General features: G+C 34.6%; 73 protein-coding genes, 2 rRNA genes, 1 pseudogene and 1 other annotated feature. Of the genes and pseudogenes, 12 read left to right on the top strand and 64 right to left on the bottom strand.

Annotation, left to right across the window (positions count from 1 at the left end):
* A partial coding sequence (locus AST02_RS10770) for an LPXTG cell wall anchor domain-containing protein (RefSeq protein ID WP_141714598.1) occupies nt 1-428 on the top strand: 428 nt, incomplete at its 5' end.
* Nucleotides 429-519: 91 nt separating this feature from the next.
* On the opposite strand, the gene mmuM is transcribed toward AST02_RS10770, so the two are convergent.
* A complete protein-coding gene (gene mmuM / locus AST02_RS10765; protein ID WP_069817763.1) occupies nt 520-1422 on the bottom strand; it encodes a homocysteine S-methyltransferase in 903 nt (300 codons plus the stop codon).
* The gene (locus tag AST02_RS10760; protein WP_069817762.1) at nt 1423-2760 is read right to left on the bottom strand and encodes an amino acid permease; all 1338 of its coding nucleotides are present in this window, start codon (nt 2758-2760) and stop codon (nt 1423-1425) included.
* Nucleotides 2761-3043: 283 nt separating this feature from the next.
* Here AST02_RS10760 and AST02_RS10755 point away from each other — a divergent pair, with 283 nt between their 5' ends.
* The 3 genes from AST02_RS10755 (at nt 3044) to AST02_RS10745 (ending at nt 6747) form a co-directional block, all read left to right on the top strand.
* Entirely contained in the window at nt 3044-4288 is a 1245-nt protein-coding gene (locus tag AST02_RS10755; protein WP_069817761.1) for a Glu/Leu/Phe/Val family dehydrogenase, read from the top strand.
* A 274-nt stretch (nt 4289-4562) separates the two neighbouring features.
* Nucleotides 4563-5507 carry an agmatinase family protein gene (locus AST02_RS10750; RefSeq protein WP_069817760.1) on the top strand — a complete coding sequence of 315 codons (945 nt, stop codon included), beginning with the start codon at nt 4563-4565 and terminating at the stop codon, nt 5505-5507.
* 16 nt (nt 5508-5523) lie between these two features.
* Nucleotides 5524-6747 carry an Nramp family divalent metal transporter gene (locus AST02_RS10745; protein WP_069817759.1) on the top strand — a complete coding sequence of 408 codons (1224 nt, stop codon included), beginning with the start codon at nt 5524-5526 and terminating at the stop codon, nt 6745-6747.
* Between the two features lie 80 nt (nt 6748-6827).
* On the opposite strand, the gene AST02_RS10740 is transcribed toward AST02_RS10745, so the two are convergent.
* From AST02_RS10740 to eda, 10 genes are all read right to left on the bottom strand, one after another.
* Entirely contained in the window at nt 6828-8456 is a 1629-nt protein-coding gene (locus AST02_RS10740; protein ID WP_069817758.1) for a ribulokinase, read from the bottom strand.
* 156 nt (nt 8457-8612) lie between these two features.
* A complete protein-coding gene (locus tag AST02_RS10735; RefSeq protein ID WP_069817757.1) occupies nt 8613-10334 on the bottom strand; it encodes an ABC transporter ATP-binding protein in 1722 nt (573 codons plus the stop codon).
* Between the two features lie 242 nt (nt 10335-10576).
* The gene (locus AST02_RS10730; protein WP_069817766.1) at nt 10577-11398 is read right to left on the bottom strand and encodes an SDR family oxidoreductase; all 822 of its coding nucleotides are present in this window, start codon (nt 11396-11398) and stop codon (nt 10577-10579) included.
* Nucleotides 11398-12429, bottom strand: a complete 1032-nt coding sequence (locus tag AST02_RS10725; RefSeq protein WP_069817756.1) for a mannonate dehydratase — start codon at nt 12427-12429, stop codon at nt 11398-11400. Before AST02_RS10725 ends, AST02_RS10730 begins: the two co-directional genes overlap by 1 nt.
* Before the next feature lie 2 nt (nt 12430-12431).
* Nucleotides 12432-13838, bottom strand: coding sequence for a glucuronate isomerase (uxaC, locus tag AST02_RS10720; protein ID WP_069817755.1), 1407 nt, complete (start codon nt 13836-13838; stop codon nt 12432-12434).
* A gap of 15 nt (nt 13839-13853) precedes the next feature.
* Complete coding sequence (locus AST02_RS10715; RefSeq protein WP_069817754.1) at nt 13854-15149, bottom strand: TRAP transporter large permease; 1296 nt, start codon at nt 15147-15149, stop codon at nt 13854-13856.
* Nucleotides 15146-15655: a TRAP transporter small permease gene (locus tag AST02_RS10710; RefSeq protein WP_069817753.1), complete on the bottom strand. Its 510-nt coding sequence runs from the start codon at nt 15653-15655 to the stop codon at nt 15146-15148. Before AST02_RS10710 ends, AST02_RS10715 begins: the two co-directional genes overlap by 4 nt.
* A complete protein-coding gene (locus tag AST02_RS10705) occupies nt 15630-16667 on the bottom strand; it encodes a TRAP transporter substrate-binding protein (protein WP_069817752.1) in 1038 nt (345 codons plus the stop codon). The genes AST02_RS10710 and AST02_RS10705 overlap by 26 nt, the downstream gene beginning before the upstream one ends.
* Before the next feature lie 29 nt (nt 16668-16696).
* On the bottom strand, nt 16697-17668 hold the full coding sequence (locus AST02_RS10700) for a sugar kinase (RefSeq protein ID WP_069817751.1): 972 nt from the start codon (nt 17666-17668) through the stop codon (nt 16697-16699).
* Between the two features lie 2 nt (nt 17669-17670).
* Nucleotides 17671-18288 (bottom strand): bifunctional 4-hydroxy-2-oxoglutarate aldolase/2-dehydro-3-deoxy-phosphogluconate aldolase, encoded by a 618-nt coding sequence (gene eda, locus AST02_RS10695; protein ID WP_021339679.1) that lies wholly within the window; start codon nt 18286-18288, stop codon nt 17671-17673.
* A gap of 147 nt (nt 18289-18435) precedes the next feature.
* Between eda and AST02_RS10690 the strand changes: the two genes are divergently transcribed.
* The gene (locus tag AST02_RS10690; protein ID WP_021339680.1) at nt 18436-19380 is read left to right on the top strand and encodes a LacI family DNA-binding transcriptional regulator; all 945 of its coding nucleotides are present in this window, start codon (nt 18436-18438) and stop codon (nt 19378-19380) included.
* An 833-nt stretch (nt 19381-20213) separates the two neighbouring features.
* On the opposite strand, the gene cidR is transcribed toward AST02_RS10690, so the two are convergent.
* The 3 genes from cidR to isaB all read right to left on the bottom strand — a co-directional run bounded on the left by cidR (nt 20214) and on the right by isaB (nt 22764).
* Nucleotides 20214-21089 carry a cidABC operon transcriptional activator CidR gene (cidR, locus tag AST02_RS10685; protein WP_069817750.1) on the bottom strand — a complete coding sequence of 292 codons (876 nt, stop codon included), beginning with the start codon at nt 21087-21089 and terminating at the stop codon, nt 20214-20216.
* 40 nt (nt 21090-21129) lie between these two features.
* Complete coding sequence (bla, locus tag AST02_RS10680) at nt 21130-21978, bottom strand: class A beta-lactamase (protein WP_069817749.1); 849 nt, start codon at nt 21976-21978, stop codon at nt 21130-21132.
* Nucleotides 21979-22176: 198 nt separating this feature from the next.
* Nucleotides 22177-22764: an immunodominant staphylococcal antigen IsaB family protein gene (gene isaB, locus AST02_RS10675; RefSeq protein WP_069817748.1), complete on the bottom strand. Its 588-nt coding sequence runs from the start codon at nt 22762-22764 to the stop codon at nt 22177-22179.
* Nucleotides 22765-22990: 226 nt separating this feature from the next.
* On the opposite strand from isaB, the gene AST02_RS10670 reads away from it, so the two are divergent.
* A complete protein-coding gene (locus tag AST02_RS10670; RefSeq protein WP_069817747.1) occupies nt 22991-23296 on the top strand; it encodes a monooxygenase in 306 nt (101 codons plus the stop codon).
* A 105-nt stretch (nt 23297-23401) separates the two neighbouring features.
* On the opposite strand, the gene AST02_RS10665 is transcribed toward AST02_RS10670, so the two are convergent.
* Nucleotides 23402-24241 (bottom strand): sialate O-acetylesterase, encoded by an 840-nt coding sequence (locus tag AST02_RS10665; protein ID WP_069817746.1) that lies wholly within the window; start codon nt 24239-24241, stop codon nt 23402-23404.
* A 315-nt stretch (nt 24242-24556) separates the two neighbouring features.
* Here AST02_RS10665 and AST02_RS10660 point away from each other — a divergent pair, with 315 nt between their 5' ends.
* Nucleotides 24557-25624 carry an acyltransferase family protein gene (locus AST02_RS10660; RefSeq protein ID WP_069817745.1) on the top strand — a complete coding sequence of 356 codons (1068 nt, stop codon included), beginning with the start codon at nt 24557-24559 and terminating at the stop codon, nt 25622-25624.
* A gap of 83 nt (nt 25625-25707) precedes the next feature.
* Here the strand turns inward: AST02_RS10660 and AST02_RS10655 are convergent, their stop codons facing one another.
* The 11 genes from AST02_RS10655 to AST02_RS10605 form a co-directional block, all read right to left on the bottom strand.
* On the bottom strand, nt 25708-27585 hold the full coding sequence (locus tag AST02_RS10655; RefSeq protein WP_176723022.1) for a CDP-glycerol glycerophosphotransferase family protein: 1878 nt from the start codon (nt 27583-27585) through the stop codon (nt 25708-25710).
* A gap of 122 nt (nt 27586-27707) precedes the next feature.
* The gene (locus tag AST02_RS10650) at nt 27708-30221 is read right to left on the bottom strand and encodes a glycosyltransferase (protein ID WP_069817743.1); all 2514 of its coding nucleotides are present in this window, start codon (nt 30219-30221) and stop codon (nt 27708-27710) included.
* A 25-nt stretch (nt 30222-30246) separates the two neighbouring features.
* The gene (locus AST02_RS10645; RefSeq protein WP_069817742.1) at nt 30247-31182 is read right to left on the bottom strand and encodes an NAD-dependent epimerase/dehydratase family protein; all 936 of its coding nucleotides are present in this window, start codon (nt 31180-31182) and stop codon (nt 30247-30249) included.
* A 199-nt stretch (nt 31183-31381) separates the two neighbouring features.
* A complete protein-coding gene (locus AST02_RS10640) occupies nt 31382-32344 on the bottom strand; it encodes an ornithine cyclodeaminase family protein (RefSeq protein ID WP_069817741.1) in 963 nt (320 codons plus the stop codon).
* 9 nt (nt 32345-32353) lie between these two features.
* Entirely contained in the window at nt 32354-32773 is a 420-nt protein-coding gene (locus AST02_RS10635) for a hypothetical protein (RefSeq protein WP_069817740.1), read from the bottom strand.
* 107 nt (nt 32774-32880) lie between these two features.
* Nucleotides 32881-33657 carry a 3-hydroxybutyrate dehydrogenase gene (locus tag AST02_RS10630; protein ID WP_069817739.1) on the bottom strand — a complete coding sequence of 259 codons (777 nt, stop codon included), beginning with the start codon at nt 33655-33657 and terminating at the stop codon, nt 32881-32883.
* 9 nt (nt 33658-33666) lie between these two features.
* The gene (locus tag AST02_RS10625; protein ID WP_069817738.1) at nt 33667-34314 is read right to left on the bottom strand and encodes a 3-oxoacid CoA-transferase subunit B; all 648 of its coding nucleotides are present in this window, start codon (nt 34312-34314) and stop codon (nt 33667-33669) included.
* Nucleotides 34307-35011, bottom strand: a complete 705-nt coding sequence (locus AST02_RS10620; protein WP_069817737.1) for a CoA transferase subunit A — start codon at nt 35009-35011, stop codon at nt 34307-34309. Before AST02_RS10620 ends, AST02_RS10625 begins: the two co-directional genes overlap by 8 nt.
* 186 nt (nt 35012-35197) lie before the next feature.
* On the bottom strand, nt 35198-35704 hold the full coding sequence (locus tag AST02_RS10615) for a GNAT family N-acetyltransferase (protein ID WP_069817736.1): 507 nt from the start codon (nt 35702-35704) through the stop codon (nt 35198-35200).
* Nucleotides 35705-35735: 31 nt separating this feature from the next.
* Nucleotides 35736-36308, bottom strand: coding sequence for a GNAT family N-acetyltransferase (locus AST02_RS10610; protein WP_069817735.1), 573 nt, complete (start codon nt 36306-36308; stop codon nt 35736-35738).
* 68 nt (nt 36309-36376) lie between these two features.
* Nucleotides 36377-39274 carry a bifunctional glycosyltransferase/CDP-glycerol:glycerophosphate glycerophosphotransferase gene (locus AST02_RS10605; RefSeq protein ID WP_069817734.1) on the bottom strand — a complete coding sequence of 966 codons (2898 nt, stop codon included), beginning with the start codon at nt 39272-39274 and terminating at the stop codon, nt 36377-36379.
* A gap of 423 nt (nt 39275-39697) precedes the next feature.
* On the opposite strand from AST02_RS10605, the gene AST02_RS10600 reads away from it, so the two are divergent.
* A complete protein-coding gene (locus tag AST02_RS10600; protein WP_069817733.1) occupies nt 39698-40141 on the top strand; it encodes a hypothetical protein in 444 nt (147 codons plus the stop codon).
* Nucleotides 40142-40215: 74 nt separating this feature from the next.
* Here the strand turns inward: AST02_RS10600 and AST02_RS10595 are convergent, their stop codons facing one another.
* Nucleotides 40216-40710 (bottom strand): kinase, encoded by a 495-nt coding sequence (locus tag AST02_RS10595; RefSeq protein WP_069817732.1) that lies wholly within the window; start codon nt 40708-40710, stop codon nt 40216-40218.
* A 137-nt stretch (nt 40711-40847) separates the two neighbouring features.
* Nucleotides 40848-42038 (bottom strand): glycine C-acetyltransferase, encoded by a 1191-nt coding sequence (locus AST02_RS10590; protein ID WP_069817731.1) that lies wholly within the window; start codon nt 42036-42038, stop codon nt 40848-40850.
* A 191-nt stretch (nt 42039-42229) separates the two neighbouring features.
* Here AST02_RS10590 and AST02_RS10585 point away from each other — a divergent pair, with 191 nt between their 5' ends.
* On the top strand, nt 42230-43408 hold the full coding sequence (locus AST02_RS10585; protein WP_069817765.1) for a M20 family metallopeptidase: 1179 nt from the start codon (nt 42230-42232) through the stop codon (nt 43406-43408).
* A gap of 333 nt (nt 43409-43741) precedes the next feature.
* Here AST02_RS10585 and AST02_RS10580 read toward each other — a convergent pair whose 3' ends face one another.
* Genes AST02_RS10580 through AST02_RS10570 form a run of 3 tightly spaced genes read right to left on the bottom strand, consistent with a single transcriptional unit; the run spans nt 43742 to nt 48467 of the window.
* Nucleotides 43742-44824, bottom strand: coding sequence for an accessory Sec system protein Asp2 (locus AST02_RS10580; protein ID WP_069817730.1), 1083 nt, complete (start codon nt 44822-44824; stop codon nt 43742-43744).
* A gap of 18 nt (nt 44825-44842) precedes the next feature.
* Entirely contained in the window at nt 44843-47104 is a 2262-nt protein-coding gene (locus tag AST02_RS10575; RefSeq protein WP_069817729.1) for a bifunctional glycosyltransferase/CDP-glycerol:glycerophosphate glycerophosphotransferase, read from the bottom strand.
* Between the two features lie 28 nt (nt 47105-47132).
* Nucleotides 47133-48467: a glycosyltransferase family 2 protein gene (locus tag AST02_RS10570; RefSeq protein ID WP_069817728.1), complete on the bottom strand. Its 1335-nt coding sequence runs from the start codon at nt 48465-48467 to the stop codon at nt 47133-47135.
* Between the two features lie 453 nt (nt 48468-48920).
* Here AST02_RS10570 and AST02_RS14620 point away from each other — a divergent pair.
* Nucleotides 48921-49118, top strand: a pseudogene (locus tag AST02_RS14620) (hypothetical protein); the annotation flags it as partial.
* Nucleotides 49119-49185: 67 nt separating this feature from the next.
* On the opposite strand, the gene tuf reads toward AST02_RS14620, so the two are convergent.
* The 28 genes from tuf to AST02_RS10435 form a co-directional block, all read right to left on the bottom strand.
* On the bottom strand, nt 49186-50373 hold the full coding sequence (gene tuf, locus AST02_RS10565) for an elongation factor Tu (RefSeq protein ID WP_069817727.1): 1188 nt from the start codon (nt 50371-50373) through the stop codon (nt 49186-49188).
* Nucleotides 50374-50595: 222 nt separating this feature from the next.
* Entirely contained in the window at nt 50596-52686 is a 2091-nt protein-coding gene (fusA, locus tag AST02_RS10560; protein ID WP_069817726.1) for an elongation factor G, read from the bottom strand.
* Nucleotides 52687-52805: 119 nt separating this feature from the next.
* Nucleotides 52806-53276 carry a 30S ribosomal protein S7 gene (rpsG, locus tag AST02_RS10555; RefSeq protein ID WP_002508565.1) on the bottom strand — a complete coding sequence of 157 codons (471 nt, stop codon included), beginning with the start codon at nt 53274-53276 and terminating at the stop codon, nt 52806-52808.
* A 70-nt stretch (nt 53277-53346) separates the two neighbouring features.
* Nucleotides 53347-53760 carry a 30S ribosomal protein S12 gene (gene rpsL, locus AST02_RS10550; protein ID WP_002508566.1) on the bottom strand — a complete coding sequence of 138 codons (414 nt, stop codon included), beginning with the start codon at nt 53758-53760 and terminating at the stop codon, nt 53347-53349.
* A gap of 95 nt (nt 53761-53855) precedes the next feature.
* Nucleotides 53856-54110: a ribosomal L7Ae/L30e/S12e/Gadd45 family protein gene (locus AST02_RS10545; RefSeq protein ID WP_069817725.1), complete on the bottom strand. Its 255-nt coding sequence runs from the start codon at nt 54108-54110 to the stop codon at nt 53856-53858.
* Nucleotides 54111-54269: 159 nt separating this feature from the next.
* Nucleotides 54270-57866 (bottom strand): DNA-directed RNA polymerase subunit beta', encoded by a 3597-nt coding sequence (gene rpoC, locus AST02_RS10540; protein ID WP_176721570.1) that lies wholly within the window; start codon nt 57864-57866, stop codon nt 54270-54272.
* Nucleotides 57867-58034: 168 nt separating this feature from the next.
* Entirely contained in the window at nt 58035-61586 is a 3552-nt protein-coding gene (rpoB, locus tag AST02_RS10535) for a DNA-directed RNA polymerase subunit beta (RefSeq protein WP_069817723.1), read from the bottom strand.
* A gap of 199 nt (nt 61587-61785) precedes the next feature.
* Nucleotides 61786-62394: a class I SAM-dependent methyltransferase gene (locus AST02_RS10530; protein WP_069817722.1), complete on the bottom strand. Its 609-nt coding sequence runs from the start codon at nt 62392-62394 to the stop codon at nt 61786-61788.
* Between the two features lie 258 nt (nt 62395-62652).
* The gene (gene rplL, locus AST02_RS10525) at nt 62653-63021 is read right to left on the bottom strand and encodes a 50S ribosomal protein L7/L12 (protein ID WP_002508571.1); all 369 of its coding nucleotides are present in this window, start codon (nt 63019-63021) and stop codon (nt 62653-62655) included.
* 40 nt (nt 63022-63061) lie between these two features.
* The gene (gene rplJ, locus AST02_RS10520; protein ID WP_057511705.1) at nt 63062-63571 is read right to left on the bottom strand and encodes a 50S ribosomal protein L10; all 510 of its coding nucleotides are present in this window, start codon (nt 63569-63571) and stop codon (nt 63062-63064) included.
* 62 nt (nt 63572-63633) lie between these two features.
* Nucleotides 63634-63781: a sequence feature (ribosomal protein L10 leader region), on the bottom strand.
* Nucleotides 63782-63866: 85 nt separating this feature from the next.
* Entirely contained in the window at nt 63867-64562 is a 696-nt protein-coding gene (gene rplA, locus AST02_RS10515; protein ID WP_069817721.1) for a 50S ribosomal protein L1, read from the bottom strand.
* A gap of 201 nt (nt 64563-64763) precedes the next feature.
* Entirely contained in the window at nt 64764-65186 is a 423-nt protein-coding gene (gene rplK / locus AST02_RS10510) for a 50S ribosomal protein L11 (protein ID WP_069817720.1), read from the bottom strand.
* A 401-nt stretch (nt 65187-65587) separates the two neighbouring features.
* Nucleotides 65588-66136 carry a transcription termination/antitermination protein NusG gene (nusG, locus tag AST02_RS10505; protein WP_002508575.1) on the bottom strand — a complete coding sequence of 183 codons (549 nt, stop codon included), beginning with the start codon at nt 66134-66136 and terminating at the stop codon, nt 65588-65590.
* A 14-nt stretch (nt 66137-66150) separates the two neighbouring features.
* Entirely contained in the window at nt 66151-66330 is a 180-nt protein-coding gene (secE, locus tag AST02_RS10500) for a preprotein translocase subunit SecE (protein ID WP_002484168.1), read from the bottom strand.
* Between the two features lie 130 nt (nt 66331-66460).
* A complete protein-coding gene (rpmG, locus tag AST02_RS14130) occupies nt 66461-66604 on the bottom strand; it encodes a 50S ribosomal protein L33 (RefSeq protein ID WP_081289077.1) in 144 nt (47 codons plus the stop codon).
* Nucleotides 66605-66741: 137 nt separating this feature from the next.
* The gene (locus AST02_RS10495; RefSeq protein WP_069817719.1) at nt 66742-67311 is read right to left on the bottom strand and encodes a sigma-70 family RNA polymerase sigma factor; all 570 of its coding nucleotides are present in this window, start codon (nt 67309-67311) and stop codon (nt 66742-66744) included.
* Between the two features lie 72 nt (nt 67312-67383).
* Entirely contained in the window at nt 67384-67908 is a 525-nt protein-coding gene (locus AST02_RS10490; RefSeq protein ID WP_069817718.1) for an NYN domain-containing protein, read from the bottom strand.
* Entirely contained in the window at nt 67905-68654 is a 750-nt protein-coding gene (rlmB, locus tag AST02_RS10485; protein ID WP_069817717.1) for a 23S rRNA (guanosine(2251)-2'-O)-methyltransferase RlmB, read from the bottom strand. The genes AST02_RS10490 and rlmB overlap by 4 nt, the downstream gene beginning before the upstream one ends.
* A gap of 7 nt (nt 68655-68661) precedes the next feature.
* A complete protein-coding gene (locus AST02_RS10480; protein ID WP_069817716.1) occupies nt 68662-69048 on the bottom strand; it encodes a Mini-ribonuclease 3 in 387 nt (128 codons plus the stop codon).
* 1 nt (nt 69049) lies between these two features.
* Complete coding sequence (gene cysS, locus AST02_RS10475; protein ID WP_069817715.1) at nt 69050-70450, bottom strand: cysteine--tRNA ligase; 1401 nt, start codon at nt 70448-70450, stop codon at nt 69050-69052.
* Nucleotides 70434-71075, bottom strand: a complete 642-nt coding sequence (cysE, locus tag AST02_RS10470; protein ID WP_069817764.1) for a serine O-acetyltransferase — start codon at nt 71073-71075, stop codon at nt 70434-70436. Before cysE ends, cysS begins: the two co-directional genes overlap by 17 nt.
* A 346-nt stretch (nt 71076-71421) precedes the next feature.
* The gene (gltX, locus tag AST02_RS10465) at nt 71422-72879 is read right to left on the bottom strand and encodes a glutamate--tRNA ligase (RefSeq protein WP_069817714.1); all 1458 of its coding nucleotides are present in this window, start codon (nt 72877-72879) and stop codon (nt 71422-71424) included.
* 438 nt (nt 72880-73317) lie between these two features.
* On the bottom strand, nt 73318-74376 hold the full coding sequence (locus AST02_RS10460; protein ID WP_069817713.1) for a PIN/TRAM domain-containing protein: 1059 nt from the start codon (nt 74374-74376) through the stop codon (nt 73318-73320).
* Nucleotides 74377-74448: 72 nt separating this feature from the next.
* The gene (gene radA, locus AST02_RS10455) at nt 74449-75825 is read right to left on the bottom strand and encodes a DNA repair protein RadA (protein WP_069817712.1); all 1377 of its coding nucleotides are present in this window, start codon (nt 75823-75825) and stop codon (nt 74449-74451) included.
* Between the two features lie 348 nt (nt 75826-76173).
* Nucleotides 76174-78636 carry an ATP-dependent Clp protease ATP-binding subunit gene (locus AST02_RS10450; RefSeq protein WP_069817711.1) on the bottom strand — a complete coding sequence of 821 codons (2463 nt, stop codon included), beginning with the start codon at nt 78634-78636 and terminating at the stop codon, nt 76174-76176.
* 11 nt (nt 78637-78647) lie between these two features.
* Nucleotides 78648-79658, bottom strand: coding sequence for a protein arginine kinase (locus AST02_RS10445; protein WP_021339720.1), 1011 nt, complete (start codon nt 79656-79658; stop codon nt 78648-78650).
* Complete coding sequence (locus tag AST02_RS10440) at nt 79651-80202, bottom strand: UvrB/UvrC motif-containing protein (protein WP_069817710.1); 552 nt, start codon at nt 80200-80202, stop codon at nt 79651-79653. The genes AST02_RS10445 and AST02_RS10440 overlap by 8 nt, the downstream gene beginning before the upstream one ends.
* Before the next feature lie 16 nt (nt 80203-80218).
* Nucleotides 80219-80680 carry a CtsR family transcriptional regulator gene (locus AST02_RS10435; protein ID WP_002508589.1) on the bottom strand — a complete coding sequence of 154 codons (462 nt, stop codon included), beginning with the start codon at nt 80678-80680 and terminating at the stop codon, nt 80219-80221.
* 156 nt (nt 80681-80836) lie between these two features.
* Between AST02_RS10435 and AST02_RS10430 the strand changes: the two genes are divergently transcribed.
* Nucleotides 80837-82051 (top strand): NupC/NupG family nucleoside CNT transporter, encoded by a 1215-nt coding sequence (locus AST02_RS10430; RefSeq protein ID WP_069817709.1) that lies wholly within the window; start codon nt 80837-80839, stop codon nt 82049-82051.
* 51 nt (nt 82052-82102) lie between these two features.
* Here AST02_RS10430 and pdxT read toward each other — a convergent pair whose 3' ends face one another.
* The gene (gene pdxT, locus AST02_RS10425) at nt 82103-82678 is read right to left on the bottom strand and encodes a pyridoxal 5'-phosphate synthase glutaminase subunit PdxT (RefSeq protein WP_069817708.1); all 576 of its coding nucleotides are present in this window, start codon (nt 82676-82678) and stop codon (nt 82103-82105) included.
* A 1-nt stretch (nt 82679) separates the two neighbouring features.
* Complete coding sequence (gene pdxS / locus AST02_RS10420) at nt 82680-83567, bottom strand: pyridoxal 5'-phosphate synthase lyase subunit PdxS (RefSeq protein ID WP_069817707.1); 888 nt, start codon at nt 83565-83567, stop codon at nt 82680-82682.
* Nucleotides 83568-83667: 100 nt separating this feature from the next.
* On the opposite strand from pdxS, the gene pdxR reads away from it, so the two are divergent.
* Nucleotides 83668-85041 (top strand): MocR-like pyridoxine biosynthesis transcription factor PdxR, encoded by a 1374-nt coding sequence (pdxR, locus tag AST02_RS10415; protein WP_069817706.1) that lies wholly within the window; start codon nt 83668-83670, stop codon nt 85039-85041.
* 666 nt (nt 85042-85707) lie between these two features.
* Here the strand turns inward: pdxR and rrf are convergent.
* Together rrf and AST02_RS10405 are read right to left on the bottom strand one after the other, a co-directional pair.
* Nucleotides 85708-85822, bottom strand: a 5S ribosomal RNA gene (gene rrf, locus AST02_RS10410).
* 82 nt (nt 85823-85904) lie between these two features.
* A 23S ribosomal RNA gene (locus tag AST02_RS10405) occupies nt 85905-88828 on the bottom strand.
* Nucleotides 88829-89099 lie beyond the last annotated feature (271 nt).

Genomic DNA, 89099 nt, shown 5'->3' with positions numbered 1-89099 from the left:
AACCAACACCGGATCCTGAGCCAACGCCGGATCCTGAACCAACGCCAGACCCTGAGCCAACACCAGATCCTGAACCAACACCAGACCCTGAGCCAACCCGTGATATGATTTTTTATCCAAACCTAGCTTTAAATAAAGGAGACAAAACAAACATTAATCTTGCCTCTCCTTTTACAATACAACCAAGGACTTTGATTAATTCTGAATACAACTTTAATACTGTAGAAACTGTAAATAATTCAAAAATAAGTGAATTAACTTCGGATAATGAATATTCAAATTTATCTAAAGACAAATCATCCAATAAAAAAGAAATTTCAGCGTTACCAGACACAGGTGAAAAAGAAAAAAACACAACAATTTTTGCAAGTTTATTAATTATTATAGGTTCATTATTAGTCTTTAGAAAAAAGAAAAAGAATGTTTAACTCAAAATATTAATTAATAATAGAAAATAAAGGAGAAATGCTTGTTAACCCAAGCACTTCTCCTTTTCTTATTTTGAAACTTCATTTTTGGTTAACTCATACTATATTTAATCTTTTTAATGTCCTCTGGTGTTGTTTGACAACAGCCCCCTATAATTTGAACACCTTCCACTAACCACTTCGGAAGTTGTTCAATAATTTCATCACTGTTAGCATCATTTTCCCATTTTTTGCTATCCGCATTATAATGAGAACCTCCATTAGGATACAGCGCAATGGTCTGACTCAAACTAGCTAATCCTTTGTCCAATGATCGATTGATTCCTTTAACCGAAGAACAATTAATACCAAAAATAGGAATAATAGATTGCTTATCTTTTATATAATCAATCAGCTGCTCGAATTCTGTTCCATCTGATAAATTTCCTGTATCATCGACTGTTACTGAGAGCCAAAATGTTTGCTCCCCTGTGTAACTCGGTATAATATTTTCTACGATTGCTTGAATTTCTTCAAAATTTGGAACAGTTTCAAACACAAAATCATTTATTCCTCTTGAAATTAAAGCATTTATACGTTGTTCATGAAATTTAAAATAAGCTTCTTGGCTTATTTTATAATCCCCTGTATATTCAGAGCCATCGCTTAAATATGCACCATATGGACCTAAACTACCTACAACCACTTGATTATTATTTGTTGCATCCATAACTTGCTCTACCGCTACTGTAAAAAGGCCATCAATTTCCTCATCCTGCATCCCTATATCTTTAAATGTTTGGTAACTTGCTTGATATGTACTTGTTAAAATAATGTCGGCACCCGCATGTGTAAAATCTTGATGTGCTTGCTTTATTTTAGTTGGTTGATGTCTAAGTACTTCACTAGACCATAACGAAGAATTCAAATTACAACCAGCTTGTTCTAATGTAGTTGCTAGTCCGCCATCTAACACAATTGGAGATTGTGTTTTTACTTTTTCTAACAGTCTCATCTATACTCCTCTTTTCTTATTAAATTTAATAAAGTAATAAATTAACGCAATCGCTGCAAATGGTAGCCCGAAATAAAGTGCAGGTGCTTGATTAGAATCAAAAAGCATTCCAACACAAGAAACTAAGCATAATATAAATCCAATAATTGGAATCGATTGATGTACTTTTAAGCTTTGGTCAATTTTTTTAGCATTAAAATATGCAATACAGATACTCATCCACACGATAACAACTGCTAAACCAGCAATTGAAACTAGAATTACATATAATGAATCTGCTACATACACGCTAGAAAGTAAAGCCAATAAGCCACCAATCATGCTAAATAATGTTGCATTCACTGGCATATGATGTTTATTTAGCTTTCCAAACCATTTAGGAAATACACCTTCATTCGATAAACTCCAAATCATTCTGCTCGCAGCATATAATCCTGAATTAGCTGCAGATAACAAAGCTGTTATAATCACTAAATTCATAATATCACCGGCATAAGGGATTCCCATTTTCTGAAAAATAACAACAAATGGACTTTCTAATGACTTCCCTTGATAGCTCGGTATTAAAATAGAAATAATAACCATTGTACCTATAAAAAAAACAATAAGACGCCATAACGTTGCTCTAATCGCTTTTGGTATTACTTTTTCAGGATGCTCTGTTTCACCAGCAGCAATGCCGATTAATTCAGTGCCACTAAATGCATAATTCACAGCTAGCATTGTCAAAAACACAGAACCAATACCATTAGGAAAAGTAGGATTTGTATATCTGTGTGCAATTGTGTTTAAACCTTCATAACCATCGTAGTGAATAAATCCGATAATTACCAAAAGACCTAAAATAATAAATACGATAATCGCAATAACTTTCACTAAAGAAAAATAAAATTCAACTTCTGCATAAAAACGTGTCGATATAATGTTAAATAATAAAATTAATATAATTGCAATCGTAGCAAAAATATAAACCGGAGTTTCAGGCATCCATTTCTGCATCAAAATACCCACTGCTGTAAATTCAGAACCTAATGCTACGGTCCAAGTTAACCAATAAAACCATGCTACGATATATCCAACAGATGGATGAATGTAAAGACTTGCATATGTATGAAATCCACCTGTAACAGGATGTTTAATTGCTAATTGTCCTAGACATAACATAACGAGATAAACTAAAATTGAACCAATTAAATAAGATAGTACTGTTCCAAATGGACCTGCTTGTTGCAAAGTATATCCAGAACTTAAAAATAATCCTGTTCCAATAACACCACCAAAGCTAAGTAACATAAGATGACGTTGTTTCATTGCACGTTTAAATGATGGTTGTTCCATTAATGTTCTCCTTATCTTCAAGTTCTACTCATTTTAAATATAATTATTCATTCTATTAATTTCTGAAAATTTAGTCAATGAATTTTTTCTCAATTCACTGCACTTTCATACATCGTCTTTAATTATTCTTTAGTTTTCAAAAGAATTTCACCTAATTATTCACTGAATTTTCAAACTTTTGTAAAAATTCAATCTCTAGTATTGATTTTCAGTCGTAAAGTCTATAACATTTATAGATAAGTAAGTATAAATATTATAAGTAATAGATAGAGGGGAAAATATAATGACAGAACATAACGACTTAGTGAAATCTACCCAAGAAATTACAAAAGAAGCATTACATAAATTAGGCTTTGACGATGGCATGTATGATTTAATCAAAGAACCTTTAAGAATACTGGAAGTCCGTATACCCGTCCGCATGGATGATGGCACTGTTAAAACTTTTACCGGTTACCGTGCGCAACATAATCATTCTGTTGGTCCTACCAAAGGTGGCGTACGTTTCCATCCTGATGTAAATAAAGAAGAAGTTAAGGCACTTGCAATGTGGATGACGATGAAATGTGGTATTACGAACTTACCATTTGGTGGCGGTAAAGGCGGCGTCATCTGTGACCCACGTCAAATGAGTAATCAAGAGCTTGAAAGCCTATCTCGTGGTTTTGTTAGAGCTATATCACAATTCGTAGGTCCTGCGAGTGATATCCCAGCACCAGATGTTTATACAAATCCACAAATCATGTCTTGGATGATGGATGAGTATAGTAAAATCAATCGCTCTAACGCTTTTGCATTCATCACTGGTAAACCACTCTCTTTAGGTGGTTCAGAAGGTCGTAATCGTGCCACTGCGCTTGGTGCTGTGATTACTATTGAAGAAGCGACAAAACGTAGAAACATTGATATCAAGGGGTCTCGTGTTGCGATTCAAGGTTTTGGTAATGCGGGTAGTTTCATAGCCAAAATTCTACATGACATGGGTGCAAAAATTGTAGCTATTTCTGAAAGTTATGGTGCTTTACACGATCCAGATGGTTTAGATGTTGACAAACTTGTAGAGCTTAAAGAAAAACATGGCCGTGTTACGCACTTATTTGAGGACGTTATCCCAAATAAAGAATTATTTGAAGTCGACTGTGATATTCTTATTCCAGCTGCATTATCAAATCAAATTACTGAAGACAACGCACACGACATTAAAGCCAGCATCGTTGCAGAAGCAGCGAACGGTCCTACGACAAAAGAAGCGACACGCATATTAACAGAACGCGGTGTCTTACTTATACCTGATGTGCTTGCGAGTGCTGGTGGTGTAACTGTTTCTTACTTCGAGTGGGTACAAAATAATCAAGGTTATTATTGGTCTGAAGAAGAAATAAATAGTCTACTCCGTGAAAAAATGGTAGAAGCATTCAATAAAATCTATGATTTAGCTGAAAGTAGAAAATTGGATATGCGTTTAGCTGCCTATGTTGTAGGTATCAAACGTACAGCTGAAGCTACACGTTTCCGTGGTTGGGCATAAATTTTCATAATATATCAATGTGATAAACATTGTCTTTTCAAAAGCTACACCTTCATTGGTGTGGCTTTTTATTATATTTATCTATACGGCTTTCAAAAAAATCCTTCCTCCCCCTTTTATCCACCCTCTCGTCTTCATAATCTAATAAAAATTTATAAATAATCCTCTCATTCATATATATTTTCAATTATTAAATCAGTGAATTTTCTGATTTATTTGAAATATAAAAAAATACTCTATATAATTATTTACAATAAAGGGGAGGATATAAATTATGAAAAATAACATTTATGGTAATACACCATGTTTTTTAAATAGTAAAAATTTAAATCAATCAAATACTTTAGATACAGATGTAATTGTATATGGGGTACCTTTTGAAGGCGAAAGCACTTGGGGAGATTATACAGGCGTAGAACTTGGTCCAAAGCAAATTAGACTGTCCTCTGCACGTTACAGTCAATATCTACCTGAATTAAACCACATTGATATTAGTGAACACTTATCTATGGGAGATGTCGGCGATGTGCCATTTGTCGCTCATGACAATAAAGAAAGCTATGACAACATTACAGATTTCACTAAAAAACTATGGGAAAGTGAAAAATTCTTAGTTGGCTTTGGCGGCGAACACGGTGTCACTTATCCTATTCTTAAATCATTAACAGAAACTGGTAAAAAAGTAGGTATCATTCATTTAGATGCACATTATGATAATATGCCAGATTATGAAGGTGAAGCTTATGCCCGTAATACACCTTTCATGAGACTTTATGAAACAGAGGGTGTACGTAACGAAAGTATTATTCACACAGGGATTCACGGCCCAAGAAATCATCCTTCAACAGGACGTTACGCTGAAGAAGCTGGTGCAGTAACGATAACAATCAATGATATTCGTGAATCAAATAATATAAAACAGTTTGCCCGTGACATTTACGCTCAAGCAAGTGCCGATGTAGATGTCGTGTATTTAACAATATGTAGTGACGTTTTAGATTTTGCTTATAATCCAGGCGGACCTGTTGATGGCAATGGTTTAACGTCCTATGAATTATTAACGATGATCCACGAATTTGGTGCGCTCGGCCTATGTGGTATGGATTATGTAGAAGTTTATCCTATGAAAGATGCCAATCAGAATTCTGCCCATTTCGTTTCTACAGCAGTATTATATGTACTTGCTGGCCACGTCGCTTATTTAAATAAATTAAAATAATCTGAGGAGTGGTTAAATGTTTAAAAACGCGGGTAAGATTTTACGATCACTTGGCCCAGGGATGATTATCACTGCTTCATTTATAGGCCCTGGTACAGTAACAACCATGACTCAAGGTGGCGCAGGGTTCGGCTATAGTTTACTATGGGCTGTTGCCTTTTCAATCATCGCCACAATCGTGTTACAAGAAATGATTATCCGTTTATCTCTCGTTACACGTGAAGGGTTAGGAGAAGCGATTCAAGATTTATTCTCTAATAAAATCGGTAAGCTGATCATCGTGTGGTTCACACTCATTGCTGTAACCATTGGGTGTGCTGCCTATATTAGTGGTGACTTGATTGGAACCTCACTTGGTGCATCTTACTTACTTAATTTACCTGAAAATTGGGTTGCTCCAGTTATCGGCGTTATTATATTGCTCATTGGATTATTTGGTAACTATAAATTTTTAGAAAAAGTTATGCTTGTACTTATGGTTATCATGGGCGCAATATTTATCACTACCATGATTGCTATCAAACCAGATGTTATGGGTATTTTAAAAGGTGCTTTCATTCCAACGATACCAGATGGCTCTATTCTTACTGTTATTGCTCTAATCGGTACAACCGTTGTGCCATATAACTTTTTCATTCACTCAACAGCCGTGCACGAACGTTTTAATGGTGTTAAGGAATTGAAATTTGCACGTTGGGATACGATTATTTCAATTACTGTCGGCGGTGTGATTTCAGCTGCAATCTTAATTTCAGCTGCCACTTTAATTAAAGGTGAAGAAGTTACAAGTGTCATTCAACTCGCAGGACCATTAGAACCTGTACTTGGTGATGCTGCACCTATAGCAATTAGTATTGGTTTATTCGCTGCAGGTCTGTCATCAGCCATTGCTTCTCCAACGGGCGCCGCTGCAACAATTAGTAGTCTACTCGGTTGGAAAGGCGGCATGCAAAGTAAGAAGTATAAACTTGTCTTTGTTGTGATTATCATTATTGGAATTATCACTTCAGCACTTGGCTTTGAACCGCTTCAATTCTTACTTATTGCGCAAGCATTAAATGGTATGATTTTACCTCTTGTTGCAATCCTTATCTTTATTATTATTAATAAGAAAAATTTAATGGGCCGCTTTACAAATACACTTTGGCTCAATATTATCGGAGGTCTCGTTGTCTTAACCGTTTCCTTCTTAGGCATCTACAGTTTAATCGATGCCATAACAAGTTTCATTTCAGGCTAACTTTATAACAATAACCCAGAAGCAACGTATCATCACTGATATATTGTTTCTGGGTTATTTTAATTAAACATTTAATCTTCTTACATCAATTGTGCAACATCACGCATAATGCTCGCTTTTTTATAGCCATGTAGGTCATGCAATGATTGATATGCGTTAAATAACTTTTTATAGATTTCCACTTTATCTGCTTGAGGTTCAACAGTGTATAATACGGGTTCTTTCATTGCTTTGACCGCCTCACTAAAGTCCGTATGCGCTCCGCCACATATTGCACCTAAAATAGCCGCGCCAATTGCTGGTGCATATTCACTATCAATGACCGTCACACGTTTGTTCAGTACATTAGCATAGATATCCATGAGTAATGTATTCTTTTTAGGTATGCCACCACAAGCAAATACATGATCTACTTCCATATGCCACCCTTCATACTGTTGCATAATCATTTTAGTACCAAATGCAGTGGCCTCCATGTATGCACGGTAAATTTCTTCGTGTTTCGTATGTAATCCCATGCCAAATAAGCAACCTTTCAAATTACTATCACTGAGTACACTTCTATTGCCGTTATGCCAATCTAGCGCAATGAGTCCACTTTCACCAGGATAAAGTTTAGCGGCCTTCTCATTTAATAATTCAAAGATTGAAATGTCGCGTATCTTCGCTTCTTTGACATCATCATATGGCGACTGTTTCGCCACGTACTCAAATAAGTCTCCTACAGCAGTTTGGCCTGCCTCGTATGCATAAAGATCTGGAATAATAGCACCTTTAACTGAACCAGAAATACCAGGCACCTTATGTTGTTCTTTATTAAGCATTAAATGACATGTACTTGTACCCATGACCATAGTCATTTCTTTATCTCTTTCTGAACCTATCCCTAATAAACTTGCATGTGCATCAATGATAAACGGACTCACTTGCGTTTCTGGTGAAAGTCCTAGTTTTTCTGCCATCGCCTGACAAACTTTACCTACAGTTTCACCAATATTAACGACTGGTGCTTCCACTTTCGCTCTTACAATTTTAGATAAATCATTATCTACTTTATCAAACAAATCATAATGGAATCCTGTGTCCGCTTCCCAAAATGATTTAAACCCTAAGCCACAATTTGATCTGACGTTTTGATCAGTGAGTCGATTGACAATCCAATCCCCCGCCTCCATGATATACGCACTCTCCGCTATCACTTCAGGTGCCTTATTGTTTACTTCCATAATCTTAGGTATCATCCATTCACTACTCACATTAAAGCCATAGTAGCCTAACCAACGATTCTTCTCTTCAAGCGCAGTTTTAAATAATACATCTGCCTCGTCTTGCGCACCATGATGCTTCCATAATTTGACGTAAGCGTGTGGATTATCTTTAAACCCTTGCTTATTATGAATGGGTTCCATATGTTCATCCACAAAAATCACTGTAGACGATGTAAAATCGATACCGATTCCGACAATTTCATTTGCAGCAATTTGTGCTTTTGCTAAAATAGCTGGAATGCCTTCTTCAATGACTTCCCAATAATCATTCGCATTTTGTAATGCGTAACTTTGAGGTAGTTTTTGACCACCAAGTGTTCCTTCTATCGTGCCATGCGTATACGTTTTAATAAATTGTTCTACAATTTCACCATTCTCTGTATTTATAAGAAAGGCTCTACCTGAACCTGTTCCAAAATCTATCCCTATACTGTAAGCCATACTTTAACCCTCCAGATCTTTCTATACGACAGAAAGCGCTTTCTTAAATCATAATTAAGATTCTATAAAAATACAAGGGAGCGGGACAGAAATCAAAATTTGATTTCGTCTTCCCGCCCCCTTTAATACTCACTATTATGATCACACTCAAACATTTTAAAATGTTTCAACTTCATTAAACTGAGATAAATAAAGTTGTTTATAATGTCCATCTTGTTGCATCAATACTTCATGACTACCTTCTTCTAAGATTTCGCCATCTTTGATAAAGATAATACGGTCTACGTCTTTAATCGTTGATAAACGATGCGCAATAATGAACGATGTTCTATTTTCTGACAGTTTTTTAAATGCCAATTGAATTTTATTTTCTGTTTCTATATCTAACGCACTTGTAGCTTCATCTAAAATAATAATAGATGGGTCTTTTAAAAACATTCTAGCGATGGAAATACGCTGTTTCTGTCCACCAGATAATTTCGTACCTCTTTCACCTACGAGTGTATCTAAACCAAAGGGTAAGTCTTTGATAAATGTTTCTAATTGCGCATTTCTAACTGCATCCCATATTGCAGTTTCGTCAGCTTCTAAATGACCATATACAATGTTATCTCTTAAAGTACCAGAGAATAGGAATACATCTTGCTGTACGACACCAATTTCTGCACGTAGTGAGGCTAACTGAATCGATTTGATGCTTTGGCCATTAATTAAGATATCACCATCATCTACTTCATAAAATCTTGGCAATAGAGAACTGATTGTCGTTTTACCACTACCACTCGGTCCAACTAATGCAATCTTCTCACCATGCTGAATATCTAAATTCAGTTTTTTAAGAATCGGTGTTTCGCCATATCCAAATGTTACATCTTTATATTGAATCGTCTTAGGATCACTCGGCATTTCAACCGCATCTGGTGTATCCTGTATTTCTGGATTAATGCTTAATATTTCGCTAAAGTTTTTAAATCCTGCAATCGCTTTAGGAAATAGCTCTATAATCATATTTATTTGTTGTAATGGTTTAAAAAGTACATTCGTAATCATGATAAATGCAACGATACCACCATAAGATAAATCACCATGCAACACAAAATAACTTCCGACTACTAACACAATAATTAATGTCAGATTTTGGGCAATATGACTAATTGTAATATTCCAAGACATATAATTATATGCTTTTAATTTTGTAGCTCTAAAATTATCGTTTATATTTCTAAATTTCGTTTGCTCATGTTTTTCATTGGTAAAAGCCTGTACAAGTCTTATGCCACCCACATTATCTGCGATTAATTCATTAAAACGTGACACATTGGTAAATAAATTCTTAAATGCACGAGACATTTTTTGGCTGAAAAATATAGCCAAGATAAAAACAATAGGCACCACACAAAACGTAATGAGTGCTAATTTCACATCAATCGTTAACATGATGACAAATGCACCAATAAGCGTCATGATAGATAAAAATACATCTTCTGGGCCATGATGTGCAGCTTCACCAATATCCATCAAATCATTCGTCAGTCGACCAATGAGTTTTCCTGATTTTTGGTTATCAAAATACTTAAAATTCAATTTCTGAATATGACTATATAAATCATTACGCATATCACGCTCTATATTCGTACCTAACTTATGTCCCCAATATGTGACGATAAATTTAAGTACCGCTACAATTCCAAAGACAAATAACAATGCAATTCCAAAAATCACTATGAGATTCCACTGATTTGAAGGTAACAAACGATCAATATATATACTTGTAATAAGTGGGAAAATTAATTCCAACAAACCTACAACAATTGCCGAACCAAAATCTAAGAAAAACAAACCTTTATATGGTTTGTAATAGCTAAAAAATGCTTTCACAACACCCCACCTATTCTATAATTCAATATTTTAATTATTCTTTACATATGCTTTATATTATGGATTAATTGATATAGATTATCAATGTCATTCAACTCATATTTGTGACATTTGTAAAAATAAATTTATAATACTCAAATATTTTTTATTTCTTCCCTTTTATCTTTATCTTATAGAACAACAAAAATAAACTCCTTAATCAAAATTGATTTAAGGAGTTTATTTTAAAATTTATAGCTTTTTTATACGCCAGAGTAAGATGAGAAGCCGCCATCTACAGGAACAACGATACCTGTAACGAAGCCACTTAATTCTTTATCCATTAACCAATAAAGTGTGCCTAGAATATCTTCCGGTACACCAAAACGATTCATTGGTGTTTGTGATAGAATTTTTGAAGCACGTTCTGAATAAGAACCATCTTCATTTCTAAGTAAGGCTTTATTTTGAGCTGTTTCAAAGAATCCAGGTGCAATTGCATTCACTCGGATATGACCGGCAAAGTAAGTGCTCAACCATTGTGTAAAGTTACTTACAGATGCTTTTGCGCCACTGTATGCTGGGATCTTAGTCAGTGGTGTAAAGGCGTTCATTGATGAAATATTAATAATTGTACCTGCCTCAGATGAGACGACATCTTTACCAAATACTTGGGATGGTAAAAATGTACCTGTGTAATTTAATTTAAATACTTTATCAATACCATCTTCTGTTAAATCAAAGAACGTTTTATCACCATTTTCATCATACATTTCATCATTTGTTGTGGCATTCGGGTTATTTCCACCTGCGCCATTAATCAGAATTGTAACTGCACCAAATGTATCGTTAAATCTTAGTTTCGCTTGCGTTAAAGCATCTTTATCTAACACGTTCGCCACTAATGCGACTGTTTGTTTTCTTTCTTTATCAATTTCATCTTGTAATTCAACAATTTTATCTTCAGAACGTCCTAAAATACCTACGTTGGCACCTTTTTCTACAAGTCCTTTGACGAACGTTGATCCAATCACACCTGTTGCGCCAGTGATTACTACATTGACTCCTTCAAATTGTCTTGTCATCATTTGCTCACTCCTTCAATTAAACCGTTAATATAAGTTGCGCCTAATGCTCTGTCGAACAATCCGTAACCTGCTTTACCTGTTTCTCCCCAAATCATACGTCCGTGATCTGGTCTGATTGTGCCTTTAAAGTTAACATCTTGCAGTGCTTCTACTACTGCTTTCATATCTACTGAACCGTTTTTAGATAAATGACCTGTTTCCAAGAATGAATGTGAATCTAATCGTTTCACGTTACGCATATGCACAAAATGGATATGCTCGCCAAATGTTCTAATCATGCTTGGTAAATCATTTTCTGCTAATGAACCTAATGATCCTGTACAGAAGCAAATACCATTGTTTTTACTATCATTTATAGATAGTAAACGTTCATAGCTATCTTTGTTTTTAATGATACGTGGAATACCGAATATAGGCCATGGTGGATCATCCGGGTGTATCGCCAGATCAATATCATGTTCGATTGCAGTTGGTAATACGCCATCTAAAAAGTACTTTAAGTTCGACCACAATTGCTCGTCCGATGTTTCACGATAAGATGTAATCAAATGATTCATCTCTTCTCTTGAATAACTTTCGTCCCAACCTGGTAAATTTAAATCTGTTGTTAATGGATCGATATCTTTTAATTGATCATGTTTATAAATCAACGTATTAGAACCATCAGATAATTCATAGTCTAACTGTGAACGTGTCCAATCAAAGACCGGCATAAAGTTATACGTCACTGTCTTAACACCATTTTCAGCTAAATTCACTAATGATGTCTTATAATTTTCAATCAGTTCATCACGTTTATCTGTACCTAATTTAATTTCTTCACTTACAGGTAAACTTTCAACGACTTCAAATTTCAATCCTGCCGCTTCGATTGTTTGTTTTAATTTTGCGATTCTTTCTTTTGACCAGACCTCACCTACTGGTACATCATAAATTGCAGAAACGATATGCTTCATATCTGGAATTTGTTTGATGTTCTCTAATGTTACTGGATCATCTTCACCGTACCAACGAAATGATAATTCCATCGTTATACCTCCTTAACGCCTTCTATTTTGAATAAATTCACTGCATTGTTATAGCAAATATCTTTTAACATTTGTTCAATTGTTGCATCTGATAAGGCAATCTCACCTTTTTCAATCTTGTCTCCTAAGAAATTACATAAAATTCTTCTGAAATACTCATGGCGTGTATAAGAAATCATGCTACGTGAATCTGTAAGCATACCTACAAATTTAGCTAATAAGCCGACGTTAGCATAATCTACTAAGTGCTGTTCCATGCCTTCTTTCGTGTCATTAAACCACCATGCAGCACCTAATTGCACTTTATGTTCGCTGTTAGTAAAGTTACCTGCTGTAGCTTGAACCATAAGGTGATCATTACCATTATTAGGATAAATAATCGTATCTGATAAAGCATTGTTTTGTTCAAGGTGATCTAGCATCGCGTTCAATGTTTTAGCGCTCAGTTGTTCACCTACACTATCGAATCCACTGTCTGTGCCTGCGACTTCTAACATTTTCGAATTATTATTTCTAGTTGGTCCTAAATGGAATTGTACGACCCAATTTAATTCGTTATATACTTTACTAATTTCAGTTAAAATATAACCCGCTAATTCGTATTGTTGCGTTTCAGAAACTGCTTCACCCTTCATCATAGATTCATAGATTGCCGTAGCTTCTTCTGTTGTCGCATACATCAATGGTGCTTTTTCAAAACTTTGGTCTGAACTTCTAGCGCCTTGTCTATTAAAATAATGAACGCGTGTTTTAAGTGCTTCGATATAACTGTTTAAATCTTTAATTTCACCGTCAATCGTTTGATCAAGCTGCTTAATCTTGTCTTTAACCGTTGTTTCACTTAAGAATACGTAACTATCTGGTCTGAACGTAGAAATCACTTTAAACGTTACTTTTTTATCTTGATTTAATAATTTATGGTATTCCAAATCGTCACATGGATCATCCGTTGTACAAACTACAGATACATTACTTTGTTTAATTAAATTTTGTGGCGTATGTGATGATTTTGCCAATTTACGGTTTAATGATTTATATAACTTTTTAACATTCACTTTATCTAAATCTGTATCTTCATCAAAATAGCGTTTTAATTCAAGTGAACACCAGTGATACATTGGGTTAACGATTGAATAAGGTAGCATGTTCATAAATGCTTCGAATTTATCGAAGTCATCTGCATCGCCTGTAATTAATCCTTCTTCTATACCGTATGCTCTCATTAAGCGCCATTTGTAATGATCTCCGGCTAACCACAATTGTGTAATATTTTCATAGTTTTTATTTTCATAAATTTCTTTTGGGTCTAAGTGACAGTGAAAATCATAAATTGGTAGATCTTTAACCTTTTGATATAACTTTACTGCTGTTTTATTATTTAATAAAAAATTGTCATTAATTAATGCCATGTTATTGCCCCTTTTCTATAATCCTAATAATTTAGGAAGGAATAATGAAATTTGCGGAATGAACGTTACGATTAACAATAAAATAATGAGTGCGATAAAGTAAGGCACTAAATATTTGAATACAGATTCAACACGAACACCGCCGACACTTGCACCAACAAATAGCGCACTACCAACTGGTGGCGTGATATTACCAATACATAAATTAAATGCAATTAAGATACCAAAGTGAATTGGATCTAAACCTAAAACTTCTGAAATAGGTAAGAAAATCGGTGTAAAAATCAATACTGCTGGTGTTATATCCATAAATGTTCCGATAACTAATAAAATTACGTTAATCATCAGTAGTAAAATAATTGGATTATCTGTCATTGAAAGAATGCCATTTGAAATAGCTTCAGGTAATCCTGTATAACTCATTACGAGTGAAAATAGTGCAGAAGCTGTAATTAGGAACAGAATCATACCACTAATTTCTGCCGTTTCTTTGATGACATTAGGTATCTGTTTGAGCGTCAGACTTTTATATATCAGCGATAACACTGTAGCGTATAACACTGCTACTGCTGCACCTTCTGTTGCTGTAAATACACCTGATACGATACCACCGATAACTACAATGATTAAAAACAGACTTGGCAAAGCATCTAATGTTAAAAATAATTTATCTTTCCAACTAATGCGTTCCGATACTTTATAACCTTGTTTCTTCGCCATAATGTAAGCAACGATCATACACATAATGCCCCATAATATACCTGGGATATAACCTGCTATAAATAATGCTGCAATTGATGTGCCGCCACTCACAAGTGAATACACAATCAATAGTGAACTTGGTGGAATCAATAATCCAGATGGCGCAGATGCTATATTTGCCGCTGCAGAGTATTCTTTTTTATAACCTTGTTTTTCTTCCATTGGTCCCATGATACGTCCCATAGCGGCCGCCGCAGCAACACTAGAACCTGAAATAGAACCGAATAACATATTACCAACTATATTGGTATGTGCCAGTGAGCCAGGTAATCTACCTACTAGGACTTTGGCAAAGTTCACTAATCTAAAAGCGATACCGCCGTTATTCATAATGATACCTGCCAAGACGAATAACGGAATGGCAAGCATTGTAAAATCATCAATACCCGTAACCATACGTTGTGCTGCCGTTATAATCGTTACATCGAATGGTAATATCATTAATAACGTTATGATAGAACTCAAAATAATCGCTAATGCGATAGGCAAGCCGAATATCAAGAAAGCGAAGAATGTGATGAACAACACTAAACCTGCTGCAAGTGTCATACACGCTCACCCCCATCTTCTTGATTGGCTTCTTTAACTGCTTCAAGTTCTCCTTTATCTAACAAGTTGTATATTGCGTAGAAAATGATAAAGACGCCCGAAACAGGTAGTGCGCCGTACATCGCTGCCATAGATAATCCTGTAGATGGCGCAATTTGTGACCAAGTTAAATTCACAACTTCATAGCCACCCCAAATCATGAGTACGAGCGCTACGATAATGATTATAATATCTGAAGCCTTTTCCATAATAAGTTGTATTTTTTCAGGAAATCTTTCTCGAATAAATAAAATGGCTATATGTTGTTTTACACCAAATACATAACTTGCACTGAGCAAGCCAAACCATATCAATAAAAATCTAACGATTTCTTCACTCATTGTACTTGGACTGTTAAAGATAAAGCGTGTAGCAACTTGATAAACCGATAATATAACCATTACAAAAAGTGCAATACCAGCTAACGTGAGAAGGAGTTTATCAATGATCTTTTTTGCTTTTTTCATAAAGTTGCTCCTCCTTCTCGATTAATTTATAATCATCTTTTGTATCTGGATTCTTTTTAAATTCATCTTGTAGAGGCTGAGATGCTTTTTTGAAAGAAGATTTATCTACGTTATGGAATTTCACACCCATATCCTCTTTAGCTGTCTTTTTAGCTTCTTTCACTTCTTTATCCCAAATCACTTCATGTTTCTCAGTAGAATAAGCCGCTGCATCTTTCAACCATTTCTGTTGTTGTTTCGTTAAGTCATCATACGTATCTTTATTCATAATCAAGATATCTGGAACAATTGCGTGTTCCGTATAATGATAATTTTTAGCAACTTCACCGTGGTTGTTTGTTGTAAGTGAGGTTTCATTATTTTCAGCTGCATCAATCACACCCGATTGTATCGCTGTATATACTTCACCGTAATCCATTGGTGTCGGTGTGCCGCCTAATGACTTAATTAAATCGACACTCGTTTTACTTGGTTGAACTCTTATTTTCAAACCTTCCAAGTCACTATTATCTTCAATTTTTTTATCCTTCGTGTATATATTACGCACGCCAGCGTCATAATATGTAATCCCTAGGAACCCCTTATCTCCAGTGGATTTAAAAAACGCATCTTGTACTTCTTGTTGTTTCATAACATGACGATAATTCTCTTCTGATTCAAATAGATAAGGCATGTTAAACAATGAATAGGTTGGAGAAAAGCTTTCCAATGCTGCAGATGACACTTTAGTCATTTGTATTGCATTCGTCTGCGTCATTTCAATTGCTTCACGTTCACTACCTAATTGACCATTCGGATAAATATTAACTTTAAGTTGACCATGAGATGTTTCCTCTAATCTTTCCTTAAAAATCTCGAGTGATTTATGAACTGGATGGCTGGTCGGTTGATTATGTGCTAACATAATTTCTTTTGTCTTCTCTTCCGCATTAACATAAGTATGAGGAAGTGATAAAGCTAACATTCCCGTTATAAAGAATGCGCTTACAAATAGTGCTAAAAATTTTTTCATATATGTCTTATGCCCCTTTGTTTAAGGTTCTATCGACTAAGCCCACCGAAATGAGAGGATAAATTATGCACGTCACTTTCTTCTATACTTAATGCATCCTCATTTGTCGTATGTTGTAAGACTGAACATTTCGTCGCAAAATCTATAGTCTCGTCTAATTGCCAATTACGAATGAGTCCATGTAAGACACCAGCCATAAATGCATCACCGGCTCCAATGCGATTCAGTACCGTATATTGATAAGCTTCGCCTTCAATATAGTTTTGATGTGCTAACATAATACCTTGTAATGTACTTTGCTCAATATCTCTATTACTGGAAGCCATTAATGGTATCTCATATTGTGCTTGAATCGTTTCGGCACATGTCTTCATATCATCTTCTTCTGAATTTGTCTCAAGTAAATGCGTCGCATCCTTTTTACCAAAGAAGAGTACGTCAACAAGTGGAAGTACAGACTTGATTACTGGTACTGCTTCTTCTTTGGTCCACAAGTTACTTCTGAAATTAATATCAAATACGATTTTAACACCTTGTTGTTTCAATTTAGATAGTATATCAACGATGTGTTGTCGCACTACTGTATTAACTGCCAATGTAATACCAGTCAATACAAAGTAATCACCACTTTGTATTGGTAAGCCCTCGATGACGCTTGCCCCATGTTCTGCGAAAGTTGAATGTTCGCGATCATAAATGACTTTACCACTTCGGAAGTCAAAGCTCTCTTCCATATAATATGTGCCTATTCTACCGTCTTGTTGTTTCACAAATGTTGTACCTACTTGTGTCTGATACATCTTTTTCAATGCTAAATTACCTAACGCGTGTTGTGGTAATACTGTTAACATTTCAGTAGCGTGCCCAAATTGAGATAAGGTCACGAGCGCATTTAATTCTGCACCTCCAACATTAACACCAAATGTATTGGCATCTTTCAGTTGTTTGTAATCAGGTGGAGTATAGCGTAGTAATACTTCTCCAAATCCAAATACCGTCATAGTTATACCTCTCTTTTTAGTTCAGAAATATATTGCACTAAAGCTTCTTTTCCTTGTTGTTGATAAATTTTTGTGATTTCACTGCCAATACCTACTGCAAAACTACCTGCGTCTAACCATTCTTTTTGATTATCTTTGCCCACGCCACCAGTTGGAACAATCTCAATTTGTGGTAATGGACCTTTGAAATCTTTGATAGATTTAGGTGAAAACTGTGTAGCTGGGAATAGTTTTAATACTTTACAACCATAGCGTAAAGATTCGACCATTTCTTTAACAGTCATGCATCCTGGAATATACGGAACATCATACAAGTTAGCGATTTTAGCTGTTTCCTCATCAAAAGATGGGCTTACAATAAATTTAGCACCGTTTAAAATTGCTGTACGTGCTGATACGCTATCAAGTACAGTACCTGCACCAATCAGCGCGTCTTCTCTTTTAGATAATTCAGCAATAATTTCTATTGCATTTGGCGTTGTTAAAGTCACTTCGATAATATTAAGCCCTTGTTCTATAATTACATTTGAAATATCTAAAAACGTCTCCGGGTTGTCTGTGCGCATCACTGCAATGTGTTGACCTTCTTGAATATACTTCATCGTATCTCTTGAATTCATCTTTACATCTCCTTATAAATTTCATTTCTTGTGTTTGCTTGCTAAAAATAACAACGTTGTTATTAAGATTCAAAAAAATATTCTAACGCTTATCTCTATGGTATAATTAATTCTAACTTAAATCAATCTATTTCAAGGAGAACTTTTATGGCTGTAACTTTAAAAGATGTTGCCGAAGCCTGTGGTGTCAGTTATTCCACGGTCAGTAAAGCATTAAAAAATTCCCAACTCGTTAAACCAAAAACAAAACAAATGATTCAACAAAAAGCGCTTGAAATGAATTACATACCTAATCATTCGGCACGAGCACTCGTTTCTAAAAGAAGTGGCACAATTGGATTAATCTGGCCTTCTGTGGATCGTGTTGCCGTGACACATCTAATTTCAGAAATTAATAGAGCTATTAAATCCCTCGGTTATGTCATGTTTGTTTCAATCGATGATGTTGCGGCCGCTTCAAAGAAATTTGTAGAATTCGGCTGTGATGGTATTGTGATCTTTGATGAAGGTGACAATTCAAACTTACCACCTGAAATTTATAATAACGTTCCGGTAGTCGCGTACGGTGTAGACAGAGATATTCCCTACCCGATTATCAATGTCAATCATGCAGAAGCGATGATTATGGCCATTAACGCCCTATTAGAACAAGGTATACAAACGATTGATTACATAGGCGATATTAATACAAACGATGCCCGTCAAATCGCTAAAAAAGATGCGATTACTAATTACTGCAAAGCGCAAAATATTACCTATCGTATTATCGATTCTAACGGATTGAATGCTATAGATGCCGAAGCATCCGTGAAACAATATTTGAAAAGCGACGCGCTTTCTCCTGGTGTGATTTGCGGAAGTTACGATATTACTGTAGGAACGATTAATGCCATTGGACCTGAAAATCAACCAATGATTTATTCTTATGATAATATTCCACAAATTAAAAAATTAGATTACCCTGTCAACGCTATTGGGGTGCCTACATCTGAAATCGCTCAAAAAATCGTGACTACATTAGATAAAGTTATTAAAAATGAACCAACCGATGCAGCATATCATTTACACCCATCATTACAGCATAATATTTAATATATGCAAATTCCATTAAATTAACAAAGCGACCCTAGCTACATTGGACAGTGTAGTCAGGGTCGCACTTGTTTGAGAGATATTTATCTAGAGGGTTATTACTTTTTAATATTACTTCAACTGAAGCATAAGCTTTCTTAAATATATGAAGGCATCTAGCAAGTGATTGTTATAATCTAGGAATGCCATTACTAAGTTGCATTGTGCCTGTCTTGTTGTCTGTTATACAACATAGCGTACACCTATCACTTTATAATGTAATGACACGCTACTTGCTAAAATGCCGTTAATATAACGCGCGCTTTATATATTGCTTGCAAGTTACGTATTACAACACATCTTGTTTGTACAGAAAAAAGTTAACCAATATTTAGAGAGATAGGGATTGTTTTCAGTTTTTAAATGGGAGAACTGATGAATTTTATTGGTTTTAACTATAATTTCTAAAACACGCAACTGTGCAAGCATTGGTCAACATACGATGCATTTGTATCTATATTACAAATGCATCACGTATCTAATCCTACTTTCATCTCTGATTAGTACGTTATGATTACCATTTTTATAAAATTTGAGGACTCCCTTAGTTATCTTCTGCCGTTATGAGTCCTGAGTTGAATTATCGTTTATTATAAAAGCTATCATATATTGATTGTACGTGGATATTCATACATATTGAAAACTCAACTTATAACCATTTTGCAATGATCAGTTAATCAGTACTCATAACCCTCTACAGATTCCATTATATTACTCCTTTATCTATGATTAAAATACATAGTTGGAATATTTGACATTCCTTAGTGGAATACTTCAACTTTAACAACGCTTTTTTATTTCAAATCCTTTAAAAAATTAATCCATTCATGCGTAACATGATTCATATAACTTTCTTTCTTCCATATAACACCTAAATTCCACGCTACATCAGCACCATTTATTTCAATACCGACAACACCATCATTTAAAATATTGACGATACTCTCAGGTAAGATACTCACGCCAATACCATCACGAATCATATTTTCTATAAAAGTAATTTGAGACATTTTAGCTACTGTTTTAGGATGAAAGCCTACTTTTCTACAGCTTTCTATAATTTGATCCTTCAGGTAATAGTCATCATGAAACATAATAAAGCTTTCATCTTTCAAATCCCCTAAATAAATAGATGATTGTTGTGCTAACTCAGAATTTTTATCAACGATAAGTAATAACTTTTCTTTATATAGAGGTACCGCATGATAGATATCCTCATCCACTGGTAAAGTTGTAATACCGACGTCAATTTCATCATTGTTCAAATAAAATTCGACCGCTTTTCCGCCACCTTCAATAACTTCATATGTCACATTAGGATACTTGGAATGAAACTGGTTTAAACTTTCCGTAAATAACCTGACATTCATAATTGCCGATATGCCAATGCGGATATGACCCCTTTCTAAATTTGTTACGTCGCCCATTTCTAAAGATAAATCATCCAAAACTGCTAATGCTTCAACACACTTATCATAAAAAATCTGGCCTATATCCGTTAGAATAATATGTTTTTTTCTTCTATCAAATAAAGTAATGTCAAATTCATTTTCAATACTTTTAATATTTTTACTAATTGTAGACTGTGCGATATATAAATGTTCTGAAGCTTGTGTCATCCCACCATTTCTCACAACTTCTACAAAATATTTCATTTGTTTTATTTCCATATTCTGCTCCTCTGAATAGCCCTATCCTCATTTTATTAACTTAGCGTAATTGTGCAATTGCTTCTTCAGCAGCATCTGCGATTACTTTATCATCTGGCTGACCATCTTTGTCATCTTGTTTTGTATAAATTGCAAGAATAATTGGTTTTTTATGTTTATCTGGATAGATAAATGCCAAATCATTACGCGTAGCATATGTTAAGCCCTGGCCACTTTTATCTCCAACGATATAGTTATCTGGTGCACCTGCTTTAATTAAACTATCGCCCGTTTCATTTTCAATCATAACTTGTTTCAGTAAATCTAAATTCCCATCACTTATTTGGTCACTTGTTAAAATTGTATTTAATGTCTGTGCTGCAGCTCTAGGTGTTGTAGTATCAGCTGTACTATTTGGATCATAGAGATTTAACTCTGGTTCTAAGCGTTGCGGATTAGAAATATTATCACCTAATTGCTTCAACTCATGTTTAAAGGCTTTAACGCCACCAAGTTCTTCCATTATTTTATTATTAGCCATATTATCACTTTGTAACATAGATGCTTTAATTAAATCTTTAAGCGTCATTTGTTTACCTATGTAATTTTCAGTTACAGGTGAATATTCTACAATATCTGCCTCATTAATTGTTATTTTTTTATTTAAATCTTTTTCCGAATAATTATTTAATAACACACCGCTCGCGATGGCTTTAAAAGTAGAAGCAAATGCAAAGCGTTCATTCGCATTGTGTTGAACTTTTTTACCATTCTCAGTATTAATACCATATACGCCAACTGTTGTGTTATTATCTTTTTCTATTTTATCAAATTCATTCGCTGAAACCGTACCATTGCTTAACATGAAAAATAATGCACTAAACACTAAACCCCAAAAAACTTTTTTCATAACTATCCAACTCCCTTAATTTAAATATTCTTATGCTTATGTTAACTATAATTATTATATTGCAAAAATACAATTATTTATAAATCCCTAGATTTTGTTTCTACAATAAAAACCCCTCATTGTCATAATCACTAACAATGAGGAGTGAACAAATCATGCTTTATCATAAATACAACTGATATTCTGTATGGCTATTGGCTATTGGCTTATAGTCATTTCCATTAAATTATCTTTTGTATCAAAGAATGCTGTGTAGCTACCTTCATTTGTTTTATATTTTACAAATGTGCCATCGTCGTTACCAAGTTTACCTTCTTCAGCTATTTCATTAGAACTGTGTGCATCTTTAAATGTATCCTTTGAAACTGAATCTGGTTTAGTGAAGAATGTTGTTTGAAAAACTTCATCATCTTTATTAAATGATGCTGTTGTATCATAAACTGTTTCGTTATACTCAACTTCGGAGTCTGCTTTTGGGTCTACTTTATAACCATCGATTGAGACATTATCGTATTTTAATGCTCTTACAAAATTATAATCTTGTGTAAATGAACCATCATACGTTGTATAACCTTCGTAGTTGTACCATGGCGTTTCAGCTTTTAAACTTGCACTACTTTCAGTGTTGGCACCGCTAGCACCACCTTCACCGTGTCCCCATTTCTGTACTTGCTCTGACTGCGCTTTGACTTCTTGATTATTACTCGTGATATACGCTGCGGAAGAACCTACGACAAGTGTTGATACTATGACTGTTGAAGATAGTAACTTTACTACTTTATTCATAATAAATCACTCCTATTTTGTAGTTTTCCTTTTTGGCGAGTGTAATTATTCACCTTCATCATACTCCGAATCTTGTTAATTGCAAGCATTACCTCTTTTATACATTAAAATTATTATTGGAATTAAATTATATTTTTTTAAACATTAGCAGTTGAAATTTTATCACTATGCGAATTTCCCATGTATAGTGAATATATGAATACGAAATTAGAAAGGATGATATATTATGGTACATATTTTACAAGTCGATTTTCCTTTAGATGGTCCATTTGGAGACGAAATGGCACAACAATTCGCTGATTTAGCAAAATCAATTAATGATGAACCAGGATTTTTATGGAAAATCTGGACTGAGAACGAAACAGCTAAAGAAGCAGGTGGTATTTACGCCTTCGACAGCAAAGCGCATGCTGAAAGTTACTTAAATATGCATAGTGAACGACTCAATGCTATGGGTGTGACTGAAATCAACGCCAAAATCTTCACGATAAATGAAGGATTAACACAGATTACACATGGTCGTGTTGAGTAGATTTTTGGCAGAAGCGTATTAAAAACACCCCAGTAATAGCATCTGAAAAGTGTGCCTATTGTTGGGGTATTTTGTGTAAATTTTAATATTTCCTGGGTAATTGCTTTAATACATCTTTGCCATTTCTTCTGTGAATGTTTGGTAAGTTATTTCATTCTTAGATAATCGTGCTATTAACATATACATTTGTTCATTCTTTGTATATTCTTTTTTATATAATAAATGATTCGCTTTCTTTTCTTCTGGTAATGGATCTTTAATGTTCTCACCTTGTGTAATTGCTGCATAATATCGCATACCTAATAACCGCTGTGACTGGGCATCGATATGAATCTCATCAGGATTGGCTGTTAAACCTTGTGCCGTTACATAGAAACAGTTGTCTTTTGTTTCTGCGACAGTTTTAATCACTTCATTAATTTGAGTGTATTCTGATGCACTTTGACCAAATGCTGCTTTGCCTAAGAAATCTCCTAGCAAGCCCATTACGAATGGCAGTTGAGGTGCATTAAGCGCTTGTCTAAAATGATCCACAACTTGATTTAGCTTAGTTTCGTAGTCAAGATGCTTACCTTCTGAACTATCACTTTCGCCTTGATGCCATAATATACCGATGAGTTCACTGCTTTCCATCGCAAATTCAGCTTCAGAAATGGCATGTCGCGTTAACACTTGATCCTCTGCCCAATCATCAATCGATGTGCCACCATCTGCGCAAGGAATTAAGCCAATTGTCTCATCTGGATGATCATCTAACCACAATTTAGCAAACGATGCTGCGGGACCTATACCTGCAACAGAACGATCACTATGTATCGGTTCGTCCATCATTTGCCATCTACCATTTTTCAACACATGAATGCGCTCATCTACAATCGGCTTCACGCTATCGATAAAGCCACGTCCTGCCATATTAGACTGCCCTATAAGTAAGATTGATTTCATATAAATTTCCCTTCCCATTTTTAGAATGTATTTACTATTAATAATAAATATCATACCTTAAGTGAGTATTGGGGTGAAGTAAAAAGGGATTTTAGTATGACTTTTCACTTCTAATACAACCTATGATTAAACACTTTTCTCACTTTTTATAACTCTTAATAATTTATTTGTGTTTTATTATAGAATCAATATTTTCTAATTTGAAAATGATACAACTCATTAATAATCAGTTTTATATATATTCACTTTATAAATACACTTTACTTTTTATAAGTATTAATTTATTATTAAGATGTTTTGAGAGGAGTTTTTATTTTGGAAAGAAAGATGGAACTTACATATTCTAGGGCTATTTTTTGTATAATAATAGTGATTTTACACACTATGACTGGTTTTATAAATGATTACCATATTTCACATTTTCAAAAAATGAGCGTTAGCTTTATACAAGTAGTTCTATTATTTGCTACACCTTGCTTTATCATATTATCTGAAGTCTTATTAGGAATGAGATATTCCAATAAAGTGCCTAAAAACTTTTTAGCAAAACGTGCTAAATTCATTCTAATACCATATCTATTTTTTGGCTTGTTTGTTACTTTCAAATTGCTCCTAGGTGAATCTTCTAATAATTCATTTTGGAATATCTTTTTGAATATTGTAATAGAAGGTAAGTTTTTTGGATGGTTCGTATTGGTCATCTTCCAATTCTATATTTTACATAATTTGTTTTATAAACTTTTAAGCAAAGCTAATCCGATATTTATGCTTTTAATTTCTTTTATTATTAGTTTTGCACATTCATATTTAATGTACTACAGTACAACCTATCTTGAATTTTGGGATTTCTATCCATTTTTTAGTAGAACGATTATTTTATATTGGCTTTTTTATTTTATAGTTGGATTTTATTTTGGAAAATACTATGATTCAGTTATTGCATTTTTGAAAAATAATTTAAAATGGATTGTACTTCTTTGGATTATGTCTATTTCATATATCGCTTTTAATTTCTTTTACTTAGATGTCCATTTGAACGAATCTAATCGTTTTGATTTATTATTATTTTCAGCAGTAAGCTTTATATTAGTTATATACGTTGCCAAAAAACTCACTCAATTTAATCTTGTATTTATATTTTTAATCAGTGAAATTTCATTTTTCATCTACTTATCACATCAAATTATTGTAGATAATATTTCAAGATCTTTAGCATCATTCGTGACATACCCAATTCCATTCTTTATTTTGACGACTGTGTTTACGTTAGGTTTTTGTATTGGTTTAGCGATTATCTTATCTTTTATTCCATACGTAAGAGTAATTGTAGGAAGAAATACATTACAATCAATGGTTATTAATAACTATAAAAATCATAGCTAATTTAACATTAAAACAATAGAAAAACCCGTCCTAAAAGTTGATTTTTAGAACGGGTTTTTTCTATTGTTTTTGCTGATTTTCATTTATATATTAAATCTTTTAATCATTTCTTCAACTATACGCTCACAAGCATGAATATCTTCATATTTATAAAGTGCCTTCATATCTTCTTTGTATTTGTCTTTCATCCTTAAGCACTGTATTTCTTTAAATAAATCAGTTTCTTTTTTAATAATATCCCCTGGTAATAGACTTTGTTTTTCTTCAGTCATTTCTTCACTTATTAAACTTGATGGCCTATAATAAATGACTTTTTTGTGCATTAAAGCAAAATCAAAGCCTACACTTGAATAATCAGTTATTAACAGTTCATTCTCTTTTAATAACGTATTAACGTTTTTCGCTCCTTCACTAATAACACTGGCATACTCAGTATTAAATAAGTGAGAGAACTTTTGTAAATTCCGATGTAAATAAAAAGTTATTTTATAATCATCATCCATCACTAAACTTGCTATTATTTTATTATTTAATACTGAATTATACGCTTTGAAAAATTCACTTTCTTTAAATTGTGTTTCTGTATATTGAGTTAATTCTTTGCGCCAAGTTGGCATAATTAATATACTTTTTTTTGTAAATATCGGTGAATTCCTATGAATAATAATATCATCGAATCTTGCTAATCCTGTAATAATTACATCTGCTTCTGGATAATTATAATTTTCTACAACTTTTCTTTTTTCTCTTTCAGAAGATACTACAAATAAATTGGTGAATTCATTTGTTTCTTTCCTTCCGTATATATCACTAACATTTCTCGAAGCAATAATGCCATGTTGTAGAAAAACTTTATTTTTGCTCTTTACCATATTTTCAAAATAATTTGTAAAATATGGTAAAACGTAATTAGGCGTATGCGAATGAATAATGACATCTGCTTGTTCTAATAATTTTAAATGTTGTATGGATTGGTATTGAATTATATTACGTTCATATCCTATTGTATTCTCTATATCTTTACTATTATCAGTTAATAAATAATAGATATTAAATTTTTCACTATAATGTTCTATTAAATATTTAAAAAATACAAATCCATTATCTTGTGCTTTTTCTGGATACTCAACGCAAATGACAATAGGTTTCTCATTGTTTTTCATCTTCACTTTATTACTTTTCATATTTTTGTAATACCTATAAGTAAGTTTCGGCACTATAAATATTCTACATGATAAGTTTCCATTTCCTGTCGCATACAGTTTGAATAAACACATTTTATTATCATCAAATTCTCCCCACAGCTCATCTTTATGTTCAAAAAGTGCTTCATGTGTCGCCTTAATCCTTGGTCCATAAGTTGATAAAGGCATTTCTTGAATTTCGTAACTAAAATGGAGATCATAAGCTTCTGTATTATAATTATTAATATCTTTAAATTTTTTTATTAACTGCTGAATCACATTCGAATCAATCTTTATATTAGCGACAACTTGAAATAGATGAGGTCGCTTTTCTATGACCTCAAACGAGCTTGCTTTAAATGGTATGACTATTTTTTGATTGCGAACTTTAATATGTCCTTTAACTACAGTTGGTTTAAAATATTTACATGTAAACTGCAATGAAAATGCGCTATTATCCTTGGATATATCAATTATTTCACAATCTTTATTATAAAAATTAAATATAGAAGGCTTTGTTTTAAAAACAATTGTTAGAACCTCATTACTATCTATATAAACATAATAATTTCCATCTTTATCTTCTAAATATGAATTATCCTTAAATAGTATGTTGGATGTTAGATGACTTACTTTAAGCGGATTCCCTTCCTTATTTACAATATGACAAGGACTGTTTTCAATTTCAAAAAAATGTTTTAGTTCATTTAAAGAAATCATAAATATTTGGTTTTCTTTATTTAGTGGCAAATAGTTATCATCTTTTTTAAGAAACAATAACTCTTCCTCCAAATCTTTAATCATAATATTTTCTGAATCACTAAAGATTTGCATATATATCACCCCCTACTATAGATTTATAAAAAATGACAGATGTTTTTACACATCTGCCACTTAATTTAATTTCTAAATAAATTATAAAATTGATTAATTGCATCTTTGTTGTAAATTTCAGCATCAAATTCAGCATATTCATTCGTATCATTGTCTATAAATTGTTGAATGCTAGTTGTTAAGGTTTCAGCGTCGTTGTCACTTAACATTCCGTATTTTCCATAGTCTAAGACATATTGATTCGCTGGAATATCTGAAGCAAGTACGTTTATTCCAATTGTTAAAGCTTCTAATAGTACCATTGACTGTCCTTCATAATATGACGGCAAAACAAATAAATCACATTCTTTCATAATATAAAACGGATTTCTCTTTTGTCCCATTAAGAATATATTTTCCGTTAAATTCAATGATATTATTAATTTGTTTAATTGATTTTTTAGAGGGCCGTCGCCTAAGATATATAATTTTGTAGAAGGATTATTTTTAACTATTTCTTCAAATGACTTAATTAAATTATCAAATCCCTTTTCAGGAGATAAACGTCCCATAGCCATAACTTTGTAATCCTTTTCATGGAAAGGTACACTTGATATATGCTTATCTATTTGCCTAACAATCACTCTTTCCCCATTCTTCATAAAGATATCATTATCATCATTGACTTGATCATTAATTTTTTCTAGATTGATTGTATTAACTGCTGCTTTATACTTCTCATTTGTTTTATTGTTTCCTATCTTTTTCAGATTTTCGTCTTTTGTTACTTCAGATACACTCACTAATTTGTCAAACAATGGGTACATTGACATAATTCCTTTTAAATTAACATAATGTGGTCTCAAACCATTAACTGTACGTTCCATATCCATTTTCATATCGCTGTGTAAATATACGAGCTTTGTTTTAGCTTCACTTGCTATTACTAATTCTGACCAAAACATCGCATAACCACTGAAATCAATAGCAACATCAAACTTTGAATTCCCAAATATTTTTCTGAATTCTCGTTTATATAAATTATCTGGATATATTTTCTCTTCAAATTTCGTTCTAAGACTACGATTTTGTACTAATTTATTTCTATAATATTCGGTTGTCGTAGCTAATAATGGCCCTTTACGCAAAACAACTCTAACATTTTCATTAATATTTTTAATGTTTTCAATAGCATCTTTATTTTTGCTCAATTGAGTGAAAATAGTTACATCATATTGATCATAATTAATATTTTCTAACAAATTATTGATTGATGTCGTGATTCCATTAGGCTTCATACCACCAGGATAAATTAGGATACTTTTCTTTGGTTGTACATCTTCTTCATTTGGCTTTTTAATATTATTAAACACTTGATTTACAACACGTTCTGTCACATGTCCATCATCTAAATTAACGAACTGTGCTTTATAAGTCTCATAGTTCTTTTGGTAATTAGGTAAAACCGTTTTTTCGTTCTGAATCGCTTCAACCAATGCTTCTGTTGTATGTATAGAAGGTCCGGGCAAAGTGTCTACGTCTAAATACAGACCTCTACTTTCTTCATACGCTTCATAGTCTGGTGTATAGAAAATAATCGGTTTATCTGTAACTAAAAAATCGAAGAATATACTAGAATAGTCTGTCACAAGCAAATCAACAACGCTTAACAATTCATTAGTATCAAACCCATCATTCACTAAATATGGTTTTAATTTTTTATTATTTTTTGCTTTATCAAATATAAATGGATGCACTTTTAAGAGCACTTGGTACTTAGTTGTTTCATTCAATATTTTAACTGTTTCTAAGGTTTCTTCTAATGTATCTTCAGGATTATGTACGGCTGCCCCTCGCCATGTTGGTGAAAACAACAATATCGGATCACTACTCACATTAATACCCTGTTTTTTCAACTTTCTTTTCACTTCTTTTTCATCGGTATTAAACGTAGCATCAATTCTAGGATAACCAACTTCTAAGATTGCTTCTTCATTTAGGCCTTGTAATTTAAACGCATTTTCAAATATTTCTGTAGTGTGTCTATTGGGAGAAATAAGATAATCTGAACTCAAAAAGTTTTTTATCGTATTTTGTGTCTCTATCAAATTATCTTTTATATCAAGTCCCATTAATTTTAATGGTGTACCATGCCATGTATTAACATAAATTTGCTCTGGTTTTTTAGTGAAGTAAGCTGGAAAAGTCGCATTGTTAATTAAATACTTACATTTAGTTAAATAATATAAGTAGTCTTCGCTTTCTTTAATAATAAATTTTATATTTTTTTGCTTACAATATTTTTTCGCATATGCTTTTTGCTGAGCTTGTGTACTAACAATCCATATATGCTGATACTTTCCAAATGACTTATCATGAATTAAATAGTTGAAAATAGCATATGGACTATCAGTCATGCTTTTTCCATCTCGCACTTGATACATTACAAAATGCTCATCTACTTCAGTATTTTTATATAATTTTGCATAATGCATCACATTGCGGGTGTATCTGCTTCTAGCTTTTAACTTCACTGGATCTAATAGAAATTTTAATTTCCGTTTTGCTTGATTCAATATAATTTTTTTTACTTTTTGCATTATCTCACTCCCATTCTCCAGTTTTTTAATTATTATCAGTGTAGTTGATATACTCTTTCAAGCCTTCTTCTACACTATATTTTGGTGTATAACCTAATGCTTTCAAATCATCAATTTCTGCATAAGAATGTTTAATGTCCCCACTTCTTGCTTCAGTAAAACTGTAATCAATCGTTTTAGAATATATTTTTTTGAATTCATCAAACATTTGAAGTAACGACAATGGTTTGCCAGTACCTAAATTATAAATTCCACCGTTCGCATTAGCACTGTTAATGACAATGGATACAGCTTGAACTAAATCTTTCACATATACAAAATCTCTTGTTTGTTCACCATCGCCAAAGAATTTAAATGCTTCATCATTTTGGAATTTATTATGCATAATTGATAATACCCCTGAATATGGTGAGCTTGGATCTTGTCTCGGACCGTATATATTAAAGAATCTTAATGCTGTCGTAGGTAAGCCATATAATTTATTATACAATTTCGTATATTGTTCACCTGCATACTTTTCTATTGCGTAAGGTGATTCTGGATCTATAAATGTTTCGACTTGTTTCGGTAAACCTTTAGTGTTCCCATATACTGCAGCTGAAGAAGCAAAAACGAATTTTTTGAGATTCTCATTATACTGTCTATTAGCTTCTAAGATATTAAGTGTGCCATCGATATTAACCTTTTGAGAAAGTATCGGGTTATTTATTGTTTCTACTACACTTACAACAGCAGCTAAATGAATGACAATATCAAATTGTTCTTTCTTTATAAGGTCTTGAACAAGTGTTTTATTAGTTACATCATTTTCAATAAAATGTAAATCATCAATGAACGATACATTAGAGCGATGACCAGTACTTAAATTATCTAAAATAAAAACCTCGTAATTACTATTAATAAAATACTCTGCTAAATGTGAACCTATAAAACCTGCGCCGCCTGTAATTAATATTTTCATTTTATTTCCCCCATTAGTTTAAATTATTCTTTACTCCCCTTTTTAAAAGCATCTATTTCTTATTTAAAATAAATTGTAAACTTTGTAAATAGTATATGTATTTTGCAAAGTTTGTATTAATCTTAAGTATATCAAAAATTCCCTTTATATTATACGAATCAAAAAATGACTATCAAGTTAATGATAGTCATTTTTTGATTTATTCACTTTGTTGTTCCAATAATCTTTGATAAAAGTAATTGGCTACTACGATATCAACGATGGCTACGCCTACGGATTTGAAAATCGTAATTTCATCTTTTGATAGTCTGCCTTCTAATTTTGCAGAAACAATGTTCCCGAGTTCGCCGTATAAAACATCTGCCTTAAATACACCTTCTGCTACGGGATTAATTAAGTCTCCTGTTTCTTCCATGGCCGCTTCTACGGCTTCTACAACAACCTTGTCAGCATCAGCAATGGCTTGAGATGGTAATTCTTGCATATCTGGTTTAAAGGAACCGACAGCATTTAAGTGAACGCCTGGCGCTAAACGCTTATGAAATACTGGTTCTGTTGCATTGGTAGCAGTTACGATGACGTCCGCGTCTTCTATTGCCTCTTCTACGTTATCAAACACTGCTAAATCTAGATTTGGATATGCACTTTGTACTTGTTCAGCAAAGGTCACAGCTTTTTCATACGTGCGATTGTAAAACTGAATACGGTCAATCGCTCTTACGGCGAGGACTGCTTTAATAAGACCTTCCGCTTGATCACCTGTGCCTATGACACATAAGCTTTTAGCGTCTTCACGTGCAAGGTATTTCGTTGCCACACCTGATATCGCACCTGTGCGTATCTTCGTTAAATAAGATCCCTCGAGTACCGCTAGTGTTTCACCCGTTTCATAATCGGATAAAATAACAGAACCTACGATGGTTTTCTTGCCGACTTTAGTATTATTGGGCGCCACGGTCACTGTCTTAAGTCCGACAATCTTCAATTCATCTGATAATGCCGGCATCACGAGATAACGGTTATCTTCATTAAAAGGTAACGAATAGCGCAAAGGTGTATCAGTCTTACCCTCTGAATATGCACATAGGGATTCCGCTACTGCTTCAACAATTTCTGACATATCTAATAATTGTGCTTGTTCTTCTTCACTTATAAAAAGCATAAAACACCTCTATTCCGTATCATTTGTTTCAAGAATGTCGGTTTTCTTTTCAAATTTATTCTCGAATAGTATTAAGAGTCCAAATAAAATGACGATTATCAATAATATAAGCCACGCCAAACTATTTTTTATAAATAAAAAGTCAAAAAAGATTGCTGCCATCAGTCCATAAGCAATCATATCTTTAACGTATAAAATCCAATAGTCAGCTTTCACACTCATAAACGTGTTTATATTGTCATCTTGTGTTTGTATATCATATAAAGTCACTTTCAATCTGCGAATTACAATAAAAATCAATATTAAAATCGTAACTGCAGTGAGCAGTTTATTATACAAACTATTTTCTAGTATTTCTGACATTGCAAGACAAGCAATGGTAAAAATAATAGATATCCAACTTGTATCATTTGCGTCTGGACCTTTCATCAGTAATTCACCCTCAAGTCATCAATATATTAAGTTATCTATAACGTAACATATTTTTATTGAAAATTATCACTGAATTAAGATTAAATATTATTTATATCTTTTAATTATTGAACAGTATAACCACCATCTATTAAAATAGCTTGTCCGGTAACACTTTTAGCGCTGTCACTACACAAGAATAATGCATAATCGGCGATATCTTTAATATCTAATAAACGTTTTTGTGGAATCAATGGATATAACACGTCTTCTAACACTTGCTCTACGTCGACGCCTCTATCTTTAGCTAAATCTGCCATTTGATTACGTACGAGTGGCGTATCTATGTAGCCAGGACAAATCGCATTGACTGTAATGCCCTCCGCCGCCGTTTCCAAAGCTGAGACTTTTGTTAAACCGATAATGCCGTGTTTAGCGCTGTTATAGGCTGCTTTTCCAGCAAAACCAATCACGCCATTAATTGAAGCCATATTTAATATACGACCAAATTGTTGTTCTTTCATAATCGGCAATGCATATTTTGTACCAATAAAACTGCCAGTTAACATGATATCAATCATTTGTCTGAACTTGTCAGTTGGGAATGATTCGATACTTTCAACATGTTGTAAACCTGCGTTATTAAATAAAATGTCTAAACGACCATACTTTGCTACAGTTACATCTACCATATTCTTAACTGCTACTTCGTCAGTGACATCTACTTGAACTGGCATGCAATCGTAACCTTGGTCTTTCAAATCATGCGTTTCTTGAGCTAACTTTTCATTATTTAAATCAGCTAACACGACTTTAGCACCATTTTCTAAAAACACTCTTGCAATCCCTAAACCGATACCACTTGCCGCACCTGTAATAATGACTACTTTATCTTTGACCATTCTCCACACCTACTTCAAATGATTTTCAAATTGCGCTTCTGTATTGGCTTCAACTTCTTCCAAAGTGACACCATCTTGCAATTCAACAAGCTTCATCACTCCGTGTTCAAATTGAAATACTGCTAAATCTGTAATTAATGTGTTAACGACGCCAGCACCTGTGAGTGGTAATTCACATTGTGCTTTAATCTTAGACTCACCATGTTTATTCATGTGATCCATAATTACGACGACCTTTTGTGCGCCGACGACTAAATCCATCGCCCCACCCATACCTTTGACTAATTTACCTGGAATCATGTAATTGGCTAAATCTCCAGTTTGCGAGACTTCCATGCCCCCAAGGATTGCTAAGTCGATATGTCCACCACGAATCATAGCGAAGGATTCCGCATTATCAAAATACGACGCACCTTTCGCAGCAGTCACCGTTTCTTTACCTGCATTGATTAAGTCTGGGTCCACTTCGGCGTCTGTTGGATAAGTTCCGATACCTAACAAACCATTTTCAGATTGGAAAAAGACATTCTCTACGTGGTCATTGATTTCATTGGCCACAAGCGTAGGCATACCAATACCTAAATTAATTACCATATCGCTTTTAATCTCTTGTGCAGCACGTTGAATAATCTTCTTACGCTGTAATTGTTTATCCATGATTAGCCTCCTTCACTGTGCGTTTCTCAATGCGTTTTTCAAAATGCTCTCCTAAATAAATAAAGTCGACGTAAACGCCTGACATATGTACTTCATCCGGATCAATTTCTCCAACTTCAACTAATTCTTCAACTTCAACGACAGTCGTTGTGGCAGCCATCGCACATAAGGGATTGAAATTACGCGCAGTTTTTTCAAAAACTAAATTGCCAAAAGTATCTGCTTTTTGCGCTTTTACAATACCAAAATCACCTTTAATCGCACGTTCCATCACATACGTTTCACCATCAAATTCACGTGTTTCTTTACCTTCAGCAATTAACGTACCTACACCTGTTTTCGTATAAAAAGCAGGTATACCTGCGCCACCTGAGCGTAATTTCTCAGCTAATGTACCTTGTGGTGTTAATTCTACATCTAATTCACCATTAATTAATTGTTGTTCAAATATTTTATTTTCACCCACGTAGGAACTAATCATTTTATCAATTTGTTGTTTCTCTAATAAACGGCCTAAGCCAAAATCATCTACACCACAGTTATTACTTACTACTGTTAAAGCTTTCGTACCCTTCGTACGGATTGCTTCGATAGCATGTTCTGGTATGCCACATAACCCAAAGCCACCAGCAAGCACAGTCATACCATCCTCTAGTCCATCGAATGCTGTATGTATATCCTTAATTACTTTCGACATAAATAAACCTCATTTCTATCTATTTTTTAACACCTAGTACTAAAAACGATTATACTTGAAACTGCTAGTGAAGTCTTTTATTTATGTTTGCGGTTACATTAATTGATGATTTAAAGATTATAGTATTATAAATCAAAAAAAGTTGTCAGCACATTGGCTAACAACTTTAAAATTCACATTCTATTATTATGCTATCTCAATCTGGAAACGGCGTATGACTGTACCATCATCCAATGTAGAAGGTTCGATTTCTTCGCCACCGTTATGCTTAATTACTGCTACGGAAACTTCATTATCTTGATCACAAGTAATCAAAGCTTCTTGAACACCAATTCTTGATAAGTAGTCTAAAGATTTCTTCAACAACTTGTTGCCAAAACCTTTGCCACGGTGTTTATTACGAATGCCGTAGCCAACATGGCCGCCGACTTTTTTCAGTCTATCGTTTAAGTTATGACGAATATTGGCAGCACCGATGATTTCATCATCATCTATTAAAAACAATGTCGTATTATCTACAGTTTGGTCGTGTGATTTGTTATCTGCTAATTCGTGAACTATTTCTTCAAAATCACTATATTTCGTAATGTTTGTAATCTCAGGCACTACCTTTTCATCATGATCAATCCATTCTCTCATATAATCACAATACATTGCTTCGTCACCCATTGTTAATTCTCTAAATTCAACCATGTTGACACTCCTTCCTTCTAAGTTATTACTATTACTCATCTATGATTTCGTTGTGTGTATTTAAATAGTACACATAATGATCTGTCCATTTGCCATCCTCAAATATGAAACCTTTGCGTACACATTCGAATTGAAAGCCCACTTTTTCAATCAAACCGATTGAAGGCACATTATCTATATTGATATGTGCTTCAAGTCTGTGAAAATGCAACGTATCTCGTGCTTGTTTAACTAATTCTGCCACTGCTTCATAAGCAAAGCCTTGATTCCAGTATTGATTATGAATAAAATAACCAATTTCAGCCCACTGAAAATTGTCACGGCTTAAGTTTTTAATATCAAGCATCCCTAAATGATTCATATCTTCATCAAAAATCCCAAAGATATATAAATCATCTGCTTCAATAGCTTGTTGTTGCCTTACTATAAGTGCTGCAAACCACGGTTCAGTCGCATGTGACATATCTACTTGGCCTTTATCATATTTAAATTGAGATGGCTTACGGTTTACAAAACCACGCAACCATGTTTCGTAATCATTTTCTTCCAACGGTCTAATGATAAGGCGTTGCGTAGTAAAATGCAACCCTAAATTTTTTGTCATCTAAAATCCCCTTCATAGCGCTATCTGTTATCTAAACTATAACATTTTTAACTATGAAAGCGTATCATTCAATACGGCTTATAACTTAGTGATTGCTCTGATATTAACTCTACAGTTCGTTGTCTATTGTTTTGATCATGATATTTGAAAAACATAGCACTTCTTCTTAAGTAAAACTTGCTTGCTTTGAAGTTGTTTTTTCTAATTTTAACGACTTCTTTTACTAATGAACATACATCATAAGTTACAGGACCAAAACCATTTTGTTCATAGTTGAAATAGCCTGGAGTGTACACTGAATATCTATAAATTTCATCAATATCAAATTGATAATAAATGATTGGTTTTCTTAAATAAGCAATATCAAATGCGATAGACGATACATCTGTTATTAATAAGTTGGTATTGCTAATGATATCTTTATAACTAAATTGATTAGGAATGTTGATATATGTAATCTGCTTAAAAAATTTAGAAAATCTATCTTGCATTCTTGGATGTAAGCACAAATTAATTTTATTGTTCTTATGTTTGGCTATTTGTTGAATCTTAGGATGAGTTATTAATGCATAGATGGATTTATAAAAATGACTTGCTACGAATTGTTTATCACTTACTTCAAGTAGATGAGGTCTCCAAGTAGGCATGATGGTTATAACTTGCTCAGTGCTTTTTTTATTGTGACTTAATAAATCAAACCTAGATAATCCTGAAAGTATCACTTCTTGCTCGCTAAAACCATATTTTTCTATAATTTCTCTTTTCTCTGCTTCAGCACTTGTAATAAAATAATCTATTGGTTTGTTCCGTTTATGTAATAACGTAGATAAGTCGTTTTGAATCACACCATGTTGTAAAAATATGAATTCAAAGTCTAAAAGCTCTCTGATAAATTTTCCATTGATGACACCAAACGGATTAAACAGATATGCTTCTGAGTGTGATGTGAAAAATTTGTTTGTTTTAAACATGAGTATATGGTGTCTTTTACTATTAAATGCAACAACCTTATTACCATATTTTTCACGTAACTTTACAAAGTCTGGGCTAGAAGGATAAATAAGAAAATATGCTTTAACGTCAGGTTTATTTTTTACCACAAAATCAAACAATGCTTCTGCGTTATCACCTGCCTTATCTAATCTATCGACAAATAACCATATTTTGTCATTACTTCTTTTTTTATTAATAATGCCTACTATTTTATATATAGCTGACTTTCTCGTTTTTTTATTTTTAAGTAAGCCAAGTATATTTTTCAATACAATAAGCCGCTTCTTTTTAATATTGAGAATCTTCTTATTATCTTCAATTCTTAACATTCTATTAGCGTATTGTTTAAATGGAATCCTCGTATTACTAAAATTCGTATGCTGTGTTTTACTGACTTGGTTAATCTTTTCTAAATTATTATGATTCACAAGATATTTTAATTCTATCTGCTTGATGTCGTCATTTAAATGTATATCAAATCTGTAAAATTTATTATAACTTATGTTTTTATTCAAAAATTTTTGTGATGTTATAATCGTTTCCTGAACAGGTCGAACGATTTCTTCTTTATTAATTATTACTACAGGTATAACATCAATATTCATGTTAATATTTGGTAAGCTATATCCGCATTTTAATAGTTTGTTTTTTTCATAAAGATATTCTGTCTTTAAATACATATCACTCACATTTTTAATAAAAATCTGGTTAGAATATATTTTATATTCTCCGCTTTCGTGCTTTATATTTAAATTTGTTCCTTCATACTTCACTGATAAAATAGCGATTTGATACACAGCATTAATTTGCTTTAAATGCGCATTAGAGATTACGTCGTCATCCATTCGTTTAAGTAAATGAATGATTTGGTTTGTATATTTTTCTAGTTGTTTACTGTTCAGGGTTGAAAGGGTAATATTTTGATAACTTAATCTATATTGTAAATCATATAAAATCATCATTTGTACGTACTTAGGAATTTTATTGTCATAGCTATCATTGATTAAGTAATTATGGAATCTTTCAATAGTCGGACTATAAAATGTTGGGTTAGATAATGCTTTATCTATAGCTGATGATTCGTCTTTTCTTTTTCTATACCAATAACAACCTTGCGTGTAGCTCATTAAACCAATCTTAAAAGTTTGTTTAATAATATTGTAAACAAATTTAGCATCTTCACCATATTTTAATGAAGTATCAAATGTTATACCTTTAATAGCTGACGTTCTAAAAAACGCAGAAGCAACATTCATTTGAATATAATCGTAATCTTGTTTTAAATCCACGACTTTATTTACTTTGTTTTCATATTTAAAATTTAAGGGATGATCTCCAACAATATTGTCAAAAAACCTTAACCTTGTAGAGATAACGTCAAGCGTAGGATTCATCTCAAAATAATTATATACATTCTTTAAAGTTGTAAGTCCCCACTTGTCATCCGAATCAAGAAAGTTCACATATTTACCTCTTACATACTTTAATCCTGTATTTCTAGCGATAGAAACCCCTTCATTTTTTTTACTTATATAATAAATGTTATTAGGATACCTATTTCTATATTCAGTTAATATAGCATCTGAATTATCCGTCGACCCATCATTCACAAGAATAATCTGTATATCCTCTAAATTCATATTTTGTTTAATAATACTTTCTAATGTTTCTTCAATGTATTGCTCTGTATTATATACAGGTATTACAATGCTCATTTTAAAATCATATTTTTCATATAAAAGTTCATTTAGACTTATGATTTGATAGTCTTCAGTTTCAAATATAGCCAAGTCACTTAAATTTTTATATTTTAGTACGAGATCAATACCATTAATGTCTTCAATTTCAGCTTGTATCATAGATTTTATATGATACGCTATAATAATTTTTTTATATTCATCTCTACAATGTGTTACGATTTCTTCAACTTCATTCATTGATGAAAAACTACCATAAACCACTAATTTCTTCATATTTTTAGTCGCTCCTGAAAATTCGACAATAGCTCCAATGTTTGATTATTCCATTTTAACAATTCATCACTAAATAGAGCGCAGTCTAATACAATATATTATAATTATATTAAGTAAAATATGTGTGGAGGTAAATATAAATTTATTAATATTTTTGTCTAAAAATCGACTCATTAATGCTATAAGTATATTTTCATTCATTATATTGAGAGTGATTCTTAAAAAATAATATTTAAAATAACTTTTCTGTCATTGGAAAGACCATTGATCCATAGTGTAAAAATACTATTTTATAGGTATATAAATAAGTGAAAGCGTTGGATGAATTATATTGTGCTTAACCATTTAGAATTACCTCTAGTAAAAAACACATCTCTTAACTATAAGATGACATGGGTTTGGTATCTTAAGGAGGTTTTTACTATGACTCATAATAGATCTAAAAAATTATTTCTGTTTTTTGGCGTACTGTCATGGTTATCAGTTATGATTTTATTCATTCTGCCAATCTTAGCGCCCTATCAAAATTTTATTGAATCTGAAACTGGTTTGGCTCTCGGTTGGATTATTGTACTACTTGCCTTTATCACGCTATTTTATGTCGCTATTGTAATACTAGATATATATAGCCCTATCGCAACCCAAGTATTGCAATTTGTACTGTTAACTGTAGTCATTATTTGTGCAGTACCGTCTATCACTGCGTTTATTTTGGCATCATTCGTTGTAAATATTAGTATAGTTGAAATATTTATTCCAATTGTACTTGTTATACTAGCAAGTATGCTTCATATCTTATGGTTCACAATTCCATTTATCCAAAATAAACAAACGCGCAAACGTTTAAAGTCTAAAACAGGACTTTAAACACATTGAAAACCCTGCTCATTTTCATATAATCATGTTTAATAACCATGTTACTAAAAAGTAGCATGGTTATTTTAATTATCGTGCATATCATTTAACATTTGCTGTAAAATTTCCATTTCAGTCATCTCCTGATTAATACAAAATTCACCTTGGACATTCAAGAAATCTCTTTCTATAAACCACTTTGCCATTTCTTGTTTATCAAAATTTGTATTTTCTTTCATATGGTGTCTGCGAACGGTCTCATTAAAAGCTAGGTCAAAATAATATACATATGCTTGTATGCCATCATATTCTATTAGCTTTTGTAGCATAGTGCCATACTTTTGTTTATTTAAAATACCCTCAATAATTACATAATTACAGTGCTTAATACCATATTCTGCAATTTCTTCTATTAAGTTAATAGACAAATTTCCAGGTTTATCTTTTACATTGAGCATATGCCTACGCACCTCATCTTGGCCTATTAACATTACTCCTTCACCTAGATAGTTTTGTATATTTTGAGCAATTGTACTTTTACCACTGCCTGAATTCCCTCTAATTATTATGAGTTTTGCCATTTACCCACTCCTAATTCATTTCCTGAAATTTTGTAGTTATTTTCAATTTATTCCCTTTTATTTCATAAAAAAACGGGAGCAGGAGAGAAATCAAAATTTGATTTCATCTTCCTGCCCCCATAATGATTAAATCATTACTATTTAATTGTTCCTAGTTCTTTGCCTACTTTTTCATACGCAGCTAATGCCTGATTTAACATTTCTTTCGTATGTGCAGCTGTTGGCATGTTACGCACACGTCCTGTGCCTTTTGGAACCGTTGGGAAGACAATTGACTTCACATAGATGCCTTCGTCTTTCAAACGGCTACTGAACGCTTGTGTTTCTTTCTCATCACCAATAATAACCGGTGTGATTGGTGTTTCAGAGTTACCAATATTAAATCCAAGTTCTTTTAATCCAGCTTTTAAATAATTACCATTATCCCAAAGTTTATCGTGTAATTCTGTAGATGCCATTAATTTTTTCACTGATTCAGTGATTGCTTTCGTATCTCCAGGCGCTAATGATGTTGAGAATAAGAATGGTCTTGATTGCACTTTTAACCAATCAATTAATGATTGTGTACCAGCTACATAACCACCTACAACACCAATCGCTTTTGATAACGTGCCCATTTGGAAATCAATTCTATCTTGTAAGCCAAAATGTTTTACTGTGCCGGCACCTTTACCCATCACGCCTGAACCATGCGCGTCATCAACATAAGTAATTAAGCCAAATTCTTCAGCGATTTCAACGATTTCTGGCAGTTTCGCAACATCGCCGTCCATACTGAATACACCATCAGTAATGTACATAACTTTATTATATTGACCTGACTCTACTGCTTCTTTTGCTTTTGCACGTAAGTCTTCCATATCTGAGTGGTTTACTCGAATAATTTTCGCTTTAGATAAACGACAGCCATCTATAATAGATGCATGATTTAGTTCATCTGAAAGTATCGCATCATGTTTATTCATAACAGCAGAAATTGCTGCCATATTACAGTTGAAACCTGATTGATATGCGACTGCTGCTTCTGTTCCTTTAAATTCAGCTAATTTTGCTTCTAATTCATCATGTAAATCTAATGTACCATTAATCGAACGTACTGCACCTGCACCAACGCCATGTGTATCAATTGCATCTTTCGCAGCTTGTTTCAAATCTTCATCTGTTGCTAGTCCTAAATAATTATTTGAAGATAAGTTAACGTAATGCTTTCCCTTGATCTGAATTTCAGGCCCATTCGCACCTTCAATTGTATCAATTTCATTGTATAACCCGTTATCTTTTAAATACTGAATATTTTCATCTAAAAAGCCATGTAGTGATTGTACCACTGCAAGTCCCCCTTTGGATTGTCTTTGTGTTTAAGTTAATCATAACCTATTTTTAAAATACATGGAAGTAGAATAACAATTATAAAGAAAGCGTTTTCTACAATTAGATTTGTACGTTAATAATTGGTGGTACAGTTAAGTTATTTTAAATGGTATACTGGATAAAAATGACTAAGGAAGAAGGGTTGAAGTTGTTTGATTGGTTTCAACTAGCGCAAGAAAAAGAAAGTAAAATGATACAAGTACGTCGGTACTTACATCAATATCCCGAATTATCGTTCGAAGAGTACCATACTCATGATTATATTCAAAATCAATTGAGTCAATTGTCATGTGAAATACGTACACCCGTAGGTCGCAATGGTATCGTTGCGACTTTTAAAGGTCGTGGCGATGGGCCTACAGTAGCATTACGTGCAGACTTTGATGCACTACCTATAGATGAGCTTACAGAAGTGGATTATAAATCTAAAAATCCAGGTGCTATGCACGCATGTGGTCATGATGGGCACACGGCGACTTTATTAGGTGTTGCAGAAATTATAGAGCAACATCTACAATTTTTAAATGGTGACGTGGTACTCATCTTCCAATATGGCGAAGAAGTAATGCCAGGTGGCTCTCAAGAAATGATAGACGATGGTTGTTTACAAGACGTAGACAAAATATACGCTAACCATTTATGGAGCGGTTATCCTACAGGTACGATTTATTCCCGTGCTGGTGCAATGATGGCTTCACCAGATGAATTTAATATTACAATTCAAGGTAAAGGTGGACATGGTGCTAAACCACACGAAACCATTGATCCTGTAGTAATCATGGCTGAATTTATTATGAGTGCACAAAAAATCGTTTCAAGAACCATTGATCCCGTCAAACAGGCAGTGATAAGTTTTGGTATGGTCCAAGCAGGATCTGCAGATAATATCATTCCTGACACTGCATTTTGTAAAGGCACTGTACGTACATTCGATACAGAAGTTCAAACTCATGTCATGACTAAAATGGATAAACTCTTACAAGGACTCGCTGTGGCAAACGACATCACATACACAATGGATTACATTAAGGGCTATCTACCTGTCCATAACAATCCAAATAGCTATGAAGTTGTTAAAAAAGCAGCAAACGATATTAACTTAAGATTCAACGAGTCAGAATTAATGATGATTGGTGAAGACTTCTCTCATTACTTAAAAGTCCGTCCAGGCGCTTTATTTCTGACTGGTTGTGGTAATCCAGAAAAAGATACAACACACCCACATCACAGTCCAAACTTCAATATTGATGAAAAAGCAATGAAATACACCGTTAGCCAATTCCTCAAAATTCTAGAACTCGAAAATGTGATTGTTAGCACTACTTAGTAACTCTGTTACTTTAGTAGTGCTTATGCATGAGCTTGAGCTCAGGTGTTCCTAAACTAGTAACTCTGTTACTTTCGTAGTGCATATGTGATCCACTACAACACACATGCGTTTTATTTTATATAAACTTTTTAAAATATAATAATTTCTCTAATATAATCAATGGTTTAATAGAAAATATCAATAATAAAATTATGATATTTTGCGTATTTTTATCTTACTAACCTCAGGGCTTTATGCTACTCCAATCAAAAAACTGTGTTATTTCTTTTTGACAAAGAGCAAAAAAGACAGCTATGTAATAGCTGTCTTTTTTTCAGTTTTTATATATTATTAATCTCGTCTTTTGTTTCTAGTTTGTAAAACTCTCTTAAGGCGTCCATTTCTAAATCGCGTATTATTAACGCCCCTACTATCATTACTGATATCACTGTTATTAACTTCTTCATAATTAGCCACTTTTAACATTTTTTTCCCGCCTAACAAATAATTCAAAATCATTAATTGTTCGGGGACACTATTAGGAGAAACATCCGGATGATTCTTAATATTATCATCTTTTAAATTGACAAGTTTAATTAAATTTTCGTCTAGTCTAGTCGCTTCGTTGTAATATAATGGAACGTTTTCGCTACAAATAGCTACTTTGGAAAAAGAATTTGATTTTTTCACAAATGTATTGATATCCGGTACTAAATCTTCTTTTCTTAATCCTTTTAATAAGCGACGATCATTCCCATATAGTTCCCCACCTATGTTAACAATTGGATCTACAGCTAATGTTTTATAATCTAACTTTGTACCGTGATAGATAGCTCCTGCTCCACCTCTTGAAACACCGTAAAAGACAACATTTTCTTTTAGTACACCCAACTCTTTTACAACTTTTTCGATTGCTCCCTTTAGCTCTTTCTCATAGCTAGGGTAATTCACCGTATTTATATAGTGTGAACCGTGCGAAACATTTGTGTCCATAATTCTCATTGTATGCACATTTTTTAGTAAACTCCTATCTAAATCTTCGAAGAAAGAAGGTAACATCCTATGAGGTAACTTAGCGCTATCATATAACTTAGCTCCAGGCATTTTAGCAAATATAACTATTAATTTCTTCACAGTTTTAGGATTAATTTTACGACCGCTAGGTTCATTAATTTTATATAGGACACTTTTATATTTATTAAAATTATGTTCTTTAGTAAAAAGTTTATAAGCATATCCCCGTTTGCAAAATCTTGAAATCGAATCTTTATGCAAATATAGTAGATAATCATTTTTTAATAACTCTTTATACATTTGTTTTACATCAGAATCTTTTCTAGAAATTTCTAATAAATTCTTATCACTACTGGTGTTTATAAATATTTTTTCTTGACCGAGGAAGTTTATATCCTCGTATAAATTGAATACGCTCATAGTGTCCTCCGTTGAGTTTTACTTTATGCTATCTATGAATTCATATAATAATTTATTCGTTATATTTAAACGATCATTTTTATACTTTTCTGGGATATCATAACTTTGAAATACTGAGCTTTTTATTTTTTTAGCAAGACTAACTTCGTCTTTCGATACCAACGGCAAGAAGTCTTGATACATATCATGGTAGACTCCACGCACTAAATCAAAATCCGGAAAGTCTTTTATTAAAAAGTAAAACGATTTTTTAATGTGAATTGCATCGAAGAATATAGATGAGTAATCAGTTACTATAACATCTGAACTTATAATCAACTCTTGTATATTGGTACTATTATTTACTGTAACAACATTTTTTATACCCAAATTCCACGAGGGTTGGCTATCCATTGAATGTGCTTTGTTTATAATTACGTAGTCGTTTCCTAAGTTACTTAGTAATTTATTAAAGTCAGCCATATACTTTTTCTTCTTATTGCTTTCATTAATTTTATAATTATAGTCTCGCCAAGTAGGTGCGTATAATATAACTTTTTTATCTAGTGGTATATTATTCTTGATTTTTATTTCGTTAATCAACTTATCATTATCTTTATTTTCGATTAACCATTGATTCCTCGGATATCCCGAATTTAATATCTTACTTTCATCTATATCAAATGATGATTGAAACTTTTCTTTTGCTGCTTTAGAATCTGATAGCAGATAATCCCAACGCGCTATGTCCTTCTTCTGTTGAACTTTGTGGTTAGGATTCAGCGACACCATCTTAATTTCGTTCGTATCAAATAACATTTTTTTGAACGGCGTACCATGCCACAACTGTATCCAAATTTGCCCCTCTTTTTTTCTAAAAGCGAGTGGAATCCAAGATTCTCCAATAATAACATTTGAAGTATACAAAGTATCAAAAAACTCTTTACTTCTTGGTATTATTCTGTACTCTTCTGGTACGTTAATATCAAAAGTTGCTATTTTTAAGAAGTCACTAGTGTACTTGTCTTTAAGGTATTCAAATAAATATTTTGAGTTACCTGTGAATGAGTAATCAAATCCTAACATTAGGATAGACTTTCTTTTTATTTCTTTACTCATATAACTTTTTATTTCTTTTTGCTTGCTCTTAGATCTTTTTGAGTGTACTTTCCTTCTAGCATTATAAATTAAAGGTTTTAAATAAAAATTATTATTCAAGCTATTTTTGACTTTTTGTAATTTTAATTTCTTTTCTATTTCTCTACTTTGGTAAAAGTTTAATTTATTTTCTTTATGAAGTCGGTAAATCTTTTTTATTTTTTTTACTTCTGTATTTTTTATAATATCTTTATTAAACACATAATCATAAAATGGTATGATTTTATTTGGAGTTGCCGTATTCGGAGAATATTTATTTATAATTTGCATACTACTTCGAATAAACTCATCTCTTATTTTCTTATCATTTGGTAATCTTCTTTCTCCATATAACATAGTTCTATAAATAAAATATTTATTAACATGATAAGGTGTAAATTCATGTCTATATCCATGATGTAATTCCTTTGAAGCGTCTTCTATTGCTGCTAAAAATGAGTCTCTATGCTTTAAACTATCCGAATCAGTCTTAGTTGTGGATTCATTATGAACTCTTACTTTGTATAAAATATTAGAAATCACAGGAATTCTATTCGCATTTAAAACACTTCGAACATAAAAAACCAAATCTTCGTATATATAGCCTTCTCCGTATCGGATATTATGTTTATCCAAAAATTCTTTTTTATACATCTTATTTACAGTAAAATATGTTGAACAAGTTAGTAACATTTCACAAGTTTCACGATACAACACTTTTTTATTAAGATATTTTTCTTTATTTACGTAGATTGTTTTTCCACTTTCCGGATAGTAGTATGCCCACTCAAATATCACGAAGTCATTCTCCGAAGTACCTTTTAAACGTTCATATGCTATTTTCAATGCTTCATTAGTAAGTAAGTCATCAGAATCTAAGAAAATAATTGCTTCTCCAGTTGCTACATCGATTCCGTAATTACGTCTAGCACCTTGCCCCTTATTCACTCCATCATCAAACATTTTATAAGTAATATTATCTTTTATAGATGTCTCTATAAATTCCTTTATTTGAGTAACAGAATTATCCTCCGAACCATCATTAATTAATATAACTTCAATTTTTCCATTAAATAACTGTTTTTCAATGGATTTCAAAGTTTCTTTAATATGCTTTCCAGCATTAAATACAGGTATTATAATACTAACATCATTGACATTCATCAACATTTTCCTACCTTTCAAATTTATTTCATTTAGACTTTTGGCGTTTTTTACTATTTATTCTTTTAAACAGTCTTAACACTAAGGGTGGGTTTTTAACCGATATGACTTCGTTTAACCTATAATCAACTATTAGTACATCACAACCAAAAAATAACTGTTTCAAGGAAACTTTAGCTTTATATGTATTTCCACTAAAATCGTTGAATTGTTTTTCTAAAATGGCGAAGAGTCTTTGATTATATAATGTGGCTTTCTCACACTTCTTACGCTTGCTAAAAATATAAATATCCGAGTCATTAGGTATTCCAAACGCATGTGGAGAAAAAGAGAATAACATCTCTCTTTTTGAAAAATCATAACCTTGTATATATAAACTGATTTTATCTAAATGCTTATAATAAGGAAATGGCTTATCTTTTAAGTAATACAAATAATTTTTATACCTGTTAGGGACATTTAATTTGTCTATAACAGTAACAGAAATGTACTCAAACATTTCTTTAGCATTTGAAATAAATTCTAAATCTTTCAATAAGAAGCCAAAGTTAATCTTTGGTTGATTATGTTCTCTTGCATATTCTAAAAAGTGGTTTGCTAAAAGAAATTGAATGTACTCTATATTTTTTTCATATTTCTCTATAGAGTGCCTTATTAATTGAAAATAATTAGACTTAATTTGATGTGTATAACGTTTCGGGGAATTCCATGCAGTGTTGCTTAATGAGAAACTGTCATTTCTATTGTAAAAATAAGTGGTTTTTTTTATCAAACCATAAAATTGTTTTTCTAAAAAGATAGAATTAATCATTTTTGCATCTTCCCAATAGTTTATAGTTTCATCAAAACGGTATAAGTCGTTATTGAATAACTCTTTTCTAAAAACAACTCCACCAATATGATAGTGAATACTTTGAGTGTCCTTAATTATATCTACAACTTCGTTTGAAGAATCAAATTTATAATTCAAATTATTACTTCTTCTTTTTCCATTTTCTACTATTGTTATAGGAGTGACCGCTATGTCTATAGCACTATGCTTTTCAAAATAATTCATAACATGCTCAAAGAATTTTTCTCCTAGATAATCAGAGTCGTCAACAAAAGTCACAAATTTAGTTCGTTCACTTAAACATTCAAGAGCAGTATTTCTAGCAGAACTCACACCTTCGTTTAATTGATTGATTATCTTGATTTGTGCATTGTCCCTAACACTATCAAGAATATCTTTTGTACTGTCTGTACTACCATCATTTACAATAATTATTTCATCTTCAAGATACGGCAATTTAGTTAATATATTTTCTAAAGTATCACTTATTGTTTTCTCACTATTGTGAACAGGTACAATAACTGAAAACATTTTCTCGCCTCCCTATTTAGTTGTAAAACGCTACAAAAGTTATAGAAAGCTCCCTAACTTCTCTACAACTTTTTACACCAGTGAATTAATTCTCTGATTAGAGATCACTTTCATATTTTGATATCCCAATGGTACATCTTACTGAAACAAGTAGATACTAGATCTGAACAGTCTAGGAATTTATTTATTTTCATTGAATTATATTCAACTATTAAAACCTTAGAAACAATACTACTTTTGATAAATAAAAACCACCTCAATAATTTGAGATGGCTTTATACTTTCATTTAATTTAATAACCAAACATTCTATTATCTACTAAATAAATTTATCATAATTTATATACAAAATGAATTATATATAACTCAATTTTAATTAATTTAACACTCCTAATTCGACTCATTTTTTCCCGATTATATTTAAGTATTCGTTCCAAATTTTAACTGTAAAAATATCAACAATACATTAATAATAAAACACTCAAATATAATCAATAATCCAATAAAAACCACCATAATAATATTAAATTTATCAAAAGAATATCGTTTGGCTATAGAAATTATGATAATTCACGTAATCGTATCTTAAATTACTTCACGACTTTATGCTTCTCCAATCAAAAAAGTTGTATCAATCTTCTTTGACAAATAGGATATATAAAAAAAGAGCCTCCATAAAGGAGGCTCCTAAAATCTCTACCAAAGATAGAAATTATTTATTATTTAATAATTGAAGTTACAACGCCTGATCCAACAGTACGTCCACCTTCACGGATAGAGAAACGAGTACCATCTTCGATAGCGATTGGTGAAATCAATTCAACTTGCATTTCAACGTTATCGCCAGGCATAACCATTTCAGTACCTTCTGGTAAAGTAACAACACCTGTTACGTCAGTAGTACGGAAATAGAATTGCGGACGGTAGTTAGTGAAGAATGGAGTATGACGTCCACCTTCTTCTTTTGATAAAACATAAACGTCTGCTTTGAAGTTAGTATGCGGTGTAATAGTACCAGGTGCAGCTAAAACTTGTCCACGAGAGATGTCATCACGTGATACACCACGTAATAAAGCACCAATGTTGTCGCCAGCTTCAGCGTAGTCTAGTAATTTACGGAACATTTCAACACCTGTAACAGTTGTTTTAGTTGATTCCTCTTGCATACCGATGATTTCAATTTCAGCGCCGACTTTGATTTGACCACGTTCAACACGGCCTGTAGCAACAGTACCACGACCAGTGATTGAGAATACGTCCTCAACTGGCATCATGAATGGTTTGTCAGAATCACGTTCTGGTGTTGGGATAAATTCATCAACAGCGTCCATTAATTCTAAAATTTTGTTTTCATATTCTTCAACGCCTTCAAGCGCTTTTAATGCTGAACCAGCGATTACAGGAACATCGTCGCCAGGGAAGTCATATTCGCTTAATAAGTCACGAACTTCCATTTCAACTAATTCTAATAATTCTTCATCGTCAACCATGTCAACTTTGTTTAAGAATACAACTAATGCTGGAACACCAACGTTACGTGATAACAAGATATGTTCACGAGTTTGAGGCATTGGACCATCAGCAGCAGATACTACTAAGATACCGCCGTCCATTTGAGCAGCACCAGTGATCATGTTTTTCACATAGTCAGCGTGACCTGGGCAGTCAACGTGAGCATAGTGACGAGTTTCAGTTTGGTACTCAATGTGAGAAGTATTAATAGTAATACCACGTTCTTTTTCTTCTGGAGCATTATCAATCATGTCATATGATTGAGCTACAGCGTCACCATTTTTTGCTAATACAGTTGCAATTGCAGCTGTTAAAGTAGTTTTACCATGGTCAACGTGTCCGATAGTACCAATATTGGCATGGGTTTTTGAGCGGTCGAATTTTTCTTTAGCCATTATAAAATCTCTCCTATTCGTTAGAAAATTAATTTTTAAAATTTATCTCTCATGACAGTTACTCACTGTCACGAGAAGAATATTTGTTACTTGTAATAAAGGACTATATAGTACCTTTATAATGCATTTCAGCTAAAAAATCAATTGATAAAACTGTAAGCTACATAATTAAGCTTTACATGTAATTAACAGATAGACTGTTATCTTACAAAATAAATTTAATTACTCTGCTGAATTACCACTGTTTTTCTTGATAATTCCTTCAGCAACTGATTTTGGAACTTCTGCATAGTGGTCAAAGTACATAGTATACGTACCACGACCTTGAGTGTTAGAACGTAATGACGTTGCATAACCGAACATTTCTGAAAGTGGTACAAAAGCGTTAACAACTTGTGCATTACCACGAGGTTCCATACCATCAACACGTCCACGACGAGATGTTACGTCACCCATGATGTCACCCATGTACTCTTCAGGCATTTCGATTGTTACTTTCATCATTGGTTCTAAGATAACTGGATCACATTTTTTAGCAGCTTCTTTAAGCGCTAATGATGCAGCAATTTTGAAGGCCATTTCTGATGAATCGACATCATGATATGAACCGTCATATAATTTAGCTTTAACATCAATTAAAGGATAACCAGCTAATACACCGTTTTCCATTGAATCTTTAAGTCCTGCTTCAACTGATGGAATGTATTCACGAGGAACTACACCACCAACGATAGCGTTTTCGAATTCAAAACCGCCACCAGTTTCGTTAGGCGCGAATTCAATCTTAACGTCACCATATTGACCACGACCACCAGATTGACGAGCGAATTTACCTTGAACTTGAGCTGATTGCTTAAATGTTTCACGGTATGAAACCATTGGAGCACCAACGTTACATTCAACGTTAAATTCTTTCTTCATACGGTCTACTAAGATATCTAAGTGAAGTTCACCCATACCACCAATGATAACTTGTCCAGTTTCATCGTCTGTGTGTGCATGGAATGTTGGATCTTCTTCTTGTAACTTAACTAAAGCTGTAGTCATCTTGTCTTGGTCAGCTTTAGATTTTGGTTCAACAGATAAGTGAATAACAGGTTCTGGGAAATCCATAGATTCCAAGATAATGTCATTCTTCTCACCACATAAAGTATCACCAGTAGCAGTATCTTTAAGACCTACCGCAGCAGCGATATCTCCTGAGTATACTGTGTTAAGCTCTTGACGAGAGTTAGCGTGCATTTGTAGTAAACGACCTACACGTTCACGTTTACCTTTCGTAGAGTTCTTAACGTATGAACCAGATGAAAGATGTCCTGAATAAACACGGAAGAATGTTAACTTACCAACATAAGGGTCAGTCATTACTTTGAACGCTAAAGCAGCGAACTCAGCATCGTCATCAGCTTTTGCGATAACTTCTTCTTCTGGCTCATCAGCACGGTGTCCAACAATTGGTTTAACGTCTAATGGTGATGGTAGGTAATCAATTACTGCGTCAAGCAATAACTGAACACCTTTGTTTTTGAACGCTGTACCAACAAGAACTGGATAAAATTCAATATCATTAGTTGCTTGGCGGATAGCATCTTTTAATTCAGCGACACTGATTGCTTCGTCAGCTAAATATTTTTCCATTAATTCATCATTACTTTCAGCTACTGCTTCAATTAATGCTGAACGAGCTTCGTCAGCTCTTTCTTTATGATCCTCAGGAATTTCAATTTCGTCAATTTCAGTTCCTTCGTTATTGTTATATTTGAAACATTTCATTTCAACTAAGTCAATGATTGCTTCAAATTGATCTTCAGCACCAATTGGTAATTGAATTGGTTGTGCATTAGCTTGTAAACGGTCATGAATAGTGCTAACTGCATATTCAAAGTTAGCTCCCATTTTGTCCATTTTGTTTACGAAGACAATACGAGGTACACTATAGTTTGTTGCTTGACGCCAAACTGTTTCAGTTTGCGGCTCAACACCTGATTGTGCATCAAGTACTGTTACTGCGCCATCAAGTACACGTAATGAACGTTCAACTTCAACAGTGAAGTCTACGTGTCCTGGTGTATCGATGATATTTACACGGTGATCATCCCATTCTGCTGTTGTTGCGGCAGAAGTGATTGTGATACCACGATCTTGTTCCTGTTCCATCCAGTCCATTTGTGAAGCTCCTTCATGAGTTTCACCAATTTTGTGGATACGTCCAGTATAGTAAAGAATACGTTCTGTCGTAGTTGTTTTACCAGCATCGATGTGAGCCATGATACCGATATTACGAGTTCTGTCTAAACTAAAATCTCTAGCCATGTATTTTTCTCCTTCCAGTATAACTGCGAATAAATACTATAAATATGGCGATGCCCTAAGCACACGCCTTAGATAGTAAACTATCAATGTGGAACATGCTCAGGGATAAAGCTACTATCCTACCAACGATAGTGAGCGAAGGCTTTGTTAGCTTCAGCCATTTTGTGAGTGTCTTCACGTTTCTTAACTGCGCCACCTGTATTGTTGGCTGCATCTAAGATTTCGTTAGCTAAACGCTCTTCCATAGTTTTTTCACCACGGTGACGCGAATAATTAACTAACCAACGAAGTCCTAAAGTCGTACGACGTTCTGGACGAACTTCAACTGGTACTTGATAGTTAGAACCACCTACACGGCGAGCTTTAACTTCTAATACTGGCATGATGTTGTCGATAGCTTCATCGAAAACTTCAACAGCTTCACGACCACTACGTTCTTGAACTAAGTCGAAAGCAGAATAAAGAATTCTTTGAGCTGTCCCACGTTTACCATCTAACATGATTTTGTTGATTAATTTTGTAACTAATTTTGAATTGTGGATTGGATCCGGTAATACGTCTCTTTTTGGTACTGATCCTTTACGAGGCATAATGTAAATCCTCCCTTCCTATTATAGTATAATTTTTAAATTTATAGCGGAAATTTACGCAATCTTAAACTTATTTTTTAGGTTTTTTAGCTCCGTATTTTGAACGACTCTTTCTACGTCCATCTACGCCTGAAGTATCAAGCGCACCACGTACAACGTGATAACGTACACCAGGTAAATCTTTTACACGTCCACCACGTACAAGTACAACACTGTGTTCTTGTAAGTTATGTCCGATACCAGGGATATACGCATTAATTTCGATACTGTTTGACAAACGTACACGGGCATATTTACGTAACGCGGAGTTAGGTTTTTTAGGAGCCATAGTACCTACACGAGTACAAACACCACGTTTTTGTGGAGAGTTTAAACTAGTGTATTTTTTCTTTTTGCTGTTAAAGTTTCTGTTCAAAGCTGGTGAACCGTATGTTTTCGATTTGCTTTGTCTAGGTTTGCGTACCAATTGATTAATAGTTGGCATTGAATGTTTCCTCCTCTCATCATTTATAATCCCACACATCCAGGTGGTTCATTTCAAGGGCAAATAAAATTTAGTAAGAATAATTCTTACTAATCTCATTTTAATAACGCAACAATTGTTGCATTAACGTTAATACCTACATATTCTCCTAAAGCTTGTTTGCTTTTGAAAAATGAAACAGGTATCTGTTTATGATTGATTTGACTTAACACGCGAGTCAGTAAATAAACTTCAACGTCTTCAGCAATAATCAATGATGTAACTTGGTTCTTATCCAAAGCCTTAAGCGTTTGTTTAAGTCCAATAACATGATGTTGTTTGTTAAAGCGTGCAACTTTTTCATTAGACATTAAAATATCCTCCAAAGTTCTGCTTGCATCAACCTTAATAATAATAACATCTTAGATACTGTTGAGTCAACTTTAAATACGATAAATTCTTCAAAAAACATAAAAAACAAGTGATCGAAATATAATATCTCGATCACCTTGTTTATTCAGTAAAAAGAATTACATCTTAGTTGTCTCTGATTCTTCTGTAACTTCTTTATTTGGTGCAACTGTGTCGTATTTAACATCTCTGTAACGTCTCATACCAGTACCAGCTGGAATTAATTTACCGATGATAACATTCTCTTTAAGACCAAGTAAGTTATCACGTTTACCTTTAATTGCAGCATCTGTAAGTACACGTGTTGTTTCTTGGAACGAAGCTGCTGATAAGAAGCTTTCTGTTTCAAGAGACGCTTTCGTAATACCTAGTAAGACTGGTTTAGCTGTTGCTGGACGTTTACGTTCTTTAAATGCGTCACGGTTTGCATCAGTAAAGCTATGAATATCTACTAATGAACCTGGAAGTAACTTAGTATCTCCAGCTTCGATAATGCGTACTTTACGTAGCATTTGTCTAACCATAACTTCAACGTGTTTATCATCAATTTCCACACCTTGCATACGGTAAACTTTTTGAACTTCTTTTAATAGATAGCTTTCTGTTGCATTTAAACCTGATACAGATAAGTAGTTCTTAGGCTCGATTGAACCTTCAGTTAGAACTTCACCACGTTCAACGCTTTGGCCAACTTCAACTTTCAATCTTGAAGTACCTGAAGCTAAATATGATTTAGATTCGTTAGCACCTTTAATAACGATTTCTTGTTGACGGTCTTTCGCAATCTTGATGTCATCAACGACACCTTCGATTTCTGTAATCACGGCTTGACCTTTAGGATTACGTGCTTCGAAGATCTCTTGAATACGTGGAAGACCTTGCGTGATATCACTACCTGCTACACCACCTGTATGGAATGTACGCATTGTAAGCTGTGTACCTGGTTCACCAATTGATTGTGCAGCAATTGTACCAACTGCTTCACCAACTTCAACTTTTTCACCAGTAGCAAGGTTTTTACCGTAACATTTTTCACAAACACCATGACGTGTATTACATGTAAATGCTGAACGTATATACATTGATTCAATACCAGCGTCTGTAATTTGTTTAGCAACGTCTGCAGTTACTAATTGATCTGGTTGTACAATTACTTCATCAGTCTCTGGATGACGGACGGTTTCTTTAGAATAACGTCCTTCAATACGTTCGATGAATGGTTCGATCATTTCTGTACCTTCTTTGATATCAGAAACAAGTAGACCACGGTCAGTGCCACAATCTTCATCACGAACAATAACATCTTGAGCAACGTCAACAAGACGACGAGTAAGGTAACCTGAATCGGCTGTTTTAAGTGCTGTATCGGCAAGACCTTTACGCGCACCATGGGTAGAGATAAAGTACTCTAATACAGTTAAACCTTCACGGAATGACGAAGTGATTGGTAATTCAATAATCTTACCTGATGGTGCAGCCATAAGTCCACGCATACCTGCTAACTGTGTAAAGTTAGATGCGTTACCACGGGCACCAGAGTCACTCATCATAAAGATTGGGTTTGTTTTATCAAGTGAGCCCATTAATTTTTTCTGAATTTGGTCTTTTGCGTCAGTCCAAATTTCAACAACTGCGTTATAACGTTCAAATTCAGTGATTAAACCACGGTTAAATTGTTTAGTAATTCTCTCAACTAATTTTTCGTGTTCATCTAAAATTTCTTGCTTATCTGGTAATACTACGATATCAGATACACCAACAGTGATACCTGCTTTAGTTGAAAACTTGAATCCTAAGTCTTTCATTCTGTCTAACATCATAGACGTATCTGTGATGCTGAAACGATTGAAGACCTCTGCAATAATATTTCCTAAGAAATTCTTATTGAATGGTTCAATTAATTCTTGATTATCGAAGTATTCTTTTAATCCGCCTTCTCCTAATTCAGTAGCAGATATGAAATATCTAGCTGGTGTTTTATTTTCTAAATTAGTTTGTGTTGGTTCGTTAATATATGCAAATGAATCTGGAATGATTTCATTGAATATAACTTTACCAACTGAAGTTAACAAGATTTTTTGGTTTTGTTCTTCAGTAAATGTTGGATTATTAAATGAATTAGCATGCACACCAATACGTGAATGTAAGTGTACGTAGCCATTCGCATAAGCTTTTAATACTTCATTTGTATCATTGAAAATCGCACCAGTATTCACTGATTCTTTACGCTCTAAAGTTAAGTAATAGTTACCTAGCACCATATCTTGTGAAGGTGTTACAACTGGTTTACCATCTTTAGGGTTTAAGATATTTTGTGCTGCAAGCATTAACATACGTGCTTCTGCTTGAGCTTCTTTAGATAATGGTACGTGAACAGCCATTTGGTCACCATCAAAGTCAGCGTTGTAAGCTGTTGTAGCAAGTGGATGTAGACGAATTGCACGACCTTCAACTAATGTAGGTTCAAATGCTTGAATACCTAATCTGTGAAGTGTTGGTGCACGGTTTAAAAGTACTGGGTGTTCTTTGATAACATCTTCCAATACGTCCCAAACTTCATCATCCATGCGTTCAATCTTACTTTTCGCATTTTTAATGTTTGTAGCAATTTCACGTTGAACTAATTCTTTCATGATGAAAGGTTTGAACAATTCTAATGCCATCTCTTTAGGTAGTCCACATTGGTACATTTTCAAGCTAGGTCCAACTGCAATAACTGAACGACCTGAATAGTCAACACGCTTACCTAATAAGTTTTGACGGAAACGTCCTTGTTTACCTTTTAACATATGAGAAAGAGATTTTAATGGGCGGTTACCTGGTCCAGTAACTGGACGGCCACGACGACCATTATCGATAAGTGCATCAACAGCTTCTTGTAACATACGTTTTTCGTTTTGGACGATGATGCCTGGAGCACCTAAGTCTAATAAACGTTTCAAACGGTTGTTACGGTTGATAACACGACGATACAAATCATTAAGATCACTTGTAGCAAAACGTCCACCATCTAATTGAACCATTGGTCTGATTTCTGGTGGGATAATTGGAAGTACGTCTAACACCATCCATGCTGGATTATTACCAGAATGTCTGAATGATTCAACTACTTCTAAACGTTTAATTGCACGTGTAAGTCTTTGACCTGTTGCTGATTCTAACTCATCTCTTAGTTGTTTGAGTTCACCGTCTAAGTCGATTTCTTGTAGTAATTCTTTGATACCTTCAGCACCCATTTTGGCGTTGAATTTACCTGGGAATTTATCATAGTAATCTCTGAATTCTGCTTCAGATAATAATGTCTTTTGCTCTAAACCAGTTGGACCTGGATTAACAACAACATAAGAAGCGAAGTAAATAACTTCTTCTAACGCTCTTGGTGACATATCTAATAAAAGACCCATACGACTTGGAATACCTTTGAAGTACCAAATGTGTGATACAGGCGCAGCTAATTCAATATGGCCCATTCTTTCACGGCGCACTTTTGACTTAGTTACTTCTACTCCACATCTGTCACAAACCATACCTTTATAACGTACACGTTTGTATTTACCACAACTACATTCCCAGTCTTTCGAAGGTCCAAATATTCTCTCACAGAATAGACCATCTTTTTCTGGTTTTAAAGTACGATAGTTAATTGTTTCTGGCTTTTTAACCTCACCAAAAGACCATGAACGGATTTTTTCGGGTGAAGCAAGTCCTATTTTCATATAATGGAAATTATTTACATCAATCAAGGAGCCTACCTCCTTCAATTTAGATTAGCTGTGCAAATTGATTGATTGCTCTATATCAATAATGGAATAACCAAGATTAAGGCAAATACAAACATGTATTGTACCTTAACTTGGTGTATTCTTTTATAAACTTAAATGCAATTAGTCTGTAATTTCTTTCTGTGATTGTGGCGCTTCTTTTTGTTGAAGATCCACTTTACGTTCAACGACATCATCATCTTCAGTGTCTTGCATGTCAATTTCATTGTCATGCTCGTCCATAATCTTAACGTCTAACCCTAAACTTTGTAATTCTTTCATCAATACTCTGAATGATTCAGGAACACCTGGTTTAGTGATGTTTTCACCTTTAACAATAGCTTCATATGTTTTCACACGACCTACTGTATCATCGGATTTGTAAGTTAAGATTTCTTGAAGTGTATATGCAGCACCGTATGCTTCAAGTGCCCATACTTCCATCTCACCGAAACGTTGTCCACCAAATTGTGCTTTACCACCAAGTGGTTGTTGCGTAACAAGTGAGTAAGGTCCAGTTGAACGTGCGTGTAATTTATCGTCAACCATGTGAGCAAGTTTCAGCATGTACATTACACCAACTGAAATTCTGTTATCAAATGGTTCACCTGTACGTCCGTCATATAATACCGTCTTACCGTCACGAGCCATACCAGCTTCTTCAATTGTTGACCATACATCGTCATCACTCGCACCATCAAATACTGGTGAAGCAACGTGAATACCTAAGTTTTTAGCAGCCATACCTAAGTGTAGCTCTAATACTTGTCCGATATTCATACGTGATGGAACACCAAGTGGGTTCAACATGATATCGATTGGCGTACCGTCTGGTAAATAAGGCATATCTTCTTCAGGAACAAGTTTAGAAATTACACCCTTGTTACCATGACGACCACACATTTTGTCACCAACGTGTATTTTACGTTTTTGAACGATATAAACACGAACTAATTGGTTAACACCTGGAGATAATGTGTCGTCTCCTTCTTCACGGTTAAAGACTTTAACATCTAGAACAATACCACCTGCACCATGAGGTACGCGTAATGATGTATCGCGAACTTCACGTGCTTTTTCACCGAAGATTGCATGTAGTAAACGTTCTTCTGCAGTTAATTCTGTTACACCTTTAGGCGTTACTTTACCGACTAAGATGTCGCCATCATTAACTTCAGCACCTACGTATACAATACCGCGGTCATCTAAGTTTTTAAGTGCACTATCTGAAACGTTAGGAATATCACGAGTGATTTCTTCAGGTCCTAGTTTTGTATCACGTGCTTCAGATTCATACTCTTCAATATGAATAGAAGTGTATACGTCATCTTTAACTAGACGTTCACTCATGATTACAGCATCCTCGTAGTTATAACCGTCCCAAGTCATGAAACCTACAACTAAGTTTCTACCTAATGCCATTTCACCAAGTTCCATTGAAGGACCGTCAGCTAAAATTTCGCCTTTAGCCACTACATCGCCAGTAGCAATGATAGGTCTTTGGTTATAACATGTACCAGTATTTGAACGTTTAAATTTTGATAATGGATAGCGATCTAATTCGCCTTCATATTCTTGACCATCTTCTTCAATAAGTCGACGAACAAGAATTTCATTAGATTCAACGTGTTCAACACGGCCTTTGTTTTTAGCAACAATTGCTGCACCAGAGTCACGTGCTGCCACGTGCTCCATACCAGTACCTACAAATGGTGATTCAGGATTCATCAATGGCACTGCTTGACGTTGCATGTTTGCACCCATCAATGCACGGTTAGAGTCATCATTTTCTAAGAAAGGAATACATGCTGTCGCAGCAGAAACAACTTGCTTAGGTGAAACATCCATGTAATCCATTTTTTCTTTAGCCATAACTGTGTTATTACCACGGAAACGACAAACAACTTCGTCTTCTACGAAACGACCATTTTCATCTAATACAGAGTTTGCTTGAGCTACTACATAGCTATCTTCTTCGTCAGCAGTTAAGTAGTCAATTTGATCTGTGATTGAATGTGTTTCAAGATCTACTTTACGGTAAGGTGTTTCAATGAAACCAAATTCATTCACACGCGCGTAACTAGAAAGTGAGTTGATAAGTCCGATATTCGGACCCTCTGGTGTTTCGATTGGACACATACGACCATAGTGAGAATAGTGAACGTCACGTACTTCCATTTGAGCACGTTCACGTGTTAAACCGCCGGGTCCTAATGCTGATAAACGACGTTTATGTGTTAACTCAGCTAATGGATTGGCTTGGTCCATGAATTGTGATAATTGAGAACTACCAAAGAATTCTTTAATAGATGCAATAACAGGACGAATATTGATTAGTTGTTGAGGCGTAACAGAATCAGTGTCTTGGATAGACATTCTCTCACGTACAACACGTTCCATTCTTGATAAACCAATACGGAATTGATTTTGTAATAGTTCCCCTACTGAACGTAGACGACGATTACCTAAATGGTCAATATCATCTGTAAAGCCAATACCACTTAATAAGTTAAAGAAGTATGACATTGATGCAATAATATCTGCTGGTGTAATGCATTTCACTTCTGAATCAGGGAAAGCATTACCAATCACTGTAGTTGTACGTCCTTCTTCATCGTTCGGAACGTAAACTTTGATTGATTGAATCTCAACAGGTTCATCAATAACAGTACCTTCTAATTCAAAGACTTCACTATTTGCATTTGCTTCTAGTACATCCATAACTTCATCTAAATTACGACGATCTAAGACTGTACCTTCTTCAGCTACAATTTCACCTGTTTCAGTATTAACAATTGGTTCAGCTAATTTCTGATTGAATAAACGGTGTTTCAAATGAAGTTTTTTATTCGCTTTGTAACGACCTACACTAGCTAAGTCATAACGTTTCGGATCAAAGAAACGAGAATATAATAAGCTCTTAGCATTTTCAACTGTAGGCGGTTCGCCAGGGCGTAAGCGCTCATAAATTTCTAATAATGCTTGATCAGTATTTTCAGTACCATCTTTTTCTAAAGTATTACGTAGGTACTCGTTTTCACCTAAAAGATCAACGATTTCTTGATCAGTTGAGAAACCTAAAGCACGTAATAATACTGTTAATGGTAATTTTCTTGTTCTATCAATACGTACATAAACAACATCTTTCGCATCAGTTTCATATTCTAACCATGCACCACGGTTAGGAATAATTGTTGCATCGAAGTTTGTACGACCATTTTTATCTAGTTTTTCATTGAAGTATACGGATGGTGAACGAACTAATTGTGAAACGATTACACGTTCAGCACCATTTATTACGAATGTACCTGTATCTGTCATTAATGGGAAATCGCCCATAAATACTTCTTGCTCTTTCACTTCGCCAGTTTCTTTGATGATTAGACGTACTTTTACACGTAGAGGTGCAGAATACGTTGTATCACGGTTTTTTGATTCTTCTAAATCATATTTCGGTTCTCCGAGTCTATAATCTACAAACTCTAAAGAAAGATTGCCTGTGAAATCTTCAATCGGAGAAATGTCTCTAAACATTTCTAATAAACCTTCTTCTAAGAACCACTCGTAAGACTCAGTCTGAATCTCAATTAAATTCGGTAATTCTAATACCTCTGAAATTCTCGCATAGTTTCTACGTTTACGATGTCTTCCATATTGGACAAATTGACCTGCCAAACAGATTCACCCCTCAAAAATTGCGTGTTTACTTTTACTAAATGAGCCAATATAATGAGATAAAAAGAAAACGGTAGCATACCAAATGACACCATTTTCCATTTTACCTCATATACATTGTTCATTTACACGTAAAAGTACACACTTATTGAACATAAATTTTTACATTCTATTACTATATCAGATTGATACTTTTAAATCAAGCTTTCGTGCTTCTTAAAATGTAGTAACCTTTGTCTTTTGCTAAGACTTCTACATTGTTAAAAGTGTCTTCCATTTTTTGCTTTGCTGATGGCATGCCCTGCTTTTTTTGAATTACGACATAAAGCGCGCCACCTTGTTTTAATACCTTATATGCGTCTTCTAAAATGCTGTGAACGACTTTTTTCCCTGCTCTAATCGGTGGATTAGTCAGCATAAAATCATAAGCGTCAGCGTCTACCTGTGATAAACCATCACTTTCTTTGATTTCCACATTGTCTATACGGTTCTTTTTTCTGTTTTTTCTTGATAATGATAGTGCACGTTGATTAACATCAACCATCGTCACTTCATGATGCGGGGAAGTTTTTGCAATCATTAAACCGATAGGGCCATAACCACAACCAACATCCAAGATGCGTTTAGTAGGACCAGGAGGATATGCTTTCAAAAAAGTTTTTACTAATAAATCGGAACCAAAGTCAATCTTTCCTTTTGAAAAGACGCCCGAATCCGTTACTAGCTCTAATTTACAGTTATCGTAGGAGTACGTAAAAAGCAACTCATCACTTTCTACTTCAGGATTTTCATCATAATAATGACTCATGACTACACCTCTTTAATCTAATTATTCTTAGATTAATACTATACCCATTTCATACATCACATCGTGGTCTAGCCACAGTGCAAACCATAGATATAGATCAAATAAGATAAAACCCCGTTATACTAATAACGGGGTTTTCATTTCTCAAAGATTTCAGATAAAATACATTTCACTTAAAATCAGCGTACCGAAGTAGCGATGTATTAAGCTGCTTGTATCATCTTCAATATATAATTATTAACTGTTAGACAGCAAAAATTATTTGATTTCTACTGTAGCGCCAGCTTCTTCTAAAGTTGCTTTAAGTTCTTCAGCGTCTTCTTTAGCTAGTCCTTCTTTGATTACTTTAGGAGCATCGTCAACTAAACCTTTAGCGTCTTTTAATCCAAGACCAGTTGCTTCTTTAACTGCTTTAACAACTTTGATTTTAGATGATCCAGCTGAAGTTAATTCAACGTTGAATTCAGTTTGTTCAGCTTCAGCGTCGCCGCCACCTGCTGCGCCTGCTGCTGCTACTGGAGCTGCTGCAGTTACACCAAATTCTTCTTCAATTGCTTTTACTAAGTCGTTTAATTCTAAAACTGACATTTCTTTGATTGCTTCAATGATTTGTTCTTGATTAGCCATTTTAATATTCCTCCATTAATTGTTATTAGTTTATGCGCAATTATTCAGCGCTTTCTTCTTTTCCTTCTTTTTCTTCTCCAATTGCTTTAACCGCATAAGCGAAGTTGCGTACTGGAGCTTGTAATACTGATAAAAGCATAGAAACAAGACCGTCGTGTGATGGTAATGTACCAACAGTGTTAACTTGTTCTGCTGAGATAACATTGCCTTCCATAACACCTGTTTTAACTTCTAATGCTTTATGTTCTTTAGCGAATCCCGCGATAACTTTCGCTGGAGCAACTACATCTTCAGTTGAAGTTGCGATTGCAGTAGGACCTACTAAGAATTCATTTAAACCGTCAATACCAGCTTGTTCAGCTGCACGGCGAACCATAGTGTTTTTGTAAACTTTATACTCAACACCAGCTTCACGTAATTGCGAACGTAATTCAGTTACTTCAGCAACGCTTAGACCACGATAGTCAACGATAACTGTAGATACTGAGTTTTTAAGTTGTTCTGCAATGATATCAACTTGTTGTTGTTTTGCATCGATGATAGCAGACATTTAGACACCTCCATAGATTTAGTTTGGTGCTTTTTATCTTGAGCCACTGTCCTTACAAACATTACTCAATAAAAAAAGCACTTTCTACCCGTGGCAAAAAGTGCTTGAAAGATCTAAATTCTTCACGTTCAAGTCAATTTTAGCCTCGGCAGGATATAATTTTAAGTTATCACTAACTCCTACTGTCTTAGGTAAAATAATACATTAACCAATATAACTGGTTTCATGTGTTATGTCAATATTTATTTGAGGCGGAAAGCAATACTTTCAACCTCAAAATATTTTATGTTAATAATTATAGTTTAAAGCCTGATGTGTCAACTTTAACTCCAGGACCCATTGTTGTTGTTACAGCAACAGATTTGAAGTAAGTACCTTTAGCTGATGCAGGTTTTAATTTAGTTAAAACGTCTTGTAAAGTTCTGAAGTTTTCAACTAATTTTTCAGTATCAAATGATGTTTTACCAATTGATGCATGAACGATACCTGATTTTTCAGCACGGTATTCAACTTTACCAGCTTTAATTTCTTCAACTGCTTTAGTAACATCCATAGTTACTGTTCCAGTTTTAGGGTTTGGCATTAAACCTTTAGGTCCTAATACGCGACCAAGTTTACCAACTTCGCCCATCATGTCTGGTGTAGCTACTACTACGTCGAAGTCAAACCAACCTTGTTGGATTTTTTCTACGTATTCGCCTTCACCAACGAAATCAGCACCTGCTGCTTCTGCTTCAGCTGCTTTTTCGCCTTTTGCGAATACTAATACACTTTGTGATTTACCAGTACCGTTTGGAAGTACTACTGCTCCACGGATTTGTTGATCATTTTTACGTGTATCAATACCTAAACGGAATGCTACTTCAACTGATGCGTCAAAGTTAGCAATGTTTGTTTCTTTAGCTAATGCAATCGCTTCTTCAACACTGTAGTGTTTTTCACGATCGATTTTGCTAGCTACTTCTTGATATCTTTTGCTTTTTTTAGCCATTTCATGTTCCTCCTTCAGTGGTTTTAGCGGAATTCCCTCCCACATTTACTTGTTTTCACAAGTTAAGAGCAGATAACAGAGAGGTTTAATAATAAATGACATTTATTCCTCATATTACGACAATATTGAATGCTGTCATCATGTTTGTCTTTTCTGTCATCTGCTTCTATCGTCAATCTATGTTTTCATTACTCATTTTAATTATTGAACTGTAATACCCATACTACGAGCAGTACCTTCGATAATACGTATAGCTGCTTCTTCGTCTGCAGCGTTTAAATCTTGCATTTTTTGGTTTGCAATTTCACGTACTTGATCTTTAGTTACTGTTGCTACTTTGTTTTTATTAGGTTCGCCTGAGCCTTTTTCAACGCCAGCAGCTTTTTTAAGTAGTACTGGAGCCGGTGGTGTTTTTGTAATAAATGTAAATGAACGATCTTCATAAACACTAATTTCTACCGGTATGATTAAACCTACGTCTTCTTGTGTACGTGCGTTGAATTCCTTACAGAATCCCATAATATTCACACCTGCTTGACCTAATGCCGGACCAACTGGTGGTGCTGGATTTGCTTTACCTGCAGGAATTTGTAATTTAACTACTTTTTCTACTTTTTTAGCCACGATGTGCACCTCCTTGATATCGTGATGTGGTCACAGGACTCAGTTTTGTCCTCCCACTCTTCTACATTTCGTGACGAAATGAACGCTCTATGAGCGCGACCACAGTATTATACCATTAACCCGTTTGATTACGCAATGGTAAAGTGTAACTTTTTTAAAGAAGACCTTATCAATTTCATTGATTAGGTCTTCTTATGCATGAGCTTCAGCTCAGGTAATCCTTTTACTAGACCTTATCACTTTAGTGATTAGATGTTGTTATGCATGAGCTCCAGCTCAGGTAATCCTTTTACTAAACCTTATCACTTTAGTGATTAGGTCTTCTTATGCATGTAAAGTGGCTCTTCTCGCTTTAGCGGGATTAGTGCCACTTATGCAAGTGCCTTAGCACTTGTAATCATTTATAGTTTTTCAACTTGATCAAATTCTACTTCTACTGGTGTTTCTCTACCAAACATGTCTACAAGAACAGTAAGTTTGAATTTATCAGCCTCAATTTCTTGAACTTCACCAACTTGATTAGCAAATGGACCTGATTTAACTCTCACTTGTTCACCTAAATCCAATTGAACATCAATTGTCTTCTCTTTCATGCCCATTTGTTTAAGAATGAAACGTGCTTCATCTGGAAGTAATGGGTTAGGTTTAGATCCAGAACCAGCTGAACCAACAAATCCTGTTACACCAGGTGTATTTCTCACGATATACCATGATTCATCAGTCATCACTAATTCAACTAATACATAACCAGGGAATGTTTTTTTAGTTAATGTTTTGGCTTTACCATCTTTAACTTGTGTTTCTTCCTCTTCCGGTATAACAACTCTGAATATTTTTTCTGTCATATTCATAGATTCAACACGTTTTTCTAAATTCTTTTTAACTTTATTCTCATAACCAGAATAAGTATGCACAGCATACCAACGCTTTGCGTCAACTTCTTCAGACATGTCGTCACTCCTATCTATTTAATTAACTCTATAATTCTACCAATTCCTAAGTCTAAGGCATAGAAGAACACTAAGAAAAATACTACTGTAGCTACAACAATGACTGTGTACTTAAATAATTCTTCTTTCGTCGGCCAACTTGTCTTTTCCATTTCTGACTTTACGCCTTGGAAGAAATTTTCTTTTTTAGCCATTAACAAGACCTCCGTATTATTTCGTTATTCCTTATTTGCTTATTCCATACAACAAATCAAGCAAATACAATACTCTCAACTTAGTTGAAAAGATATATTCACTCAACTGATCACTTAATATGTCATCTTATTATTTTGATTCCTTGTGCATCGTATGTGCATTACATCTCGGACAATATTTTTTTAATGTCATTCTAGATGTAAGGTTACTTTGTTTCGGAACATTATAATTTCTACTGCCGCAGACTTCACAATTCAGTGGTACTTTTTTCATTAGACTTCACCTTACTCATTATAATACCAATCTACTATACAGAACTTCTGAGTCAATTGTCAATTATCAACAATCCACTCAACCATGCTATTTTCGTGATAGTGGCACGACATACAGCTTGGTTTCAATACATATTTTCATTTTTCCAAACAACGTCTTATCTTTATTTTACAACGATGTATGGCATTGTAAACTACTTTGGTGTTTAAATTTAAAATTTGTGCAATTTCCTGTGGTTTATAGTCTATTAAAATATAACTTATAATGCGTTGTTCTAAATCGGTTAGCCTTTTCAAGCACTGTTTTAATTGCGAAGATATTTCCCGTGCAATGATGTATCTGTCTATAGGTTGTTCAGATTTCGAATTATTATAAGCAACTATAAATTCATTCACAAGCATTTCTTGACGCCGTCGTGTATACATTTTTTTGCGTATATAATCATTTCTCACATTTTTTATAACGCAATTGACATAATGTTCTAAAGGTGTAGCTTCTGTAAAATCAAAACGGCTTAACGCACCATACAATTTCAAAAGTACTTCTTGGCACAAATCTTCTTTGTCACTCGGATGAACTGAAAAATGATTTAATCTTTTATTAATCAATGGTGTGATTTCATCAATAATTTGTTCTACATCAGTTTCACTTTGTAATCGATGCTTCGAATAGGTTGTACATTCATTGCTGTGAATTCTATCAAACATGTCCGTTATCCTTTCCTTAAAGTAAGGATAGGATACAGAGTTTGCTATAAAAAAATCAAGCGTACAAAATAGTTATTTGCGATTATCTCCACGTCTTAATTTTTCAAATTCTTTAAGAATTTCATGAGAGAGCTCGATTCGTGTTCGTGGCTTTTGCTCGTTGAAGCCATCGAGCTCTTTAGATACAGAAACTTCATTCTCCCTTAAGTCTCTCCACATCTCTCTTGAAGAAATACGAAAAGCTCCCGCACCGAATATTGCATGTTGTTCGCTCATATCACTCGTAACAACCGTAATATGTCTTGTGTGTTTCTCATATAAATCATAGACGTAACGTTCTATATAGCTGTCTGCCGTTTCTTTTTCTTTTGTGAATATCGTTTTAACCCCGTGGTACATATATTCTGAAGGTGGGCCGGATTGTTCATAAGCATCAAAAACGCAGACGACTTCATCAGCTATTACAGCATTGTAATTCGCTATAGCTGTAAGTAATTGATCGCGTGCTTCCTCGAGATTGTCCTTTGCTATACGACTTAAGTCCTGCGATTGTCCTATCATATTATAACCATCAATGATTAAATAACGATCCTTCATCTCTTATCTCCAATCTGATGACGTTTGCGGTAAACCTCATACATCATCAGACTTGCTGCTACAGACGCATTCAAACTATTAACATGACCGACCATAGGAATATTTATATAGAAGTCACATTTATCTTTTACTAAACGGCTCATACCTTGTCCTTCGCTTCCAATCACAATCGCTAAAGGCATAGCTGCATCCATTTCTCTATAATCCGTTGAATTCTCCGCTTCAGTACCAACAACCCAATAACCATTGTCTTTTAAAGCATCAATCGTATTCGCTAAGTTCGTCACACGAATCACAGGTATGTGCTCTATTGCACCTGTAGAGGCTTTAGCTACCGTTTGTGTTAATGCAACTGAACGTCTCTTAGGAATGATAACTGCATCCACACCTGAGGCATCAGCCGTTCTTAAAATCGATCCTAAATTATGTGGGTCTTCTAAACCATCTAGTATAAGTACTGTAGATAATTTGTCTTGTGCTTTTTGCTTAACCAAAAATTCGTCAAAATCTGCATATTCATATGGTGCAATATATGCTGCAATCCCTTGATGAGGTGACTCTGACAATCCGTCTATTTTAGATTTCGGCACTGTTTGTACAATGATTTTTTGACTATTTGCCTTTTTTAAAATTTCATTTATTTGACCTTTTTTGATAGTATCTTGAATTAAAATCTTATTAATTGTATGTCCTGAGACAATCGCTTCTTTTACTGCATGGCGACCGACTATAACTATCTCTTCCACAGTACCACTACCTTTCATCTACATTTTTTACGATACATTCTAACAATGATGTTAAACGTTCATGTTCTTTTTCCAGGTATAAAAAGCCAATGATGGCTTCTAATCCTGAACTTTTACGATACGTTTGTATATCTGTATTCTTCGCTTTTGTATAACTTTTAGCATTTCTACCGCGACGAACAATATCTTGTTCACTTTCAGTAAACCAATTGTTTTCCATTAAAAACTCAAGTGTTTCTGCCTGACTCTTAGCAGATACATAGCGTTTTGCTTCTTGGTGTAACCGGTTAGGTTTAGCTTTCAATTTCAACACGATATATGCTCTTACGTGTTGATCTAAAACAGCATCGCCCATATATGCCAACGTCAAAGGATTCAATAATTTATTATCCATATTAGCCACGTTTAAATCTCACACCCTGCGCAGTATCTTCTAAAATAATATTTTGTGCTTTTAAGTCATCACGAATTTCGTCTGCACGCGCAAAGTCTTTATTTTGTCTCGCCTTGTTTCTTTCTTCTATTAACGCTTCGACTTGTTCATCTAAAAGCATGTCGCTCTCTTTACTTTTAAGTGGCACACCTAGCACGTCGCTGAAAACTTTATATACTTCTTTAAAACGTTCAATTACTGTTGTAGAAGTTGTGTTTTCTAAGATGTATTTATTAGCTAGTTTTGCTAAATCATACCAAGCAGTAATTGCATTAGCTGTATTAAAATCATCATTCATGACTGTTTCAAATTGTTTTAAAATATCATCAATTGCTTCTATATATGCAGATTGATCGTCAATATTTGTCGCAATCGCTTCACGTTCTTCAATCGCTTGGTAGCTGTTACGCACACGCTCTAACCCACTCTTAGCTGCTTCAACAAGTTCAACATTATAATTAATCGGGCTTCTATAATGTACACTAATCATGAAGAAACGTAATACATCAGGGTCAATTTGTTTTATAATATCGTGAACAAGCACGAAATTGCCTAAGGATTTACTCATTTTTTCATTATCAATATTGATAAATCCATTATGCATCCAATAGTTAGCGAAAGGCGCATGGTTATGTGCTTCTGATTGTGCAATTTCATTCTCATGGTGAGGGAATTGTAAATCTGTGCCACCTGCGTGAATATCAATTGTTGCCCCTAGTTCATGATATGCCATTACAGAACATTCAATATGCCAACCTGGTCTACCTTTACCAAATGGACTATCCCAGCTTATTTCTTCTGGTTTCGCTTGTTTCCATAATGTGAAATCCAATGCATCTTCTTTTTGTTCACCTTGTTCTATGCGAGCGCCTACTTTCAAATCATTCAATGATTGATGACTTAATTTACCGTAGTCTTCAAATTTACGTGTTCTAAAGTATACATCGCCGCCACTTTCATAAGCATTGCCTTGATTTACAAGTTCTTTAATAAACTTAATAATATCGTCCATATGGTTCATAACACGTGGATTAGATGTTGCTTTTTTAACGTTTAGCGCACCTACATCTTCGTAAAAGGCATCGATATAACGATCCGCTATCGTTTCTACAGATTCGCCTAATTCTTTAGAACGCTTGATTAATTTATCGTCAACGTCAGTAAAGTTCGACACATATACGACTTCGTATCCTTGATATTCGAAATATCTTCTTACCACATCGTAATTAATTGCAGGTCTTGCATTACCAATATGAATATAATTATATACTGTTGGTCCACAAACGTACATTTTAACCTTGCCTGGTTCAATAGGCTCAAACGTCTCTTTCTGACGTGTTAACGTATTATATAATGTAATCATCTTGTATCTCTCCATTTCTTGTTTTCTCAAGTTGTTTCTCTAATTCTTTTAATTGTTCATAAACAGGATCTGGTAAGTTACGGTGGTCGAACGTTTTACCAGTACGTCTACCATCTTGCTTAACAATATGACCTGGTATACCTACGACTGTTGAATAACTTGGTACAGAATTTAATACAACTGAGTTTGCTCCTATGTTCACATTTGAATCAATTTTAATATCGCCTAGTACTTTAGCACCTGCAGCTATTAATACATTATCCCCTATATCAGGGTGACGTTTACCTCGTTCTTTACCAGTACCACCCAATGTAACGCCTTGATAAATCGTGACATTATTTCCTATATTACATGTTTCACCAATGACGACACCCATACCGTGGTCAATAAATAAACGTTTGCCTATTTTAGCTCCTGGATGTATTTCAATACCTGTAAAAAAACGCGCAACTTGCGAAATCAATCTTGCTAATATATATTTCTTCTTTTTATATAGTTCATGCGCAATCAAATGACTCCATACTGCATGTAAGCCAGCATAAGAAGTGACAACTTCCAATGTAGTACGTGCGGCTGGGTCTTGTTCAAACACCATGTTCACATCATCTTTTATTCTTTTCAATATCTTAAACAAGGTTGCTACCTCCTTATTAAAAAAGCACCTCTAACTGACTTGTTAGAGGTGCTTTGCACGGTTCCACTCTTATTTTTAAATATAAGTTGATTATCTTAACCATAAGTAGGGTTAAAAATATAAAAGCAACTTATCTTCACTCATTAAAGTTTATTTAGTTCATTAACACAAAGGTGCATTCAGCAATTTCAGTGGTGTGCTCACAGCAACCGCACACTCTCTTTACACATTTCATCGCTTACTAATCCTCTGGCTATTTCAATTTTAATAATAGGTGGTTCGATGTAATTTTTCAAGTATTTCCACCTTGAGACAATATCATCGCACGCAACCTTTTTTATTTAACGTATTTTTTTAAACGTAATAACACTTTTTCTTTACCTAATACTTCAATTGTATTTGGTAATTCTGGTCCATGCATTTGGCCTGTTACGGCAACACGAATTGGCATGAATAGTTGTTTACCTTTAATACCAGTTTCTTTTTGAACTTCTTTGATTGTTTTTTTAATTTCTGCCGCTTCAAATGGTTCAAGTGCTTCTAATTTACCATATAAGTGGTTCATTAGTTCTGGTACTTGTTCACCTTCGATGATTTCTTGTTCATCGTCACCTAAAATTTGTTCGTCACGGAAGAATAGCTCAGATAAAGGAACGATTTCTCCGGCATAACTCATTTCTTTTTGATAAAGTGCAACAAGTTTACGACCCCATTCCAAATCTGCTTCGCTTGGATTTTCAGGAAGTAATTCTGCTTTGATAAGATGCGGTAAAGCTAATTCGAATACTGTTTCAGTATCTTTTTGTTTCATATATTGGTTATTCACCCATGCTAATTTTTGCTTGTCGAAAAATGCAGGTGATTTAGATAAACGTTTTTCATCGAAGATTTTAATAAATTCTTCTTTAGAATAAACTTCTTCTTCACCTTCTGGCGACCAACCTAACAATGTAATAAAGTTAAATAATGCTTCTGGTAAATAACCTAAATCACGATATTGTTCGATGAATTGTAGGATTTGTCCGTCGCGTTTACTTAATTTTTTACGTTCTTCGTTAACAATAAGTGACATATGCGCGAATCTAGGCGCTTCCCAACCAAACGTTTCATAAATCATTAATTGTTTTGGTGTATTAGAAATATGATCATCGCCGCGAATAACATCTGAAATTTCCATATAGTGATCATCAATAGCTACTGCAAAATTGTACGTAGGTACACCATCTTTTTTAACAATAACCCAGTCACCCATATTATCTGAATCAAATGAAATTTCACCTTTAACCATATCTTCAAAAGTGAACGTCGTGTCTTGAGGAACACGGAAACGAATAGCAGGTTGACGACCTTCTGCTTCGAATTGTTGACGTTCTTCTTCAGTTAAGTGTGCATGTTTTCCACCATAACGCGGCATCTCTCCACGTTTAATTTGTTGTTCACGTTCAGCTTCAAGTTCCTCTTCAGTCATATAACATTTATACGCTTTGTCTTCATCTAATAATTGCTGAATAAGCGGATTATAGATTTCGCCACGTTCTGATTGGCGATAAGGACCATAACCTTTATCTTTATCGACAGATTCATCCCAATCGATACCTAACCATTTTAAATTATCAAATTGTGAAGATTCGCCATCAGTTAGATTACGTTTACTGTCCGTATCTTCTATACGAATTACAAAATCTCCATCATAATGTTTAGCAAATAAATAGTTGAATAATGCAGTTCTTGCATTACCGATATGCAAATAACCTGTTGGACTTGGGGCATATCTAACTCTTACACGATCACTCATTATGTTCACTCCCGTTTTTAATATTAATTAGTAATGTTTTTTGCGTTTTATGTTTTATCACTTGTTACACTCACACATACACACATCAAAAAAGCTGAACGTGTATCGACTTAACTTTATGTCGTTAACAATAATAATGACGCTCAGCCATTAATAAGTTTGTTATTCTACGCTTATTAATAATACCATAGCTTATAATTTTTAAAAGTATCACTATCCAAAAAACTGTGTACTTTCACACACTTGTAATTCCTTTATAGTAATACAATTTCGCTATCTATTGTAGCACTTTAACGCTTAATATGAAATCACAGTGCTTAAATTCAAAATGATGAGTACACAAATTTTATAAAAATAATATTCAAATATCAAAAAAGGTTTCATGTGAAACTGTAACAATTTTAGCTACATTTCCATATAAAACCTTTAGCAATTTATTTAATTAATCTTTTTTGCAAAAATAATTCTTCCTGATGATGTTTGTAATAAACTGATTACTTCTAAATCAATATATTCACCGATATGTTTTTTGGCATTATCTACAACGACCATTGTGCCATCATCTAAGTATCCGACTGCTTGTCCTGATTCTTTACCCATTTTAGTAAGCAATAAGTTAAAACGGTCACCTTGATGTACTGAAGGTTTAATCGCTTCGGATAAATCATTAACATTTAGCGCATGAATACCCTGTACATGGCATACTTTATTGAGGTTGAAATCTGTAGTAATAATATGTGCTCTATAGTGTTGTGCTAACTTAATTAACATTGCATCAATATCACTATGAGACTTCGTCGGATGTATAATACGCGTTGGATGATCAGTATCATATAGTGAATTCAAAATATCTAATCCTCGTTGGCCCTTTTCACGTTTCACACTGTCGTTTGCATCAGCAACAACTTGTAACTCATTGATGACGCCTTGAGGTATGAGTATTTCACCATCTATAAAACCACACTCTATAATATCTAAAATGCGACCATCTATGATTGCGCTTGTATCAATAATTTTTGGTACTGCGTTACGTGCGTTGATAGACATCGAGCGTGCCATATTTTCCGGGAAGAACAATAACATTTCATCACGTTTGCGTAAGCCAAATTGAAAACCGAAATAACCTAAAATAATTGTAACAATGATTGGCACAAAATGGTTCAACACATTATTACCTATTATTTGAAAAATAAATGATATCATAACAGAAATAACTAAACCTATCATCAGTCCAATTGTAGCAAACAAAATTTCTACAGCACTTTGACGCATTATTGTTTGTTCTAATTCTTTCAACGTTAATGTTGCTTTTTTAATAAACCAACCAAAAATTAAAAAGAAAATAACAATACCAAGAAGTCCATTAAAATAATTATTCGTTAATAACATATACTTACTTAATCCAGTATCCACAGCAATTTCTGGAATAAGATATACGCCTAAACTAGCGCCTAAAATAATATAACACAAAATAACAATGATTCTTATTACGTTCAAGTTCTAACACCCCTTTCTCTAGAAAGTTATACAGATTAAATATTTTTTATCTGTATATTTTTGGAATTTAATTTAATGTTTTGTCAAAGCATATTTTAAGGCTTCATGAACACTTTTCACACCAATGACTTTAATATCACTAGGGAATTGCCATCCACCAATATTGGATTCTGGGATGATAATACGTTTAAATCCGAGTTTCTCTGCTTCCTGCACACGTTGTTCTATACGAGATACGCGTCTCACCTCTCCAGTCAGACCAACTTCTCCAATAAAGCAATCTAAACCATCTACCGTTAGATCTTTAAAGCTTGAAGCAGTTGCCACAATGATACCTAAATCAACAGCAGGTTCCGTTAATCTTACACCACCTGCAACTTTAATATACGCATCTTGTTGTTGAAGTAAATAATTTTCTTTTTTCTCCAATACTGCCATCAACAAACTCAAACGGTTGTGATCAATACCCGTTGCCATCCGTCTAGGATTATTAAAAGTAGTTGGCGTAACAAGGGCTTGAACCTCTATAAGTAATGGTCTCGTGCCTTCCATTGTAGAGACGATAGTCGAGCCGGGCACATTTGTCGAACGTTCCTCTAAAAACATCTCGGATGGGTTTTTAACACCTTTCAATCCGCTTTGTTTCATTTCAAAAATACCCATTTCATTTGTAGAACCAAAACGGTTTTTCACCGCTCTCAAAATACGATATGCATGGTGTTCGTCACCTTCGAAATAAAGTACTGTATCTACCATATGTTCTAGTAAACGTGGGCCTGCGATTTGTCCTTCTTTCGTTACATGTCCCACGATAAATGTTGCAATATTCATTTGTTTAGCGATATTCATTAAGCTTTGTGTACTTTCTCTTACTTGAGACACTGAGCCTGGTGCTGAACTAATTTCCGGATGAAATATCGTTTGAATTGAGTCAACTACAAGTAAATCAGGTTTTAATTGTTTGACTGTCTCGTGGATAACTTCTAAATCAGTTTCTGCAAATACATTGAGTTCGCTTGAATCTTCATCCAATCTTTCAGCTCTTAGCTTAGTTTGATTTAATGATTCTTCCCCTGTTATGTATAAGACATTATGTGATTGTGATAGTGCCGCACATATTTGTAATAGTAATGTTGATTTTCCTATACCAGGATCTCCACCAATCAATACGAGAGAACCATTGACGATACCTCCACCGAGCACACGATTAAACTCCTCTGACTTGGTTGTAACACGTGGTGTCGTCTCTTGTTTAATTTCGTTTAACTTCTGTACTTTTGAAACATTGTCGCGGTCACGGCTGCGCACGCCATGTTTTGGACTTGCCGCCTTTTGCTCAACAATTTCTTCCATTTGGTTCCAGCCACCACAATTCGGGCATTTACCCATCCATTTTGCGGACTGATAGCCACATGCCATACATTCAAAAACAACTTTCTTCTTGGCCACGATTGCACCTCCATCTTTCATTGAACAAATCTATTTTATACCTCAACCTGTTTAAAAACAAATTTTAATCTTATTTAACTTACTACAACCTTTACGGTTGGTTTTTTTTACACTTGCGTATAATCATACTTTGATCTAGCTGCGTTTATATAAAAGTTGTTTTTATAAAATACCATGCATAGATATATACTGCCAATAATATTATAAATTTATCGAATAAAAATGACATCCTAGTTTTTTAAAGGATGCTTTAAATTTTCTATTATTAAACAAAAAGCACCTCTCAAAGGCGAACGAGCACATTTGAGAGGCACTATAATCTATAAAAACTCACTTGTAGTGATTAACTTATGATTCTGTTGTTTCTTTATCTTTCTTTTTTTCTTTTCTATCTTGAATATTATATTTATATTCTTTACCGTCATGATCAATTTCGACTTTTTTACCTTCAATTTGGTTACCGTCTAAAATTAATTCACTTAAATTATCTTCTACTGTTTTTTGAATTGCACGAATTAATGGTCTAGCACCATACTCTGGATCGTAGCCTTCTTCAGCAATTTTTTCTTTTGCCGCATCTGTAACTTCAATATTGATATCTTGTTCAGATAAACGATTTGTTAGTTTGTTAATCATCATTGTTACAATTTCTTTCAATTCTTCTTTAGAAAGTTTGTGGAATACAATAATGTCGTCAACACGGTTTAAGAATTCTGGACGGAAAGCATTTTTCAATTCTTTCATCATTGTGCTACGAATTGTTTCGTAATCTTGGCCTTCTGATGCGCCACCGAAACCTGCAAAGCGTTGATCTTGTAATTCTTGCGCACCAACGTTTGATGTCATAATAATTACTGTATTACGGAAATCTACACGACGTCCTTTTGTATCAGTAAGATGTCCATCATCAAGCACTTGTAATAAGATGTTAAATACATCTGGGTGTGCTTTTTCAATTTCATCAAATAAGATAACAGAATAAGGTTTACGTCTTACTTTTTCAGTCAATTGCCCACCATCATCATGACCTACATAACCTGGAGGCGCACCAACTAGACGACTGACTGCATGTTTTTCCATAAATTCACTCATATCCACACGAATCATTGCGTCATCTTCACCAAACATAGACTCTGCTAAAGCACGAGCTAATTCAGTTTTACCTACACCTGTAGGACCTAAGAAGATAAAGCTACCGATAGGACGTTTAGGATCTTTCAATCCAGCTCTCGCACGTCTAACCGCTTTACTGATAGACGTTACAGCAGCTTTTTGTCCAATCACTCTGTTATGAAGTGTATCTTCTAAGTTTAATAAACGGTCTGATTCAGTTTCATTAATTTTCGTTAATGGAATTCCAGTCCAGCCAGCGATAACTTCTCCGATATCTTCTTCTGATAAAGCAGTATTGTCGCCATTTTGCGCGTTCTTCCAATTATTATTAGCTTCTTCATATTGTTTTTCTAATTTCGTTTGTTTATCACGAAGATTTGCTGCATTTTCGAATTCTTGTGAGTGTACCGCAGCATCTTTTTCATTTTTAACTTGCTCAATTTCTTGTTCTAATTCTTTCAAGTTCGGTGGTGTGGTATGACTTCTAAGTCTAACTTTAGAACTTGCTTCATCGATTAAGTCGATTGCTTTATCAGGTAAGAAACGATCTGAAATATAACGGTGACTTAAAGTAGCAGCTGAGATTACCGCTTCATCTGAAATATTAATACGGTGATGCGCTTCATAACGATCACGTAATCCTTTTAAGATTTCAATCGTATCTTCAACTGTTGGTTCATCAACTTGAACTGGTTGGAAACGACGTTCAAGTGCTGCATCTTTTTCAATGTTTTTACGATATTCATCTAATGTCGTTGCACCGATACATTGTAGTTCTCCTCGTGCAAGTGCAGGTTTCAAGATGTTTGATGCGTCAATAGCACCTTCAGCACCGCCTGCGCCTACTAATGTGTGTAATTCATCAATGAATAGTATAACGTCACCTGCTTGATGAATTTCTTCCATTACTTTTTTCAAACGCTCTTCAAATTCGCCTCGATATTTCGTACCAGCTACAACTGTTCCCATATCAAGTGACATTACGCGTTTATTTTTAAGCGTTTCAGGTACTTCATTTTTAATAATCGCTTGAGCTAAGCCTTCTGCAATTGCAGTTTTACCAACACCTGGTTCACCAATGAGTACTGGGTTATTTTTAGTACGACGACTTAAAACTTCAATTACTCTTGTAATTTCTTTGTCTCTACCAATAACTGGGTCTAGTGTGCCATCTTTTGCAATAACTGTTAAGTCACGTGCAAGGCTATCTAAAGTTGGTGTGTTATTAGATTTATTAGCTTGTGCATTTTTATTACTTAACTCTGGACTACCTAATGCTTTAACAACCTGTGCACGTGCTTTAGTTATATTTAAGTCTAAGTTTGCAAACACACGTGCTGCTACACCTTCATTTTCTCTAATTAAACCAAGTAAAATGTGTTCTGTTCCCACAAAATTATGGTGTAATTTTCTCGCTTCATCCATTGATAATTCAATGACTTTTTTCGCACGAGGTGTATAGTGTAAAGCGCCCATCTGTTCTTGACCATGGCCGATTAATTTTTCTACTTCTTCTACTACTTTTTCTTCAGTAATTTCAAATGATTCTAATACTTTAGCTGCAATACCTTCAGGTTCTTTCATCAAACCTAAAAGTAAATGTTCTGTTCCAATATTTGAATGATTTAAGCGAATTGCTTCTTCTTGAGCATGTGCTAATACACGCTGTGCACGTTCTGTCAGTCTACCAAATAGCATAGCATGACCTCCTAATTTATATGTTCTCTTAATATATCTGCTCTTTTTTCATTTACTACTCTGTCATCTTCATCATCTAATAAGAATGGCGATTGTATTGCTACCATTAACTCATTAAATTTGAAGTTTTCTAGTTCAATATAGCCTAAATCAATACCGAGTTTCACTTCACTTAATCTCAGTGATGCTTCCTCCATAGATATCAGTCTACTATATTTTAATATTCCTAACGAACGATATACTCGATCCAATGTTTCGATGTGATTGTGACGGTTCATACGTTCGCGAATTTGCATTTCTTCATTAATGATTTGTTGTACAACTTCAGTTAAACTTTCAATGATTTCTTCTTCCGTTTTTCCCAAAGTCAGTTGATTTGAAATTTGATAAATATGACCATAAACTTGCGAACTTTCACCAAATATTCCTCTTATCGTAAAACCAAATCTGTTAATCGTTTGAGCGATGCGATTCATACGCTTCATAATTGTTAAACCTGGTAAATGTAGCATCACGCTCGCACGCATGCCAGTACCAATATTTGTCGGACAAGTTGTTAAATAACCTAAGGTTTCATCAAAACTTACATCCAACTCACTATCAAGTGTATCATCTATAGTAGAAGCATTCTCGTACAATGTTTGCAGTGATAAATCATTTCCCATAGCTTGAATTCGAATATGATCCTCTTCATTCACCATGATACTCAATGATTCATCATCATTTAATAACACTGCTGAGGCAGGTTGTCTGATTAATTCAGGACTTATGAGATGTTTCGCAACGAGTTTATATTTGCTTTGCTGATCCATAGTATCTAAGCGCTGCATAAACAAGTCGGGAAGCGCATCCTGTACTTCATTAATCACTCTATAACCATCCTGCTCTGACGGAAACATTAATGGATGGACATGATTTTCTAAGTTTCTAGCCAATCGGATTCTTGAAGACATCACGACAGGACTTTCTTCTTTATCGCGCATCCACTCACTCATGTATGCACTAATATCATTATCACTCATCATGTTTCACCTCGCCATCGTCTTTCAATGCTTTAATTTCGTCACGAACAATTGCAGCTTCTTCAAAATTCTGATCTTCAATAAGCTGATTTAAATATGAATTTTTTTCTTCAATTTGTTTTTTAAGCGCTAATTTTCTATGCGAAGATCGAGGTGTTTTTCCTGTGTGTTCAATTTGACCACCTTGCACACGACGCACAATGTCGACAATGTCATCTTTAAAAGTTGCATAGCAGTTTGCACAACCAAATTTCCCAACATGTGCAATATCTTTTAACGTCATATGACAACTAGGACATCTTTTTTCTTCTTTAAAAGCAATTTCATCAAAATCAATACCATGTTTAGCTGCTAAGTGCTGTAAGATTTGTTTCACAACAAATGCACCTTCAATATCATCTTGGGATTGTAGCTGTTGGTTTTGTGTCCAAGGATTGCCACCCTGAGCACATGTCGAACAAACCCATTTTTCATTTACACCATCTTGTCCTTTTACTGCTAATTTAACTTCTGCTTCGTTTAAATGACAATTTTCGCATAGCACGACTAAACACCTCGCTTTAGTAATAATTTATTACAGGTAATAAACGTTTGATAATATTAGCCCGTATAATATCTCTCGATAATACATCCATTTTTAGTGTTTCTCTATCAATGACAGCATAGATCATTTTTGCTTCACGTTCATTGATATATTTTTTATCTAATAAACCATCTATGATGTAATACGCTTGTTGCTGAGAAATAGATGGTCCTATTAATTGAAGTAAGTGATTAATGTAACCTGTTTCGTCTTTATTTTCAATTTTGGTGATTCGGATGTACCCACCACCACCTCTTTTACTTTCAATCTCATAACCATGTTCATTTGTAAAACGTGTTTTAATTACATAATTCAGTTGAGAAGGCACGCAGTCAAAGCGCTGTGCAATATTTGCACGTTGAAGTTCTACAACGTCTTTATTGGTGTCTTCAAATAATTTTTTAATGTACTGTTCTATGATGTCAGACATATTGTGCATGATTATCACCTCTTTTGACCTTCTTTGACTATATTATATGACCAACTTTGACCTTTTTCAACCAATATGATTAAAAAATATTAGTTTATGGATGTAAGTGCTACCAGTTTTATTGTATTATAGATATTAAGAAAAAAATAAAAGGGATGAAAAAATATGCATATTATTATCGGTTTAATTGGGATTGTAGTATTTATTGGGTTAGCCTTTCTTTTCAGTTCCGACAGAAAAAATATTCGTTGGCAATATGTTGGCTTACTACTTGTAATACAACTTGTCATGGCATTTATTTTGTTAAAAACAAAATTTGGGATTACAGTCATTGGTGGTATTTCAGTAGGCTTTAATTACTTATTAGCACAAGCTGCAGAAGGTGTGAACTTTGTATTTGGTGGCATTCAATACATAGATCCAGAAAATCCGCCTTTCTTCTTTAACGTATTATTACCAATTGTTTTCATATCAGCATTAATTGGTATCTTACAATATACACGTATTTTACCTGTAATTATTAATGTCTTAGGTTTAGTAATATCTAAAATTAATGGTATGGGTCGTTTAGAATCATATAACGCTGTTGCAGCAGCAATTTTGGGACAATCAGAAGTTTTTATTTCATTAAAAAAAGAACTTGCTCACATTCCAAAACAACGTCTTTATACATTAACTGCTTCAGCAATGTCTACCGTTTCCGCATCAATTATTGGAGCTTACTTCACATTAATTGAACCACGCTTTGTTGTTACGGCAGTTGTCTTAAATCTCTTCGGCGGTTTCATTATTGCTTCTATCATCAACCCTTACAAAGTTGATCCAAAAGAAGATAAATTAATAGTTGAAGAAAGTGAAACAGGCAAACAATCCTTCTTCGAAATGTTAGGGGAATACATTTTAGATGGGTTTAAAGTAGCAATCATTGTTGGGGCAATGTTAATTGGTTATATCGCTATTATCGCTTTACTAAATGGCGTAGTTAGTGCGATTTTCACTGGTATTTCAGGTGGTAGCATTACTTGGGACTTCCAAACACTAATCGGTTTCGTATTTGCGCCATTCGCATTCTTAGTTGGTGTGCCATGGCATGAAGCTGTACAAGCTGGTTCTATTATGGCAACGAAATTATTATCAAATGAATTTGTTGCAATGGAAAGTCTAAGTAAAGTTAAAGACATGAGTGAACACGCGAAAGGCGTTATCTCAGTATTCGTAGTATCATTCGCAAACTTTAGCTCTATCGGTATTATCTCTGGCGCAATCAAATCGCTTAACAACGAAAAAGGCGATGTAGTAGCACGATTTGGTCTAAAATTATTATTCGGTGCTACATTAGTTTCATTTATTTCTGCAGCCATTGCAGGATTCTTTATTTAAAAATTAATATTTAAAAGAGCGACAAGGTATCAATACCTTATCGCTCTTTTTTTATACTTTTTCAGTTACGGTCGGTTTAACAATTGATTCAATGAAATATTGTGTGACTCTGTAATCATCTGTTAATTCAGGATGAAATGAAACGCCTAAATAACATCCTTGTTGAACAGCTACAATTTTATCACCCACTGTACTAAGTACACTCGCTTCCCCATGCACACTTTCTATATGAGGTGCTCTAATAAATACGCCTTCAATATCTTTAGCAATTCCTTTCACATCTAACTCGCTTTCAAAGCTATCAACTTGTCGGCCAAAAGAATTTCTTTGAACAGTGATATTCAGTTTATCTAAATAACCTGCTTCGCCAACAATGTTCGTTGCTAAGATAATTAAGCCAGCACAAGTACCAAACATAGGTAATGTGGATTGTTGCAAAGCATCTTTGAATCCATAAAGATTCATTAAGCGACGTAACGTAGTAGATTCTCCGCCTGGTATGATTAATCCATCAATGTCATCCAACTGTTCGACACGCTTAACTGCTACGCCTTCATGACCACTTAGTGCAATATGACGTATATGTTCTCTCACTGCGCCTTGTAAGGCTAAAACACCAATTTTCATATTACCATCCACGCTCTTGCATACGATCTTCTAATGACAACTCATTGATATCTAAACCTTTCATTGCTGTGCCTAATTCTTTAGCTAGACGTCCAATTAGTTCGTAGTCTTGGTAATGTGTAGTTGCTTGTACAATTGCTTTAGCAAATTTTTCTGGATCTTCTGATTTAAAAATACCTGATCCAACAAACACGCCATCTGCACCTAATTCCATCATTAAAGCAGCATCTTGAGGCGTTGCTACCCCACCAGCTGCAAAATTAACTACTGGTAATTTACCATTTTCTTTAATAGATTTTAAAATTTCATATGGTGCACCAATATTTTTAGCCTCAGTCATAATCTCATCGTCATGCATAACTGTTAAACGACTCACTTCTGAATTGACCTGGCGCATATGTCTTACTGCTTCTACGATATTTCCAGTACCTGGCTCACCTTTAGTACGTAACATTGCAGCACCTTCACCAATACGACGTGCAGCTTCACCTAAATTACGGCAACCACATACAAATGGTACAGTGAATGTATCTTTACGTAGATGAAACTCTTCATCAGCTGGTGTTAATACTTCGGATTCATCGATATAGTCAACACCCATAGATTCTAATACACGAGCTTCAGTTATATGACCAATGCGGCCTTTTGCCATAACTGGTATAGAGACAGCATCCATAACCTCTTCTACAATTTTAGGGTTAGCCATTCGTGCAACACCACCTGCAGCTCTAATATCAGAAGGCACGCGTTCTAATGCCATTACTGCAACAGCGCCGGCATCCTCAGCTATCTTAGCTTGTTCTGCGTTTACAACGTCCATAATGACGCCACCTTTTTGCATTTCCGCCATTCCTCTTTTAACTCTTTCAGATCCAATTACTTTAGACATATTTATTTAACCCCTTTGCTTAGTTGATTAAATTCATTTTAAAAGATAAACTGGTATTTAAAAAGGGACAATTCTAGATTAATTTAGGAGGTCAGTTGAAATGACGAAAGAGCATTTATACATCAATCTGTACGAGAATTTAAAAAAACAAATCATTGAAGGCCAATATAAATCAGGCGATAAATTTCCTTCTAAACGAGCGTTAGGGCAACATTTATCTGTAAGTAATACAACAATCGAACACGCTTATCAAATTCTATCGGATGAGGGGTACATATACGCCAAACCACGATCAGGTTATTTTGTATCCGATGTCGAAACCTTACCAATTATTACTAGAGATTTACACACATCAAACACAAATTACGAACAAAATAATAATAATCAGACTCAACAAACATATGAATTTGCCTTCAATTTATCAGAAATAGATGCAGAATATTTTCCTATGCAGCAATTTAGAAAATATGCGCGCGATACTTTTGAAGATGGTCAATTGAACTTACTGCAACATACAAATCCCAAAGGAGAATGGACACTGCGCCAAGAAATAGCGCATTACTTATTTAATAGTAGAGGCGTAGCGTGTCATCCAGAACAAATTATTATTGGTTCTTCTACAGAACAACTTATTAATTTATTAACTGACATTTTGAATAAAGGACGCTTTTTAATTGAAAATCCGAGCTATCCACCAATCAAACAAGTTTTAGACAAAAAACAAATTACTTATCTCCAAGTACCTGTGAATAATACAGGAATTGAGCTAGAATATTTCAATGAATCTCATAATAATATCGCTTATGTTACACCTTCTCATCAATTTCCTACTGGCTATGTGATGAATTTAAAAAAGCGTACCCAACTTATTCACTGGGCACAGCAATTTGAAAATAGATACATTATTGAAGATGATTATGATTCGGAATTCCGTTACTTTGGAAAGCCTATTCCTGCATTACAAAGTTTAGATACAAAAGATAAAGTTATATATATTAGTACATTCTCAAAATCTTTATTCCCAAGTTGCAGAGTTGCTTACCTAGTATTACCTAAAAAACTGTTAAAATTATACAACTCACTAGAAAATAAAGAAGGTAATACAGTACCCGCACATATACAAAAAATGGTGGCAAGTTTTATGCAGTCAGGTAGTTTTGAGAGACATTTAAATAAAATGAGAAACGTTTATAGAGACAAACTTAAGTTTATATTAGATGCACTCAAACCCTATCAAGAACAATTAGAAATTGATGGTGCGTTAGCAGGCATGCACTTTACACTAACTGTAAAAAATGGTTTAACTATGAAACAATGTTTAAAAAATGCTGAAGAAAATAATTTGAAAATCATTCCTTTTAGTAAATATGATAAGTCACAACAATCTGTAAAATTTATTTTAGGTTTTGGTGGAATACCTTTTTCACAACTAGAGGACCACACCAATGCACTGATTCGTTCATTGACAATTTAAATAATAACTAATATCTAAAAGCATTACTTTCTTGCCTGCAAGATTAGTAGTGCTTATGCAAGTAAAGTGTCACTTTTAATTTATAAAGAACCACTTTTTCGCTTGCGAAATTAGTAGTTCTTATACAAGAGCACCAGCTCTTGTAATCCTTAAATTATAACCATCTCTATTGGACCATTCTCACTTTTTTGCGCACAAAAAAGAGACCTCTCGGTCTCGGGCTCATCGCATCTATAATACTGCCTGTAAAGCCTCACTTCTCAATTTATTGAGATTAGTGGGCCTTACACATGAGCTAAAACTCATGCGTCTCTTTCCCTACTCTTGCGGAATGTAAGTCGGCTACCTTCGGCGCTAAGAAGCTTTAAAGCACTACTTTCTTGTCTGCAAGATTAGTAGTGCTTATGCAAGAGCTTCAGCTCTTGTATACATTTAATATTCACTTTATTCCTTACTCACTTACCGCTTGTAAGCTCGTTGCGTCTTTCACTCAGTTCGTCAGCTTCTAAAGAACTACTTCTCAAAATCATTGGGATTAGTAGTTCTTACACATGAGCTTCAGCTTATGTGGTCATGTCTTAAACCAGTTGTTTTTGGAAGTTAAGCTTCTTTTGCGCATAAAAAAAGAGACCTCTCGGTCTCGGGCTCATCGCATCCTATAATGCTGCCTGGCAACGTCCTACTCTTGCGGAACGTAAGTCCGACTACCATCGGCGCTAAGGAGCTTAACTACTGTGTTCGGCATGGGAACAGGTGTGACCTCCTTGCCATTGTCACCAGACAATGAACTGTATAAAAAATTATACATTCAAAACTAGATAGTAAGTAAAATTTGATAATGCCAAACAAAACACTTTTTAAATTTGATTAAGTCTTCGATCGATTAGTATTCGTCAGCTCCACATATCGCTATGCTTCCACCTCGAACCTATTAACCTCATCATCTTTGAGGGATCTTATAACCGAAGTTGGGAAATCTCATCTTGAGGGGGGCTTCATGCTTAGATGCTTTCAGCACTTATCCCGTCCATACATAGCTACCCAGCGATGCCGTTGGCACGACAACTGGTACACCAGAGGTATGTCCATCCCGGTCCTCTCGTACTAAGGACAGCTCCTCTCAAATTTCCTGCGCCCACGACGGATAGGGACCGAACTGTCTCACGACGTTCTGAACCCAGCTCGCGTACCGCTTTAATGGGCGAACAGCCCAACCCTTGGGACCGACTACAGCCCCAGGATGCGATGAGCCGACATCGAGGTGCCAAACCTCCCCGTCGATGTGAACTCTTGGGGGAGATAAGCCTGTTATCCCCGGGGTAGCTTTTATCCGTTGAGCGATGGCCCTTCCATGCGGAACCACCGGATCACTAAGTCCGTCTTTCGACCCTGCTCGACTTGTAAGTCTCGCAGTCAAGCTTCCTTATGCCTTTACACTCTATGAATGATTTCCAACCATTCTGAGGAAACCTTTGAGCGCCTCCGTTACTCTTTAGGAGGCGACCGCCCCAGTCAAACTGTCCATCTGACACTGTCTCCCACCATGATAAATGGTGCGGGTTAGAAATCCAACACAGCAAGGGTAGTATCCCACCAACGCCTCGACGTAAGCTGGCGCTCACGTTTCAAAGGCTCCTACCTATCCTGTACAAGTTGTACCGAATTTCAATATCAGACTACAGTAAAGCTCCACGGGGTCTTTCCGTCCTGTCGCGGGTAACCTGCATCTTCACAGGTACTATGATTTCACCGAGTCTCTCGTTGAGACAGTGCCCAAATCGTTACGCCTTTCGTGCGGGTCGGAACTTACCCGACAAGGAATTTCGCTACCTTAGGACCGTTATAGTTACGGCCGCCGTTTACTGGGGCTTCGATTCGTAGCTTCGCCGAAGCTAACCACTCCTCTTAACCTTCCAGCACCGGGCAGGCGTCAGCCCCTATACATCACCTTACGGTTTAGCAGAGACCTGTGTTTTTGATAAACAGTCGCTTGGGCCTATTCACTGCGGCTCTCCTGGGCGTTAACCCTAAAGAGCACCCCTTCTCCCGAAGTTACGGGGTCATTTTGCCGAGTTCCTTAACGAGAGTTCGCTCGCTCACCTTAGAATTCTCATCTTGACTACCTGTGTCGGTTTGCGGTACGGGCACCAAAATTCTAGCTAGAGGCTTTTCTTGGCAGTGTGAAATCAACGACTCGAGGAAACAATTTCCTCTCCCCATCACAACTTGACCTTAAGAGTGCCGGATTTGCCTAACACTCAGTCTCATTGCTTGGACGTACAATCCAATAGTACGCTTCGCCTATCCTACTGCGTCCCCCCATCGCTTAAAACGAAATTTGGTGGTACAGGAATATCAACCTGTTATCCATCGCCTACGCCTATCGGCCTCAGCTTAGGACCCGACTAACCCAGAGCGGACGAGCCTTCCTCTGGAAACCTTAGTCAATCGGTGGACGGGATTCTCACCCGTCTTTCGCTACTCACACCGGCATTCTCACTTCTAAGCGCTCCACATGTCCTTGCGATCATGCTTCAACGCCCTTAGAACGCTCTCCTACCACTGTCCTTACGGACAATCCACAGCTTCGGTAATATGTTTAGCCCCGGTACATTTTCGGCGCAGTGTCACTCGACTAGTGAGCTATTACGCACTCTTTAAATGATGGCTGCTTCTAAGCCAACATACTAGTTGTCTGGGCAACGCCACATCCTTTTCCACTTAACATATATTTTGGGACCTTAGCTGGTGGTCTGGGCTGTTTCCCTTTCGAACACGGACCTTATCACCCGCGTTCTAACTCCTAAGATAAAATTGATTGGCATTCGGAGTTTGTCTGAATTCGGTAACCCGATAAGGGCCCCTCGTCCAAACAGTGCTCTACCTCCAATAATCATTACTTAAGGCTAGCCCTAAAGCTATTTCGGAGAGAACCAGCTATCTCCAGGTTCGATTGGAATTTCTCCGCTACCCACAACTCATCCGCTCACTTTTCAACGTAAGTCGGTTCGGCCCTCCATTCAGTGTTACCTGAACTTCAGCCTGGTCATGGGTAGATCACCTGGTTTCGGGTCTACGACCAAATACTCAACGCCCTATTCAGACTCGCTTTCGCTACGGCTCCACATTAACTGCTTAACCTTGCATCAAATCGTAACTCGCCGGTTCATTCTACAAAAGGCACGCCATCACCCATTAACGGGCTCTGACTACTTGTAAGCACACGGTTTCAAGTTCTATTTCACTCCCCTTCCGGGGTACTTTTCACCTTTCCCTCACGGTACTGGTTCACTATCGGTCACTAGAGAGTATTTAGCCTTGGGAGATGGTCCTCCCGGATTCCGACGGAATTTCTCGTGTTCCGTCGTACTCAGGATCCACTCAAGAGTGAACAAACTTTCGACTACAGGATTATTACCTTCTTTGATTCATCTTTCCAGATGATTCGTCTAATTTGTTCTTTTGTAACTCCGTATAGAGTGTCCTACAACCCCAACAAGCAAGCTCGTTGGTTTGGGCTCTTCCCGTTTCGCTCGCCGCTACTCAGGGAATCGATTTTTCTTTCTCTTCCTGCGGGTACTAAGATGTTTCAGTTCCCCGCGTCTGCCTTCAGATATGCTATGTATTCACATATCGATAACACGACATAACTCGTGTTGGGTTTCCCCATTCGGAAATCTCTGGATCAAAGCTTACTTACAGCTCCCCAAAGCATATCGTCGTTAGTAACGTCCTTCGTAGGCTTCTAGTGCCAAGGCATCCACCGTGCGCCCTTAATAACTTAATCTTTTCGACCTTCAACACGAAAAAAATCGGTTGAAAACCTAAAATGTTATTAATCTGTGAGTGTTCTTTCGAACACTAGCGATTATTTCTATTTTTTTGAATTCAAGCTTTTTAAAACTCTAATTCACTCGGTTTTGCTTGGTAAAATCATAAATTTTACTTACATATCTAGTTTTCAATGTACAAAATAACGCAATGAATACTCGTAATGAGCATTCAAAACTGAATGCAATATGTCAATGTCATTCCTCTTCATCTTCTCAAGGAAGATG

The organism is Staphylococcus equorum, from assembly GCF_001747895.1.
In the GTDB taxonomy this organism is placed as follows: domain Bacteria; phylum Bacillota; class Bacilli; order Staphylococcales; family Staphylococcaceae; genus Staphylococcus; species Staphylococcus equorum_A.
Note: the sequence above shows the minus strand (reverse complement) of the source record. Positions and strands in the feature narration are given on the sequence as shown.

Excerpts from the sequence above, each read along its gene's own strand:
- AST02_RS10635 (WP_069817740.1), bottom strand. The coding sequence starts at position 32,773 with ATGAAAGGTCCAGACGCAAATGATACAAGTTGGATATCTATTATTTTT.
- isaB (WP_069817748.1), bottom strand. The coding sequence starts at position 22,764 with ATGAATAAAGTAGTAAAGTTACTATCTTCAACAGTCATAGTATCAACA.
- AST02_RS10610 (WP_069817735.1), bottom strand. The coding sequence starts at position 36,308 with ATGACAAAAAATTTAGGGTTGCATTTTACTACGCAACGCCTTATCATT.
- AST02_RS10730 (WP_069817766.1), bottom strand. The coding sequence starts at position 11,398 with ATGACAAGACAATTTGAAGGAGTCAATGTAGTAATCACTGGCGCAACA.
- AST02_RS10725 (WP_069817756.1), bottom strand. The coding sequence starts at position 12,429 with ATGGAATTATCATTTCGTTGGTACGGTGAAGATGATCCAGTAACATTA.
- AST02_RS10490 (WP_069817718.1), bottom strand. The coding sequence starts at position 67,908 with ATGAAGGATCGTTATTTAATCATTGATGGTTATAATATGATAGGACAA.
- AST02_RS10640 (WP_069817741.1), bottom strand. The coding sequence starts at position 32,344 with ATGCTTTTTATAAGTGAAGAAGAACAAGCACAATTATTAGATATGTCA.
- AST02_RS10690 (WP_021339680.1), top strand. The coding sequence starts at position 18,436 with ATGGCTGTAACTTTAAAAGATGTTGCCGAAGCCTGTGGTGTCAGTTAT.
- AST02_RS10530 (WP_069817722.1), bottom strand. The coding sequence starts at position 62,394 with ATGAGTCATTATTATGATGAAAATCCTGAAGTAGAAAGTGATGAGTTG.
- AST02_RS10670 (WP_069817747.1), top strand. The coding sequence starts at position 22,991 with ATGGTACATATTTTACAAGTCGATTTTCCTTTAGATGGTCCATTTGGA.
- cidR (WP_069817750.1), bottom strand. The coding sequence starts at position 21,089 with ATGGAAATAAAACAAATGAAATATTTTGTAGAAGTTGTGAGAAATGGT.
- AST02_RS10745 (WP_069817759.1), top strand. The coding sequence starts at position 5,524 with ATGTTTAAAAACGCGGGTAAGATTTTACGATCACTTGGCCCAGGGATG.
- secE (WP_002484168.1), bottom strand. The coding sequence starts at position 66,330 with ATGGCTAAAAAAGAAAATTTCTTCCAAGGCGTAAAGTCAGAAATGGAA.
- rplJ (WP_057511705.1), bottom strand. The coding sequence starts at position 63,571 with ATGTCTGCTATCATCGATGCAAAACAACAACAAGTTGATATCATTGCA.
- AST02_RS10760 (WP_069817762.1), bottom strand. The coding sequence starts at position 2,760 with ATGGAACAACCATCATTTAAACGTGCAATGAAACAACGTCATCTTATG.
- AST02_RS10545 (WP_069817725.1), bottom strand. The coding sequence starts at position 54,110 with ATGTCTAATGAAAAAGTTGCACGCTTTAACAAACAACATCATGTTATT.
- cysS (WP_069817715.1), bottom strand. The coding sequence starts at position 70,450 with ATGATTACATTATATAATACGTTAACACGTCAGAAAGAGACGTTTGAG.
- AST02_RS10430 (WP_069817709.1), top strand. The coding sequence starts at position 80,837 with ATGCATATTATTATCGGTTTAATTGGGATTGTAGTATTTATTGGGTTA.
- AST02_RS10625 (WP_069817738.1), bottom strand. The coding sequence starts at position 34,314 with ATGGATAAACAATTACAGCGTAAGAAGATTATTCAACGTGCTGCACAA.
- AST02_RS10480 (WP_069817716.1), bottom strand. The coding sequence starts at position 69,048 with ATGGATAATAAATTATTGAATCCTTTGACGTTGGCATATATGGGCGAT.
- nusG (WP_002508575.1), bottom strand. The coding sequence starts at position 66,136 with ATGTCTGAAGAAGTTGACGCAAAGCGTTGGTATGCTGTGCATACTTAT.
- fusA (WP_069817726.1), bottom strand. The coding sequence starts at position 52,686 with ATGGCTAGAGATTTTAGTTTAGACAGAACTCGTAATATCGGTATCATG.
- rpoC (WP_176721570.1), bottom strand. The coding sequence starts at position 57,866 with ATGAAAATAGGACTTGCTTCACCCGAAAAAATCCGTTCATGGTCTTTT.
- AST02_RS10750 (WP_069817760.1), top strand. The coding sequence starts at position 4,563 with ATGAAAAATAACATTTATGGTAATACACCATGTTTTTTAAATAGTAAA.
- tuf (WP_069817727.1), bottom strand. The coding sequence starts at position 50,373 with ATGGCTAAAGAAAAATTCGACCGCTCAAAAACCCATGCCAATATTGGT.
- AST02_RS10450 (WP_069817711.1), bottom strand. The coding sequence starts at position 78,636 with ATGCTATTTGGTAGACTGACAGAACGTGCACAGCGTGTATTAGCACAT.
- AST02_RS10650 (WP_069817743.1), bottom strand. The coding sequence starts at position 30,221 with ATGCAAAAAGTAAAAAAAATTATATTGAATCAAGCAAAACGGAAATTA.
- rpsL (WP_002508566.1), bottom strand. The coding sequence starts at position 53,760 with ATGCCAACTATTAATCAATTGGTACGCAAACCTAGACAAAGCAAATCG.
- AST02_RS10435 (WP_002508589.1), bottom strand. The coding sequence starts at position 80,680 with ATGCACAATATGTCTGACATCATAGAACAGTACATTAAAAAATTATTT.
- bla (WP_069817749.1), bottom strand. The coding sequence starts at position 21,978 with ATGAAAAAAGTTTTTTGGGGTTTAGTGTTTAGTGCATTATTTTTCATG.
- AST02_RS10615 (WP_069817736.1), bottom strand. The coding sequence starts at position 35,704 with ATGGTTGAATTTAGAGAATTAACAATGGGTGACGAAGCAATGTATTGT.
- pdxT (WP_069817708.1), bottom strand. The coding sequence starts at position 82,678 with ATGAAAATTGGTGTTTTAGCCTTACAAGGCGCAGTGAGAGAACATATA.
- AST02_RS10630 (WP_069817739.1), bottom strand. The coding sequence starts at position 33,657 with ATGGTCAAAGATAAAGTAGTCATTATTACAGGTGCGGCAAGTGGTATC.
- AST02_RS10600 (WP_069817733.1), top strand. The coding sequence starts at position 39,698 with ATGACTCATAATAGATCTAAAAAATTATTTCTGTTTTTTGGCGTACTG.
- rpmG (WP_081289077.1), bottom strand. The coding sequence starts at position 66,604 with ATGAAAAAAGTACCACTGAATTGTGAAGTCTGCGGCAGTAGAAATTAT.
- AST02_RS10710 (WP_069817753.1), bottom strand. The coding sequence starts at position 15,655 with ATGAAAAAAGCAAAAAAGATCATTGATAAACTCCTTCTCACGTTAGCT.
- AST02_RS10575 (WP_069817729.1), bottom strand. The coding sequence starts at position 47,104 with ATGAATGTCAATGATGTTAGTATTATAATACCTGTATTTAATGCTGGA.
- AST02_RS10605 (WP_069817734.1), bottom strand. The coding sequence starts at position 39,274 with ATGAAGAAATTAGTGGTTTATGGTAGTTTTTCATCAATGAATGAAGTT.
- AST02_RS10570 (WP_069817728.1), bottom strand. The coding sequence starts at position 48,467 with ATGTTTTCAGTTATTGTACCTGTTCACAATAGTGAGAAAACAATAAGT.
- AST02_RS10645 (WP_069817742.1), bottom strand. The coding sequence starts at position 31,182 with ATGAAAATATTAATTACAGGCGGCGCAGGTTTTATAGGTTCACATTTA.
- AST02_RS10580 (WP_069817730.1), bottom strand. The coding sequence starts at position 44,824 with ATGAGCGTATTCAATTTATACGAGGATATAAACTTCCTCGGTCAAGAA.
- uxaC (WP_069817755.1), bottom strand. The coding sequence starts at position 13,838 with ATGGCATTAATTAATGACAATTTTTTATTAAATAATAAAACAGCAGTA.
- AST02_RS10620 (WP_069817737.1), bottom strand. The coding sequence starts at position 35,011 with ATGTCGAAAGTAATTAAGGATATACATACAGCATTCGATGGACTAGAG.
- AST02_RS10705 (WP_069817752.1), bottom strand. The coding sequence starts at position 16,667 with ATGAAAAAATTTTTAGCACTATTTGTAAGCGCATTCTTTATAACGGGA.
- gltX (WP_069817714.1), bottom strand. The coding sequence starts at position 72,879 with ATGAGTGATCGTGTAAGAGTTAGATATGCCCCAAGTCCAACAGGTTAT.
- rplA (WP_069817721.1), bottom strand. The coding sequence starts at position 64,562 with ATGGCTAAAAAAAGCAAAAGATATCAAGAAGTAGCTAGCAAAATCGAT.
- pdxS (WP_069817707.1), bottom strand. The coding sequence starts at position 83,567 with ATGTCTAAAGTAATTGGATCTGAAAGAGTTAAAAGAGGAATGGCGGAA.
- pdxR (WP_069817706.1), top strand. The coding sequence starts at position 83,668 with ATGACGAAAGAGCATTTATACATCAATCTGTACGAGAATTTAAAAAAA.
- AST02_RS10700 (WP_069817751.1), bottom strand. The coding sequence starts at position 17,668 with ATGACGGTATTTGGATTTGGAGAAGTATTACTACGCTATACTCCACCT.
- AST02_RS10595 (WP_069817732.1), bottom strand. The coding sequence starts at position 40,710 with ATGGCAAAACTCATAATAATTAGAGGGAATTCAGGCAGTGGTAAAAGT.
- AST02_RS10715 (WP_069817754.1), bottom strand. The coding sequence starts at position 15,149 with ATGACACTTGCAGCAGGTTTAGTGTTGTTCATCACATTCTTCGCTTTC.
- eda (WP_021339679.1), bottom strand. The coding sequence starts at position 18,288 with ATGAATTCAAGAGATACGATGAAGTATATTCAAGAAGGTCAACACATT.
- AST02_RS10495 (WP_069817719.1), bottom strand. The coding sequence starts at position 67,311 with ATGTTTGATAGAATTCACAGCAATGAATGTACAACCTATTCGAAGCAT.
- mmuM (WP_069817763.1), bottom strand. The coding sequence starts at position 1,422 with ATGAGACTGTTAGAAAAAGTAAAAACACAATCTCCAATTGTGTTAGAT.
- AST02_RS10665 (WP_069817746.1), bottom strand. The coding sequence starts at position 24,241 with ATGAAATCAATCTTACTTATAGGGCAGTCTAATATGGCAGGACGTGGC.
- AST02_RS10740 (WP_069817758.1), bottom strand. The coding sequence starts at position 8,456 with ATGGCTTACAGTATAGGGATAGATTTTGGAACAGGTTCAGGTAGAGCC.
- rpsG (WP_002508565.1), bottom strand. The coding sequence starts at position 53,276 with ATGCCTCGTAAAGGATCAGTACCAAAAAGAGACGTATTACCGGATCCA.
- AST02_RS10445 (WP_021339720.1), bottom strand. The coding sequence starts at position 79,658 with ATGAGTGATAATGATATTAGTGCATACATGAGTGAGTGGATGCGCGAT.
- AST02_RS10755 (WP_069817761.1), top strand. The coding sequence starts at position 3,044 with ATGACAGAACATAACGACTTAGTGAAATCTACCCAAGAAATTACAAAA.
- rplL (WP_002508571.1), bottom strand. The coding sequence starts at position 63,021 with ATGGCTAATCAAGAACAAATCATTGAAGCAATCAAAGAAATGTCAGTT.